Origin of the sequence: Chryseobacterium sp. S0630 (genome assembly GCF_024158915.1) — a bacterium.
Classification (GTDB): Bacteria; Bacteroidota; Bacteroidia; order Flavobacteriales; family Weeksellaceae; genus Chryseobacterium.
On sequence record NZ_JAMZGF010000001.1, the window covers coordinates 1 to 115,343 of the forward strand.

Sequence of the window (115,343 nt, forward strand, 5' to 3'; positions counted from 1 at the left end):
CTCACGATTAGAATGTAAGAGATAAGTTCTGCAAAGTTCTATAATACATTATTATAAGGACTGGAATATAAGTGATTTATAATCAGTATGTACGGGTATTCGTGCATACTGATTTTTTTTAAGTGGAAATACATTTCAGGAAAAAATGTGTTTTTGTTCGATCCAAAAAAAGATATTTCGATTGAAGTGAATTTTATTTTTGTATATTGTTGAATTATAGTTATTTGCGTTTTATAATGAAAAATTTAATAAAAATATTAGCCATGATCCTATTCTGCTCGCTTTTCAAAGCCCAGCAGACCAATGTTTCTGTTGTGAAATATGAAGATCTGGAAAAGAGAATTCAACAGGAAAAAGATAAATTGCTTGTGGTCAACTTCTGGTCTACAACCTGTAGACCGTGTGTAAAAGAGCTTCCTTATTTTATGGATATTAATGCAAAATATGCAGATAATCAGAAGTATAAGATGATTTTGGTTTCACTGGACAGGTTGGCCGATAAAGAAAGAGTCTTGAAGTTCATTAAAAATAAAAATCTGACCGCTGAAGTACTTTTGTTAGATGATATCAAAAGAATGAACACCTGGATTCCAAGATTTGAAAAAGACTGGGACGGAAATATTCCGGTAACGTTGTTCTACAAAAACGGATCAAAAATCCATTTCAATGACGGTGAAATGAGCAAAGAAGATTTGGAAAAAACAATTAAAGAAAATCTACAATAAATAATTAAATTATGAAAAACCTGAAAATTTTAATGACCGCATGCATCGTTGGGCTGGGATTACTAAGCTTTACAGCGAAAGATCATGATAGAAATATTAGTCAGAAAATGGACGTTTCATCGGTAAAAGGCTATGAAGTAGGGGACGAAGCCGCCGATTTTAAGCTTAAAAATATTGATGGGAAAATGGTTTCCCTCAGTGATTTTAAAAGTGCAAAGGGATTCATTGTAGTATTTACCTGTAATCACTGTCCTTATGCAAAAAAATATGAGGACAGAATCATTGAGCTGGATAAAAAATATAAGGCTCAGGGCTATCCGGTAATTGCCATTAATCCTAATGATCCCAATGTACAGCCGGAAGATGGCTATCAGCAGATGATTGAAAGAGCAAAGCAGAAAGGATTTACTTTCCCCTATCTGGCAGATGAAGGGCAGAAAATTTATCCGCAGTACGGAGCAACAAAAACTCCGCATGTTTTTGTACTGAAAAAAGAAAACGGAAAGAATATTGTAAAGTACATTGGTGCTATCGACAACAATTATGACAATCCGAATGATGTTTCAGAATATTATGCTCAGGATGCCGTAAATGCTCTGATCAAAGGGGAACCGGTGAAAATGACCAAAACAGTAGCCATTGGATGTACAATCAAAGTAAAGAAATAATATATTTGCCTGTATAAAATAAGATCGGTGTTCTTAGAATACCGATTTTTTATGCCTTAAACTCAATTTGAAATGAAATTCCAGTTCAGCCTGAAGTATCTGCTTCTTACCGTATTTATTTTTCTTGTAGAAGTATTGATTGCCACCAAACTAAGTGATATTTTCTTCGTGAGAGCTTATCTTGGAGACGTTATTGTGGTGATGCTTCTTTATACCTTTGTAAAAAGTTTTTTAAAAGTAAATGATCAGAAACTGATTCTGGGAATTCTGATTTTTTCATTGATGGTAGAATTTGCACAGTATTTCAATATTGCAGAAAAACTAGGCTTCCGTCCTGGAAGCCTGATGTATATTGTTATTGGAAATTCTTTCTCCTGGATAGATAATCTTTGCTATGCTGTAGGCTGCCTGATTCTCTATCTTATCGTAAAAATGACAAACAGTGATGGCTTAACCTCAACCCCTAATCCCTAGTCCCTAGTCCCTACCACCTACCACCTGCAACCTGCCACCTATTATCTATCTCCCAAAACTGTCATATTTATCCTCAGCATACTTGGTAAAACGGTTCAGAAGAGCCACATTTTCCTTTTCCATAGGCGAAAGATCATTATCTACATTGCTGGAAACCGGGATGTACCAGTCTGTCTGCTCAAAGAAATTTCTGTAGGTTTCTTTTTTGAAAGAGTAGCCATGTCTTGCAAATACGGAATTTTTGATGATCTCAAGATCTAGTTTTCTTAAATTTTTAAGATCTTTTTCCGTCAGTTTTTGCTTCGATGCATTCAGTTTGAAGATGGCTTCTGAAGCGATACGGTTTTTAGAGGTTTTATAACTTTCTGTTTTTCCGGTTTCTTCATCGGTGTATTTTTCAGTAAACTCTTTAGGATTTGACCAGTCTACCAGATCAGAATCCTTATCCAGCATAAAGTTAGGGTTATAAACAAACTCTTTTTTGGTCAATTTAAGTGTTTTTGAAGGAGCTTTAACGCTTGTTTTATCAAAAGCATTCCACTTTCCGGTTAAGCTGTCTCCTTTCAATTTTACTTCAAATCTTCCATCTGTTTTGTCATTGCCGGGTTCATCCAGTACAAAAGAAGCGGTTGATGCATTGAAAACTCCTCTGAATGGTCGTTGATTACCATTCACGATACTTTGTCCGTAAACACTGTCTTTGGTAATTCTGTTGATCTTTAAAGAAATTCTTTTGTAGTTACTGACATCATATTCTGAGCCGTCTGTTGGGTCAACTACCTTTTCCATGCCGGCAAATTCACCCGTGTAAATTCCGTAATATTCTTTGTGAACCTCGGGGATTACCACAGAGTCTTTCTTTGCAGTCAGAGAATCTTTTCCTGATTCAGTAGTCTTTCCCTCTTTTTTGCAGCTTAACAGAGAAACTGTAAGCAGGGAAATGAGTGTGTAATTTAGAATTTTCATATAAGTTTTTTTGTGATTAAATATTCAATAATAAGGATGTTGGGAATCCAGCCCAGCCATGCAATGATCTGATAGACCTCCATAGGATTGGGATGAAATAAATATACAATAATTACCTTCCACATTCTCAGGGTAATAGCAGATAGTGTAAAAGCAAAACTCCGCCACATCCACTGTTTGTGTTCTTTAAACCTTTTCTGTCTTGCCAGCTGATAGGCTTTCAACGTTGAAAACCACCATAAAAAGCCTAAAATAACAAAAGAAATCTTTGAAAAAAGACCTCCGTTGGCAAATATTCCCATATAAATTCCCGAAGGTGCTGCACAGATCAGAATGAGAAAAATATACGCTTTTCCCATATTCCTGTGGAAATTTTTGAGTCCAAAATTCTTTCTGAGCAAAGCAAGAAAACCCGAAAGAAGCACAAAAATGCTCGTATAAACATGAGTATAGAAAAACGTAAGATATTCCGGTCTTTCTACCACTTCAGTCTGTTTAATCATCAGAAAACTGACTTCAGGATTAAAAGGAATGTATTCTAAGGTGATTTTCAGCATCAGCCAAAAGAAATACCCAAACCCTATGATTAGTAAGATTTTAAAGAAAACTGCAGTATTTCTTTTGGCAGAGAGCATTTTAATAATTTTTAAAAGTCATAGGAACGTTATATGTTGATTTAATGGCTTGCCCATTTTTAGTGGCGGGTTTCCATCTTTTTTTTAAAGCATTCATCACACGATCCATTTCTTTATTCATAGCACGGTTGTTTCCTGTTGTTGAAATAGAACTTATACTTCCGTCAGGATTAACATCAAAAGTTGTTAATGATTTCGATGTTCCAGATGCTTTTTCCAGACAGGAAAGATCGAAAACTTGACTGATATCCTGCATCAGAGCAGTCATTCCTCCTGGATATTCAACAGGTGTAGTAACTGTTTTTTCTGTGTTATTGTCTGGATTATAAGTGGTTTCTGGCTGGTTGGTTTGTGAAAATGCGAGTCCAAAACCAAGACACAAAGCGAAGGTTATTATTTTTTTCATGATTAATATTATCGTATTCAGGTTATTTATTTTCAAAGAAATCAATCACTAACTCATTGAATAATTCCGGTTTTTCTTCGGGAACATAATGATTGGCATTGGGGATAATAGCTAATTGTCCTTTTGGGATAGATTCTGCGATTTTTACGGTGTGTTCTGTTTTTATAAGATCATTATCACCAGCAATGATCAATGATGGACACTGAATTTTACTCAGGTCTTCATACTTCCATTGGGGATACTTCAAATCCAGATTCAGAAGATCAATAAAGATATCGTTTTTGTGGTCTTTATTGTCTTTAGTAAGGCTTACGAGCATTTCTTTCATGGATTTTAAATCATGATCTTTCACTCCTTCCGGAAAAATATTGGCACCTGAACAGGCAATTTTGTCTACCATTTCGGGGTATTTCATCGCCATAGACAGTGCGAGAATTCCTCCGTCACTCCAACCAATAATTTTTGTTTTTTTAATGTTCAGCTTCTCTAAAAACTGCTTAATATCCTCTGTCTGAATATCAAAAGTAAGTTCTTTCGTTTTGTCATAAGTAGATCTCCCTCTTTCGCGGCAATCGACAATGATCACTTTATATTTTTTAGCAAAGGTGTCCTTCTGGTTCATAAAGGCACTGATAGACTGGCCATTGCCATGAAGCATAAGTACAGGTTCTCCCTCTCCATAGGTTTCATAATATAATTTGATGCCATTAACATCCATAAATTTTCCTTCCGGCATTGTTCCGATAATACCACGACCTTTGATCAACAAAGATTTGCTGCCACTGAATGGTTGGTAATCCGAAGTTTCAATGGTAAAATTTTTTACGTGCTTTATTTTTTGAGAATGGATTCCTTCAAACCAACCCTTTGAAGAGGCAATCTCTTTTTCAAAACCTGAATTTTCCAGCGGAACTTCAGTCCATTTTTTTGACTTTCCATCATTGACTTCCAACTTAAAATCATCAAAATAAAAATCCCCGTTATTTTGTGCAAAAGCTCCGATATTCATGGCCTTTGCAGATGGATTGATGGTTCCTTTTATTTCGTAGGTTTTCCATTCATGGGTTACCTGGATTCCATAATATTGATTTTCAAAGAAACTCGTAGACTCATCTTTATTATTTATTCTGCACCATAGCCCACAATTGGAACCATTGTCCTCATTGTCTTTTCTGATTTTTACCGTTATACGGAAGTTCCAATTCTGTTTATGCTCTATATTCACAGCTTGAGTGAATGATGTCCAGTCAGAGACAATCGTTTTTTCCTGACTGTATCCTAAAAAGAAGCAGAGTAGAAAAAAGAAACCGAATTTTTTTTTCATGTATTTAGTTTTTATTAAAAGTAATATTTTTTTACAAGTTGTTGAGATCCTGTGCAATAAGCCATCCTTCACTCCAGCATGCCTGGAAGTTGAATCCTCCGGTCACGGCATCGATATTCAAAACTTCTCCCGCAATATAGAAATTAGGAAGTAATTTTGAAGACATGTTTTTAAAGTTAATTTCCTTTAAATCAATGCCTCCGGCCGTTACGAACTCATCTTTGAATGTCGATTTTCCGGTTACCTGAAATTTTTTCTGGCAAAGATTTTCCAATATTTTTTGCATCTCTTTTCCGGAAATATTGGCCACCTGTTTATTAAGATCAACTTTTGAGCTCTCTAAAATTTTCTGCCAGAATCTGTTGGTAATATCGAAGATCTTTGACTGTCCGATGGTTTTTTTAGGGTTGCTTTGCTTGAAATTATGGAACATTTCTTCCGCTTCATCCATTTCTATGGAAACGAAATTCACTTCAATTTCAAAGTTGTATTTAAGTTTTGCCAGACTTATGGCTTCCCATGCTGAAATTTTCAATACAGCAGGTCCGGAAAGTCCCCAGTGGGTAATTAGTAAGGGTCCGCTTTCTTCCGTTTTCAGTTTTGGAATTGAAATTCCGGCATTTTCAAAGCTTGTTCCCGGAAGATCTTTCAGCAATTCATCTTTAATATTGAAGGTGAAAAGCGAAGGAACAAGATCCACAATCTTATGACCCAGATTTTCTACAATTTTTAATGATTTTGGAGAACTTCCGGTCGTATAAACGATATAATCTGCTTCAAAATCCCCTGAATTGGTCTTTACAATATATTTTTCGTCCTGTTTTTCAATCTCTTTTACCGTACATTTTGTCTGAACTTTGACGTTTTTCTTTTGAGTTTCGTTCAGAAAAGTATTGATGATAGTCTGAGAAGAGTTACTTTCAGGGAAAGTTCTGTTATCATTTTCAATTTTCAAAGGAACGTTTCGTTGATCGAACCATTCCATCGTATCACCAGGTTGAAATTTAGTAAAGACACTTAATAATTCTTTATTTCCACGGGGATAAAACTGAACCAATTCTCTGGGATCAAAGCATGCGTGAGTCACATTACAGCGTCCGCCTCCGGAAATTTTAACCTTCTGAAGGACATCTGAGTTCTGTTCTAAAATCGTAATTGTATATTTCTTTTCGTCAAGATTAGATGCACAGAAAAAGCCTGCAGCACCGCCTCCGATAATAATGATCTGTTTCATGTATATGTAATCCTATGCGGAAGATTATTTTTTCAAAAGTACAATTTTTATAAACCATCTTATTTGAGTATTTTTGAAGATTATAATTTTAATTATATCAAAAACGATTTTCATATGATTTTCTACCATAAATTTGAAGTAAGATGGAGCGATCTTGATGCTAATAAGCACCTGGCCAATTCATCGTATGTACAGTATTGTGCACAGGCCAGAATGGCTTTTATGACTAAAGAGAAAATGGGCGTTACCCAGCTGAGCAGATGGGGAATAGGTCCGGTAATCCTGCATGAAAGATATTCTTTTTTCAAAGAAATCTATGCAGATCAGATCGTCATCGTAAGTGTAGAAATAGACGGATGTGCAGAAGATTCTTCCATCTACCGTTTCGTACACAAGTTCTATACTCCGGACGGAATGCACTGTGCTACTGCAGAAGCTACAGGCGTATGGATTGATATGATGCTTAGAAAAATGACCACGCCACCGGATGATGTAGTGGAAGCAATGAATAAGTATAAAACCCCGGACACTGTTGTATTATCCAAAGAAGACTTCAAAAAGTTTCCTTTCCACCCACACAATATTGACCCGGCAGAACTTACTCAATAATTCAAAGTTTAAAATTCAAGGTTTAATGTTTAAAGTTTGAGAAGCAATTTTTATATCATTCATACTTTTTACATTAGACATTAATACAAAAAATCATGTTTGAAGATAAATCACAGGAGCTGACGCCCATTTCAAAATTAGGAGAATTCGGTCTTATTAAACATCTGACAGAGCATTTTCCTTTATCCAACGAATCTTCAGAGCTTGGAGTAGGAGATGATGCGGCAGTAATTAATCCTGACAACAAAAAAGTAGTTCTTACAACAGATGTATTGGCGGAAGGTGTGCACTTTAATTTAGGGTACGTTCCTTTAAAACATTTAGGTTATAAAGCGGTGGTGGTAAACCTAAGTGATATTGCTGCGATGAATGCAACACCTACACAGATATTGGTTTCCCTTGCAGTGTCTAACCGTTTTCCTGTGGAAGCATTGGAAGAGATCTATTCCGGAATTCAGGCAGCATGTGGAAGATATAAGGTTGACCTTATCGGAGGAGATACAACAAGTTCCAATTCAGGTCTGGTGATGAGCATTACCGCTGTAGGAATTGAAAATGAAGAAAACATCGTAAAAAGAAGCGGTGCAAAACCAAATGATCTTCTTGTTGTAACAGGAGATTTAGGAGGTGCCTATATGGGATTACAGATTCTGGAAAGAGAACATGCGGTTTATCTTGCTGATCCTAATATGCAACCGGAAATGGAAGGTTACGATTATATCCTTGAAAGACAGCTAAAGCCTGAAGCAAGAACAGACGTTAAAAAGATTCTGGAAGAACTGGATATTAAACCAACGTCTATGATTGATATTTCAGATGGTCTGGCTTCTGAAATCCTTCACCTTTCGGATCAATCCAATGTAGGGTTCAGACTGTATGAGGAAAAAGTTCCGTTAGACAATCTTACGATCTCTACAGCAGATGAAATGAACTTAAATCCTGTAATGACGGCTTTAAGCGGTGGTGAAGATTATGAACTTTTATTCACCATTTCATCAGAAGATTTTGATAAAATTAAAAACCACCCTGACTTTACTATTATCGGGCATGCTGTAGAAAAAGAAGAAGGAAACTTTATGGTAGCCAGAGGATCTAACCAATTGGTAGCACTTACTGCTCAGGGATGGGATGCTTTTTTAAGTCAATAAAATAGAAAAATTATATTTAATTTTAAATATTGTAAGAAAACCGTAGTATTTTTTACTGCGGTTTTCGCTTTCTCTGATCAAATACATTAGCAATGAATTCATCTGAAAAAAATATTCCCGTTCATAATCTGGTGTCTGAAGAATTTCAGGTCAACACTTTAGAAAATGGACATCCGGAGAACTTCGAGGATATTCACCGGCATAATTTTTTTGAAATCATCTGGTTCAAAGAAGTGCATACAGACAGTCGTCTTGAGCTGGATTTTGAGAGCTATACCGTAAAAAACAACCAGCTCTGTATTATCGTTCCCGGCCAGGTTTTTAATATGAAACTCCGCAATGAAAAAGGCTATGTACTGGCCATCAGTAAAGAAATTTTCAAAGAAGCCTGTGATACGGAAGTGGTTCTGGCTAACGGAGCAAGACCTTTCTTTTTGGATGCAGAAAGCAGTGAAACCGGAAATATGCTTATTTCAATGATTAAAAGAGAATATCTTGGATCCGGACGTGTTGAAATTTTAAAAGCTTATCTGAGAGCTTTCTGTCTCATTATTACAGATCAGATCACAATGCAGAATACTGCAGAAGATGACAAACCGAGAATTCAGCAACTCGCAGCGTTGATAGAAGAGCATTATATCACAGAGAAAAACACAGATTTCTATGCTGAACAGCTCAAAATAAGTGCCCATCACCTCAATGACATTGTCCGTCTTTCCAGAGGAACAACAGTGAAAAAAATGATTGCCCAGAGACTTATTCTGGAAGCCAAAAGAGAGCTCAGTTTTGGTGCTTTAACAGTAAAAGAGATTGCTTTTAAACTGGGTTTTAGCGATGCTTCCTACTTTTCCCGGTTTTTTAAAAAGCATACCCGGCAGAATCCTGATGGATTCAGACCTGGAAAAGACTAATCCTCAGAATGTTCCTTTGTTTTTCATTTTAAATAAATAATTCGGATATAATCAGATTGAGTAATCCTCAGTTTGTGCTATCCTTCCTTCAGTTCTTTTATTGAAAAACGATACTTTTTACAGCAATTTTGCAGTTGAAAAAATCGCCTGCGAAGGCTTATTGTTATTTATGAAGAAGAATTTGAGCATTGTAGTGTTTATTCTCGCACTACTCAACACATTAGAGTCGCTAAGTATAGATCTTTATCTTCCCGCTTTCCCAAGTATGGCGAAGATTTTTAATACCGATATCGGACACATTCAGGTATCCATTTCTGTGTTTTTTGCAGGATTTGCTTTCGGGCAGCTGTTATGGGGACCTTTATCAGATAAAAAAGGAAGAAAACCCATGTTGTACTGCGGACTTTTGCTTTTTATTATAGGAGCTACGGCCATCTATTTTACATCTGATATTTATGTATTATGGGCAATGCGTTTTCTACAAGCGTTTGGAGGAAGTGCCGGAATTGTTATCGGAAGAGCAATCATTATTGATCTCTATGATAAACATAAAGCCGTTACCATCTTTTCACAACAATCACAGATCAGCGGGATTGCTCCGATTGTAGCTCCGCTACTGGGAAGTGTATTCCTTAAATTCTGGGGCTGGAACAGTTCTTTTGCCTTTTTATGCATCATGGGACTGATTACCTTTTTCATGGTCTACAAATATGTACCTGAAACCAATACCAGAATCCATCTTTCCGATGATGAAATGTTGAATGAAAAGGGATTGAAAGACCAATTGAAAATGATCATTTCCAACAAAGATTTTATCAACAGTACCATGGTAGGAAGTATTGCCTTTGCTTCTTTGATTATTTATATCTCCAATGCACCATTTTTATTCATGGAGATCCATGGGTTTTCGAGCAGTACCTTTAGTTTTATATTTGCTTTTAACTCATTGGCGTTGATAACAGCCGCTTATATTACGCCTAAACTGATCAAAAGAATAAGCAATTCCACCCTTTTATTTGCCGCTACAATTGTTCTGTTGGTGGTATGTACCCTTCATATTCTGATTGCAGCTGAAAATCTGTCTGTAGCATTGGAAATTGCCATGTTGTATCTGTCATTACTGGCTATCGGAATTTTGTTTCCTATTACATCGGCTCATGCTTTGTCTCCATTTAAAGAAGGAAGAGGAACTGCAGCGGCACTGCTGGGCTTTATGCAGTTGATGGTAACCTTCTTAATATCAGGATTGATAGGTTTCTTAGAAGCAGACTCTATTATTCCTATGGTTGTAACACGTTCTGCAATGGCATTGATTGCAGTGTGGTTCGGATACCGGATTTTTAAAACTCAAAAAAGAGAAAGCTTAAACACCAGTTCTGATCCGGAAATTGATCCTGTTATTTAATCCGGTTGTCATACAATCCGGGCACTTAATCAAGTATTTTTTGTGAAAAATAGTCAAAGGGTTCTCTTTGCATAAAATTTAAAATATGAAAAGAACCCTTTCGACAGCTTTATGCTGTATATTGCCATTAGGATATTGGGTGAACGCACAGTCCGGGCTCTCTGCAGAACTTAAAACAGAGTATATTCCTGCTTCCAATTACATCAGACCTGAAGACAGTACAAAGACCAATTCTAAAAGTGATTTTAAAAGAGTAGACCTGAATCTCAGTATTCCGTTATCCGTGAAGAAAGATACTGACGGGAAGGTAAGGTCGTGGTCTATGCTATTGAGTGGCTCTTATGCAAAGATGACCCATAAAAATTACGAAACTCCGTTGTTTCCGGATCAGATGCTGAATGCGCAGGTCGGAATACAGCATATGAGACCTTTAGGCAAAAAATGGAGTATGATGATGATGGCATCCGTTGGAGTGTATACAGACCTTGAAAAAATAGATTTCGATGATGTGCTGGGCCAGGGTGGACTTTTATTTATCAGACATTTTAATTCTAATATTTCTTTAGGTGGAGGTCCGGTGCTTACGACGGCTTTTGGTGTTCCCATGATTTTACCCTGGATTTATTTCGATTGGAAAACGAATGGTAAAATTAAGTTTAAGATCAATTTCCCGGAAGGGATGGAAGCCGGATATCTTTTCTCAGATAAATTTACTTTAAAGGCTGTTGTAGAACTGAACGGAATGACTGCAGAGAGAAATATAAACGGAAAATCAATGTTGCTAGGGTATCAGCAGATCACTGCAGGGCTCAGACCGGAATTAAAAATTAATGACAGGCTTACTTTGCGTCTTACGGGAGGAACTGCCATATTGAGGAGCTTCAGCGAAAATGACCGCAAAATCAGCAGTATTTTCAGAGACAAGAAGATCGCAGATCCAAGATTTTCAAGCACATTCTACGCAGCAGTATCACTACGCTGGAATCTCCCATAAAAAATGAAAAACCGGAAGCAGAGAAAAACATTGAATAGAATGCACTCAATTGTTCATTGAACTTAATACCACCCAGCTTCCGGCTTCTCTCTTCCAGCTATTTGCTGATCAGTTTCTTATACACCACCTGATGAAGCAGTTCTTCCTTTCGGGTACGGGATATGGGAAGCTCAATTTTATTAATGAAAAGACGTCCTCCGGAAATCATGTCAATATGGGTAATATTGATGAGGTAAGATTTATGAATCCTGAAAAAATGATCAGAAGGAAGAGATTCTTCAATCGCTTTCATAGTCTGATGGATGATCAGTGATTTATCTTTAAAATGAAGCTTGGTGTAGTTTTGCATACTTTCAATGTACAGAATATCTACCCATGAAATTTTAATAAAAGTATCAGACTGCCTTACATAGAGAAAAGGATCATCCAGAGTAGTATTGTTTTTTAATTTTTCCCCAATGATATACTGCTGCTGTGCCTTATTAACTGCCTGATAAAAACGGTTAAAAGCAATGGGCTTTAAAAGGTAATCCACAACCTGCAGACGGAATCCTTCCAAAGCATATTCTGAATAAGCTGTGGTAAGAATGCATAAAGGAGGATTTTCAAGCTGTTCCAAAAATTCCAATCCTGTGAGATAAGGCATATTGATATCGAGAAAAAGAAGGTCTATTTCACTCTCCTTTACTTTGGTATTGGCTTCCAGAGCGGTAGCGCATGTTCCTTCCACCGATAAAAAGTCAATCTGGTCTGCCAGTTCTTTAAGATGGAATCTTGCCAGAGGCTCATCATCGATAATCAGGCATTTCATTTTAGGAAGAGTATTGCTCATGAGGGTCAGAAAGTGTTAGCGTTAAAGTTATTCTAAAGATATGATGATCTGTTTCAATTTTTAAATCGTGGGAATCCGGATATTGTAATTTTAACCGTTTTTTTACATTTTGAAGGCCAATTCCACCTGCTCCGTCTTTCTTTTTATAAGTAACCATATCCGAATAAGAATTTTCAACATAAAAATAGAGATGATTGTCTTTTTCTTTACAGGAGATTTTTACATAGCCATTATGTCCGGGAAGCCTGCAGACATATTTAAAAGCATTTTCTATAAAAGGAACGAGAAGCAAAGGAGCAATAGAAGCTTTCTTATTATCAATTTCCCAACTGGCTTTTACGTCCAGTTCATTTCCCCATCTCAGTTTTTCTACCTCAACAAGGTTTTGGAGATACTCGATATCTTTATCCAAAGGAACCATAGCCTGATTACAATGATACAACTGATACCTGAGAATATCCGAAAATTTCATCAGTAAAAAATCTGCCAGCTGGGTATCCGTTTTCATCAGAATATGAATATGATTCAGGATATTAAATACCACATGAGGGTTAATCTGATCCTGTAAAAGTTTGAGCTGGTTTTCCAGATGAGCCTGCTGAAGGAGAATATGATCCCGCTCTATTCTTCCATGTTCTTTATAAAATTTGATGCCGCATGCTGCTCCATTGATAAGAAAAGAGGCTGGTAAAGACATGTAAAAACCTTTCCACAAAAAAGGGAGCTGGCCGGAAAAGCTTTTGGGAAGCTGATCCTTTGGAGCAACCTCAAGATAAGTAAAAATAACAGCGAAGATGAGACTCAATATGAAAATAACCATGACAACCTGTATCAGAAAACGTTTCATCTTTTTTTCCCGTAAAGCTTTCGGAAGAAGCTTATTGGTCAAAAAATGAGTGAAGGTAAAAGAAGAAGCTGTAATGATAATGGTTTGAATCATAGCGAGATACTTCTCTGTTGTAATCTGAAAATTACACCAGAGTACAATAGCGAGAACAAACCAGAAAATAAAAGTAAATATGTATTCTTTTAAAACAAAAGATTTTGTCATGGAACTGGAAATAGGTTGATAAAAAAATTAGAAACTGCAGGGAAAACAGTTTCTAATGGTAAAGATAATTTAAGTTTTTTAGAACAGGAAATAACCTATTCCAAGGGAAAAACTGTGGGGTTTGGACTTAAATTCTTTACTAATGCTCGTAAGACCAGTCTCATATCTCAAATCTACTGTAAAGTTTTTATAATCTAATCCTACGCCTCCTGTAATGCCAATATTGGATTTGTCAAACTTTTTAAAACCTTCCTGGAGAGCCTGAGAAGTAGACACTTTATCGTTGAAAGCATAACTGTAAACCCCACCTGCAAATATCCTTACATTAAAATCATCGGCTTTAATCAGTTTATATCCTACCACTACAGGAATATCAATAGCGTTCCAGGAAAGTTTTGAAGAGCTTCCGTCTTGGGACTCGAATGATGTTTTCTTTTTGTTGAACAGTGCTTCTCCCTGTACATACAGTTTTCCGATATCCATTCTTGTCATTACTCCTGCCTGATACCCGAATCCATATTTTCCTTCCAGTGAAGATTCCGTGGAGGTTTTTGTAAAGTTTGCCCCTCCCTTTACCCCAATGTGAAAAGCCGGAGTCTGTTGTGCTTTAGTTTCTATACCGCAAAAAATACATAATAACAATGCACTTGGCGCGAAAAATTGCTGCTTCATAAATTAATTATTGTTAAAAATCTAATGCAAAACAACAACGATAAAGCGTGGAATGAAATTTTATTTGATGAATGGCAGAAACACTTTGACAAGGATCTGTTTTAGGATGAAAAATAAAACCCGGAAGTATCACTACTTCCGGGTTTCTATTACTAAAAAGGTTGTTCTTCACAGATGGAAGGAGGAACACATCCGCCACCGCCCGGATTTCCACCGCCTCCTACAGCGATGCATTGCCCCGGATTTCCGTCTTCATACATTTCACAGGCATATCCCCAGGCACATTGGCAGTCGTCCTGACAATTGTAAGAGTTTCCTCCCATATGACAGCCTCCATTTCCGCTTCCTAAAATTTCAGATAAGTCTTTTCTCAAAAGTTTTTTCATTGTTTTCATGATAATTTGGTATTAAATGTTATCGTTTAAAATTGTACGTCCTCGTAAATATAATAAAATTGTCTTAATGTATTGTAAATGAATTTTATGGGAAGATTTTATATAAAAAAGCCACTGTGAAAGTGGCTTTTTATGATCAATAGAAAAAGATGTCTTAGAAACTGAATTCCTTCTGATACAGTGTACGTTCTTTTTGGAAAAGAGGAATGGTTCCTTCATATCGTAAAGGAGCGATTCCAAAACCATAGAACATATCCGCCTGGATTTTACCTTTTACAGTAATCACACCTTTTCTTTGAGGAACCAATGTTAATCCTAAAGATGAAAGGGCAGAAGCTCTTCCTTTTAATCCTGAATTAGCAATTGGAATAGTAAGAAACATTAATCCTACAGCTCCTTTTGCTTCTAAACCACCTTCAGCAGATAAATTTCCCTCTGCAAGAGTGATGGCAGGTTCTGATTTCTTTTGAAGATTAATGTTAATCTCCGGAGTTTTGCTTACTAAAAAGTTAGCATTTCCTTCAAGATCCAAAAGCTTTGCCTGTACTTTTCCTGTAGCCTGTACGCCCAGAAAAGGTCCCGCAGAAAGAGTAGGACTTAAGATCAGTCCTGTAGGTCCCAAAACGATAGGAACGATAGGAATATTCAGGTAATCTGTAGTACTTGCTGTATAGCCCAGGCTTCCTACAATAGTTGCCGTACTCTGAAGTTTGATATCATCCATGATGAGGTTGACATAGAAGTTGGATAAATGTCCCCATGAGAATGTGATATTATAATCAATCTTTGGTGTAAATCCTCCTTGTACATTCACACTGGATGTTCCTGCTGAAGTTAGAGGAAATGAATAAGTTTTATTAAAATTATAACGGTTGAAAGTAATTAATTTCTGATTCTGAAGGTTTTTAGCTTCTATAGAATGTATTCTTTGATTGATCTGCTCAGAAACCATTCCTTCTACAGGAATGTAATTAACCATTTTTCCATCAATATTAACAGGAGCTTTCCCTGATGGATCATACACTCCGCTTAGTGTTCCGCTGTAGATGAACTCTTCAAGTTTTGCACTGGAAGTCTGTACTTTAAATTGATTATTCAATTTTGAAACAGAACTTACTTTCGAAAGAATAGTGCTCACCTGATCACCTTCTATCTTAGTCCCTACAATAACAGTTCCTATAGAAATACTGTCAGTTTGTGGAGTCATACGGCTAAATGTAATTTCTCCTTCATTATGAGTAGAAATGGCATTTACTGATTCATCATTCAGAATAATAACATTCTTCTGTAAAGTCAGATTTCCTAAAGTCTTCATTTGAGCAGACTCTGAAGGTTTTTCAACAGGAGCATCCGCCGGATCATCCTGAGAACAAGACGTTAAAAGAAACAAACAGAAAAAAGAAAAAAGAAAGGAAAAGTAAAAATTTCTGTTGATTTTGAAATGGTTGGTTTTCATTTTCATATAAAGTGATTTTAAGGTTTAATCAAAATTAAGTGAATTATTTAAAACTTACAAAAGAATTGTGTTAAATTAATATCAACAACATAATGATCTTCGATTATGCTTTCGGTATATGAAAAATAAAAACCCGCTATCAGAATAGCGGGTTTTGTATATTATTTTTTAAAAGACATTACTAAAGGAATAGTAACATTGGAGGAGACGGGTTTTCCTTTGTCTTCTGCCGGTTTCCATTTGCCTTTCTCTTTAATCCTGTAAAAAGCAGCTTCAATGAATGCGTTTACATCTTCATTGTTTCCTTTTACATTGGGATTAAGAGCATTCCCTTTAGAGTCCACAACAAAACTTATTGTTGTTTTGTAAGAATCTGAAGAAAAGTTGAGAAAATCAAGGTCTACAGCTTCAGATAATAGCTTTTGAAAAGCAGCTTTACCTTTATCATATTCTGCTTCCTTACTCACTTTTGTTTTTACAGGAGGATCTGCGGAGATCATTTTCTGATCCTCCAGAGAAGCCTTATCTAAAGCGGTTTTGTAAGCCGTTATTTTATCCTCTGTTAAAAGCCATTCCTTCTTGGTTCTTAAATCATTAGGCTTAGGATATTTATTATACAGAGCCGTTTTCTTTCTTTCATAGCGAGAATCTGCCCTCTGAAATTCAGAAACCTGGGCACTGCTGAAAATAAAAGTGAAAATGAATGCTGATGCTAAGACCTTTTTCATGATTTATTAGGCTTTTACAATATTAATAATTACTTCAGTTGCTTTTTCCATACTTTCCAAAGCGACATATTCATACGGTCCGTGGAAGTTGATTCCTCCTGCGAAAATATTCGGACAAGGAAGTCCCATATAAGAAAGCTGAGCACCATCTGTACCTCCTCTGATCGCTTTGATCTTAGGTTCAATACCAGCTTCAGTCATTGCTTTAGCAGCAAGATCTACAATATGCATTTTACCTTCAAATTGTTGCTTCATGTTTCTGTATTGCTCCTTAATCTCCACTTCAGCAGTTCCTTCACCATGTTTTTGATTGAATTCTGCTACTTTTTCCTCCATGATTTTTTTTCTGGCTTCGAATTTATCTGCATCATGATCACGGATGATGTATTGAAGTTTTGCTTCAGAAATATCAGCAGTAATATCCATTAAATGATAGAATCCGTCAAAACCTTTTGTCGTTGCAGGTGTTTCGTTTGCAGGAAGCATTTGAGCAAATTCAGCAGCTAAAAGAGCAGCATTGATCATTTTTCCGTAAGCATAACCAGGGTGAACACTTAACCCGTGGATTTTTACCACAGCTCCGGCAGCGTTAAAGTTTTCATATTCCAATTCTCCAACTTCTCCACCATCCATAGTATAAGCCCATTCTGCACCAAATTTAGCAACATCAAATTTGTGAGCTCCTCTTCCGATTTCTTCATCCGGAGTAAAGCCAATAGCAATTCTTCCATGTTTGATCTCAGGATGTGCAATAAGATATTCTGCTGCCGTTACAATTTCTGCACAGCCTGCTTTATCATCAGCACCCAAAAGAGTGGTTCCGTCAGTAGTAATTAACGTCTGGCCGATATATTTTTTTAAGCTTTCAAATCTTGAAGGAGATAATGTGAATCCTGTTGCCTGGTTCAAAAGAAGATCGTTTCCATCATAATTTTCCCAAACCTGAGGTTTTACATTTTCTCCGCTGAAATCCGGTGAAGTATCATAATGTGAAATAAACCCAATGGTAGGTCTGTCATCGTTTTCCAGGTTAGAAGGAACATAGCCCATGATATAACCGTTGCTATCTATAGAAACATCCTCAAGGCCAATGGTCTTAAGTTCTTCAGTAATATAGTTGGCAATATCCCACTGGCGAGGAGTAGAAGGCGTTGTTTCACTTTCTGCATCGCTGGTTGAATATATTTTTACATAGCTAAGAAAACGGTTCAGTAATTTTTCTTTCCACAAAGGGTTGAATTCTATTGTACTCATCAGATATCATAAATTTTAACAAAGTTAGCAAATTTGATGCTGAGAATACATTATTTGCAATTTAATATCAGTTATTGAAATTATAAATCATATATAAATCTTTGAAAATCAAAATAGTGTTAGCTTTGTATATACAGTGTACTAAGTAGTTTAGTTTTATTATATTTGAGAAAATCAAAAAGTAAAAATGTTTCTTACCGAATGTCCTAGAGATGCAATGCAGGGATGGGGAGAATTTATCCCTACCGATAAAAAAATAGATTATATCAACTCCTTGATGGATGTTGGTTTTGATGTATTGGATTGTCTGAGTTTTGTTTCTCCAAAAGCGATTCCGCAGATGGCCGACTCTGATGAGGTGGCAAAAAATATCGACAAATCACGCTCCAAAACTAAAGTTTCAGCAATTATCGGTAATTACAGAGGTGCCGAAAAAGCATTGAAACATGAGTCTGTAGACATTCTTGGATTTCCATTCTCTATTTCTGAAACTTTTCAACATAGAAATACCAATAAAAGCCAGGAAGAAGCTTTTGATGAAATCATTAAAATGCTTGAGCTGGTAAAAAGTGAAGGGAAACAACTTAATATCTATTTCTCTATGGCTTTTGGAAATCCATACGGCGAGATGTGGAAATGGGAAGATGTTGACCAATGGGCCCAAAAGTTCTCAGACATCGGAGTAAAAGATATCTTATTATCAGATACTACCGGAGTAGCAACTCCTGAAACGATTGCTCTTTTGTTTGAAAAAATACCTTCAAAATATCCTGAAATTAACTTCGGAGGACATTTTCATAATCGTTATGAAGATTCTTATTCAAAATTAAAAGCGGCTTACGATCAAGGTTGCCGAAGATTTGACAGTGCCATCAAAGGAATCGGAGGATGTCCTATGGCTAAGGATGATCTTGTGGGAAATATGCCTACAGAACAGGTTATCAATTTTATGAGTGTTGAAAAAGCTGAACATAAGCTGAACCTTCTGAACTTTGAAAGTTCTTATAACAAGGCGAAGGATATTTTTCATTTTTAAGAATAATAAATTTCTCGCAGATTCTGCAGATCCCACAGATAAAAAGAAAATCTGCTTAATCAGCAGAATCTGCGAGAAAACTATCAATAGGAGCGGGCTTTAGCCCGCTTTACTATATTGAAAAACACATGGCTTTAGCCAAAACATAATTATATTAACCCAAAATCAACAAAAATGTCTCCAATAATCTCCCCATCCGATTTAAAAAACCTTCCAACAGAAAATCTTATTCTTCTTGATGCAAGAACCGGAAAAGATGTAAAGCAAAATTACCTTGAAAAGCATATTAGCGGAGCAAGATTCATTGATCTGGATAAAGATCTGGCTGAAATAGGAGAGGATGCAGCTTTCGGAGGCAGACATCCGCTTCCTTCCGTAGAAAAGTTTGCTGAGACACTTTCAGGTCTTGGAATCGCTGAAAACTCTCACATCATTGTGTATGATGATAAAAATGCTTCCAATGCAGCAGCAAGAGCATGGTGGATGCTGAGATCTTTCGGATTGGAAAAAGTTCAGGTTCTTGATGGTGGAATGCAGGCTGCGGAAAAAGCAGGGTTAGAATTTTCTTCCGGAGAAGAGAAATTTGATAAAGCGGCTTTAATTAAAAAAAATCACTGGAGTCTTCCGGTTTCGAGCCTGGAAACTGTTGAAAATGAATTGAAAAACCATTCTTCTACAGTTGTTGATGTGAGAGATGCTTATCGTTATAAAGGTGAATCTGAACCGATTGATCTTGTTGCCGGGCATATTCCGGGAGCAATCAATATTCCTTTTTCTGAAAATCTTGACGAGAGCGGAAATTTCCTGAGTCCGGAAATTTTAAAAGAAAAATATAGCCAGCTGTTAGAGGGGAAACCTGAGCATCTGATCATTCACTGTGGTTCAGGTGTTACTGCATGTCATACGATCTTAGCATTGGACTATGCAGGATTTCCCATTCCGGATCTGTATGTAGGTTCATGGAGTGAGTGGAGCAGGAGAGAGGGAAAGGAAATAGCAAAAGATATTTAAAAACAAAAACCCCGAAGAATAATTCTTTGGGGTTTTATATTGTTAAGGGTAATATTTAAAGCATTCCCAGCTCAAACTTCGCCTCTTCGCTCATCATATCCTTGTTCCAGCTCGGTTCAAAAGTAAGCTCTAAATCTACACTATTTACATGCTCTACTTCAGCTACTTTATCTTTTACCTCCTGAGGAAGAGTTTCTGCAACAGGACAGTTGGGAGTAGTAAGGGTCATTATAATTTTTACGTCAGCATCATCGGAGATCTGGACATCATAAATCAGCCCTAATTCGTAAATATCTACCGGAATTTCGGGGTCATATACGGTTTTCAGTACACCAATGATTTCCTCACCAATGTCAGCAATTTGATCGTCTGTAAATTTCATTTTTTAATCTAGATTGATATTCCTTTTCAACAAATCTTCCTGACGCATGCGCCGGAAAATATTTGCCAAAGTTAAGACATCTTTTTCACAATAGTCAACAATTCTCTGCAAGTCTTTTTCTATGTAGTAAATTGATGAAACCATTGAGCCGTCAATATCATCTTTCGGAGTAGGAATACCAAAGACATGGGCCAGTAGTTCCAGCGATACAAAACTCTTATAATCCCCAAATTTCCATAGTTCCATTGTATCGATGTGGGGAACTTCCCAAGGTTTTTTTCCAAACATCTGAAACGGAGCCGGAGGCTGCATTCCATTGATAAGGTATCTTCTGGCAATCCAGGGAAAATCAAATTCTTTTCCATTGTGAGCACAGAGAATTACATTGTAAAGCCTTGGGCTGTTGAAGATTTCTCCAAATTCCTGAAGCATTTTCTTTTCATCATGTCCGGAAAAGCTTTTTATTTTTAGGGTTTCATTCTTTTCAACCATTCCGATGGTGATGCAGATAATTTTTCCAAATTCGGCCATAATACCGGCTCTTTCATAAAATTCTTCTGCGGTAACATCGTCTTTTCTCTGAAATCTTGTTTTTTTATCCCACAGATACTGATCGGTTTCGGATAAATCGTCCCATGATCCAGCTTGTGGAACTGTTTCAATATCAAGGAATAAAACTCTTTCTAAGGGGATGTTTTGTATCATATGTGTTTTGTTGGGTGTTTATCCTACCTGCATTCCATTTTTCGTAGGTAATGAAGGCGCTAAAAGTGTAACATCTTTCTTGTCTTCACCATATAATCCCAACACAAGACATTCACTGAAGAAATTGGCAATCTGCTTTTTAGGGAAATTAACAACCGCTAAAATCTGCTTTCCTACAAGTTCTTCTTTTTCGTAAAGAGAAGTAATTTGTGCCGACGATTTTCGGATTCCCAAGTCTCCAAAATCTATTTCCAGCTGATAAGATGGGTTTCTTGCTTTTTCAAAATCATTCACTGAGATGATAGTCCCGCATCTGATGTCTATTTTTTCAAAATCTGCCCAGGTGATATCTGGTTTTACTGTCATGGTAATTCGTTGATTAAATGTTCTACTTCTATTTTCTGTTCTGCATATTTTTGTTGCAACACTGAGCCTTCACCCATTCTTTTATAATATTCCAAGGCCTTTCCACCGAAGAATTTTTTATGAAAATTTGAAACCTCAGGAATCTGCGGAAAAACTTTGTGAAAAAGCATCTCATAATACGCCTGAAATTCCCTTTCATTTTTGTCTTCAATGACGTGTCCGGGAGCTTTCTGTCTCACATGAAGCATTTCATGGGCTACCATATTCAGAACAAGGTTCAGGTCAAAATCAAATAAATTTCGTGGGATCATTACGGTTTGTGGCCCTCCCAGCTCACCTTCTGCTGTAAGAAGCATCGAAGTAGGAGAGAGTTCTTCCCTGAATCCGAAACCTGCAAAGTTTTCATGCTCCAGCTCAAAAGAATGGATCAGGTATTTTGCTGCATCCAGAATCTGGTTGTGTTCTTTGTAAGCCTCAAGATGGAAGTTGATCTGTTCGAAATTCATCTGAAATATGTTTTAAACAAATGTATTAAAATATTGAGAATACTAAGAAGTTTTGTCTCAAAGGTTTATGATAAAAGATGGAAAATCTTTTTTATACGACGAGTTCTGTCGCTTCTGCCATATATATTTGCTTTTAGAAACGTTTCAGAAAAGCAAACAATTAGAACACAATTTTATGGAAAATATTTTAGACGACTTTAACGATTTTGACGAAGAAAGTAAACGAGTACTTCAAGGAAGCCGTATCATAAAATTTGCAGAACTCGAAAAAGGAATTTATGGGAGTGGGAAAGACCCTTTTGAGGGAATAAGAACCAACAAAACATTTGATGAAATTTCCAATGAGCTTGCATTAAGCACACCTTTTGGTAAAAATAGTCTTTTTTATAAACCTACCTCCGAAGATTATGATGCTTTATCTGAAGACTTTTATACAGGAGGGATTAACTATGAACTTCTTGCAAAAGATTTAAAAGAAAAGTTAGGACAGATAAAAAGCTTTTTATTTGAGCCCGAAAAGTATTTACTGGAAGACAAAACAATGTATTCAGGCTCGTCTTCATTTGGTATTCCTGTCTTCAGTAATATTAAAAATAACAAACCTTTTTTATATAAAAAGAATGATAAAGAAGTTCAGGCCATTTTTGATGTATCAAAACTGAATACCAGAAAGAACTTATTGAGTAATTCTTATAATTTTGGGATATATTTTGACAATTATAAAGTAATCTATAATCTCAATTTTATTTATAAAGATGGAGAAGATAAGAAGTTTTCCGATGCACAAACAGATGCAACAGAAAGTCCTTACGATTTCAAATTGAATGATGAATATATTGCAATAAAACTTTATACGGGGAATGTAGAAATCTTCATTGAATTTTTGCGCATTATAAAAGGTAATTCACAAGCTGAGCAAATGAAAAATGATATTATAAAATATTATAAACATTTTTTTGCAACGGCTAAAAGCAACCCTGATATTATTGATGCCTTATATGAAAACATTCCTGATTTTGTTTTGGAAGCTCTTACCGATGAAATGCTTTGGAAGGATTTTGTTTCTCTTTCTGGAAAAGGTATTGATACAATTGGGACTAATGAAAATATTTCAATTATTAATCTGCTGAAAGGTGTAAAAAATGCAAATTGGTGGTATAATGAAATAAATAAAAATCCTGAACCTGTTCGTAGAGTATTTGAAAAATTCAGCAATAAGCATATTGAGGAATTAATTACAACTTTTTCAAGAATGGGTTTAAAAAACTGGACAAATAAAGAACTTGAACAAGCATGGAAATTTGATATTGATTATGAGGAATACAAACCTTCTGATGAAGTTAATGATCCATTTATAAGATATACTGGTTTCGCTTATTATTTAGAAAAAGGAAAAAAGTACAGGGTAGGTACTGCATTATTTGGTCATGATCAGGATTCCTTTCCAATGTATTATGCTGGAAAGGAAATTGGAAATAAGATTGAAAGCCCTTTCAGTCCTATGAAAATTGTTGTTGAGGAAGGTAAAGAGCTATATATTCCTTGTTTTGTTGCGGAATATTTTACTAATAAAAAAATAGACGAAGAATTTTGGATCATTCTGAATAATATTGCGACAGGACTATTACCCGAATTTGGAGCAGGAATTGCAAGAGGTGTAGCTATTTTATCAAGAATTTTTAGCGGCAGGAAAATAAAAAATGTAGAAGAGCTTATAGCATTTTTAGGAAAAGTAGACCAAAATGTAATGGCAGAAGATTTAGAGAAAGTAGGAATACAAGCACTCTTCAGAGGAACAACAAGAAGCATAAATGGAGAACTCTTTGCAGGAAATAGTAATTCAATAGAATATGGGGCTTCAACTTCAACAGATCCGATAAGAGCTGTTATCTTTGGTATAGAATCCTCATCTAAACCCGGAACAAAAGGTGTTTTGCAAATTTATGTCCCTAAAGATTTAAAAGGTTTAAATTTACAATCAGCTAATTATAGGTTTGAAAAAGAGCTTGAAATTATTATAAATACTTCTCCTGAAAATTTATCTAATTTTGCTACAAGGGAAATTGCCATTGAAGATGCAAGAAAACTAATAGAAGAAATGTATGGAGTAGCTTTAGATACAAAAATATCGAATACTCAGAGGGCAAATGAGTTATTAATGGAAACAACAAAATTGACCCCAAAACAAGCATCAGAATTTTATAAAAATACAATTAAATTAAAAAAATAATATTATGAATTCCCAATTAAAAGAATTTTACGATAGTTTGTTTGAAAACAGATTTTTTGATAATAAAATTTATTTTTCATCATTAGAAATGTTGTCAGATAATGATATTAAAAAACATTTTTTAGAACCAATTAATCGTAATACGTGTATGTATTTATATAATGTTCACAATGATAATGATATAATTTTAGGTACAAAATACAATGTAATATTTGATAGAAATAATCCTAGAATTTATCAAAACGTAGATTGTGAGATCAATTTTGTTTCTTTAAAAAAGAATGATAATATTGGAATTATTCCCAGCGGTTACGGAGGAATTATACGTCTAAAATTTAAAGATGAAGTTCCTGAAATAACAAAAGTTCTTATGCAAGATGATAAAGAAAAATATGATAAAAATAAACATAGTTTTTTATATTTCACTACTCAAGAAGTAATAGATGAAATCTTAGCAGAATTAGATAAAGCAGAAAATGTTTAAAATTAGAAACCGTTCAGTAATGAGCGGTTTTTTTACTAAATAAATCACCTGAAAATTTATCTAATTTTGCTACAAAGGAAATTGCCATTGAAGATGCAAGAAAATTAGTAGAAGAAGTTTATGGAATTAGTTTAGATACTAAAATGGATATAGATAATGCAAGATATTGGCTTGAGAATACGAGAAAATTAACACCAAAAGAAGCATCAGACTTTTCTAATAAGTTAATAAAACTACAACCAGCAAGTAAAGTGTATAAGTTTGTAAAGTAACCTATTGCAAATGATAATAAATAAAAATACAAGATTATGAGTAATATAGATTTAAAAGAATTCTTTATGGATTTGAGTATAGAAGGATTTTTTAATAATAAACTAAATTTAGGAGCAGATGCAATGCTTTCCAATAAGGATATATCTCACTATGAATTACCTCCCATAGATAGGACTATACATATCTATATAAAAAATATTGGTAGAGATAATGATATAGTATTAGGGGAAAAATATAATGTTATTTATTTAAGACAAGACCCCAAAAATTATAAAAAGACGGAGTGTGAAATAGATTTTGTTTCTTTAAAAAAGAATGATAATATTGGAGTTATCCCAAGAGGCTATGGGGGATGTGTTCGCTTAAAATTTAAGTATGGAATTCCAGATGTAATTAATCTTTTAATGCAAGATAACGATGAGAAATTCGATAAAGAAAAAAATCAATATCTATATTTTACCACGCAAGAAGTAATGGATAAAATCTTAGAAGAATTGGAAAAAGCATAGAATACTCAAAATATAGAAAAGGCTGTTTCAAAAGATAGTCTCTTTGTTTCTTAAATCATATCTTCAACAAGATCATATAGAACATACATTTTAAACCACCTATTGGGTGGTTTTTTTATTGTTGAAAAAAATACTAAAATCTTTTTTATACGACGAGTTCTGTCGCTTCTGGGGGTGATCTTTGCTTCAAGAAAAAAAACACAATATGAAACTAGACTTAAAAATTCCAGGTGGACATCTTTTGCCGGAAACCACCTAAAAAAATAAGGCTAAAACCTGAAGACATTCTACTAAAAAGAGCTTCAGATCTCAACCTATTTTAACCTATACAAAATTACACAAAATGAACGATATGGAAAATAATACTACAGGCGCAACTGTAGAAAATACACCATCACAAACACTTTTCAGATTTGTAAGTCTTAGAAGTCCTGAATTATCGGATGATACGAAACAAGACAAGAGATTCATTGTTATTCCTCAGGGTCTTAAAAACGATAATGCTTTTTATGTTCCGGTTGTTAATGGAACCGAAGCTAAACAAAAGCTGCTGCAAACCTGTGCTGCCAATTATGTAAATAATCCGGAACGTATTTCAATAGAATCAAGCAGCCAGAATAATTTAGAAGGTTTTAAAAGAACCTATAAGGCTTATTATACATTCGGAACCTGGCTGGCCAAAAATAAAAATACCTGTACCTATGAGGAGGTTATGGCTAAAAGGGCAGTATTAACAGATCCACAGACGCCTCCTGTAGCCCCGCCATTAATTGGGCTATGGAATAATCTAATTTATCAGGTAGTAACTCAGAAAGATTTTTATGTTAAGGAAGTTGTTATGCAACAGCTATTGGCGCATCATATTCTTTCTGTATCCAATGAGGAAGAAATGAAAAATGCACTTGTTGCAAGAGTTATTTTGCCTAAAGAACTGATGATGGAAGATGTGACTGCTTCAGCATTGCAATCGGTTTCAAGAATGGCTTCTGAAGGACCCAAAGAGACTTCTCCAACAGAAGAAATGAAAAGTCAGCAGCTTATTTCTGCTGCAAAGATTAAGCTTGAAAAATATGAAGCTTTAAAGAAAAACCTTTCTACGATTGAAAGATTATATAAAGCAGAGTATCAAAAAGATTATACAGCAAAAGAAGAAATTCATCAAAGCGAAATTACTTCAATTCTTGAAGGATATAAAAGAGAGCTGTCTGCGCACAAACAAAACTATTGTCAGGTAAGAAATCCTGAGGTAAAATATGATCCTTTAGATCCGTGCCAACAAATTCCGGGTATTCCTGAACCTGTATTGCCACGATTCAATTTTCAGTTCAGAGCTGAAATAGAACCAGATTCTTTATTAAGAGCATTAAAACCTGAAAACCTAGATGCGTTGCTTGATATCTTAGGGCATCATTTTCAGCCAGAGCCCAATCAGGAGAGGTCTGCAGAGCTGAGTACTTCGGATCTTGCAGGACTTTTGGAAGGGAGAAATACTTTTTTGGAAATTGATTCTCTATTAAAACAAGCCGTTGAAAAAGCCGGTAATGTCATTGTTGAAAATACCAATGTAGATAATGAAGCATATACCAGTATAGGAGGTGTTTTGATTCCTTTTGCAAGAACCATTGCTGCTCCTTTCAGCTATCAGATCTGCCCGAAGTATGTTTTTACAGGGTTTACATTTGATATGGCACTTACAGTTCCGGACTCATTATGGGATGTGAATGCAATCTCTTATACTTTAGCCCCTAATAATGGCTCTGCAGTTTTCAACGGTAATTATTTTGTGAAATCCAGATCAGGCAACACCATCTTTCTGAATGATCTTTGTATGCCGGGATTAGATTTTAATACCATACAGGATGCCTCATTGAGTGCAAAAATCATGTTTACTAATGGAAAAATAGCTAATATTTATGTAAGTAAACTACAGGCAAGAGCTTGTTTATCAGATCGTTTTTTACTTGAAGTAGATGAGGAAGAACTTGTAGATACTGAAGAAGATGACAATAATTTTATTCCATCAGGATTCGGATTCAAACAAATCGGTATTGCAGATTATTTGAAAGTGGAGCAGACCACTCATGCCTACGTTGAAGGTGAAGTTGCTCATATTGAGAATATTATGGCTAGAGAATATCGTGAGAAATCTACCAGAAGACTAAGAAGAAGTGAAAATACGACAACGACATCTTCTGATACTGAAAGAGAACAGCTTACTGATACTACTACAGCTACCCGTTTTGAAATGCAGAATGAGATTGCAAAAATGATGCAGGAAGCATCAGACAGCAATACTCAGTTTGGGGTAAATGCAAGTTACAAAACAGGAAATGCAAATATCAATACAAGTTTAGGGCTCGGCAATGCCAGTCATAGTTCAAGAGATGAGAGTACCAGACAGGCAGTGACTCAGGCTCAGGATATTACATCGAGAGCTATGGACAGAATTGTTACAAAAGTTCACGAAGAAAGAATTGAGAAAATTATTGAAGAATTTGAAGAAAACAATTCTCATGGCTTTGATAATAAAAAAGGAGATAAGCATGTAGTAGGTGTTTACAGATGGGTGGATAAGCTGATGAAAAACCAGATCTATGATTATGGGAAACGTATGATGTTTGAATTCATGATTCCAGAGCCTGCAAAATTACATTTGCTGGGAATGACAAAAAGCAAGTTTGTAAAACCTGAAGATCCTAGGACTTCTGCTGTAATGCCGATGAAAGATTTTACTGCGCTGAGTGATGAAGCTACTTTAAAATACTGGATTAGCAGGTACAATGTAGAAATTGAAAGCTTTCTTCAAAATACAATTAAAGTAACCAAAGGGTTTGCATATGGGAGAGATAAAACTCCTGATATGAGTGAGACAGCAGGAGCAACGAGTGCTATAGGAATACAGGATGTAGTGAAAATTCCTGAAGGATATATCAGTACAGAATATTCAATTAGTGGAGGCGGAAAAGAATATGTAAGCTCATTATTGAATGTTAATATTGCTGATAAACGTGTGGTTGATGGCATTGCTGCATCAGGTTTTAGCAAAACCGGAAGTTTTATTGGATATACTGGTGATGTTGCCGTGAGCATTTCTACAGACAGATTTTATTCTTTTGAAACATCACTTTCTATTGCATGTGTCCTGACAGAAGATGCCAAGAAACAGTGGCAGCTTAAAACGTTCAAGGCTATTATTGATGCTTACGAAGTTGCTTTGGTCGAATATAACAATGCCGTTTCTGAGGAGGAAAACAAAGCTTCTGTAGTAAAAGATTCCAATCCAAACTTTTACAGACAGATTGAAAATACTATTCTCAGAAAAAACTGTATTTCTTACATGGCAGACAGAGCTTCAAACTCAATTCATGGCTACGGCTTATCAGGCCTGACACAAGGAAGTTCTTTTGCAGATTATGAAACGAAACTTTCTAAGAATCTTGATCAATACTCCGCTTTTGTAAAATTTATGGAACAGGCATTTGAATGGGAAAATCTTTCCTACTACCTGTATCCATACTATTGGGGCAATAAAGAAAACTGGTCAGACATGTACAAAGCAGAGAATACGGATCCTGTTTTCAAAGCCTTTTTACAAAGTGGTATGGCCAGAGTGGTTGCTACTGTGCGTCCAGGTTTTGAGGCCGCTGTACAGTTTTATTTGGCGACCGGAAAGATTTGGAATGGAGGTGAAGTTCCTGTGATTGGAGATGATCTTTATTTATCAATTGTAGATGAATTGAAGCAGCCAAAAGGCAAAAAACATGGAAAAGCATGGATCACGAGACTTCCTACAACCTTAAATATTCTTCAGGCAGAAAGTATTGGGCTGAGAGTAGCTCATGCACTACCATTTACTATTGAAAATCCAGATGATTTTGAAGTGCCTTCAGAAGTAATTACTGAGGATAGATTCAATTTTGGGACTAACAATAATCTTCTTGGAGTAGAATCGCTGGAAGGACAGAAAGTTATTTTGGGAGACTGGAAATAACATAATTATTAACCTTAAAAATTAAAAAAATGCCAATTATAGGAAAAATTATACGTGCCAATGAATTACCTCCAATTGGAGAAAGAGAAGTGAATGCTATTTATCAGGTAGCGACACCGGGTTCTCTCACTTACACAGATTATGCTGTTGATGAAAATGGTGATTTAAAGACCCATGCAGTTGTTGACGGAACAATTCCATTGGAATTAGCAGATAATCATGTAAGTATTTCAAATGCTGATCTTTTAGCTGAAGGAATCGCAAGTCAGGCTCAATACAATATCAAAACAAAGGAAAAATTAGCTGAAAAATTAGAAATTCCTTTGACCGATGGAAATGCGCAGGATTATCCTAAAATTATAGGATTGAATGATAATGGTGATGTAGCCAAACTTCCTGCAGGTGATTTGGGGAAAAATATGATGAATGCAAACCTGTCTAGCAGCTCAGCAAGAAGCCACACCCTTAATGCTTCATTTTCAATCAACACTTTAGGAAATCCTTATGTATTATCCGGGTTACCCAATAAGAATTCTGATACAGCTAATTTTCAGAAAGTTGTGGTTCAAAATACCAGTGGCTTAAATGCTGTGGTAGACAGTAAAAATCTACTGTTGGAAATGCCAAGCCAAATGACGGAAGCTGAAAGATCAGCATGGAAAACAAAAATGAATGGAGGCTGGAGTACGGACACCATGAGCGTGGCAGTGATATCACCACCAATTGTAGATAAAACAGACAGACCGTTTTGGATCAACTTAAAAGGAGCAAACCTAAACCTTCCATCTACCAGTTTTAAAGTAGAGCTATGTACTCAGGATAGTGTTTCGGCTGATACCGCTACAGTTGTTGTGGCAATACCAGGCTCACAGGTCCAGTTATATTCCAATGGAATTGATCTTACATTCTATTACAATTTTAAAAATATTCCGGCAGGAGAATATAAACTCAGATTGTGGAATGGTGTAGCGTGGTATCTGACAAGTTTTACCATCCGTGTAGTAACCCAGATACAGCGTATCCCTCTCAATAACATTGTTTGGGAACAGAAAATATACAATAATGCGGTATCACCAGCAATTACACAGGCAGGAGCTGCTGTAAGCTACAGTTCTGACAGTAATGTAAAAGCACTTGCTGATGACTCTTCTTTCATCGCAGCCCGAAAGACAAACCAATTGATTGGAGCAGATGAAGATTTTTACATGAGTGTTGAAATTACAGGTAAAACAGCAACGATTAGCGGACCTAACGGATTTGGAACTATGACTCATTTTGTTGGATTAGTCAATGCTGCCAATGGAGTAGACCTGTTAAACCAAACCGTTGCCAATGTTAGGCTTGTACAGTCTTACTGGTATCCTATGGGTAAAATATTTCCTGATAATTCAGCCGAAGCAGTAACTACTGCTGACCCAACGTATGCCCTTAGTGCTACATTTATAAGACGAGGAGGAAGCTGGACCATTATTGTAAACTTTAATAATAAGACTGTTACCTACACCAAAACCGGTTATACAGGAGCGGTTGCCTTTGGAATGTACAATATGAACACAATGGGAAACACTGGAGTAAGCGCCAATATCGTTGAACTGTATAAACTATAACCTTTTATCAAGCTTTGAGATAAAATCAATATAAAAAGGCAGAGTCTGAAAAATTCTGCCTTTTAATCAAGCAATGTCTATGAACTGATAGACATTGCTATTTAACCAGCAAAATTTTAAAATTATGAAAGAAAAATTATTAATACCAGAACAAGTACAGCAACTTTTAAACGAAATTAATACAACAGATTTAAACCTGGGGGAAATCCAGATCTCTGAACATCCTTTACTTCCAACATTTAACCGATTTATTCGAATCAACAAAATGGTGGTAGATACAGAACTTCCAAGAACCTATCTTTTTTATCAGCAGATTTTAAGGAACAAAGAGACCCATGAAATTGAACCTTCCAACCTGCCGACTCCGGAATGGCTGATTGGAGAAGAGGAATGGTCAAGCCTTAGAGATGAAAACTTTGACAGAATATTTGTGCCTGTAGTAGATGAAGAAACGCAGAATCCTGCTCTGGATGAGGCCGGAAACCCCAAAACCTCTATCATCAAAGTGAATACCCATCATTATATGCTTTGGCTTGTTAAGAATAATAAGGTAGGCTTTCTGGATCTCCTGAAAAGTTATTTGCAGGAATTTGTGGAGTTGAAAAGCAGTGAACTAAACAAACTGTTTTAAATACAACTTATTATTTATATGAATTTATAACCATTTTACAGGCAGAGCCTTAAAGCCCTGCCTTTATTCACCTTAAAAATCACAAAATGAGTTTAGAAATTTTAAATAATCCTCTATTGAGGAACATCACGGATTTCTTTCCTGAGAATGAGAATCCCGATTCTAAGACCATTTTCCCGGCTCAGGAATCTCCTCCGGAATTAAAGCAAAAAACCTCACGGCAGATTGCCAATACTTATTACGGAGGAAAACCGGTTGTAGACGGTAATGGATTTCAGATCTATTCTGATGATCCTGTATTTGGAGGAAATATTGAAGAAGTAGTTGTCTATAAGAGCAGATTCAGCAAGACCATAGCCGGAATTGATGTTGTTCTTTTTGCCAGTAAAAACGGAGCTTTCCTTTTGCAGCGTTATTTGGAAGCTTTACCCAATAGTAATGAACTGATTCTATTTTTAGAAATTGATGACCGTTACAATCATAATACGGTAATGCGTGCTGTAGCGGGAGCAGGACTTACAAATAAAAAGGATATGCCTTTTGCAGACATTCTCAGTTTTACAAGGAAACATGAAGTAACAGTTACGCCAAAATCACTCAAAAATCTTATTGAAAAAGGTATATACAGAAACAAAGTAGATTTTATAAGCTGGTTTCTGGGTTTGAAGGATAAAAATATCGGGGAAATATTCAGTTTTTTTAAGAAAGAAGCCCTAGAAGGAGCTTCAGCGTTTTTTACAAACGGTATCGCTGAAAATATTGTCAAGCTAAGAATTTCGGAAAACAGATGGAATCCCAATCCGAAAGAAGGAGAATATGATCCTGCCTTTATTCCGGAAGTCTTTTATAAAGAAATAAAAGATTTCTATGAACATAAAGCATCCGAGAATCCTTATGAAAATCTTGCAGGTCAGAAGAAAATAAATTCCAGAATTGTAAAATCTTTTTTTGAAAGCATCAATGAAGCAAAAGGAGATTTTAATAGTCTGCTGAACAACACTGAAACTTTATTTCCCACTTTTATCTATAAAAGAATCAATAAATCTCTGACCTTCTTTTTTAACCAGATCGATAAGCTGGAGAAGTTTATTGCAGATCCTCTTACCGGAATGCAGCATCTCGTTTATAAAAACTATCAGATTGCCAATGCCTTTCTGTGTGGTATTTATAACAGTCTGGTTGATATTATTGCCGGAATCTTTTCCATCATCGGCTTTATTTTCAAAGCAGTCGCTGCCATGGATAAAGTAAATGACCGGAAAGTGGAATATGGGGAAATGTTCATGGAACTGATGGAAGATTTGCTGGAAGGCATTCTGACTTTTGATTATGTGGAGTTCTTTAAGCAGTGTATTACCTTTCAGATAAAAACCATTGTCCGTCTGGTAAAATGGGTAGAAGAAAAACTTCCTCAGATCACGCTGGAAAAAGCAGCTTATTATTATGGGTATATCATTGGAATTATCATCGATATTATTGTGGAAACGCTTCTTACAGGTGGAACTGCTGCAGTAGCAAAGCTCGCCAAATCTGTAGAAAGCTTTATCCTGAATCCGCTGGAAAAGATCACCAAGGCGATTACAACAGCTGAGAATGCACTCAACAAAATTATAGAATTTATTCGAATGATTCTCCGTGAATTTAAAAAGGGATCAAAAGAAATTTTTTCTAAATTAGAAAAGATTTTAGATGAGGTCTTTGGTTTTGGAGAAGAGGTTGCTGATCATGGTTTGTCTCCTGCGGAGAAAACAGTGAAGGATAATCGGAAGAGGATTCAGGAGGAAATTGAGAGGAGAAAAAATGGAGGTTATCTTTCCGGGGAAGACGAAGAGATTTTCAGAAAAGCTCAAAAAGGATCAGGAGGAGGACAAAGGTATAAGAGAAGTACTTTAAGACGTATTGCTGAAGAAATTGAAAAAAAATATAGTGATATTGGACTAAAAGTTGAGATTGTTACCAAAAGAAGTCATCCAGAGCGTTACAAAAGATGGACAAATTATCCAAATGATATATTGGCTAGCTGTAGAACACATGAAATACCACCAATAATGTTTCTCAGAGATGATGCAACAGAACTTACCATTCAACATGAGATATGGCATATAGATGATTTCAAAAAATTAGGTTTTAAAGAATATCATAATGCTCCAAACTGGAAATTAGAAGAATTGGTTTGGGAAAGAGTTTGGAAACAAAAGTACCGTTGGACAGAAATAGAATTATTGGACTCATATAAATATTATAGGAATGAATGTTTAAGACAAGGTGCAGAGCCAAAAATCATTGACGAATTAGAAAAATTATTAAAAGAAAAATCATGAATTTAAAAAAAGAGGAGGCATTAAATTTAGGTATTCAAGTAATGTCTGATATAAACTTTAATTATGACAAGAATGCTGAAATTACTATTAGATATTTAGAAAAAGGGAAATATTATGATTTTAATTGCTGGCTATTGGGTTTTCCCTATGGTTTAGAAGATTTTGATAGATATGTTTATGGAAGTCTAGTTATTAATGATGATCTTAAAATAGTAAAAGAAAATATATCGATACGGAATGGTTCTATAGCCTTGGGATACGATGAGGAGAGCGGAAAATATTTCATAAAGGAAAAAAGACCATAATTTGAAGATGTTTTAAACTGTACTTTTTTTACCAAGTATTAGTGCACTTGTTTATAATATGAAAACAATAATAAAAGAATTATTAATAGAATTAAACTTAAATGGTAAAAAACCGTTTCAGTATAAAATACTAGAAAAGGCGGATGATAAACTTGGAATAAGTGACTCAGTTTCACTTACAAACTGGCTTATGCATTGGCATAAAAAAATAAAAAGAGGATTCCCTTTTGAAGAGTTTCAAAACGATTATTTTGAACCTTCCGATGTTTTATTGCCAAAATATAAAATTTTATTTGAAAATTGTCCTGAGCTATCAGAACTCTATGAGCTTAAAAATGATAAAATATATTTTAACTCTTCTCTAGCTGATGAAGAAAAGCAGGAAATTTTAGATTATGTAGATGAAAACTATAGGATTGTCCGACACACAGTTATGCTAGGAAATCATAATATTTACGGCTGTATATAAAACACGCCCGACCTGAGGTCGGGCGCGTTTGTAAAACTAAAAAAATAAATTAAGGATGTTCATTTCTCGCTCTGATGACCAGATTGACTAAATCTGAGCCGCCACTTGCAAAATTATCGCTTGGATTATGTGCGCTTTGCGTAGCCACAGCATACGGAGAACCGTCCCAATATCCCCAAAAAGGACCTCCGCTTTGTCCAGGCCATATATCTGCTTTATGGCTCATGCTTTCGTTGTCATCAGCACTCCAGAAATCCCCATCCAGTGCGATACCTGTTTGGTAGGTAGGTCTTTGCGTTCCTGTAAGATCTCCAGGATATCCTGCGTGAGTCCAGTAAGCGCCTCCATCCCATGAATCGGAATAGGATTTTGAGCCTAACCAGCCTGTGCTGTTTCCGATAGGTCTGTCTAATACAATCACTACATAATCATATTGGATCTCTGTAGAATCAATCGTAGGGCCAGCTACTTTATACTTGTAATACGTTAATGTACCCCAAGCCGTTCCGTAAGGAGCGCTTCCGTTGTAATACATTGGGGTGAATTTCAGCCACCCTGTTGTATTATTAGGCTGCCAGTCTACAATATGAGAACAGGTAAGAAGGTGTCTTGGGCCAATCATTACGCCGCTTCCTGATCCTAAAGAACTTTCCACTCTTCCCACGCATCTCCACGGATAAGCTGTAGAATTATATACTTTTCTCTGATCTGCCCCAAAAATAGTTCTTGCATTTTCCTGAGTAAGGAAAGAATCTCTGTCAATGAATTTTGGTTTACGGTCTTTTTTAGGTTCTAGTTTTGGATTATATTCAAAATCAGCATGGGTAGGATAGAAATGGTCAGTTTCCAGAGATCTGTTTTCTGCTGTTTTTTCATCCATAGGCATTCCTATAGTTTTCATCCCTTTAGGAAAAGTTCTTCCGTTAATAGTTTCCATAGCCGGAGCCTGGTTGAATAATTTTTCAATAGCTGATGGTTTTTCAGTTGATTTTGCTTTAACAGTTCTAAGTCTTAGAACTTCTTCAGCGGTCATTGGATTGTTGTTTTCGATTTTTGACATGATTATTATTTTTAATCTGGTATATTCCTACTCTTTTAATGGCTTTTCGGATTCCGCCGGTAATGGTTATTAGTTAAGTGAATATTTTTTGTGAAAATTCTGCAGTCATGCTTTCTGTCTGGTTAATTTGCGCTGCTCCCATAGCGGCTAAGGCGACGGCAACCTGTTTGTCAAGTGTTTTTCTGACGATGTTTCCATTGGTGGCACGCAATATTTTGCAGAAGTGATAGGTAAAATACCCTCGAATTTGTCCGCTGATATTTCCTTCCATCGATACCTGATTGTCTTTCGCCGCCGCCCACAACGTATGATTCATTCCGGCAACAGGCACAAGTGCTTTAGTAAGAATTGTTGATTTTTTTGAACTTTTAGAAGCTTCCATTTCACTGGCATACGTCAGATAAAATTCATCCTCAAGCATTGGAGGAATGTAACGTGCGGTTTCATTAAGAAAATCTGCTTCCATTCCCAGATCCATTTTTCTGGTTCCTGTTCCGGAATAACAGCAGTCGAAAATGACTTCCATATTCACTCCGGCTTTCAGCTTACTGAGAACGGTTTTAAAATCATCATCACGAATCACTCCGTTATTGGCATAATCGTGCGGACAAATAGCTTCATCCAGACCATCCAGTTCCAGATCTGATCCTATATTGGCCACTCTGGTTCCGTGCCCTGAATAATAAAAAACCAGAGAATCTCCTTTTACGCTTGTGCTGATCATGGATTTCAGATAGTTCAATATATTCGCTCTTGTGGCATTCTGGTTGGTAAGAATTTTAATCTTTGCCGGACTAAAACCACAGATGACCAATGTGTTTGCCATGTCTCTTGCGTCATTTACGCAGCCGTTAAGATCCGGACCTCCGTATCCAATGGGAGCATAATCATTAATACCTACGATAAGTGCTTTTTTCATTGTATTAGTTTTAAAAATATTCCCTACTCTGTTTCGGCTTTTCGGGGGCTGCCTTTCTGTGTTTTTTTCTATGACAAAATTCCATCATTCTGAAGGACAAAAACAGAGGAGAAAACCGTATTTTGAAAAAGGAAAAACACCTTTTTGTTTGCATATGAATGAGTTATGAAATGAAAATCCGGCAGCTTGAAAAGCTGCCGGATACGTTAATAGAATGTAAAGATGTTTATTTTTTCAGGTAATAATAAGATTAAAAATTAAGTTAGCACAGATCATGTTTCATGGCAAAAAGCACCAGACCCGCTCTGTTTTTTATATCCAGTTTCACGAAAACCGAATCTCTGTAGCCATCAATAGTTTTGGGGCTTAGGCACATTTTATCAGCTATTTCTTTGTAAGTGAGTTCACTGCAGGCCCATTTGATAAACTCTTTCTCTCTGTCTTTCAGCTCTGAAAGCAGAGAAGCATTTTTGGCTTCTTCTGTTTTTACTTTTAAAAGCTTTTGAGCCACAAAATCAGTATAAAAGCTCCCTTTCTCAAATACCGTATCAATAGCCTGGAAAAGGATGGAGGGCTGCATGTCTTTCAGCAGATAGCCTTTAGCGCCTGCCTTTAACATTTTAATGAGTATTCTTTCATCATCATCCATGGTGAGGGCAATGACTTTAATATCGGGATAATGCTCTGTAAGCCATTCTGTAGTTTCTATACCATTTTTATACGGCATATTAACATCCATCAGTACTACAGCAGGTAATTCTGAAGCCTTTTCCACGCCAGCAATAAATTCTTCTCCATTGGGATGATTCATAATGACCCGATATTGAGTGTTTTCTGTGATCATATTCTCCAGTGCTTTGGAGATTAAGGTATGATCATCAACGATCGCTATGGGAATAGTTTTCATAATAAATTTTTATGATAGGTTATCAATGTTTGTGTTCCTTTATTAAGTTCTGAGTGTATAGACAGTTCGGCATGAATCAGCTTGGCTCTCAGTTCCATATTTTTCAATCCTGAGCCATCCTGAATAATGCTTGTATCAAAGCCTTTTCCATTGTCTGAGATACTGATGTGTAATTTTTCACAGTCATCCTCCATTTGGATGGAAACATTTTTGGCTTTGGAGTGTTTCAGTATATTATTGATGCTTTCCTGAATAATCCTGAAGAGGATCAGACCATGTTTGGGAGAAATATCAATATCTTGTTTTTGAGTAGTGAATTCTATTTTCAATAATTTCAGTTTTTTGATTCTTTTCACTTCTCTTTCAATGGATTCTGCCAGTCCGAAATGAATGATCTGTTCAGTAATCAATGTTTTAGACAGGTTTCGGATGTCCTGTATACATTCTCCCAGTAGTTCATTGAGCTCAATCAGATCTTCTTTTTCGTTGTTTTTTAATTTGGTAATCAGTTGGTTCTGGCGCAAACGAACGACGGAAAGCTTCTGGCCCAGATCATCATGCAGTTCCTGCCCGATATAATTGAGGGTCTGTTCCTTCATTTCTACCTGTGAAGTAGCCAGCTCTTTTTCAAACCGTAAATCTTTTTCTTTTTGCTCTATCAGCAGGGTTGTCTTTTTCTTGATGAAAACAGCATAAATGAAGATCATTGTCAAAACAACGATGAATAAAGTAATTGTAAAGATGATGACCAGATTATTCTCTTCCATATCTGAAAAGCATTTATCTTATTCTTTCCTGTTTGTTCCAGATTAAACCCAATATGAGTATCCCGTTACTGATCAGATTCAGCATAAATAAAATAAAGAAATAAATAGTCTCTGAAACAGTAGTTCTGAAAAAAAGTATCGGAATGCTTCCAATAAAAAAGATCAGTAAAGCCACTGATATCCAGAAGGGTAAATAGTTTTTGATTTCCAGTATCTTATCAGAATTAAAGGTTTGGTACAGGAACAAAATAATTGAAAATAACAACAAAAGAATATCTGCATACAGCATATTAAAAGAAAAATGATGGAGCAGATCATCTTCTGTATAAAACATGACAGCAATATTGAGAACAAAAAGAGCCAGAATGATAGTCTGTATCTTTTTGAGCATCGGAACATACAGTAATTGGTAATAATAGAATAAGTATAGAAAGAATACGATCATTAAAAAACCAATCACATAAAATATATCCGTAGGCAGACTTGTCAGCTTGAAATAGAAATAACAGGAAATATCAATCAGGGAAAACAACAGATATCCAATGATAAAAAATAAATTTTCCTTTCCGGTTTTTCTATATTTTATGATCATTAAAGTCATCACTATAATGGAAATGATCATCGATATCTGTTTCCCTGTTTCAATATTCCAGTTCATAATTTTGTGTTTTTTAAGGCATTGTTTCTGATAATGCTTTTGGTGGAGGTGCCAGATTGGTCATGTTCATAGATTCTATTGAAGTAACGTCTGTGTTTTCTTCGGTGGTGGCTGATCTGGACATTGCCTTCTCTCTTTCTCTTTTTTGGGCTGTAGGGACTAAAAATATAGTCTGGTAACCTGCATATTCAGGTTTGGCCATTCTGTTTTTAGGATGATTCATGGGATATTTTCCCATGTAAATCCTGATTCCCGGATTTTTTAATTTTTGTTTTCGGGCATTATCTTTTACATATTTAATATAGCCTTCCATATCTTCAAGCGAAAACCAATACCATCGGGAATCGGGTTCACCGTTTCTGTACTTCATGAGAATTTCATGATTGGTTCTGGTGTATTCATCAAAAAGAACCCTGCCTTCACGATAGCTGATCAGTTTCTTTTTATAACTGTTGCTAACAGGTTCTTTAGGAGGTTCGGAGCAGCTGATCAGACAAAAAGTCAATAGAAATGCTGCACAAATCAGATTTAAAATCTTAGTAAAAAAGGAAGTTTTCATTTTTATGGTTTTAATTTTATGGAACAAAATTAGCTAACGGCACAACTATAAAAAAGAGGGAAAACACTGTTTTTATCCTTTAATAAATTTACGACTTTTTGATATTCAGATGAATAGAATGTGTTAGTTTGTTTTTGTTTTTAAAATAATATTCCAATTGTACCCTTCAAAATAGAAAAATCTGTGTCTCTGTTTATCCATAAGGTATCCCGAAATTGAATCGGAAATAAAACTCAAAAAGAAGCATGAAAATCACAATCACAGGCTATAAAAAAGAAGAAAGATTTTTACAGGGAGTAACCAATGATGAGGATACAGAACTGATTAATTTTTTAATCAATAAAGGATTAAACATCGTTCCCACCATCTGGAATGATCCGAATGTAGACTGGAGCAGTTATGATGTTGTTGTCATCAAATCTCCCTGGGATTATCACAACCATTTAAATGAATTCTTGGGCTGGCTGAACAGTCTTGAAAAATTAGGAGTAAAAGTCCTGAATCCCGTAGAAATCATCCAATGGAACAGTGATAAACATTATCTGAAAGATCTTGAAGAAAATGGACTTCCCGGCATTCCTGCAGAATATCTTGAAAAAGGATCTGTATTGGAAAGGCATTTTTTTGATCGTTTCAATACTGAAAAATTGGTGGTAAAACCCTGTGTAAGCGCCGGAGCACAAAATACAATTACTGTAAGCAAAGATAATTTCAACGAGCGTTCTGCAGAAATTGAAACTCTTCTGAAAGAGCAGGACTATATGGTGCAGCCTTTTGTAGAGGAGATTAAAAACGGAGAGTGGTCATTCCTATTTTTTAATGGAAAATACAGTCATTGTTCATTAAAAACACCTAAACAGGGAGATTTCAGGGTACAGCATTATCATGGGGGAAGCATCAGTTATCCCGAACCGGATCCATTGCACATAGAACAGGCGGGATTGTATTTGAAAAGTCTGCCGGAGGAAACTCTTTATGCAAGAGTGGATGGTGTTTTAATTAATAATTCATTTCATTTAATGGAGCTGGAATTGATAGAACCTTATTTGTTTTTGAATGGGAATCCTGATTTACTGGAAAACTATTATGAGGCATTAATGGCTCTGACAAAATAATTTAGAGTGAATAATTTTTAAAATTAAAATAAAAACAGGACCGGAAATCTATTCCCGGTCCTGTCAAACAAGATTAAGTGTAAAATTTAGCCTTTAAAGGCAAAAAGGATAATTCAAATGTGAACAGATTTTTATTGATTCTTAATCTATGTTTAGGGGAATTGATAGTAATGGTATTTTATTCTTATAAGCCATTATAGCTGTTTTACTTCGATGAAACAGGGATTCCACAAGATTGTATTTATAAGGAACCATAGTTAAAAGGTCTGGCCCCGTTAGTCTTATTTCCTCTTCAATAGCTTTGATGACCTCAATGGATTGAATCATTTTAAAGCTATACTTAATATCATCCAGATCATATCCGGAGTTCAGATCAATATCATGAATAACTTCAGCAAAATCCTCTAATCTTTCACTTACATTGAAAACCTCAATCTCAGCATTGAATTCATTAATAAAGTGGTAAATATCATTCATGGCAGACCAGGTCATGCTTTTGTGCGTATCATAAGCAAAAAGTATTTTTTGGATTCCAGTATATTCTATGTGGGCAGGAACAATGAGTATGGGTTTTTTAATCCTGTGAATCGCCCTTGTTACACTATTTCCTAAAAGCTTTTGTTCCAGCGTTTTCTCGGCCATTCCCATCACAATAAAATCACAATCATGGAGTTGCATACAGTTTTCAAGCTCTTCAATAAAATTACCGGAAGCCAGATGATGTTGGGTTTCGACAGCATATAATCTTTTAAGCTCAGCTGCCTTATCCTCCAGGTGTTTTTGATTTTTAATCGTTTGAGTGTAGAAAAAATCAGCTGAAGCCTGTGCATTCAAAGCATGGATAGAAACGGTTTGCAGATTAAAAAGTATAATCCTGTATTTATTTTCTTTAGCCATAGAAGCAGCATAATGAGTAGCGTTTTCAGCTTCCTGGGAAAAATCTGTGCAGACAATTATTGTTTTCATTGTACCGGATTTAATACCACAAAACTATGATAGACACTTGTTCTCTTACTCTAAAAATAATGTGATGTTGCATAAAATGATGATGAAATGTCTTTTTCAGGTGATGAACCGTCACATCCATTTGAACGCTGCTATTTTACGTTTCATGTCCTGTTTTGGCGGTCTCGTCTAAAATGGAGGATACTCATATAAAATCTATTTCTATATTTACATTCATAAAGTCCCGGATATGAATAGAATTTCTACCATCAGGAAAAATATAGTACGGAATAAGAAGATTCTTTCTACCATGAAAAGAAGGCTCGTAATCTGGGCTTTAGCAGTAGTCACTTTCTGTGTTTTTTCCTATCTTATTGATCCCTTTGATCCTGTTTGGAAAGGATATCTGGATGCTCCGCTGAAGATGATTCTGGAAGATGCCACATGGATTGTCTTTTTTTCTATCATTATTTCTGAGGTAAGTATATTTATTGACAGAACACTCAATAAATGGCTTCCCTGGAGAAACAGAACGGTAAAACGATTGTTCATCCAATGTTTGCTCCAGATCGTGGGAAGTGTGATGATCGTGATCATTATTAATGCCATTGTAGACTGTACTTCAGTGACATTGCCAGAAATGGATTCCCGAAAAGAATATACCCTGCTTGGACAATGGATTGCAACCAATATTGTAATATCTCTGATTATCAGTGCTTTTAATACCGTAGATTATTTATTGGAAAACTGGAAAAAAACAGCAGTAGAAGCGGCTCAGCATAAAGTAAGAGCTTCCAAACATAAACAGGCAGCCATGGCTGCTGAGCTTCAGGCTCTTAAGTTGCAGATAGATCCTCATTTTATTTTTAATAACCTCAGCGTATTGTCAGAGCTTATTCTGGAAGATCAGCAGCTAGGCTATGAATATTCAGAGAAGTTTGCGAGAGTATACAGATATTTGCTGGTCAATTCCAAAAAAGACATCATTGCCGTAGAAGAGGAACTCAAATTTTTAGAATCCTATATCTTTCTGATTGAAAAAAGAATTGGGGAAGGAGTGGTATTCAAAATAGATATTGAAGAAGAATACAGATCCAGATTCACCCTTCCGCTGTCTTTACAGTTATTGGTTGAAAATGCTATTAAACACAATCAGACATCCAAAGTAAATCCACTGGAAATCCATGTTTATACAAACGAGGAAGGAGAATTGGTTGTTTCTAATACTATTCTGCCTTTAATCAATAAGCCGGATTCCTCAGGAGTAGGACTTACCAATATTATTGCACGGTACGAAATCTTAGGATATCCTAAACCCGTGATTGAGAAAACAGAAGATAAATTTATTGTAAAACTCCCATTGATATGAAGATTAATAAAGTTTTAATCGTTGAAGACGAAAGACCTAATGCCGACAGATTAAAAAGACTGTTGTTGAAGTTAAGACCCCATATCGAAATTCTGTCTGTGGAAGACTCGATAACCTCAACAGTACACTGGCTGGAAAATAATGTGGTCCCGGATGTTATTATGATGGATGTACGCCTTGCAGATGGTCTCAGCTTTGAAATATTTAACAAACATGAAATTAAAAGTGCTGTTATTTTCACCACAGCCTATGATGAATATGCAGTACAGGCATTCAAGTATAACAGTGTAGATTACCTTCTGAAACCTATTGAAGAAGAAGAACTGGATGCCGCCTTAAAACGCTATGAAACCTTTATGGAATCCGTTCCGGTAGTAGGAACAGCCATTGAAGGACTCTTGAATTACATACAGCCGAAAGATTACAGAAAACGTTTTCTGATCGCCCACAGAGACGGATATAAAACCGTTCTGGCAGAAGATATCCTCTACTTTTACACCGAATTGGGAATCAGCAAAGCCATGCTGAATACCGGAGTGGTAGAGAATGTTCCGCAAACCCTTGAGGAGCTTGAAAAACAGCTGGATCCTAAATTCTTTTTCCGGGCTAACAGACAATTTATCATCCATATCAATTCCGTAAAGCAGATTTTTAATCATTTTAACGGAAAATTAAAGCTGGAACTGAGAAAGCAGCCTGATATGGAAGTCATTGTAAGCCGGGAAAAAGCTTCCATTTTCAAATCCTGGATGGATTATTAATTTCATAAAAATACAGAGAAGGCTGTCAAAAGTCAAATAATTTGGCCTATGTCATTGACTACGTCGAATCTTCGATTTCTGACGAAGGAAGAATCTCATCAATATCCAAATACATGGGATTCTTCACTACATTTATGAACTTTGTTCGCAGACTTTCAGTCTGTGTTCAGAATAACACTTTTGAGACATCCTCTTTTCTTTTCACTTATGAAATACATTAGTTTATCCTCAATGATTTCACTCTTATTTCCACATAAAAATCTCTTTTTTGTCATAATTATAAACGAAAATAGCTGTTTTCCCTTCATTTTTCCTATCATACGTTTCACCTGCAATTAATGACACTTCACCCAACTTCTGAATGAATATCACTATAAGATGAAGTTATTTTGCTCCTGTAAAATTTAAAAACCAATGTTATGAATTACAGAAAAGGATATCTGGTACTTTCACTTACAGCTGCAGCGATATTGTACTCATGCGGTTCCGGGAACGGCCAGGAAAATGCTCAGCAGATGCAGCAGGCATTGCCTACAGATTTTATCCAGGTGAAGTCCGGAGATGCAGATGTGTCTACAGGATATCCGGGAAGCATAGAAGGACAGGATAATGTAGATATTAAAGCACAGGTAACAGGATATCTGGAAGCAGTATATATCAAAGAAGGACAGTATGTAAGCAAAGGACAGACCCTTTTCAGAATCAATCCATCCGTATACAACGAACAGGTAAATACCAATGAAGCCGCCTTGAAATCTGCTATTGCAGCTCAGGAAACAGCAAGACTTGAAGTGGAAAAACTAAAACCCCTTGTGGAAGGAAAAGTAGTTTCAGATATGCAGCTGAAAACAGCACAGGCAAGTTATAAAGCAGCATCAGCACAGGTAGCACAGGCACAATCATCATTAGGATCATCAAAGATCAACGCCAATTTTACCTACATCAAAGCTCCGGTGAGCGGATATATTGGGCGAATTCCGAATAGAGTAGGAAACCTTATCAGTCCGTCAGATGCTTCTCCGCTGACAACACTTTCAAGCATCAACAGCGTGAATGTATACTTTTCAATGAACGAAGCTGATTTTATTGCCCACAGCAGAGCATCGGCATCAGGAAATACAGCAGAAAACGTTGAGCTTATCCTGGCAGACGGTTCTACTTATTCTCTTCAAGGGAAACTGGAAAATGCCAGCGGAAACTTTGACAGAAATACTGGAAGCATCCAGATGAAAGCTGTTTTTCAGAATCCTGATAAATTATTAAGAGCAGGAGGAACAGCTAGAGTTATGATTCACAATGCTCTGAACGGAGTGATCAGACTTCCGAAAACATCAGTAAAAGATATTCAGGACAGGTTCTTTGTCTATAAACTGAATGGTAAGGATAAAGTAAAAATGACTCAGATTACCGTTTCAGGAAGTACCTCTCAGGATTACTTCATCAAAGAAGGCGTGAATGCAGGAGATAAGATTGCCATCAACAGAATTGATGCCCTTACAGACGGAGCGCAGGTGGTGGCACACACCGTTCCTTTGAAATAGTTGTATAACCATTCTTAGAAAATTCAAAAATGTTAAAAAAGATAATAGACCGTCCGGTACTGGCGACGGTAATATCCCTTATCATCGTCATTTTAGGGATTATAGGATTAAACCAGCTGGCGGTGACCAGATTCCCGGATATTTCTCCGCCTACGATTACCGTTTCAGGCTCGTATCCCGGAGGAAACAGTGAAACTGTGATTCGTTCCGTGGTAACTCCGCTGGAAGAACAGATCAATGGAGTGGAAGATATGGAATACATGAAATCCACAGCAAGTAATGATGGAACCTTTTCCATCTCCATTATATTCAAACAGGGAGTGAATGCCGATCAGGCAGCGGTAAACGTGCAAAACAGAGTGCAACAGGCCACTCCGATCCTTCCGCAGGAGGTCGTGAGAATGGGATTGACCACATCCAAGCAACAGAACAGTATGGTATTGATTTTCAATATTTATACTGAAGATAATAAACAATATGATGAAACTTTTCTTCAGAACTATGCGAATATCAACCTTATTCCGCAGGTAAAAAGAGTAAAAGGAGTTGGGCAGGCTATGGTATTCGGATTGAAAGATTATTCCATGAGAATATGGCTGAACCCTCAGAAAATGTCATCGTACGGACTTGAGCCGGCAGATGTTTCCAGAGCCATTGCAGACCACAGTTTAGAATCTGCTCCCGGTAAACTGGGAGAAGAATCTGATGCCGCCTTAGAATATGTAATCAGATACAAAGGAAAAAAGAATAAGCCTGAACAATATGAAAATATAATTGTTAAAAATACAGGAAGCCAGGTTATTAGGTTAAAAGATGTAGCCCGTGTAGAATTCGGAGCGATTTCCAATACAGGAGATAATCTTTCCAATGGGAAAAATGCAGTTACTGTAGCCATTATGCAAACCACAGGCTCCAATGCGAATCAGATTGAAATAGGGGTAAACAAAGCCCTTGACCAATTATCAAAATCATTCCCTCCAGGTATCAAATATACGAAGGTAATGAGTACCAAAGAAAGATTGGATGAGGCTACAGGACAGGTGAAATCTACTCTGATAGAAGCATTTATTCTGGTATTTATCGTGGTATTTATTTTCTTACAGGATTTCAGATCTACGATTATTCCGGCAGTAGCAGTTCCGGTAGCGATTATAGGTACCTTCTTCTTCCTTCTGGTTTTAGGATTTACCATCAACGTACTGACCCTTTTTGCCCTTGTACTGGCCATCGGTATTGTCGTAGATGATGCCATTGTAGTAGTGGAAGCTGTTCATAGCAATATGGAAGGAACAGACCTTTCAGGAAGAGAAGCTACTCACAAAGCGATGAGTGAAATTACAGGAGCGGTTATTTCTATTACATTGGTGATGTCGGCAGTATTTATTCCCATCGGATTTATGTCCGGTTCTGCAGGATTATTCTATAAGCAGTTTGCCTATACATTAGCCATAGCAATTATTATTTCAGCAGTTAACGCATTGACTTTAACTCCGGCTTTATGTGCCGTGTTTTTGAAAAACAATCACTCAGGAGAAGGTAAAAAACCAAAAGGATTCGGGCAAAGATTTGCGGTAGCATTCAATGCCGGATTCAATAATATGACTAACCGTTATGCAAAAGGAGTGCGCTTTTTAATAGGAAGAAAGTGGATTGCAGGAGGATTAATCGTAGCCGTTATTGGTGTTGCAGGCTGGCTGATGTCAAGCACGCCTAAGAGTTTTGTACCAATGGAAGACGACGGATTTTTCATGTACACTTTAAGCATGCCTCCCGGAACAGCATTGACCAAAACGACAGAAGTTTCCAATAAGATCAATGAAATCTTAAAAGGAGTAGACGCAGTGCAGGAAAATACTTCCATTACAGGATACAACCTTCTTAGTAACAGTGCAGGACCCGCTTATGCAATGGGATTTGTTAAACTGAAGCCTAAGAAAGAAAGAGGTGAAGTTCAGGATATTCAGGAAGTGGTAGACATGGCGAATGCAAAATTGGGAGTGATCAAAGAAGGAAGTGTGATGACTTTCAGAATGCCTCCTGTAGAAGGATATGGAATGACGAATGATGCCGAAATCGTGCTTCAGGATCGTATGGGAAGAGACCCTCAGGTTCTTAAAGCCAAAGCAGACGAGCTGATCGGCCAGTTGATGCAGGTTCCGGAAGTGGCATTTGCCTACACCATGTTCAGGGCAGATTATCCTCAGATGGAGCTTGAAGTGAATGAAGATAAAGCAAAACAACTGGGAGTAAGCATTTCCAATCTGTTGGGAACTGTTCAGACCTATTTCTCAGGAGACCAGTCTCAGAATTTCTCAAGATTCGGGAAATTCTACAGAGTGAATATTAAAGCGGACGGAGTTTTCAGAATGGACGAGCAGGCGTTCAATGATATTTTCGTAAAGAATGAAAAAGGAGATATGGTTCCGGTGAATACATTGATTACTTTGAAAAAAGTCTACGGTCCGGAATCCGTTCAGCGTTACAATCTTTACAACTCGTTAAATATCAACGTATCTCCAAAACCTGGAGTAAGTAACGGAGAGTTAATGGGCAAGCTGGAACAGACTTTAAGCAAATTACCATCTGATTACAGTTATGAATGGACAGGATTGAGTCTGGAAGAAAAATCAGCAGGGAATCAAACAATTGCCATCTTCGGGCTGTGTTTACTTTTTGTATATCTGCTACTGGCAGCTCAATATGAAAGTTATATTCTTCCTCTGGCAGTAATGCTTTCCATCCCAACAGGAATTGTAGGAGCATTCTTAGGAATAAAAGCAATCGGACTGGATAATAATATCTATGTACAGGTAGGACTCATCATGCTTATCGGTCTTCTTGCCAAAAATGCGATCCTTATTGTAGAATTTGCCATACAAAGACGAAAAGCAGGTCTTTCCATTCTGGATTCTGCACTGGAAGGAGCGAAGGCGAGATTACGTCCCATTATCATGACTTCATTAGCCTTTATTGTCGGAATGATTCCGCTGATGATTTCTTCAGGAGGAATGGCTTCAGGAAACAAATCCATCAGTACAAGTGCAGCCATGGGAATGCTGAGCGGAGTGATTTTAGGAGTTTTTGTAATCCCTGTACTCTACATGTTCTTTCAGTATCTGGATGAGAAATTCTCTACCAAAAAGAAGTATCATACAACAGAAAATCAATTGACAAATGAGCATATTTAATATAAAGAATTTCCTTATTTCAGGCGCAATGGCATCACTACTGATGTCTTGTGCCGTAGGGAAAAAATATACAAGAACGGATCTTCAGATTCCAGAAACCTATAAAGAATCTGTGCAGGTAACGGGAGATACTGTGGTACTGCCATGGAAGACATTCTTCAAAGATCCCAAATTGATAGGTTTAATAGATAAAGCCCTTTCAAGAAATAATGAAGTGAATGTCGCTTTGAAAAATATAGAACAGTTGGATCTGATTTATAAACAGGCTAAACTAGGTCTGATGCCCACATTAGATCTTACAGCAGGAGCCAACAGAAGCTGGGCTTCCATCAATACCCTTAACGGCTCCCTGAATGAACAGTTTGTCGGTACAAAATACATGGATGATTTCAGTGCTGCCCTGAGACTTTCCTGGGAAGTAGACATTTGGGGAAAGGCTAAAATGCAGAAGGAATCTGCGGCGGCAGAGTATTTTGGACAAAAAGAAAATTTAAATGCTATCAAAAGCAGAATCGTTGTTCAGGTAGCTCAGGCTTATTATAATCTGATCAGTCTTGATGAACAGCTGAAAATAGCCGAACAGAATATCGAGTTGAGTGACAATACACTTAAAATGATGAATCTTCAGTTTAAAGCAGGGCAGATAAATTCATTGGCCGTTCAGCAATCGGAAGCACAGAAAAAAACCGCTGAGCTGCTGATTCCTTTAGCAAAACAGAATATTTCTATCCAGGAAAATGCTTTGAGTATTCTTTGTGGAGAATATCCGGCCAAAGTAGAAAGAGAAGGAAATCTGAAAACAATGATTCCTGAAAACAAACTATCAGAAGGATTGCCTGCACAACTGCTGAGCCGTAGACCAGATCTGAAAATGGCAGAGTTTAACGTAATTAGCCTCAACTCAAAAACCGGATTGGCAAAAGCCGCCATGTATCCAAGTATCAGCCTGAGCCCACAGATAGGAGTAAATTCCAATAAATTCAGCTCGTGGTTTGATATTCCCGGATCTATTACCAAAGCAATTGCGGCCAATCTTGCTGCCCCTATTTTTCAGAAAAAACAGTTGAAAACAGCTTATGATACTGCTTTAATTGAACAGGAAAAAGCAGGTATCAACTTTAAACAGTCAGTAATGACTGCGGTGGGAGAAGTTTCCGATGCTATGGCTAAGTCGAAAGGTTCTTCAGAAAGATTACAGCTTTTAGAACAGAGAACAGCTATTCTGGACAAAGGAATCAATGATGCACTGAAGCTGTATAAAAGTGGAATGGCAACCTATCTGGAAGTCATCACTGCCCAGAATAATAAACTTCAGAATGATCTGGAAGCCATCAATGTGACCCTTGAAAAATTAAATGCTGAGGTAGATCTTTACAGAGCACTTGGCGGTGGAGTACAATAAAATACAACTGGTAAATAATGAAAAGGAAGCTATGTCATGTAGTTTCCTTTTTGCTGTTTATAAAAGACAAATAGAGCTTCATTTTGATAACAGGTACGGAATTTGCAGTGAGATGATGAAATTTTATATTCACAAAATCAATTGGTTATAAATTTTTTTATTCTTTTTTTAGAAAAGGATGCAAGATTTTCAGAAAACAGGATTTATATAGATGAGTACTCGAAAATAATTAATGTTTAACGAAAATGTAATGCAATGAAAAAATTGACAGTACCCCGATTTTTTATAACAGTTTTAATGGTTTTAGTAGGATTTACCCTATACTCTTGTAATGATAATGAAGGACCGGATATTCCACCTGTAAAAATAGAAAACTTACCAGGTAACTATAAAGGAAAACTGATTATTGTACAGGGAAATATCAAAAGAGAAGGCGTAAAAGAGTTCAAAGTAAAGAAAGACACCATCTCATTTGCAGAATTTCCAATAAGTGATATTGTAAAGACTGTGGTGAAAGATCCTGTAAAAGCAGAAAAAGCCATACAAGCACTGGGAAAGGTGAAATATGACGTTAAATATGCTGCAGTAATCAATACAACGAATAATGTGATAGAGCTTACTTTGACCCCAAAAACAATGGAACTTCAGATTCCTGTAGACGGTGTGAATAAAAAGACAGTGGTAGAATTTGTTTCTAAGCAGAAAGGATATTATGTAGGGTTGGATCAAACGCTTAGATATGCTCTCACAGCAGAAAAAATTACAGTAGATGGTACATTGGTTACTCCTTATGAGGTGATTGATTATAATTTTCCATTCTGTATAAAAAATTAATTAATAGATATTATCATCAATGGATTGCGCCTTATTAAAAAGATGCAATCTATTTTTGCTTGACAGTTTAACATCCCAGCGGATACGGAGGCAGCAGCATTATATGGAAGAAAGTAAAGAACAGATTTTGGTAAAGCACCTTCTGATGAAGGAGGAAGCTGCCTGGAAAGAGCTTTTTGGAGCTTATTCCAGAAATCTGTCCTATGTGTGCTCCCGTTATCTGGCAGAAAAAGAAGATGTTCATGATGTGCTCCAAAACAGTTTTATTAAAATGTTCCGTTCAATAGAATCTTTTGAATACAGAGGAAATGGTTCTTTAAAAGCATGGATGACCCGTATCACAGTCAATGAATCGTTGAAGCATATCAAACAGAAAGGAGATTTTAAATCTGCTGTAGAAGTAAATGACCTTCCAGATATTCCTAATGAAGAAGAACCGGATTTTGAAGAGATTCCCCGTGAAGATATTATGATGATGATCAGAGCACTTCCTGATGGATACAGAACTGTTTTTAATCTGTATGTGTTTGAGAAAAAAAGCCATAAAGAAATTGCCGTACTGCTGGGGATTGCAGAAAATTCTTCTGCATCACAGTTTCACAGGGCAAAAGGAATGCTTGCTCAGAAAGTAAAAGAATTTAAAATGTCAAAAAAAGCACAATATGAATAATGAATGGCTAAATAACCTGCGAAGCAGAATGGATGACCATGAAGAGGACGTTCCGGAAGGGTTGTGGGATGACATTAAAGATGAATTATTTTCCGGAGAAGAAAATGACAGCATTCCCGGATTTATTCCTGAAGTTCATGCAGGGGGAGCAAAGCAAGAAAAAGGAACAAATGCAGGAAACAGATCCATATTTTATCGCATTGGAGGGATTGCAGCAGCCATTGCATTATTGTTTTTGCTGACCAGAATACTACCCCAGAATGATACCGGAAAAACTCTGTCTCAGAAACCGGCAGATGGGAAGGGAGAAAAGGAAAAAAATTATGTAGAAACTACAGAAACTGAGAATGTTTCAGGCAGTGAAGTAAAATCAAAAACAGATGATTTTTTAGCTGAAAATATATTGAACACCGGTGCTCCGGAGAAAACGTTGACACAAAGATATGCTGATAATGGAGCAGAAAATCAGGCTGGAAGCAATCAGAAGATCCAGGATGTCTTCAAGCTTCCGACAGCATCGGAGTCTTTTCAGCAGGAAAGTAAGATCGCCCAGAAAACAGCAGTTATTGATGATACGGTGAAAGAAACTGTAAAAGAACAGGCTTCTGATGAGGTTCTTTTTAATCAGGAAAAAGTAAAGGAAGTCTATGCTGAAAATACACAGCGTAAAGCCACGAAATCCAGAGATAAAAAATCATGGATGTTAGGTATGCTTACAGGAAATATGGGTTCCAATTCTGCAGAACAGCAGTTTCCTGGCTATGCTTCAATCACTGGAAAAGCGATGAATGTAGAGCAGGTATGGGCTACAGCTGAATATCATGATGATCCTCTGACGGCTATATTACTGGCCAATCAAAGTCAGCCGGTAGAAGCGAGAATCAGACATAAAGTACCGGTGACATTCGGGCTTTCTGTGTACTATAACTTGGGAAAAAGATGGGGAATAGGAACAGGGCTGAACTATACCAAGCTTTCTTCTGAGTTGCATTCCGGAAGTGACAATAATTATATTAAAGGAGATCAGACAGTTCATTATATAGGAATTCCTGTTCAGGTTAATTATAATGTCATTCAAAAAGGGAAATTCACAGGATATATTACAGCTGGAGCGCTGGTAGAAAAACCAATAGCAGGTAATATTACAACAACTTATGTTGTCGATGATCAAATTAAGGAGTCCTCAAAAGAACGTGTGGAGCCTAAGCCTCTGCAGTTTTCTGTCAATACAGCTGTAGGATTTCAGTTAAAGCTCATTGATAAGGTTGGAATTTATGCAGAACCGGGAATAGGATACCATTTTAAAGAAGAAAATGCCCCCAATACCATTTACAAAGAAAAACCTCTTCAATTTAATATGAAATTCGGAATAAGAGTGCTGCTGGATTAAGGCACACCATTTTTACAACACCAAACTTAATAATCTATATATATGAAAACAAAACTAATTTTTTTAGTGGTTGTACTATTCAGCATTCTGAATATTAAAGCACAATGTACACCCACAATTACCAGTGCAAGACTTGGACAAAAGTATCCGGGAACGATTTTATTCTGTAGTACTGAAGATGAGGTTCTTTCCACGACACAGACGTACACAACGTATCAGTGGTACAAACAGGAATGGACATGGCAGACACCTAATAATAACCCGTGGGTAGCTATTCCGGGAGCAACATCTCAGCAGTTAACCATTAGTGGGAACGATCAGTTGAATTATTTTAAAGTAGTGGTTTCTGAAGGCGACTGTACAGCAGAAAGCCCTACAGCATTTGCAGATGGTTTTGTATATGGTCTGCCGGCTATGATGACTACTTATACGCCCGGAACATATCAGGAAAATGCAGGAACAGTGAATGTCTGCAACGGAGCTTCTGTACAGTTTGATAATATTTTTCCTGTTGTATATGGTAAACATACCTGGTTCAAATGTGTACCAAGCAGTAATCCGCCGACGCTGGGAGATCCGTGTATCATCTCTGGTGTAGTGGGAGATACTTATGTGGCTACCAGTTCAGGGAAATACGGATTTTATGCCTGTACGGAATATTGTCCGGATCAATGTGAGATGTTAGATCCGTTTGCATTTGTAGAACTCAATTTCGGAGATTGGGAATTCTGCAGCAATCTGGGAACAGGAGAGACAAAAATTAAAGATAATAATCTGAAAATTTATCCTAATCCTACGGCGCAGCACCTTTATATTGGGAAAGAATCGGATAAAATCTATAAGGAAGTTATCATCATTGATATGTCCGGAAAACTTGTCCTGAAGAAAGTAGATCACAGATATAATCAGGCGATTGATGTAAGCAGTCTGGTACCAGGAAATTATATCATTGTTTCTAAAAGCACAGATGGAACAGAATATAAAAATAGATTTATAAAGAAATAATAGGATTATAAAATCTGAAGATGTTTAAAAATTGATTGTGGGAAGGAAGAATGGATGTCAGAGGAGGGATGTTCCTTGTATTGAAGAAGAACTGAAGTAATTTATTTTAATACTTTACGCTCATAGATACATTTCATCCTTGTTAATCTAATGACGGTCATAATTACCCCAAAAGGAGTCCTCTCTTTATGGCATCCGGCTTCCTGACTCACACTTTTTTAAAGTATTCAGACGAATAATCTTTTTCGTTAGTTTTTAATAATGGTTGAGTCGGTACAAATTTTTTTGTACCGGTTTTTTTTATTCTATGATGAGATAAATCCCTTTGTTGCAGGCTTTCCCTGAGGAATTTTCTTTTCAGAAATACATTGAATTTCTTGTAAATAATATAAACTTGCAGAAAATTTCATAAAAATTATTTGATAAAAAAAGATGTAAATGATAAATATTGTAACTTTGTTTGGTTGAAAACTTATAACAAACATATCGGCCACATTCTTGTCCTTTGTCTGGTGCTTTTCTTAGTACCGAACTTAGGCTTTGCGTGCACAAAGAAAGATATAAAAAAGGATCAAACTTTAGGTTATAAGTGTCAAACCAGCAGCTTATCAGATAAATTCTGCTGTAAACCTGGTTTTTGTAAAAAAGATAAAAACCATAATGACTGCAATGGCAAATGCAAACACAATTCGTGCCGATGCGGAACTGTGATCTCATTAACAGGGCTTCCTGTTATGGCCGATCTGAAAATCAAAAATCATTTCAGAGAAGAAACGAAACTTAAATTTAGTTTCAGTCAAACCTATTATTCTTCAGGTTTTTCTTCTATCTGGCAACCTCCCAAAATAGGATAATTATCTGGCCGTACAGCCAGAAATAGGTCTTGTCGAAAGCAAACTTTTGTTTTCGGACAATCTGTTGTATTCCAATTATCAATTTTTAAAAATCAGAAAAATGAAATCATTATCAAAAATATTGATGGTAATCAGTGCATTACTATCATACACCATAGGTTTTGCACAGATAAAAAATGCAAAAACAGAGGCGGTAAAAATATATGGCAACTGTGATATGTGTAAAACCAATATCGAAAAAGCCGGGAATCTAAAGAACATTTCATCTGTAGTATGGAATGAAGATACAAAAATGGCTACCCTGAATTATGATGCCCAAAAAACAAATCAGGAAGAAATACTGAAACGTATTGCTTTAGCCGGTTATGACAGTGAAAAATTCTTAGCTCCGGACGATGCTTACAGTAAGCTGCCAGGCTGCTGCCAATACAAAAGAGAGCTAAAACCTGCCAGCATGAATAAAGATAAGGAGATGAATATGAATAATGAACACACCAATCATGATCACAGCAAAATGACTGAGGCTAACAGTTCTGAAAATAAAAATGAATCTCAGCTTAAAGCAGTTTTTGACAATTATTTTTCTTTAAAAGATGCCCTGGTAAATACTGATGCAGGAACTTCATCGGCAAAGGCCGCCTCGTTGGTAAAAGCCATTCAGAATGTTGAAATGGGCAAGCTTTCCAATGAAGAACATACCGTTTGGATGAAAGTTTTAAAAGACCTGACAACACAGGCAGAAAAAATAGCAAGTACTAAAGACATTGAAAAACAGAGAGGCACTTTTGCACTCCTGTCTGAAAATATCTATGCCCTTACCAAAGTTTCAAAACAGAGCGAAACGGTGTATTACCAGCATTGCCCAATGTTTAATAATGGAAAAGGAGCAAACTGGCTTAGCAAAGAAGAAGCTATCAAAAATCCGTTTTACGGGTCCAAAATGCTTACCTGTGGCAGTGTTCAGGAAACGATTAGCAAGAAGTAATAAAATTTTTAATAAGTAAGTATCAAAACAATGAAACATATAATAGTATCAATCATCATATTAACAGCCGTAATTTCCTGCAAGCAGTCTCCAAATAAAGAAAGTGAACTAAAAACACAGGACAGTACATCCATATCTGAAACAAAGACGGCTCCATTACATGATTCTTTAGTTGCCGCTGAACCAGTAAGTGCTACGGCTCAGAAAACTGAACCAGTTAAAACAGAAACTCAGGTCCAAAATTTTAGTATTGAACCTATTATTAAAGATTATTTGGCTCTTAAAAATGCACTTGTTGCAGACAATGACAAAGGAGCAGCCAGTGCAGGGAAAAAATTACTGGCGACCATCAAAAATGTGGATGTGAAAAGTATTCCTTCCGGTAAACAAAAAGAGTATCAAGAAATAGCAGACAACGCAAAGGAAAACGCTGAACATATCGGTGATAATACCGGGAAAATTGATCATCAGCGTGAGCATCTGGCTTCTTTAAGCAAAGATGTTTCGGATCTTATTGCCTTATTTGGCAGTTCACAAAAACTGTATCAGGATCATTGCCCAATGTATAATGACGGTAAAGGAGCAGTGTGGATCAGTGAAACCAAAGACATCAAAAATCCTTATTATGGAAATCAGATGTTAAGCTGTGGTTCTGTGAAAAAACAGTTCTGAGAATGAAACAAATACTGAAAAGAATTTTGGTATTTGTTCTGTTTCTTTTTATTGCAATACAATTGTATCAGCCCGCCTTTAATATAGACAAAGGCAAGGCTGTTACAAAAGATTTTACAAGGGTTTATAATATGCCGGCTGAAGTACAAACTCTGTTTCGGAATTCCTGCTATGATTGTCATAGTAATACGACCGATTATGCATGGTACGATTATATACAGCCTGCAAGAGCACTTGTAGAAAACCATATTAAAGACGCAAAAGATGACCTGAATTTCAGTGAATGGGAAACCTATTCCAACCGAAAGCAGGTAAGATTGCTGAATTCAATAAAGGAACAGATTGTAAACAGACAAATGCCACTGTCGTCGTATACTCTAATGCACAGAAAAGCAAAACTGAGTGATGGCGAAATTAAAATAATGACCGAATGGTTAAAAGAGCAGAGCAAAGTTTATGAATAAAAATAATACAATCAATATACCTCAGAATATCACCATAAGATTACTTCAGGCAGTTTTGATTTTCTTCTGCTGGCAAGGTGTTTTAGCACAGAAAGTAGTACGATATGAGCTATATGTAAAAGATACCCTGGTCAGCTACGCCGGGAAAGAAAAAAGGGCCATCGCTGTTAACGGACAGATACCAATGCCTACTCTTACCTTTACAGAAGGAGATACCGCAGAAATTGTAGTCCACAATCAGCTGAAAGAAAGTACATCACTGCATTGGCATGGAGTATTTTTGCCCAATAAAGAAGACGGTGTACCTTGGTTGACCCAAAAGCCCATAAAGCCTGGCGCTACCTATACCTATCGTTTCCCGGTTATTCAACATGGAACACACTGGTATCATTCCCATTCCGGGCTTCAGGAACAGATTGGAATGTATGGAAGTTTCGTCATGAAAAAAAGAGAGGATGACAAAACCTTCAGAAAAGGAATTGATGACCTGCCTACAGTTCCTATTATTTTAAGTGAATGGACGAACCTGAATCCTGATAATATCAACAGAATGCTGCATAACGCGAATGACTGGGCAGCGATTAAGAAAAACGCCACACAGTCTTATGTAGAAGCCATTAAAGAAGGTCACTTTAAAACAAAATTGACCAATGAGTGGAAACGCATGCTGGCCATGGATGTAAGTGATGTGTATTATGATAAAGTGTTAATCAATGGAAATAACAGTACAGATTTAAAAACTGTAGACGGCAAAAAACTAAAAGCAGGAGATAAAGTACGTTTAAGGATCTCAAATGGAGGAGCTTCTTCCTATTTTTGGTTACGCTATGCAGGAGGTAAAATTACGGTTGTGGCCAATGATGGTAACGATGTGGAACCGGTAGAAGTAGACCGACTGATTATTGCTGTTTCTGAAACTTATGATGTCGTAGTAACCATTCCTCAGGATGGCGTTTCCTATGAATTTTTAGCTACTACAGAAGACAGAACCCAATCTGCAAGCTACTTTGTAGGTAATGGAATCAAACAACTCATTTCTCCTCTTCCCAAACTTAAATACTTTGAAGGAATGAAAATGATGAATGACATGATGAAAATGAACGGAGATCTGAATGATATGGGAATGAAAATGAGCCTTAATCAAATGGATATGAATGTGGTGATGTACCCTGAGATCACAGGTGATGGGAAGAAAAAACAGGATCACAGCCAGCACAATATGAATGCAGATAAAGGAATGGATAAGGAAATGAACATGGATAGCAACAGGTATAATGCCAATGCTTTAGGCAATATTAAAACCCTGAATTATGCCATGCTGCAATCTCCTCATAACACAGAGCTTCCTAAAGATGCTCCCGTAAAGGAATTAAAATTTACCCTCACCGGAAACATGAACCGCTATGTGTGGAGCATGGATAATAAAATCTTATCTGAAACCGATAAAATCCCGGTAAAAAAAGGAGAAATATTAAGAATTACCATCTATAATAATTCCATGATGAGACATCCGATGCATTTACACGGTTTTGACTTCAGGGTAATTAATGGCAAAGGAGAAAAGTCTCCCCTGAAAAATGTACTGGATGTGATGCCAATGGAAACCGATACGATTGAATTTCAGGCTAATGAAGAAGGAGACTGGTTCTTCCACTGCCATATCCTTTATCATATGATGGCAGGAATGAATAGGGTTTTTGCAGTAGATGATTATAAAAATCCATATTTACCAGACAAAAAAGAAGCCTATAACATGCTTCAGAGAGAAAGCAATATGCCCCATTTTATGATTCAGAATGACTTTGCAACCAATGGAAATGATGGGGATGCAATGCTTCAGACCGCAAGATGGAACCTCTCTACAGAATGGCGTTTAGGTTATAATGATATGCACGGATATGAAGTGGAAACGCATTTGGGAAGATACATCGGGAAGATGCAGTGGTTTATGCCATTTGTAGGATTCGACTTTCGTTATAGAAAAATGGGAATTGATGAGCAGGAGAAAAATATCTTTGGACAAAAAAATGAAAAAGATACCCGAAGAGCGGTGAGCTTAGGTTTTGTGTATACTCTTCCGATGCTTGTGAACTTTCAGGCAGAAGTATATCATGACGGTATCGTTCGTTTACAGTTGATGAGAGAAGATATTCCAATCTCAAAACGATTGAGAGGAGGTTTTATGGTCAATACCGATAAAGAATACATGACTGAATTAAAGTATATTCTTAATAAAAATGTAAGCATTCGTGCCCACTATGACAGTGATATGGGATGGGGAGCAGGAATTTCTTTAGCGTATTAAATGATAGGGGATAAGAAAGATTAATAATTACTCAATTACAAGAAGCAGCTATTTAATGGCTGCTTCTTTCTTTTAGATATATAGACGAATATACTTTAGCGGAATGTTTTGCTTTCCACATGACTTTTTTCATACAGACCAAAATAAAGTACAACAATGGATTTATATTTATAGCTGAATGTAAGCTTGTTATGATTTTAAAGAAAATTTATCAATCAATCAATATTAATTATAATTAGAACAAATAAAAATAAAATCCTTTTTCCTTTGGGAGTTTACAGGTGAACCTTTAATTTTGCTATTTATAATAATTATAAATAATGAAATTGTATCAGCGTATTTTTATCTTTCTCATTTTTACCCTTACAATTTCCCTCATTAAAGCACAGGATGCTGATTTTACAGTTCAGGGAGCTGTACAGAATCACGCAATGCAGGGATTAAATGGAGTAAATATTTTTGTTGAAAACACAAAAATAAATACAAAAACCGATCAAAACGGAAATTTCAAGATTAGTTACAAGAAAGGAGAAGCTACATTAGTCTTCAGTCTGGATGGTTACAAAAAACTCAAAAAGAAAATAAACTTTGGTAGCAAAGTATCTCCGGTAATTATCCAGTTAGCTGATGATCATGCGGCTGTTCAAGAAGTTGTAGTACACGGCAAGGGTAAAGTAAAAGCACTGCAAGACGGTGCTTTTACTGTTAATGCTATTGATGTTGCTAAATTGGCCAATACCACAGCAGATCTTAATCAGGTTCTGAACAGAACAACAGGGATTAAAGTCCGCCAACAGGGAGGTATAGGTTCCGATTATAACTTTTCTATCAATGGAATGTCAGGTAAAGCAGTGAAATTCTTTATCGATGGTGTTCCTTTGGAAATGCTTGGAAAAGGTGTGGATCTGAGTACGTTACCTGTAAATATGGCAGACCGTGTAGAGATCTATAAAGGCGTAGTTCCTATCCATTTAAGTACAGATGCTATGGGTGGAGCGGTCAATATTATTACGCCGTCAAGCAGCAAAAATTACCTGGATGCAAGTATAAGTATTGGTTCTTTTAATACACAGCGTATCAATCTGAATGGACAGTTTAAAGATGATAAAACCGGAATTATCATGCGTATCAACAGTTTTTATAACCATTCGGATAACGACTATCTGATGAAGGATATGAAAATCTGGAATGCTGCTAAAAACGAATATGAGCTAAAAGACCTGAAACGTTTTAATGACAGGTATCAATCTGTTTTTGGGATGGCTGAAGTAGGATTGGAAAACAAAAGCTGGGCAGATTCTTTCTTTGTGGGAATGTCACAATCCGTTTTTGACAAACAGATCCAGACCGGTTCCAATCAGGAAGTAGTATATGGAGGGGTAAAGCAAAACGGACAGGCTCATAATTACTTTATGAAGTATAAAAAAACAGGTCTGTTCAATGATCATCTGGATGTGAATGTGTATGCCGGTTTCTCAAAAAGCTTTCAGAAAGCAACAGATACCCTTATGCGTAAATACAGCTGGGATAATACTTTTGAACCTTCAGCAACAAGTGAAAAAGGAGGAAGAACGATCATCATGCAGCATGAAGACCGTCTTTACTCACAGGTTGGGGCTACTTACAAAATAGTTGAGCATCACAAGCTTATCTTCAATTATGTACTTGATTATCTTAAGAATACCACATTCAATCAACTTGAAGAGGAAAAAAAGAATGTACCTCCGGCGAAGATGACCAAACAGATTTTGTCTATGGCTTATCAACAGGAGTTTTTCAATAAGCATTGGACTAATATTTTCTTTGCTAAATACTATCAGGTAGGACTTCAGAAAATGGTTTTCGATCCGGTGACCAGAACTGATAATCCGGCAAAGGACAATTTTAGCAGCTGGGGCTATGGTCTTGCTACCACTGTGAAAATTACAAAAGAATTAGGAATAAAAGGATCCTTTGAACGCTCTTATCGTTTGGTAGAACCACAGGAAATTTTCGGAGACGGAGTTGCTGTAACCAGTAATATGAATCTGAAACCTGAAACCAGTAATAATGTAAACGTAGGGTTATACTATGGTCATCATTGGGGGCAGCATGCTTTCCGTATAGAAGGAGCAGGGTATATTCGGGATACAAAGGATTTCATTTATACCGTTCCCAATTTATATAACAGTACTTTCAAATATGAAAACCTGTCTAATATCTTTACACGAGGACTGGAAGGAGAGATCAGTTACCAATACAAAAGACTCCTGAACGTGTTAATGAATGTGAGCTACAACAAAGCGTATGACAATACAAAATTTGCCAATAACAGTGAAGATGTAGTTTCGGCTACTTACAAAAAAGATGTTCCCAACCAGCCTTGGTTATTTGGAAATGTAAATGTAAGCCTTGGTAAAGACGACTGGTTTCAGAAAGACAGCAGGATAGAGCTTTACTACGGACTACAGATGACAGAATGGTTCTACAAAAACTGGAAATCCTATGGAAATCCCCGCAACATTCCGATTATTCCAAGACAAACGCTTCACAACATAGGTATAAGTTATTCCATGAAGAACGGAAGATATAATCTGGCGTTTGATGTAAGCAACGTTGGGGATGCACTGGCTTATGACAATTTCAAACTTCAGAAGCAGGGACGTGCTTTCTATTTAAAATTCAGATACCTACTTAAGTAAAAGATCATGACACAATATTTCAAAAACAGTATACTTTTAATACTTGCATGTTTAACCATTTTTAGCTGCGAACGCGAACCTGGTTTCAGTGACTCTGAAAGTGGTGAAAAAGACTATAAATATTTTTTACTTTCCGCTCTCGGAAGCTGGCCCAATACGGTACATTACATGACGGCTACCAATGACCTGACAAAAGGCGAAATGGATATTACCAAAGAAGGAGATGAAATTAATTCCAAAGGAACTTACTCCTACATTGTAAAAAATGGTTTTATCTACAACTATAAAACCGATCAGGGTATTTTCAAAAAATTTAAATATACACAGGATAGGCTGACCACTGTAAAAGAAGTGCCTTATACCTATATCAGTGACATTGCCAGCTATGTTTGGATAGATAATAATACTTTGGTTATTGTTGGAGATACAGGTGATGGTCAGCATATACGCTATAGTGTTTTCAATGCTGCTGACCTTAGTATTATCCGTCAGGGTGAGATTGAAGGATTTCAGCCTTTCCCAAATGCTTATAACTTTTATTCACTAGGCGCTATGACGTATATGGATGGACAAATCTATTTGCAGTACAGCTTCCGTGATGGTAAATGGCTCACTCCGGAATTTTATAATTTTGCTGTAATAGATTATAATACCTTCAAAGTAAAAAATTCCATAACAGATAACCGAAGTTCCGGGGTAGCCAATGGTTCTCCCTATTTCAAAACTACTTTTACAAAAGATAAAGAAGCTTTTTATTACACATGCTTTCCACGTGCAGGAGCTGGAACAAGTGATATTTTCCTTTTCAGGGCTCTTAAAGGCGCAACTTCGCCGGATGCAGGATATCAGATCAATCTTACCAATCTTGTTGGTGGGAAGCCTCTGGAAACAGTTATCGATTATATCGGTAACAATAAAATGGTAGTTCTGTACCGTGATCAGGCATTAGGAGGCAGCTACAATGGTCGGTATGCTATTATAGATATCGAAACCAAACAGTTGGTAAGGGTTCTGGACGAATTGCCGGGAGATGAACCTTACGAACAAGGTATGTTTGTTCAGAATAACAAATTATACATTGCTGTAAATGCCAGTAAAGGAGGAAACTATGTCTGGATTTATGACCAGCAAACGGATAAGATAACCAAAGGAATGAAGCTTCCCAACAGTATTTCCGGATTTGCCCGTTTCGATAAATTTTATGACTAATTATAGCGTATAAATTTCGTAGAAAATATAAAATGTTTATTTGATTGAAAACCGGGTCTCAAAAATTTTTGAGACCCGGTTTTTTGTAAATGATTACCGATTATTCTAAGCTGTCTGAGAGGTTTTATTTCTTTTAAAGCTTATAATTGAATGACAGCGTTACCACACGGCTGTCCAGATTGTATTTTTGTCGGATGGTAGAGCTGAAGTTATTTCCTGTTACACGGTAATTATTGGTCTTTAATAAATCAGTTACGGCAAGCTTTACGGTTGCTTTATCCTTTAATAATGTTTTAGAAACCCCCAGTGTCAGGTCAAAATAAGCATCACGGATAAACAAGCCAATATTAGATTTCGAAAAATACTGTCCATTAGCCTCTGCTTTCAATCCTTTTGCAATGCTGAAGCTGTTTTGTGCGTTCAACGTAAATGCCAGTTGTGAACTGTTGACCGAGTAATTCTGGTAGTTACCCTTATATTCACTGTTGAATACATTCAGCATAGAAGTAAGCGACCACCATTTAAAAAGCTTTGTAGTAGCCGTAATATTGGCACCATATACATAAGATTTGTTCAGGTTATCCTGAGTTTTTACCAGGATTCCTGTGTCTGGCTGATAGTTGTATACCTCTGTCATTACATCATTTGTAACACTAAAATAGGCTGATGCAATAATGTATTTGCCCCAGGTATATCCCAATTCTGTTGCGTGGGTAAATTCCGGATTCAGATTCGGGTTTCCTTGCCAGTAGTTGAAAGGATCATCATAAAAACGAAACGGATTCAAATCGAAGTGGCTTGGCCTGTTGATTCTTTTACTGTATGAGGCATAAAACCCATGTTGATCATTCATCTGGTATTTTACTGATGCACTTGGGAAAAGGTTTGTATAATCTCTTTTTCGTTGTTCCTTGGAAGTTTTCTGGTTGATATCCGTATGGGTTATTTCTGTTCTCAACCCCAGCTGAAATGTCCATTTCGTAAGATTAAGTTTGTAGTTGGCATACAATGCATGTATCTGCTCTTTGTATGCATATTCATTACTTGCTTTATCATCATTAATCCATTCTTCACCCTGTTGTATAAAATATTCCGAAGGATTGTTATTAGACTTTATAGTCGACTTTAATCCTGTTTCCAGATTATGCATTTCGCTGAAAGGCAGCGTAAAGTCTGCCTTAGCATTGAAAACTTTCAGGCGGGAAGCAATGCTACCTCTTCTATTGTTGAATTTCTCTGTTCCCAGATTCACCAATACATCTGAAATCTGATTCTGATTTGAAGAAAAACGTGAAGTTTCGTATTCCAGATCCACATCTACCTTATAATCCTTATCATTGAAGATATGGGTACCCTTTAAATTATAAGTATAATCGTACCAGTTTTCTTTGCTTTTATTATCTGAAAGTACATGAGCAAACAGGTTGTCTATCGGCTGAAATATTCTGTTTTCCCCTTTCGAAAAATCTTCATATCTCCCTATTTTAGCATCAAATAAAGCCCCAATAGTTGTTTTATCACTAAAAGCATAATCAGCGCCAAATTTAAAGTTATTAGAAGTTAAAGGCTCATTGGTCATGGAGTTCTGATCTGTTCTCCGGGTCATTTGCTGAGGTTGATTCTCATCGAAGAAAATCTGACTAAAGTCCCGTTTTTCTTCTTCCCCACGAAAAGTATAGCTGTAATCTCCGTGTAGAGAGAGTTTATTGTGAGTATAGTTCAGGCTCAATCCTGTATTTATTCTGTTTTTACGACCTCTTCCTCCGTTAAGATAATAGTTGCCACTCAATCCTTCTGATGAGCTTTTTTTCAGTACAATATTGATGATGCCCGCATTTCCAGCAGCATCGTATTTAGACGAAGGATTGGCAATTATTTCAATATTTTTTACCAGTGTGGAATTGGTAGAACGTAACAGGTTGGCAAGCTCTTTTGCCGACAGTGAGCTCAGCTTACCGTTAATCATTACACTTACTCCTTTTTTGCCCCGTAATGAGAGTTCACCTTCTTGCGAAACGACCACACCGGGTGTTTTGCCAAGCAATTCCAAAACTGTGGTACCATCAGACAATACACTATTCTCTACATTAAAAATCATTTTATCAGCTTTTTGCTGAAAAACGGCTTTGCTCCCTCTTACTACGATGCCACTAATCTCTGAGATTTTATCTGTCTGTAAAGAATCGTTCTGACTTTCTGTCTGTCCGTAGGCATTCAGGCTCGCCATTAAAGGGAGCCATATATAGTGTTTCTTCATGATAATAGATTTAGGTTGTTGGTTTTTTTTTATTTTTTCTGCCCCACCAGATCATAAATCCGGTTATGGGCAATGAGGCACAGAATAAACTCATAATAAAGGCCAGAATTTTTCCGGGCATTCCGAAAAAAGCTCCCACATGAAGATCATATGTAGCATCTGTAGCCCTTTCTGCCATAGGTTTGTCTTCGTGGGGATGGTTAAATAAAAGCTTCCCCGAATGTTCATCGAAAATCATCATCGAAGACTCGGCATAAGTAAACTCTTTATCCTTGATCCAGATGCTTAAATTATCGTGTTTGTGATCTGCTTCAGCATGGTCTTCCAGATCAATTCCAAAAGAATAAGCTTTCGGATAATGAGTTTTTACCTGTTCTATAATACGGTCTATGGTGGTTACAGTCTCCACAGATTCCGGAGCTGTTGTTTTATATTGACTGAAATCTGGGGTAGCAGTGGAAAAGCCATTCAGTAATGCATATACCCATACTTGCGTAATCCGAAACGAATACATAATACCCGTGATGGCTACAACAAACGCAAGAAAAGAGGCATAAAACCCAAGGATATTGTGTACATCGTAATTTTTACGTCGCCAGCCTTTTACTTTCTCCCAACGGAACCATAGACGCTGTTGACGCATTTTTTTATTCTTCGGCCACCATAGAATAATTCCCGTAATCAGCATTATGACAAAGATAATGGTAGATACTCCCACGATAGTACCGCCAATTTTATTGCTTAGCAGCAACGAGCGGTGCAGAGTCATGCAGATAAAGAAAGGATTATTTTTTACATCATATATGGCGAGTACCTTCCCGGTATATTGGTTTACATAAACGTTTTTATAAACGATGAAGGTATTGAAGTGATTCCAGCCCTCTTCATTAACTTTAATCAATCCGAACTGATAAGAGCGGGCAGGATCTATAGGAATCGTTACTTCATCTGTTTTTACGATTTCATTTTTCAGCTGGGCATTCACAATATCTTTTAGCTCGCGTATAGGAATCGGTTTCTTATGCTGAATATCTTTTTCTCCATGGAAGGTTGTTTCCTTACGCAATGCAGCGGTAATGTCTTCATTGAAAACAAAAAATGCACCTGACAAAGAAACTATTAGTACAATGATACCTGATAATAATCCGAGCCATAAATGAGCTTTCAGAATATATTTTTTGAAGGTTCCTTTGGATTTTTTATGACCGGTCTTCTGCATTTTATATCTATTTAGTCTTATTAAAAATAAATAAGCCACAAATATAACTTTATTTATATTAATTCTAAACAGCGAGATAACTTTATTTCTCCTTTAAAACCTGATTTTTATTAGGATGTATGCAATCTGAACAACATAGAAATCTTAATAGCTTTGAAGAACCTCTCTCAATGCTCTTTTATTAATATGTTTTTAGTTATGCTTATTTATATAGAAAATCATTAATGTAACTTTCAGATTTTCAAAATACTATATTGTTTACTTTTACTCCAAAAACACACCATGCTGATCAAAATTTATGGAAGTGCCATTCATGGAGTGGCTGCACAGACCATTACTATTGAAGTGAATGTAGATACCGGAGGAGTAGGGTATCATCTCGTAGGGCTTCCTGATAACGCTATTAAGGAAAGCAGTTATAGAATTTCTGCAGCCCTGAAAAATGTAGGATTTAAAATTCCTGGTGTCAATTACAAAAGTAAATGATAATATACAACTAAAAATGATAAAATTATAACATTCATGATAATATCATTGTATTAATACAACATGAAATACCGTGTTTTTACTGAATGTTTATTCACTAATTTTTAAGAATTTTAGTGCAATTGTTTATTTTCTCAAAAATAATACATGAATTACGGTTTACCGTAAAAAGTTATAAAGATTAGATTTTAATTTTGATATAAATCACTAAAGTATGTGGAATGACAACGAATCTCTTTCAGACTATATTGATTATAGTTATTTAATGAAAGCAGTTACAACAATAATTGATAAAGATAGTCTATTACCTTGTAGTATCGGAATATATGGAGATTGGGGAAGTGGAAAGTCTAGTTTAATGAAAATGATTGAAAAAAAATACGAAAATGAAAAAAATATTTTGGTAATTAAATTTAACGGATGGTTATTTGAGGGATACGAAGATGCAAAATCTGTATTAATGGGTCGAATTGTAGATGAAATAATAAACAAACGAACATTTTCAGAGAAAGCTATTAAATATGCGGCTAAATTATTAAAAAGAATAGATTGGATTAAAGTTGCAGGATCATCGTTGAAATATGGAATGAGTTTTTTAACATTAGGACCGGTAGGACTTGCTGGGGTGTCATTGGCTGATGCAATGGGTAAAATGAGTGATGGGGATTATGAAAAATATATAAAAGAAAGACAAGGAAAAGAAATGGAAGACTCAGACGAGAGTCTGAGAAATAATATCCAGGAATTTCACAAAAATTTTGAATCACTTATTGATGAAACAAAAATAGACAAAATTATAGTATTTATAGATGATCTTGATCGTTGTTCTCCAGATACAATAATAGGTACTCTTGAAGCGATTAAGCTTTTTTTATTTACTAAGAAAACGGCTTTTGTAATTGGAGCAGATGAAAGATTAATCAAATATGCTGTTAAAAGAAGATTTCCTGAATTAGCTGGAGAAAATCTTGAGATAGGTAGAGATTATCTAGAAAAATTAATTCAATATCCTATTCGAATTCCTCCTTTAAATAAAATAGAATTAACGACATATGTTAATTTGTTATTTTCTCAATTATATTCTGTAGATACAGTTGACTTTGAATTGAGAAGAAATGAGGTTATAAAGGCAAAATCAACAAATGGATTTGATTTTGCCTTAGATCAAAATAATATTTCTGATTTTTTTCATATCGGTAATCAGGAGTTTGAGGATGCAATTGCTCTTTGTTCTCAGATAGTACCGGTTTTGAGTACTGGTTTAAATGGAAACCCTAGACAAGCAAAAAGATTTCTTAATACCCTGTTAATAAGAATTAGCATGGCTTCTGCAAAAGGGATAGAATTAAAGAAAAGGGTGCTTGCAAAATTAATGTTGTTAGAATATTTTAAGCCAGAAACATTTACAGATTTCCATGATATTCAAGCAGGGAACAATGGTGCTATTCCTCTGATAGATAAATTAGAAACAATTACTTATGGACAGGAAAATGCTGAGCCTAAGGATATATCAGAAGGAGATGAAGCAAGCTCAGAAGAGAAAATATTATTAGAAGATAATTGGATTGTTGAGTGGATCCAAAGTGAGCCTAAATTAGGAAAAGAAAATTTACAACCTTACTTCTATTTCTCTAGAGATAAATTAACAATTAGCGCAGTTAATTTTCAGCGTATGACTCCAAAGGCACAAGAAACAATTCGGAGATTATTAGGTGATTCTGAAATAGCTCGTAAATCTGCAATAAAATCACTAAGTACATTATCTTCTAGCGAAGCAGCATCTGTTTTTGAAGCTTTGACAGAAAAGGTGAAGCAGGAAGAAAACCTTAATGACAGCAAAGCTTTTAAAGCATTATTTTATTTATGTGAGGAAAAATCAGATTTGAAATCACAAGCCATTACTTTTCTTACAAAATATCCAGACCATAAATTACCACTAATCGCTATAACACTTACTGATAGGTTATTGAAAACTTCTAATCCCGAAGCTTTAAACCATCTTCTTAATATATGGAGTAAATCTGCTAATGAAAATTTTGCAAAGATTGTTAGAAAAAAAATAAAATAATTAATAAATTATGGGAACATCAGCTTCAAACGGAGGGCCAACAGGATCTCCACCTCTTTTACCTGATTGGTTTAATCCTAATCCACCGGAAAGAGAACAAAATGAACAACCGGAAACCGAAAATAATGATCTTGAAACTGATACTGCAAATAACGATCAGCAAGAAGAACAACCTCAAGATGAAACTCTTGAGCAAATAAATGCATTGAATCAATCCAAAGATTGGGGGAAATCTAAAGGAGCTCTAACTAGACTATCAAATGCAAGATCTGGAGCATCAATTAGAAAGGCTGGCAAAAACTATTTAAACAGTTTAGGCGGAAATAGAGGAGCAACAAGAGCCGCTGTGCAAGGTGTAATAACAGGTAAAAATTATGCTAGCTTCTTAGGAAGTATAGCTGAAGGAGGGATAGCAAATGCTTTACAGGGGTTAGGAATAGATGAGTTTATCGGAAGAACCTCGGAGGAGGTTTGTATAGCAATAGCTAATGCATTAGCACCAATTGGCGCAACAAATGATGAAGCTATAGCACGTGAAGCTCTTATCTCTACCTTAGACTCATTGTATGGGAAAATGCAAGAAGAAGGAAGTGACTTTACAAGTATAAACGAATTAAATCTAGAACAAATAAAAGATACACTTATTGAGTTTGTTAGTAACTATATTTTTAATAAATGGATGTATGAGCTTGGCGGAGCAATTGAAAGAGGTGATGTTACAGAAAGAGAAGTTATAAATTTAGAAATACAAGTTAAAGATTTTATTCAAGCTGAGACAATTGAGAGGTATCGAGATATTCCAATTGAAACATTTAATTTGAATGATCGCGTGAATTATATAATAATAGAAGAAATTTTTCAAACTGCATACTCAACACTTGAATAATGAAAACAAAAAATATAATAGTAAAAATACATAGCTCTGATACGTTTCAATACACTGAAGATCAGCAAGAAGACGTACTGGAAATTCAACTTGATCATACGGATGTGAATAAAATGGTCAAGGAAAATATATTAAGAGATCTAGGTCATTCAGGTCTAGTACCCAATAATGTAATTTATGACTTATTAAATTTTGCCCTTGCCATATACACGATTGATCAGGTTGTATCAAGAAAGAATAATGGTTTTCAGGGATGGTCTAGATATTTCATTGTCAATTTTCCAGTACAAGATTTTGAAATTTGGGATGCTGTAAGTGAAGATTTTAACAAATATCTAAGCTTTTTAAGTGGAGATAGGTGGGAATTTATATTTAGGCAGAGTGAAGAAATTAGAGATTTTGTATTGCCAGAAAATAGAAATCCAAAAGGTATCACAAAAGTATCATTACTTTCAGGTGGTCTAGATTCATTTATTTGAGCAATAGATCTTTTATCAAATGGGGAGGTACCTTTTTTCGTAAGTCATCACAAAACTTCTGAAAGCAAAATTCAAGATAAAGTTTTAGGGGCTTTAAAAGCTCAGTTTGGCAATACAAGTTTTACATCTCAAAAATTTTGGGTACAGCCAAATCAAAAAAATTCTACAGCAGAAAAAGAGAACTCTTCAAGAGCACGTTCTTTCTTATTCATAACACTTGGGGTTGCCGTTGCTAATAGTATTGATGATAGTATTCAGATGATTCTTCCAGAAAATGGTCTTATTTCACTAAATATACCTCTTACAAAATCAAGGTTTAGTAGCCACAGTACAAGAACTACCCATCCGTTTTTTGTGGATGGATTAAATAGTATATTTGAAAAATTAGGAATAAACAATAAAATTGAAAATCCTTATAGGTTTAAAACTAAGGGTGAAATGATATTGCAATGTGAAGACATTGACTTTTTAAAAGAACATATTGCCATAACCATGTCATGTTCCCATCCAGAGAATGGAAGATTTTTAGGAAGAGAACCTCTTAATTGTGGATATTGCGTTCCGTGCTTAATTCGCCAAGCATCCGAGTATCAAGCTGGAGAAATTTTCACATCCTATGCAATTGGAGATGTGAGAGAATCGGTTCCTACTCAAAAATATAAAAAAGGGTCTGATTATCGCGCATTTAAGATTGGATTAGAAAAATTATCAGATATTAATAATGAACATTCACTAGCTTTGCAAATTATAAGATCAGGCCCTATTCCTTACTCCACTTTAAATGAGCTAAATGAATACATTTCAGTTTATAAAAGGGGCATGTCGGAAGTTGAACAATTTTTAAATAGTTAAAAAGCTTAATGTTATTTGATACTCATTTACACTTAGATTTATTTGAAGATCCACAATCACTTATTAAAAATATTGAAAAAAGACAGATTTATACTATAGCTGTAACGAATCTTCCAAAGGTTTTTTTTCATACAAAAAAATTGTGTGAAGGATATAAATATGTTCGCCCGGCCTTAGGTTATCATCCAGAATTAGTTTTTAAATTTAGTGACCAGTTAGAATTATTTCTTAAGTACCTTGATGAAACTAAATATATAGGTGAAATAGGATTAGATAATCAAAAAAAATCAGTTGATGATTTCACTAAGCAAAAGCAGATTTTTGAAAAAATTATTTTTGCTTGTGCCGAAAAACGTGATAAAATATTAACAATTCATTCAAGAAAGGCAGAAAAGGAAGTTTTATCAATTTTGGGTAATAGTTTTCCTGGCACTATTATTTTGCACTGGTACTCTGGCTCTTTAAGAGATTTAGAGACAGCTTTATCTTATGGATTTTATTTTTCAATAAATTCAGCTATGTTGAAGTCTAAAAATGGTTTAAATATTATAAAAAATATACCAGATGACAGATTATTATTGGAGTCAGATAGCCCTTTTATTGGAGTTGATAAAAGTAGCAAAATTCCTTACAACGCAGAATCTCTTATTCAGGAGTTAAGTGCATTAAAGAAATGTCATTCAGAAATATTACAGAGAAAGTTGCATGATAATTTCAGAAATATTTTATCAATTAAGCATTGATTTAGTATTAAATTATGGAATCTGTATTGATACATAGATAAAATATAAGCCATACAAGAAATTACATGGCTTATATTTTTATAAAGAATCAGTTTATAAAATATTATATTTAAAATCATATGTTAAAAGATATGGTGTTGGAGCTTTTCCATGAGGATTACGATAATCTACAGCTCGCTCTCTTTCTGATATGATATGAAGATTTTTTCTTGCTCGTGAGGCTAAAACATATAATAACTTCTTTGAGCTTTCAAGTTTGTTTTGGTCACTAAAGTGTGGCACATAATCATCTAATAAAGCAAATCCAATCATGGTGTCATATTCTTCTCCTTTTACACCATGGATTGTAGACACTGTAATTCCTTCTTTCTGTTTGAAAACTTTCCTAAAATTATCAATATCTCCAATAAAAGTATGACCCTCTCGAATAAGTTTATTTATTCTTTGCTCGGAGCTTTCAAAAAAAGAGATGTAATGTTCTTTCAATAATGAGTAATTATCAAGCTGAATTGCTAATTTATTACATATTTCATCAAAGAAGAACCTTAGATAAGCCAAGCCATTATTTTCATCTATTTCGATTGAATTACAAATCTTTAACAATAATTTGGGGGTTAAATTTGAAATATCTATCCCCGCAGCTTCTAAAGTATCTAAAACTTCTTTACTCCATCTCATTCTTCTAACATACAAATGCGGTGAGGGCTCTGTAAGCACAATTCGGGACACTTTAAACCAAAAATTTTCAATATCTCTTGAAAAAGGTGCCATACCTGGTCCGTCAAAACTTAAGTTTGGTAGTTCAATCATTAAACGTCTAGTAATGCTTGCTATATGTGCCCATTGTGGGGCAACTATACATATTTCATTTGGAGAGATTTTCTTTTCTTTTATATTGATTAGAATAAGTCTAGAAATTTCTTTAACTAAATCATTAAGAGAAATATTAAAATTAAAAGTTATAGTACTTGGATAGTCTTTGTGCTCTCCTGAAGCAATTATTGTATTTGGGAAAGTTTTATAGTAATCAAAGTAATTAATAACAGATTGAGAAGATCTATAATTATGAGTTAAACCAAGTTCTATTAGCTTAAAACCAAATAGTTCTTCTAGTTCTTTTTGAGGCATTGCATAACCTCCTAATGACTGATAGATTGACTGATTAGGATCTCCTACAATTAATGTTTTTGAATCGCCATTGTTTGCTTTTAATATTTGAGAAATAATATGATATTGAATCTCTTTAGTATCTTGATATTCGTCAATTAATATAAAAGGAAAAAGTTTAGCCAAAATTGAGCATATAATAGGGTTTTGTTTCAGAAGAGAATATGCTAAAAAGAGTATCTGTTCAAAATCGATTTGATTATTTTGTTGTAAAGTCTTAAAGTACTCGGAATAAATCTTTTTTAAAGATTCGTGTTTATTTCTATTTGAGCATGTTAAATGATATCCATCCGTTTTGGCTATTATTCCACAGTCCCAATAAGTAATTCTTTCATTTCTGTAGGGCTCACATAATTGTGTTAAAAGGGTTTCAGAATCATATGAATTAATTACTCTAAAGCCATTTTTTAGCATGTCTAAATGAAGATGGTAAGGATTAATAATCCATTCTAAGCAAAATGAATGGATTGTTCCAATCCATAATTGAGAAACATCTACGCCTAACATTTCAACTCTTTCTTTAATTTCATCAGCTGCATTGTTAGTATATGTAATTGCAATTACAAAATGTTTTTTCGTTTTAAGGCGACTTAGTTCATAAGCCATTTTATAAGTTAGTGTTCTTGTTTTTCCACTTCCAGGGCAAGCTATTAGCAAAACACTATTTTTCTCAAAAATAGCATTTTCTTGGTCTTTGTTTAAACTATTTTCTTCCCAAAAAAACATATTATTTTAATTTTTTAAAAAAAGCTAATGCTTCATCGTTAGTAATATTTTTTAGAGAAGCTATGACTTGGTCTAACGAGCTCTTTCCATCTCTATAATCAATTAAAATTGGTTTTAAAGAGCTAAAATCTAATTTATTATCATTTGTGAAATTTTGAGCGATTCTATAGTCAACTATATCAGCGATAAGGTTTGGTGAAAAATCTTCCTTCACAAAAATAATAGCATCTAAAATATATTCCGGAAGGTAGGTTCTAAAAGAAATATATTTGCCTAGTTTTATTGCAAACCATCCTTTTCCCTCTTGCTTAGCTATAGTTAAAACTCGTCTTCCATAAATAGAAACATTTTTGGACTCAAGTTCTTTTTTTGCTAAATCTACTGTCGTTTGGTCTTTATAAGTACTTTTAAGGGTCTGAACAACTTCCCATGAATTTCCAGCCTTAATAAAATCAACTTCAAAAGTATATGAAGCATAAAATGTTTTAAGCCAAGGGTTGCCTTTTTGGAAAATGTCTAATTTTTCTTTTCTAGCTTTTCCTTTTTTCTTAGATGCTTCAATTAGGTTTTTATATTTAATTGTTTTTATGTCATCATCTTCATTAACCTTCGTGTCACAAATTGCCTCATCTAAATCAGTCAAAATAGCACAATTCCTTTTGATCCTATCCTTATGGAATAACTGTGCAACATTTTCAAAACCTGTGCTTCTAATATTTATTAAGCTTATACCAAGTTCATCGAGACTAATTCCTAATAATTTTTTAATCATTATTGGGATTAATATTTCCTCGGCATCCCCCTCAATTAATATTACCCCCTTTGCAAATAATAAATTTGTTCTGACAGCATCTAAATATCTCTGAATCTGATTGATGTTTTCAGGTTTCAAATTATTAGCAGGCTGGTATACTTCAGTATAATTTAGCTTCTTTGCAAGTATATTGATGTTTTCCACGTTGCTTACTTCGGATATTTGAGTAGAATGGGTCGAATAAATAATTTGTGTATCACCATAATTCAGTTTATCAAATAATGTTTTTTGAATATGATTGTGTATGTGAGCCTCAGGTTCTTCAATCATTAAAAAATTAGCATGAGTATCCTGAGATTTTCTATATTGAAATTCAAGTAATTTTAAAGTTAAAAAAATTAAGTTGGCCCCTCCTAAACTTAATTCATGTATTCCTCCTTCATAATCTTCATAAGGTTCTCCAATATATAGTTTTAAAGACTGTAATAATTTGTCCGGATCATTAGGAACACTTGATCTTATAGATAAGGATGAAGGTGAATATGTTTGGCCTACAGCTCCCTGAATAGTTGTTTTTATATCCTTTCTAATATTTTGTACATCATCAAGTTCTTCTATTTTATCATTTAATTTTTTAACCAGATCGTTTATAGGTTTATAACTGGCTTCAGTTATTTCGCCACTTTTATTTTTTAAAAGATTTAGTAGAGGATTGGTTCTATTATTATGGAAATCACTTACAACATCTCGCAAGGCTTGAATAAATGTGAAAGAAATTTCTTTAGACACCGATAGCTGATGTGGAATTTTAGCACCAAATTTTAAAGCATCTAAATTTGTAGAAGGAAAACTTACATTTTCGAAATCACCTACTAATTCCTTGTAAACATTAGGATCATTAAAGTCAGCAGTACTTTTTCCTGTAAATAATGTTTCGTAATTTTCTTCTATAGTTAGTCCTTCAAGTAGATTTTCTAATCCTTTTCTATCACCTAACTTTAGCTCTGAGAGCTTTTGTCTAATATCAGCTTTTGGTCGAAAAAAAAGATTGTATGTTGCTTTTTTTACTGATTTATCTTTAATAATACCGGCTCCATGTATAAATAATGCCTGAATAGCTTCTTCATCATTAATTTCATCAAACTCTATACTTATGATAATCCAATGCCCTTTCCATTTGCCATTATCAAGAGTTCTATTATCAAGAGTCCTATTGAAATCGCTTTCTGATAATTTATACGCATACTGTAGAGACGAATCTTCTAATAATAGCCGAATAGCCCGAAAGACATTGGTTTTTCCTGAGCCGTTTTCTCCAATGATTGTATTAATGCCTTTATTGAAATAAAAACATGCATTAGAGAAATTTTTATAGTTTATAAGGGATACTTTTGATATAAACATTTTATAATTAAATTATTATCTTCAACTTTTGTACATATCACTAAAATATGAATTTAATATGATTTTAAAAAAAATAAAGAGTTATTCTAAGGAAGGAGATTTTTGGATGCTTTTTAATTTTGGAAAGATAACTTTTAGAGATGAAATTTTATATAGAGAAGTTAAATTTATAAGAGTGAATTCATCTGATTTTTATAATTCTCAAGATTGGAATTTGAAGGAAATTATCATAGAAGAAATAGTAGAACAAATTGTCAATAAATTTAAGTTGGCAGATATTTATGATTGCAATGGAAAATTTGTATGTGATTTAAATAAGAATCATAAAAAAATAGAAAAAAGAGAAGTTATATTGTCAAACTATAGAAATTTTAGAGTAGGTTCTTGTGAAGAATTTTTCGAGAACACCCCTTTTGCTAACCAAATTGATAATAAAGCATATTATTCTTTTAGTCATAATACGTTTATTTCTTTAAGTTTAATTAGTCAATTTTTTTATTATTATTCCACTAAAGTCATTAATATAATCACAGATTTTGAAAAATTTAACAAAGGGTTTATAAGTAGAGATTTATTAGAAAGTAAATTCGTCTTTGATAATACTATTGGGATAGGGCAAAATGAAGCAAAGCTTATTGGTAAATATTGGTTTACCGATAGAGATGAAAATAAAACAGGAATGTATTTATTAAGAAAAGCTGTAAATAGTTTTTATAGTTTATTGTGGAAACAAAAAGAAGACAAAAGGGGACAACTTTCAGGAGAGATTTTCTATAATATACCATTTAACTTTCCAATTAAAGCAACTGTTATAGGGCAAATGATTGCTAAAAACAAATTTTTCGCCTACAGATTGTTAAATGTTGAACCCAATAAAAAAGATTACCCCTTTTATATTAATGATCAAGATATTGAGCCAGTAGCACTTGTAGATACTCGTTCAGCCGAAAATAATCAAGGAAATCCTAATACATATACTGACAATATAACAATAGATGGAGAAGAAATATTAGATTTAGTATCCGATTCACCTGCAGTGGTTACAAATCCTAATTTGGAAGTTGAAGAAGTAACAGTTGATAATGATGTATTCTTAGTTTCTCCTCATTATAAAAAAACAAAGAAAATACTAAATGATCAAAATTATATAAAGGGAAATACTGTTGTAAATAATGTAGAAGAGCAGGGAATATTAAGTAATCAGACAACAACGGGAAGCAATGTTCAAGCAATCAATTATATTGCTATTCAAGAAAATTCTTCTGACCTTTTTTTGAAAATTCTTGAATATCTAAAGCAAAAAGGAGTAAATATCAGCTTTGCGACAATTAATGATTCTACAGATGAAAAGTTTTCATATTACGAACCTGAAAACTCGAAAATACCTTATATTATAATTGCTATTGCTAGATTAAATAATAGGGAGTTTTTCATTATTGAAACAGGCTTATATAGGAATATTGGTATAGTAGAAAACCTATCAAATATACCAACACAGCAAAAAAATGATAAAAATTTGACTAAACTTATTAGAACCCTTGATCATAAAAATGTAAAATTTAGCTGGAGTTCAATATTTTATGATGGTACATTGAGCAAGGATTATCAAAGTAAGAAAATAAGATTTGACTCTATAAGAGAAAAAATGCTTTTAGAAGTCATACAACCTGTTAATCATAGATATGGGCTTACAGAGAGAGATACCATTCAAAAAATTGGAGACACTATATATAAGAAAATTAATAAATAAGATTTTTTTCAAACCAATATGGTATTCCAGACTTTTCATGGTATATATAAGATTTAGCTATTTTATAGTGGTTAAGTAAATCCAAAAATTTTTGATCTTTAAGTATTTTAAAGATAAGAGGAAAAGTATCAATTCTTGTTTGAACATCCCAAAAACTAATATTTTGATTGATTATTTCTAAATCGAAGCGATATGTGTTTTTAATAAATTGTTTAAATATTCCTTTATGTGAGTTACTTCTAAGCCTATTAGCAATTATTAAAAATACTTTTATAAATAAAAATGAATACGAAGTGAATTCATTGTACCCCATATCAATAGTTGAATTAATATACTTCTGATATTGTAAATCAGATTTTTTACTTACAACTAAATGTTTTAAGTCAATCAAATTATAATCAAAAAAACAATTGTAGCAAATATTAAATGACTTAAACCCATTTGTTGGATATAACCTATTTCCACCTTTATTAATTTTAAAAAAATGTAGAGGGTGATTGCATCCAGGGCATCTATCAATCAAGTATAGTTTACAGTCCATACATAAAATAGAAGTGCTTAGCCTCCATTGTTTTTGATAGTAATTGTGTTCATTTAAACATTTTACACAAGCTTGGAGGCCATATTTAAACTTAGACCTATTAACTATTCCGATTGGAAGAACATTTATTGTTGTTGTCTTAGTACTAATGTTTTCGAAAGCATAACCTTCAAGAGATTTTAAAAAAAGACTATTAATCTGTGAGATAGACAAGGGAGTATGCTTGTTAATTACTTCTATCAAATTATTTGGCGCTAGAATATCAATGTCTCTTGTAAAGTAACTACTAGATTTCGGAAAAAAATTCTTAAGAAAAGTTTGCGTTTTAACTTGATGGTTAATGGATAGCCTATTTATCCAAGAGCTAAAAAGTTCATTCTTGTTTGGGGAAATATATAGAGGGAAAATATCTTTATCAAAAGACTTAATATATACCATTGTTAAAAAAAGCTTTTTTTCTATTTTGTGGAGCTATATAATCTATCTCATTGAGTATATCTAAAGTTATTTTTTCACTCGTTGTATTAATAGCTAATATTGTTGATAATTCTAATATTTTAGAAATTTCTCCTATTAGCCCGTCACTCATTAGAAGGATCTTGTTAGACAATTTATCTTCTATAAGATTTGATCTTTTTTTGATAGGGAGTACTTTTTCAAAACTTGCTAAAAGTCTTTTATAGTCGGTGTTATTTTCCCATCTAACAAGAATGTTAGGTTCAAACCGATTGGATAGTTGTGAGTCGGTTTGTATTGCATTAAAGGCCAGTTTTGTTCCGGAACAAACTAGTGGTATATTTAATTCATTAGATAAATATTTTATAACATTTAAAAATAATCTTTGTTTAGAAATCGTACCGGCAAGAACGTGATGTATTTCATCAATAATTAACACTTTAACTTCAAGTTCTTTTAAAAGATGAATTACTCGATTTTGTCTATTCTCGATTTTTTCAGATGTTTTCGTTGGTGCTAATACTGAGTTTAAAATTGCATTATAGAATCTTTTTTCATCTGGTTCAGGAGGGGACTGAATCATTAATACAGGACATTTTAATTTTGCAGTTTTTTCATCAACATATGATTGATGTGATCTACAAAATTTTTTTAGTAAAGCTGTTTTTCCATTATTTGACTCTCCAACAAGTAAAAGATTTGGCATTCTATGCCCTTTTGGATATGTTGTTAAATCTACCATTTTATCTAAAATGATTTTAGCTTTAGTGTAACCTATCCATTTAAACTCTTTGGTATATAGTATTCTTTCTTCACTAGAAGAGTTAACAATGAAGGTTTTTAAATTATCTGCTATATGTTCCATATTTCAATATCGTCAAATGGTTTTATATCATTATCATTTTTCTGCTCATTTTGAATCAGAGGATTTTCGTCTAACATTGTATGTACTTTATTTTTACTATAAGATTTACTATTTTGAATTTTTGTATTTCTCATAGCTCTTTTTTCTATCTCATCTAATTCTCGGTAAGCTTCAAAAATTGATTTTTCATCTACCTTAATTTTTTTACTTTTTATTATTTTTAGAATTTCCCGATATTCCCAGATCGATATTTTAGGTAGGGACATGTTTCTGTAAGGAATATCGTAATAATCATTTTTTTGTGGATCGTAAAAGTAAATAGAACTAATATCCCTAGGATCTCTTCTAAATATATGTTGTGTTTTTTCACCTTTGATATTGGCATCATGTATGAAACTTTTTAATACATCACTATAATAATGGATATGATCAATAACAATTCCATATTCTTGAACGGTTCTCTTTATTATCGGCATAAAATCTAATCTTACTTTCCTTTCACTGTTAATTCTAGGAGGAATTCCTCGTCCTATAATTTCAGGACCTCCTAAAATTCCCTGTTTAAATTTCTGTTCCGGAGTTATATCTAGACTAGAATGAATTCTTTTATGGTAGATTTTAGTAATATATATGACTAACCATTTTTCAAATTCATATAGTGTGAAAGATGCATTTTTTTTCGAATCATAATTCTTTCTATCTTGAATATTAGAGAAAGTTGTTCCAGGTAAATTGTGAATTTCCTTCGAAAATGTTCCTAAAATACGTTCTATATGTCCTCCAAAATGCGGAGTAGCAACTGGTCTGAATTCAATATTAATTCCATAATTAGCACAGGACTTTCGTAAAGTATTTCCTCTAAATTCTTTTGCATTATCCAGATGTACAGTATCCATTATCCCCCAACAGGGCCACTCCCCAGATATTTCTAATGAATTTAACCATGATTCTTTTGGTAATATAGAATTAGCTATACACATTCCTGTGCCTAATGCCCCCGGATGCTCAAACGAAAGGTATAAACCAATAACCATTCTACTATAAACATCGATTGCTAGGGTAAGCCAAGGTCTTTTCAGCGGTTTTCTATATTGCTCATCTACAAGTACAATATCAACTAATGTGTGATCAATTTGTACTATGGATAAGGGATATTGTGCCCCTTCAAAACTACCTCTATGAGGTTCATATTTATATTTTGCTTCCTTTATTCCTAATCTTTTTCTTACTTTTTCTTCATCAGAAATATTTTTAATTCTATTACGAATTGTGTTAGGGTGTGGTGGCTCAATAGAGTATTTATCACACTCTAAATTTACTTCTCTTATAGTTTTATTTATTGACTTTTTTGATTGATTAAGGTAAACTGAATGTATTTTATTTGCTATAATATTTTCTAGCTCTTCTGGTAATCTACTCTTTCCTTGCCCACCATTTTTCTTCTTTCCAATAAGTGAGGAAACTGTGCCATAGGTTTCAAATATCTTAACCCATCTGTAAATTGTGGGAACACTGACATTACTCTTTTGGGATATTGAAGAAATCAGCTGATAGTCACCTCTTTTTTTTAATATTGGACTAATCAGATTATACCTGTACTGGGCCTTTTCCCATTCCTTATCTGATAAGGAAACAAGGTCCTTTTCGTTGTCTTCGTTGAAGTTTTTAATACTTTCTAGCTCAGCTATTTTAACGGTATGGATTATATTTGTTTTAATTTCTTCAATTGATAGTGTATCTATATCAATAATCCTTACTATTATACATAAAGCATCATTGTATAATACCTTTTCACCTTTACTAATAAAAATTCTATCCCTCATTCTAAAAATATTGTAGTATCCATTGTTAATTTAGTTGTTTCATCAAAATTTATATATCTTTTAGATAACATATGAAGCAGCACATATAATAATTCAGCTTTTTTTTCTTCACAAGTAATTGCCAGATCAAGAGTCTCTTGTATTGAAATCGGTTGATGATTTTCTATAATCTTCTCTAAAATAGTCATAAAACCATCATCAAACCCAACTTTTGGATTTCTGTATCCTAATAGAAACTTTGCATTTTGTAATCTGTAACCATTACGTATTTTCTCTTCAGTAATAATTTTAAATTTTAGCCCATTATCAGAGCAAAATGCTTGAGCTGCTTCAAACTTAGGTCTATATTTTTCTTTATTTTCGGCAAGATCAATTAAGTATTTTACTTCAATAAGCTCGCTTTTTACATCTTTTGAATGATATTTTACGAAAAAATCAGGTACATAATATTGATTATTTCCGTAGTATATTTTTAATGGCTGTTCATAGTATTTATAAACTTTAGTATCATATTCTAATAAATAAATATAATCCCGCTCTAATGAGGATTCAAAGTTTACTATTTCATTTGCTTTAGCACTATATATATTTCCTGTCAAGCTTAAATTGGATAGTCCAATCTCTCTAACTTTTTTGTGACTCATTATCAACATCTTTTGTGTAATTAAAGTTAAAAATTATTTTAAGAAGTCTCGATTATCATTTTCTTTTGTAAAAACTATGGTAAATGGATTGATTATTATCAAATACTGTTGCAATTTACAGTAGGAGGAGGAAGTTATCCGCAACCAGGAGAAATCTCTCTTGCTCATAACGGGGTTTTGTTTCTGGATGAGATGCCCGAATTTAAGAGAACAGTGCTGGAAGTCATGAGACAGCCTTTGGAAGATCGGGAGGTAACGATTTCAAGAGCCCGATTTACGGCCAACTATCCGGCAAGTTTTATGTTGGTAGCTTCTATGAACCCCAGTCCAAGCGGGTTCTTTCCCGATGATCCTAATAATACCTCATCTGTTTATGAAATGCAGCGGTATATGAATAAACTTTCAGGGCCGCTTTTAGATAGAATAGATATCCATATCGAAGTTCAGAAAGTAGAGTTTGAGCAACTTTCCGAGAAAAGAAAAGGAGAGAAGAGCAAAGACATCAGAGAGCGGGTTTTGAAAGCAAGGGATATTCAGAATAAAAGATATCAAAAGCTCAATATCAGCAGCAATGCCCAAATAGGACCTAAGGAAATTGAAGCCTATTGTGAACTGGATGAAACCTCTTTCAGTCTCATCAAATTAGCGATGGAAAAACTTAATCTTTCAGCAAGAGCTTATGACAGAATCCTTAAAGTAGCCCGAACAATAGCAGACCTTGAAGAATCCGAAAATATTCTGTCCCATCATATTTCCGAAGCCATACAATACAGAAGTCTGGATCGTGAATTCTGGAACGCTTAATTTTTTATTCTATTTGATTGATTTAAAACTAAATACTCAGTTTTGTTTTCATAAGTTTAATTCTTATATGTGAAGTTAACATAGTAATTATGTAACACATAAGTTAAAATATTATGTTAAGTTTGATTACCAAATTATTTAAAATATCATATTATGGAAATCAAATTCATAAATACTACGTAGGAAGTGTATCCCACTTATAAAGGATAGACGAAATAAACTCTTCCTTCTTTTTCGAATAGATACATAACGTTTGAATACGGCCTGCCGTCCCGCTCATAGAGAGGTCGGTTTATACCCTATATCATTCAGTTTTGAAAAACTAACAGGAAACACATTTAGTAAATAAACGGTGGTTATCCCTTATGTCTTTACTTTTTAGATGTTTTCTGTAATTGAAATCCCACTTTATAAATTTTTAACCCAAACCAAATCAGATTATTATGTCAAACACCATTCCCTCATTAGAAAGTCTGTCATCAGGTTCAACAGTATTATTGTCCTCTGAAGACAGAGAAAAATTACTCAACAGGTTCAATAAAACCGGTTGGGATTATCATCATGAAGACACCTTGGAATCTCTTTTCCGGAAACAGGCAATCCTCCATCCTGATAAGACTGCCGTAGTTTACCAGGATCAGGAGATTACTTACGGAGAGCTGGATCATAGAAGCAATCAGCTCGCCAACCTGTTATTGAGCCGTGGTATCAAAGAAGGAAAATATGTTCCTATCTGGCTGGACCGTTCTTTGGAATGGGCCATTGCGATACTTGGAGTTATCAAAACAGGTGCAGCCTACGTTCCGATAGACCCTGCTTATCCTGTGAAAAGAGTAGAATATATTCTTTCCGATACCTCTGCTGATCTTATCATTACCAATCAAATTCCTGGAGAACTTTTATCAGAGACTGAAAAGACAAAAGTATTTGATCTGAGTCATATGGAGAATCTTAATCATTTATCATCAGAATATCCGGGAATTAATATTCATCAGAATGCCCTGGCATACACAATTTATACCTCAGGCTCAACGGGTAAGCCCAAAGGTGTAATGGTAGACCACCAGGCTATACAACATCTGGTAACATGGCATAATCATCATTTTCATGTGGATCATAGCTCAAAATTAACTCTTGTGGCAGGGTTGGCATTTGATATCTCTGTATGGGAAATGTGGTCTGCTCTTGCTTCCGGAGCCACTATTTTTATTGCTAATAATGAAGACAGAACGGATGCACTTGCTTTACTTGATTATTATAGAAGAAATCAGATTACGCACGGTTTTACACCTTCTGTTTTAGCTCCGGCGGTAGTTAATTATTCCGGTAATTATAATGATCTGAAACTGAAATATCTCTTTACAGGAGGTGAAAAGCTAAAACCAGTGCTTACCTCAGAACTAAGTTACGAACTGATAGATTATTACGGTCCCACAGAATGTACCGTTTATGCTACTTATAAAAAAGTGAAAGATATTAACGGGAAATATGTTTCATCTATAGGCAGACCGATTGCCAATGCAAAAGCATTTATTTTAGGAGAAAATAAGGAATTGCTGCCTGTAGGAGCTGTAGGAGAACTCTGTATTGGGGGAAACCTTTTAGCAAAAGGATATCTTAATAATAAAGAACTTACTGATGCTAAATTCATTACCAACCCATTCAATGAAGCAGAGAAGATCTACCGTACAGGAGACCTGGCCAAATGGAATCCGGATGGTGATATTGAATTCTTGGGAAGGATTGATAATCAGGTAAAAATTCGTGGCTTCAGAGTGGAACTGGGAGAGATAGAACGTTCATTGATCCAGCAGGAAAATATTAAAGAAGCTATGGTTATTGGTAAAGAAACGGAAGGAAGCACCAAATATCTGATTGCCTTTATTGTATTGACTCCTGGAGCAATAGCAGATATTTCATCAGTCCGAAATGAATTGAAAGAAGAACTTCCTGGCTACATGATTCCCGCACAAATTATTTTTATAGATAAAATTCCGTTAACGGCAAATGGAAAAACAGATACACAGATATTAAAGGATCTGGCTGATAAAGAAGCAAAAGAATTGATCTCATTTGAGCCTCCAACTAACGAAACCGAAAGAATTATTGCAGATGTCTGGTCGTCTGCATTGGAGCGTCCTGTCATCAATATCACTGATAATTTCTTTGATATTGGAGGAAACTCTCTGTTGGTTGCAACGGTAGCGGTTGCTTTGCAGAGAAAGCTGGATGTAAAAGTGTATCTGCGGGATATATATCAGTATCCCGTATTGCAGCAACTGTCAGAAGTTCTTATTAACAGATCCAGAGAGGCAAGGGAAGCAATCCCCATGGAAGATGTAGAACCATATGTTGAGCTCCAGAAAGATGTTTATCTTGCTCCGGGAACTGTTTTTGCAGGTGGATTTGATCCTCAGCAGGTGGAAAACCCAAAAACAATATTTTTAACAGGTGTCACAGGTTTTGTAGGAATTCACCTGTTACAGGAGCTTCTTGATACGACAAATGCTGATATTTATTGTCTTGTAAGAGCTCAGGATGAGTTTTATGCCATGGAAAAAATTGACAGATGTTTTAAGCAATATCATATTCCTCAACATGTAGAACAGAAATCAAGAATCATTCCTGTTATTGGAGATCTGGCTCTGCCATCCTTAGGATTGTCAGAAGAAATATTTATAAAGCTGGCAAAGCAAACCGATTTGATTTATCATTCCGGAAGCTCAGTCAACTTTATCGAACCTTATTCCTATATGAAAGCTCCCAATGTAGAAGGATTAAGAGAAATCATCAAACTGGCAGGAGCGGAAAGAACAAAATGTCTCGCATTACTATCAACCATTTCCGTATACAGCTGGGGGCATTTATTTACAGGAAAAACAGTAATGTTGGAATCTGATGATATTGAACAAAATCTGATGTCTGTAAGTAAAGATATTGGTTATGTAAGAAGTAAATGGGTGATGGAAGCCGTTGCTGATTTAGCAGCAAAAGAAGGACTGCCATTAATTACTTACCGTCTCGGATATGCCATGTGTCACAGTAAAACAGGCGCAAGTGCCTCTTATCAATGGTGGTCAGGATTGGTGAAAAATTGTATAGAATTCAAATCTTATCCCGCACTCACTGAGCTTAGAGAAGGTCTTATTACCGTAGATTATATGACTAAAGCGATGGCTCATATCACAAAAAATAAAGAAGCAATAGGGAAGAAATTCAACCTGATTGCCCGTCCTGAAACCAATCTTACCTTGGAAGATTTCTTTGGACTCATGAAAAAATATTATCCTTTCCCACTCAAAGACCTTCCTTATAAAGAATGGAGAAAACAGTGGGAAGATGACAGCAAAAACCGTTTGTATCCATTGACGAGTCTTTTCAGAGATAATATGCATGAAGGTTTATCTACCGTAGAGCTTTACCAGAATACTTATGTATGGGATTGCTCCAATGTTATTCAGTATCTGGAAGGATCAGGCATTCAGGAACCGGTATTTGATAAAAAACTGTTGGATTCCTATTTACAATATCTTGGAATTCCGGTTGAATAGAATTTAATAATGGAAAAAGCCCAGACAGATCCTGCTTGGGCTTTTATTTTTTTGTTGAATAAATACGTCAAGTTTTGTCGTTGCAGAGAATGAAATTTGTATCAGGGTAATGAGAAATACTTATCCCTTTTTTAATTAACTGAAACCAAAGAAAAAATAAATGAATACAATTATTGTATTGTCTAAAGATTTTGCAGCTAACGAAAGTGCAGTGGTAGATCTTAAATCCGGGGGATTTGTAAACCCGTTGAGGGTTCTTACGTTTCAAAATAAAACAGGACAATCTGCAAAGTTTCTTTGGCAGGGAGATCCCATCTACAACAGAGAAAAAGCTGGATATTTTAAAGAAATAAACAATGATCTGGGAGTAAAGGTAAATCATTATGAAGGTTTTATAACCATTACCAATGGAGGAGGTGAACAGTATTTGGAAGGTGAGCTAAAACCATAATCAGGCGTATACTTTTATTTGTGAGGACAATATAAAGAAAATGGTCAGACATTATTGCCTGACCCTTCTTATATTTTATATGAAGACTAGTTAACGGTTACCTTAATCACATTCTGAACAGCAGGAACAGGATAGAAAGTTCCTACTTTGGAAATAACCTTATTTTCACTTTGCGGAGTTCCTCCGAATAAGGCCTGATGATTTCCCGCTCCCGGATATTGGTCAATACCCGTCCCGGAATCAAATAATGAGGTTTTTGAGCTTAGGTCTCCCTTAGTATTGGCATCAATGCTCTGTTCATTGGCATAGAACCAGTCATTGGAGAAACCAAACATGGTTGCATAGGCAATTTTATCGCCAGGTTCAGCATTAAAGTTAGTGGTTACCTTACTTCCGGGAGTTACAGGAGCATTTCCTGCAATATATACTCCTTTAACATTCGGTAAAGATTTTAAACTGTTTTGAAGCTTGGCTACATTTCCAAACTGTGCAATATCTTTCAGTCCCATTCCACTGTCTAATTTGCCTAATTCATAAATTGGATTTTTATCACCACGATAAACAACCACCAAGGCAGGAGAAAGCCCTGTCATAATTCCTGTATTGGCATTCAGTTTCGTCATCATTTTACTGATATTTCCCATTTGAGCAATATCTGTGATTTCAGGATTGGATAAAGCGTTAGGTGTAAAAAACGGAGCACTGTTCAGCAGCTGAGATCCATTGTAGTTGGAAACTGCCCATACACCGGGAGAAAAAGGAGTTTCATTGGCTGTTCCGCCAGAGGTATTGGTAATGGTCAGGGTAAATTCTGAAGTTACGTCATTGTAAGTAAGGTTAAGCTTCATAAGTTGTGAAGCATTGACATTAGGAACCTGCATAATGGGTTTGCTTTCAACCTGTCCTGTGATGTCATCTTTGCTTCCGTTATCCCACAATCGGACACTTGAAGAAACATCTCCGGTAATAGCATTTCCATTGGAGTCAAACAATTTGATGCCCGGCTGCTGGGACGCGAAAAACCAGTCTTTTGAAGCTCCGTACATCGTTGCAAACATTAAAGCCTGTGTTTTTCCTGCACTGAATTTAACAGAAACAGATTGTCCGGGTAAAATAATAGGAGGCGTTCCTGTTCCCTGAAAACTTCCGCTTTCTACAAAATCTTTGGGAGTTACAACGTTTTCAAAAGTAATGGATCTTTGAAAACCCATGTCCATCATCATGTCGTTATTAGAATCACTGCATGAAGTTAAGGAAAACGCAGCTAGAGTAGCTGCAGCTAAAACTGATGTTCTGAAAATAAACTTGTTCATAAAAGTAAATTTTTATAGTTATAATTGATATCTGTAACTATAGTCGGCTACTTTTTGAGATCCTGACAAAAAATATTTTCTTATTTCAATTTTTTTTAAATGTATCGTTTTGAGAGGGAAAAGTAAAGCGGTCTATATCCCCTTTTTCCCATCCAGAATCATCAGAATCATTTTTGCCTTTCTGTTCTCTCTTGTTTCCGGTTTCTTGGCTTCTTCAATCCAACGGATGTATTCCTTTTTGTGAGTATAGCTCATCTTGTCAAATAAAGTTTTTGCTTCCGGATTTTTATTAAAAACAGAAGCGATATCATCAGCAATTTCAACCACTCTTTCCTCCTTGTCTTCAGTAAGAACAACAGAGACTTCATCCCCGAAAGTTTTATCCAACAGTTTTCTTACTTCCTGAGTCAGTCCTAAAATATGACAGTCGGATTTCATTTTGACAAGGTTTCCACGGTATTCAATCTTATCATCAAATAGGGCTTTAATTTTTACCTGTCCTTTTGTATGAAACAATTCCTCTGTAGAAAATGGAAATTCTACGAATGCAGCATTCATTTCTCCGTTCTGCTGAATAATGGCTATGAATTCAATAGGGTTAAGCTTCATGATGAAATATTTTAATAATCAAAAATAAAAAAACCGTGAAAGTAAATTTCACGGTTTTCAAAAATAGATCCAATAAGATTATTTTTTGTTTATTTTCTTAGGGGTTGTCGTAGTCCCTGAGTTTTTAGTTTTTGTATCAGCCGGAGTGTTTGCATCTCTTACAAGCTTCAATTCGTCAACTAATCTTCTTGCACCAGCATATTTATCGATTGTCCAAAGAACGAAACGAACGTCTACGTTGATGGTTTTCTGCCATTCAGGCTCGAATACGATATCTCCGCTTAATGCTTCACTGTTTCCATCAAAAGCAATACCGATAAGGTTACCGTCTCCGTCAATTACCGGAGAACCAGAGTTACCACCAGTAATATCGTTGTTAGAAAGGAAGTTTACAGGCATATAACCTGCAGCATCAGCATACTGACCGAAATCTTTAAGGTTGTAAAGATCAATCACTCTTTGAGGAAGATCAAATTCTTCATCACCTTTCTTGTATTTTCCAACAAGACCAGTCATATCTGTATAATAGTTATCCGTAATACCGAAATAATTTCTGTCATTTCTGATAGGCAATTTATCTACCGTACCGTAAGTTAATCTCATTGTAGAGTTAGCATCCGGGTAGAATTTCTTCTCAGGCATAGCTTTCATTAAACCAGCTAGGAACAGACGGTTATTTTTCGCAAAATTATCATCTATTTTTACAAATCTTTCCATGCTTATTTTTTGATCAGCAACAATTCCGTTAGCTGCTTTCCAAAGTGGATCAGCATCAAGTTTCAATGCATCCGGGTTCAATAAGAAGTTTGTTGCAGAAGTCTTATTAGCGAAGATTGAAGAATACGCTAAGTTAGAAACAGTCTTAGCATCCAAACCTAAAATAGTAGCAGAAGCAACGTCTGGGTTTTTAACTCTTGCCTGGTAAAGACTTGTCATAGCTGCAAGCATTTCTCCTTCCAAAGATGGATTGAAGTTTTCATAAGCAGCTTTGATAGCAGCTTCTGTTTTAGCTTTCATCGCTAATCTTCCCTGCATATCCTGAGCAGCATACGCTTTAAGAACAGATCCTACCTGAGCAGCAAGGGTAATATATTTGGCATTTCTTGTAAACTGAGTAGCATAGTTTCTTTCAACATTTCTTTCAGAAACTTGCTTATAGTATATTCCAATATCTTCTAAAACGCCATTGTATTGGTCGTTTCCAGGCATTGCAGCCCACTTATTATAAGTTTCTTCGATCTTTTGCTTGTCAGAAATCGTTCCGTTTTTCTCTACTGCATCGATAGTTCCTTGTCTGTTTTTCCAGTAGTTAGCTACAGAAGCATATTGAGAAGCATAGTTAAGTTGAGTCGCTTTATCTTTGTCCATGTATTTTTTCATTACATCCATAGCCAATTTAGAAGCTTCAACCCATGCCGGGTAATCTTTAGTTACCATCTGCTGAATTCCGTAAGAAGTCAGGTAACGGTTTGTTCTTCCAGGATATCCTAAGATCATTGAGAAGTCACCAGGCTTAATTCCTTTAAGAGAAACCGGAAGGAAGTGCTTAGGTTTCAAAGGAGTGTTGCTTGGAGAATATTCAGCAGGGTTTCCTGCAGCATCAGCATACACTCTGAAAACGGTAAAGTCAGCAGTGTGTCTTGGCCATTCCCAGTTGTCTGTGTCTCCTCCGAATTTTCCTAATGATGAAGGTGGAGCACCTACTAATCTGATATCTTTATAATCCTGATATACGAAATAATAGAATTCATTTCCATTGAAGAAATCTCTTACTACTACAGTATATTTCCCGTTTTCAGAGTTTTCAGTCTGGATTGCTTTAGTTTCAGCATCAATCACAGCTTTTCTCTCTGCTCCGGTCATATTGTTGTTTAGTTTAGAATTGATTCTTTGCGTAGCATCATCCATTCTCACTAAAAATCTTACATAAAGATCCTTTGCATTGAATTCGTCTTTCTGTTTCATTGCCCAGAAACCGTTCTTCAAATAATCTTTTTCTGGTGTAGAAGCCGCAGCAACAGCACCGTAACCACAGTGGTGGTTGGTAAATATAAGTCCTTTATCCGAAACAATTTCACCTGTACAGAAACCACCGAAACTTACGATAGCATCTTTTAAGCTTGAATTGTTCACAGAATAAATTTCTTCAGGCGTAAGATGTAGACCCTCTTTTTGCATATCAACACCGTTAAGTCTTTTGATGAGCATTAGCAGCCACATCCCCTCATCCGCCCTCATCTGAGCAAAGCCCAGTAAGAAAGTGAATAGTAGAAATAGTCTTTTCATTTTATAAAATAATTTTTGTGTCGCTAATTTACTAATTTTTACGAGATTCTGTCCCGGAATGGTATGAAAATGGGATGATAATCCGCATGAAAAAGATACTATTACCACTTTTTACAATTTTACTTTTGGGTGTTGTTTTGAATTGCTCTGCAATGCCGGATAAAAATCCTGCCCTCCAAAGACAATGGATGCTGGTTTCACTGGATGGTTTTTCAAGGGATCAACTGATCGCCAATAAAGCCGAAATGAATCTTACAGGCAATATGATGAAGGGTAAAATTCAGGCAAATGCTTACATGGGCTGTAACCGGATGTCTTTTGTTTCTGAATTTAAAAAAGGAGGAAAAGTAAAGATTTCAAAAGGAATAAGTACAATGAAAGCCTGTCAGGATATGAATCTTGAAAGCTCTTTTCAGAGAAAGATTGAGACCATGACTCATTATTCTATTGAAGGGCATTTTCTTACCTTATCCGACGATCATGGAAATTCAATGAAATTTGTAGCTGCTGATTGGGATTAATAATACCATTCTCCAATATAAAAAGTCCGCCTTGTAGCGGACTTCTTTGTTTGAAAAATCTAGTTTGGTTATCAGCTTTTTGAGGTTACCAGTTTTTGAGAGTCATTAGTTTTTGGGAATTGTTTTTTTTATTTCTTCCAGAGTTGCTGTGTTGGGCAGCCCGGTAACTGTCGTTTTTGTGTTCCTAGAATTTATACTATTGTGATATGCCTGTCTGTTTGGGATGGTTTTTTTAATATCTTCAAGACTTGCTGTATTGGGGAGAAGCTTTCCTGAATTGTCTGCAGCTGCTTTGGGCTTGGATTCCTGTTTTTTGACTTCCAACCCCTGATCAGAAGCTAAACCTGTACTTCCTGCATTTTTTTCAATTCTTTCCTTAGCGGCCTGAATTTGGGCAGCCTGTTGTTCTTTTGCCTGTTTTACAACCAGTGCCTGATCTTCTTCTACAGGAGCCGTTTTTTTACTTTCCTGAGCATAAATAAAAGTGCTTAGAAATAATAATGGGATAATATATGCTATTTTCATGACGGTTTATTTTATGTTGACTAATACTTGAATTTTTCCAATCTCTTTTTGGTCATAATCCTGAAGTGCTTTTCCGATGACCTGGCCAATTTTTACCTTTTTGAGATTGGCTTTCATGGCAACTCCCGCTTTAGATGAAGTCACCAGGAGATCCCCTCTTTTTATGTTTCCGTTCTCAAGGCATACTTTGGTTGGAATGACACCAATGACACCCATTGGCGCTTTATTGGAAATATCAATATCGATATGTTCTTCTGTAAGCAATACACCAGGTTTAGTAGCATACACTCCGGCAACAAGAGTAGAGTAGGGAGTTGATGATTTTTCAACCGTTCTGTCTGCTTTTGTTGAGATAACCAGAATATCACCAGGCTCATATTCCGAAATGTTTCCGTTGACATCAAAAGCTTCAGCAACGTCAGCACCACTGTTTTGGGTACCGCCGTTGAAAAATCCTTTTCCTGTATTATCGATACGGGCAACATTTACGGTTCCCGGGTTTCCTGATTTAAACAAAGCCAAAGATCCTGCACTATGAGTTTCTACGGTAAGGGCTGCATTGGTATTAGATGTATTAAAATTCACAAATCTTGCGGCTCGTCCATTACTGAAATTAGGAACCCATGCAAAAATGGCACTTCCTGTCCCATCTACAGTGGTTTCAACTCCATCTCCGCCATTTGAGGCATTGGCTGTGATACCATTTCCATTTCCGTCAGCAATAGCAACTAATGCCGGGCCATTTCCGGCAGGATTGCTTGCATGAAATAACCCTGCAAATCCTCCAGTTCCGGAAGATACTCCATAGATTCCGGCTGTTCCAAAATTGGCGAATTGGGAATTGACTTCTCCTTTTACCGCAGGAGATGTTCCGGTAACTTTGTCTACTTTAAAATTTCCACCAATACCGTTTCCTACAGTTGTTACTGTGATCACATCGCTGGTGTTGGATTCATTAAAAATATTAAATCGTCCCGCACGTCCGGTGGCAAAAGAAGGAACCCATGCATAAAGAGCATTTCCGGCACCATCAATATTGGTTTCTACACCGTTACCATCTTTTCCTGCATTGGCGGTGATGGCATTTCCGTTCCCATCAGTCAGAGCAATCAATGAAGCTCCGTTTCCGGCAGGGTTTGATGCATAAAATAAACCGGCACGTCCTCCGGTTCCTGAAGAAACTCCAAATACAGCGGCTGCACCAAAATTCCCGAAAATAGTATTTACTTCTCCTCTTACTGCTGCCCCCACACTATTCGTATTGTCAACAATAAAAGAGGCTGCATTTCCTTGAGTATTATCCGGAATATTTCCGTTTCCATTCGTTTCTACCTCAAAAGTATTCCCTGTTGTATTGGTTTGATTGAAATTTTCAAATCGTCCCGCACGGCCGGTACTGTTATTTAAACCTACCTGTCCGTATACACCGATACCAGTTCCTGATGTATTAGTAGCCACAAATCCTCTCACACCATATCCACCTCCATCATTACGGCCCACAACCGCTCCGGCAATATCACTGGTGGTTCTTCCCACAACCGCTTCACCTGCTCCGGTATTGTCTCCTATAATCCCTGCAGATGACTGGGAAGAGGTGATCCCATGAGCCCCGAATCCTCCTGCGGTAGAACTTAGTATTCCCGCTCCAGTACCTGTGGTAGAAACATTAATAACGGTTCCGTTCCCTACAGTAGATGCGGTAAGAACACTATTGGCATTGGCATTGTTGACGATAGAAATATTGGCAGCAATACCATTGTTACTGGTGGCATTTAAACCCGTTCCTGTATTACTGTTTGCATAAACACCATATCCGTTTCCACTGGAATTTCCGTAGACTCCCAAGCCATTTGGAGTAACACCATATACGCCCCAGCCGCTTCCGGCCTGGCTTCCCCATACTCCAATTCCCAGTCCGCCGGTTCCGTTATTGATACCACGTACTGCTGAAGAAAATCCTCCGGGGGCTGTATTGCTTACAATTCCTCTTACAGCAGCAATACTGGATGTGGTTGTGCTGTTAACTCCTTCCACTGAAGTTCCATCACCATCATTGATTAATGAAAATAAAGTGGAAGCATTATTTACCGTATTGGAGTAGGGAATCGTAAAGCTTCCTCCGCTCACTCCGGCAGATTTAGCATACAAAGCATAAGGTACGCTTAGTAACTGGCTGGTTCCTACTATGGTATAGTTGGTTCCGCCCGCTGGATCTGTTTCTGTTTTTAAATAATAGCTTGCTGAAGACCAGTCGATTGTAGCGAATGTTCCGGTAAGGATTGTTCCTGTTCCTATTTCGAGACTAACAAGTCCGTTGGCATTGGTATTTCCGGTAAGTCTTTCAGAATAAACGGCAGCTCCGGCAGGAGATCCCTGTAGTATGCTTACTTTCACGGCAATTCCTTGATTGGCTAAGAGTTGTCCGGAACCGTTTCTCATGACAGCTTGGTAGCTCATTTTTTCCGGAGCCTGGGACAGTCCCATAAAGAAACCTGTCAGGATCCAAAACACTGATAATATTTTTTTCATGGCGTTTTATTTTTTAATGATTTTAAAAGTTTTGATATTTTCTCCATTTTGAGTAATCCTGATAATGTACATAGCAGAAGGAAGTGAGGAGAAATTAAGCTCAGATTTTGATTGTGAGATCTTATCTTTTTTTACCAGTTTGCCCTGGGCATCGAATAACTGGTATTCTGACCCTTTAAAACTATTTGACGTAAAATCTAAATACAAATAATCTCTGAAAGGATTAGGATAGAGCAAAATGCCATTCTGTTCAGAAGGATTTTCAATAGTGGTAAGGGTGATAATTTCGTAAGGCTGCTGAACGCCTTCCAGAACTTGTCCTGTTCCTTTTTCCAGATAGGTGGTCTGACCTACACTGTACGAAACAAAACCATTAACTGCTGATGCATCCAATCCCGTTGCCAAAACTACAGCCTGAGCGTGCAGTATGGGGATGGAAAATACAGACAGAATAATACAATAAATAGATATTCTTTCCATGGATAACAGTTTTGGTGATTAATAGATATGTGTTTTTCTTGGGGAATTTGGGAAGACTAAATTACCACCTCTCTCAATCAATTGGAAAGAAAATAGACCAACGGCAGAAATAATCGACCAATGGCATTTTGTGAATTATGGTTAGGTTTTTTTAAGGATTGAAAAAAGAAAGATTATCCTTGTAAGTGCGACCAATAGGGAGTTTTATGTGATGTGCAAGCTCTATTTCATGACAACTTTTTCCCCGGATAAGATGGCGTGGGACAGCGTAGCTTCTGTGTATTCTGACAAAAGAATCAAAAAAATTTTTTTGCAGAAGATTTCCCAAAGAATTTAAAATACAGTGATTTTTTTCAAGAGTGATAATTCTTGTATAATCTTTCAGAGCTTCCAGATAGAGAATATCTTTCATTTTAATCTGATGAATATGGCCTCCTTCTTTTATTTTGATGCAGTTTTCTCCCACCATAGCATCATAACATTCACATTTTTCCTTTACTTCAAAAAAATCAAAAAGCTTTTCCATAGAATAATGAAAGCGTTCTGCGGTAAGAGGTTTGGTGATAAAATCTAAAGTACTGATCTCAAAAGCTCCGGCCGCCAGCTCAGGATGTGAGCTTACGAAAATGCACGCAGGAATCTTATGGGCTAATGTGCGGAGTTCAAGACCACTCATGCCCTTTAAATTAGTTTCAGTAATCAGGAGATCGGCAGGAAGGTCAAGATAGGGAACCGCCTTTTCTGCAGAGTCGAAAGTGGCAACAATTTCAATGTTTTGATATTGCCTGATATAATGCTGAAGAACCAGCCTGTCCAGTTCATCATCATCAATAATCATACATCTAATATGGGTAATCATGATATTCCGGAGATTAGTTTTTTAATTTAAATATTTAAAAATCAGAATTTTATTATATAAAGTTATTGATTTTTTATATATCATTCATCGGTAAACTTAAATTTATATTAAAATATGTTATTAAATAAAAATTGATTTTGTTTTTTTTCTGAAAAATATTAACTTGTAAAAATCATAAACATAGACAGAACTTAATGTTAGAAAAGAAAGAACATAACTATGAGAAAGCAGTCTTGGTGGGTGTTATTACACAGAATCAGGATGAAGAAAAACTGACGGAGTATTTAGATGAACTGGAGTTTTTAGCTTTCACAGCAGGAGCAACCGTACAAAAACGTTTTACCCAAAAACTAACTCAGCCGGATTCCAAAACCTTTATCGGAAGCGGAAAAGCTATTGAGATAAAAGAATATGTAAAAGAAAATGAGATCGGAACCGTAATTTTCGATGATGAACTCTCTCCTTCACAGCTTAAAAACCTGGAAAGAGATATGGAAGTTAAGATCCTGGACCGTACCAATCTTATTCTTGATATTTTTGCCCAAAGAGCACAGACTTCTTATGCAAGAACTCAGGTGGAACTGGCACAATATCAGTATCTTTTACCACGACTGACAAGAATGTGGACCCACCTTGAGCGTCAGAAAGGAGGTATTGGGATGAGAGGTCCCGGTGAAACGGAAATTGAAACTGACCGTCGTATTATCCGTGACAGAATTACCTTGTTGAAAGAGAAACTGAAGACGATTGACAAGCAGATGGCTACTCAGCGTAACAACCGTGGAAAAGTGGTTCGTGCGGCTTTGGTAGGATATACCAACGTAGGGAAATCTACTTTGATGAATTCTATTTCAAAATCTGAGGTTTTTGCGGAAAATAAACTATTTGCAACCCTTGATACCACAGTAAGAAAAGTGGTGATTGGAAATCTTCCGTTTTTGTTGACAGATACAGTAGGATTCATCAGAAAACTACCTACTCAGCTTGTAGAATCATTCAAATCTACTTTGGATGAGGTTCGTGAAGCTGATCTTTTGATTCATGTGGTGGATATTTCTCACGAAAGCTTTGAAGATCACATAGAATCTGTAAATCATATCCTGATGGAGATCAATGCACATCAGAAACCAATGATTATGATTTTCAACAAAATTGATGATTTCAGCTATGAGAAAAAGGATGAAGATGATCTTACACCTACTACCCGTAAAAATATTTCTCTGGAAGAATGGAAAAAAACATGGATGGCAAAATCTAAGTATCCAACGGTTTTCATCTCTGCATTAACGAAGGAAAACTTCCCGGAAATGAAGAAAATGATTTATGATGAGGTGATGAAAATTCATATTTCCAGATTCCCATACAACGATTTCCTTTTCGAATATTTCGATAACGACGAAGAAGAAAGCAACAATTAATGAAATACCACCTTTTTCTTTTATTTATCCTGTTTTCGGTTTTTGGATTCAGCCAGAAATCCAAAATTGATTTAAAAGCTATTGAGAAAAGTCTCAGGACTTCCGATTCTCCGTACAATTACGACAAGCTTATTTTCAAATTTAAAGGATATCCTAAATCTCTGGACAGTATAGAATCTCAATATCTGTACTACGGAAGAAATTTTAGAAACGATAAAATAAGTACATCAGATGATAGTTTTAAAAGTCTGGTAGAAGCTTTTAAACAAAACAATTTTGCTGATTGCATCAAGCAGGGAAAAGCTTTGTATGATAAAGATCCTACCAATCTGGATGTGCTGCTGATTCTTCTCAGGGCTTATGATTCTGTAAAGGATGGAAATAACTTTATCCATCATCTGAATCAATTCCGTACACTTACTGAAGGGATAAGAAGTTCGGGAGACGGAAAGTCAGAAAAAACAGCCTATGTCGTCAATTCTGTAGGAGATGAATACATTCTGCTGAATATTCTGAATATAGGACAGGACTACACAAGAAGTTCAAAAGCTTCTAAAGATGCCATGTTTGACATCTGGGAAAAGGATGGGAATCAAATTTATATCAAAATACTCTATTTGGAACTAACCAATTAATCTTAAAATAAAAACACTTAGTGGAATTATATTATTCATTTTCAGCATTAATCGTATTAGCATCAATATTTGCCTATCTTAACTATAGGTTTTTAAAACTTCCAAGTACTATCGGAATTATGGTGATCGCCATTGTAGTATCAATTTTTCTGGTACTGTTTGGAGAAACGGTTCTTCCGAGAACTTTCGGACATCTTCACAACCTTATGAATGGTATCGATTTCACGGAGGTGTTGATGGGTGCTATGCTTAATTTTCTACTCTTTGCAGGGGGAATCCATATTAATATTAATGACCTGAAAGAACAGTTCAGACCTGTAGTGATATTTTCCACAGTAGGTGTTGTAATTTCTACTTTTGTGGTAGGATTCGGAATGTTTTATCTGCTTCCTTATGTAGGGGTAAAACTTCCTTTTATCTATTGTCTTGTTTTTGGAGCCTTGATTTCACCTACCGATCCGGTAGCAGTTCTGAGTGTACTGAAACAAGCTAAGGTATCCAAATCACTGGAAACAAAAGTAGCTGGAGAGTCTCTTTTCAATGACGGTATGGCAGTTGTGGTGTTTACAGTTATTTTACAACTGGCGATTGGAAAAGAAGTGGATCTGAGTGTTGAAACAATCGGATTGCTTCTGCTTAAAGAAGCCGGGGGAGGACTTTTACTTGGAGTGCTGTTAGGATGGGTTACTTCAAGATTGATGCGTGAAGTGGATGATTATATTATTTCCGTATTAGTAACACTTTCTGTTGTCATGGGAGGGTATCTTATTGCCCGTCAAATGCATATTTCCGGTCCATTGACGATGGTTGCTGCAGGATTGTTTATGGGGAATTTCAACAGAAGTTTCAAAATGAAATCAGTTACTCAGGACTATCTGATTAAATTCTGGGAATTGATTGATGAAATCCTGAACGCGGTATTATTCCTGTTCATCGGATTTGAACTTTTGATGATTAAAGATCTCAGACATTTCATGATTCCGGGTGTAGTTGCCATTGTGGTCGTTCTGTTTGCAAGATTTATTTCTATCTGGGGGCCTACAAAATTTACTTCCCTGAGAAGAAGTTTCAGTCCGCAGACGGTAAAAGTTCTGGTTTGGGGAGGAATTCGGGGAGGAGTTTCCATTGCCCTGGCGATGTCTATTCCTAAAAGTGAATACAGTGAAATTATTTTAAGTATTACCTATTGCGTTGTCGTATTCTCCATCATTGTTCAGGGGCTTACCATTGCTAAGGTGGCGAATCCTAATAAGATTGCCAAAGAAGAGGAGGAGCAGGAAAATATTGCTGTAGAAGAAAACGCTTAAATTGTCATATGAGCATCATTAAAGAAATACAGGAAGCACTTGCTGTTTTATCCATTCCTGAAAAGGCGGAATTTTTTCCAAGATTCTTCAAAACAGGAAAAGGTGAATATGGCGAAGGCGACTTGTTTCTGGGAGTGAAAGTTCCGGATCAACGTTCTGTGGCCAAAGAATATTATTCGAAAATAGATTTAAAAGAACTCAGTACATTACTTTCTTCAAAATACCACGAGCACAGGCTGACAGCTCTTTTTATGCTGATTTCAAAGTTTGAGAAAACAAAAGATAAATTAGTAAAAGAAGAAGTGGTCGCTTTTTACCTGAACCATCTTCCTTATGTGAACAACTGGGATCTGGTAGATTCTACCTGTTATAAGATTTTAGGAAGGTATGTTTTTGAAAATCAGAAAGAAAGTCTTCTTGTAGAGCTTTCGAAATCTGAGGAAATGTGGCATAAGAGAATTGCTGTAGTGGGAACTATGCACTATATAAAAAAGGGTTCATTTGATCTGACCAAAGAATTTGTTATCAGAAATCTGAAACATCCTCATGATTTGATGCACAAAGCAAACGGTTGGTTGCTAAGGGAAATGGGAAATAAAAATGAAGGTGAGCTGATCAGCTTTCTGAATTTATATTACAAAGAAATGCCGAGAACCTGTCTTCGGTATGCTATTGAAAAACTGGATGAAGATCTTCGTCAGGATTATCTTAAAGGACGAGTTTAAAAAATAATATACGGAAATAGTACCGTATTTTCCCCCAAAAAAGTACCGGGAAACAGCTATTTATGCCCAAAAAATCAAAGATTATAAGGATTTAAGGTCAGAATTGAGTAATTTTGTGCTTTTAAACCTAATCATGAAAAATTTTCTCAGATTATTTCTTCTATGTATTCCTTTGCTGTTCCTGACAAGCTGTTTTGATATTCTTGATAAAGTGAATATAAAAGCTGACGGAACAGGAGAATATACCATTATTCTTAATGCCAGCAAGAGCAAAACAAGACTTGCCTCTATCTCAAAGATGGAAACCATCAACGGAAAAAAAGTTCCTAAAAAGGCAGAAATTGAAAATAAAATCAATGAAGCTGCCAAAATCTTTAAAGCAACACCAGGAATCAGTAATGTGAAAACATCTATGGATTTTGATAATTACATCATCAAGCTGAGCTGTAATTTCAAAAAAATTGAAAACATTAATGCAGGTCTTGAAAAACTGAAAACCCAGAAAATATTGGGTAAAATGGTTCCAACTCAGGTTTACAGCCAAAATCTTGAGAAAAAGACCTTGACAAGGAATAAGGCCAATACTTTCAAGGCTGATTATGACAAGATGAGTAAGGGTGATAAAGAAGTTTTTAACGATGCTCGGTATACTTCCATCATGCAGTTTGAAAATCCGGTGAAATCACAATCGAATACTGCTTACGTGCTTTCTCCCAACAAAAAGGCTCTTAAACTGGAAGCAGATATCCTGGATTTAATCCTTCAGAAAAAACAAATACAAAACACCATTCTTTTTCAATAAATTTCTAAACTATAGTCATGAAATCTATCTTTTTAAAAACGCAAACAATTATTTTCGTTCTCTTTGGCTTTACATTGATTTTAGCCCAAAACAGCATGAAAATTCCTTCCGATGCCGTATTTTATATGGAAGTTAACGGAAAACAGCTTAATAATAAAATCAACTGGAATAAACTGAATCCATTGCTGCATGAGCTCAGCAAAAAGAGCAAAGAAAATCTTTCATGGACAGATTATTCCAAAACAGGAATCAAATACGATGCTGTTCAATACCATTATGCAAGTTTTAATGACTCTATTAAAGCCTATAATACCCATTTTATCATTGATAATAAGGAAAAGTTTCAGGAGTTCATTAACTCTGTGAAGAAAAAAGGCCAGGAGGTTTCCAGCAGAAAGAACTATTCTTATGTAGATATCAACGATGATATTTTTGTAGCGTGGAACGGAAGCCGTGCTGTTCTTAGCATGATCAGCTATACAAAACCTTATAAGGATCTTTGGGCAGAGGAAGCAGTTGCAGACAGTACTGCTGTTGCAGTGGTTGATTCCGCTTATGCAGAGCCGGGAGATACAGTGTATACAGAAGAACCGGAAAAACCTTTTGATTATAAAGAAGAAATCAAAAGTCTGAAGGATGATATCAAGTATCTGAAAGAAAGTATAAAAGATAACAACAACGAGATTGCAAGAATTCAGAAGGATATCAAATATCTGGAGAAACATCATAAATATCCTGCAGAGAAAGAAACTGCTGAAAATTCTGAAAACGGAGAAGAAATGCCTGAAGATGCTTATGATGAGGAAGAAGAAAAAGCTTTTCAGAAAGAACAGGATTCTATCCGCAGAGAAAACTTCAGGGTTGTTAAAAAGAACGCAGAAGATCGTTTTGACCAATATTTCAGTTCAAATTTAGAAATTGAAGTGCCTAAAGAAATGCTGGCATTCAGAGATGCCAATTCCGATGTTTTTGTCTACACAGATTATGGAAGAATTGTAAACGAAGGAATCTACGGAAAGATGACGAAGTATTACGGCTACGGACAGTTTTTCAAAGACATGTACAATTCCAACTATGCATACAATCTGTACTTTGATAAAGATAAAGTAAGACTGGTTAATAATTATCAGCACAAAAATGCTGACATTCAAAAGAATATTTCTGCCATTTATAAAGGGAAGAAAAACAAAAAACTGCTGGAGCTGATCAATGAGAAAAGTGTTGGCTACTATGCCATGAATGTGAATGGAGCAAAATGCTTTGATATGATGTACAGTCTTCTTCAGAATTCCGGAGAAAACGAGTACAAAAAAGAAATGGAGCTGATCATGGAAACCATGAAAATTGTACTGGATGAAGAAGCGATTACCAAAATTGCCCCTGGAAACGGAATCTTTGTTTTGAATGAATTGAAATCCAAAACCGTAGAATATACCGATTATGAATATGATGCAGATTTTAATGAAAAAGAAGTAAAGAAAACCAAAGAAATTGCTGTTCCTAACTTCACTTTCGCTTTTGCAACAGAGAATGAAGGGTATTGGAACCGTATTTTTGATTTGCTGACAACCAACAAAAAACTGTCCAAGAGATTTTCTAAAAAAGGAAACCTTTACACCTTTAAAGAAGAGAAAAACGGAGGATATGTAGATCAGTTGTTTTTTACTGTAAAAGATGGAGTAGTATACCTGATGAGTGCTGCAGATAATAATTTACCGGTAAGCCAATCTGATATTTCCAGAAAATGGGCCAAAGACTCCGCTAAATATCCATTGTCCGGCAGACTGGATATCCAGAAGCTTTTAACAGGATTAGATAAAGAATTCAAAAGTCCGAAAGAAAGAAAAACATTAGAGGCGATCAAAAAAAATGTAGGAGAGCTGTATTATAAAACTGAAGTAAAAGGAGAAAGTATCCAGACTGAGATGAACTATAACATCAAAGATTCTTCAGAAAACAGCTTAATGTATTTCTTTGATATATTCGATCAGGTTTTTAAAGCTAAAGAAACAGAAAAGAAGCCTCAAATTTTATAGATGAAGAAAAAGAAGATTATTGTCCCGTTATTTTTATTGCTTGCTGTTGCAGTATATTTTGTAGCTTTTCACAAAGATAAAAGCCTTCAATATATTCCTGATAATACAGATGCAGTGGTCTTAATTGACACGAAGAAATTAACGGGACAATACCTCTTCAGTTTGGCAACCCATCCCTCAAAATGGTCCGGAAGCAAAGCAAAGAGTAAAACCTCCGGTTCACTGAAAGATGCAGGAATCAGAATTCCGGATTTTCTGCAGATATTCCACGTTAAAGACACTAAATTTTCAGAATGGTACAGCGTTTTAGAACTTAAAGATTCGCAAAAATTCATCACCTATTTAAAGGAGCAAAACTTTGTTGCCAAAGGAAATAACCGTTTTCAGAAGGAACAGTTTTTCTTTATGATAGATGGAAATTATTGTATTGCAGGAACTTCAGATCATGCTTTTGAAACCCTTCAAAAAAAGCTTCTTCAGAATTCTGTACACCATGTTTGGGAGGCAGACCGTTTTATTCAAAATACATTGGGAAGTATTTCATTCATTTCGGGAGGGAAAATTCATAACTTTTCTATCGACTTAAATGATGATGAAATTGAGATTAAAAATAACTCAGATCTTCAGACTTTTAATACAATTGCTTCAAAGCTTCAGAAAGGAAATCAATTTCTGGAACTGGAGTTAGACAAAGAAAACATCAAAAACTTTACCCGTTTTTTTAATAAGAGTGTAGCAGATTCCTCACAGGCTGTTTCCTTAAAAGCCACTGCAAATCTCGAGCAGGTTAATGATACCATTATCAGTTATGAATATGATGATAATTTCAATGAAGTTGAAAAGAAGACTTTCCAAAAAATTACCCAACCGAATTATACCATTGATATTGTAAGTAATGATCCCGAAAAGACCTGGGAATACTTTCAGTCTAAAAAGTGGATCAATGAAGAAAATCAATTCACGGCAATTCCTTTTCAGCCCAATGAAATCAAAAGGGATAATAAAGGGGTTATCATAAAGTCAACCCGAAAATCCGTATCATTATCTCCCCAGCTCAAAGAAAATTACCTGCTGATCAGAAATAATGCTTTGCTGTATTTTTCTTTGAAAACATTGAGTAACACTGAGAAAAAGATCATTTCTGATATCGATTACGTGTTGTATGGGAACAAGGCTCAGAATTATTGGCTAAAAATAAAAGCGAAGAAAGGAGAATTACCCTTAATTTTACGGTGGTAAGCATAGAACCCGAATAAAATTTTCATTAATGGCTCCATCAGACATCGCATTGCTCAAAACTTTTACTCATTATTTTTTACATCTCGTTTTTCCGGTTTTTATTGCATTGGTTTTTTATCGTAAAAATTGGAAAAAGGCATATTTTATTCTTCTTGCTACCATGCTGGTAGATCTGGATCATCTTTTTGCCAATCCTATTTTTGATCCGTCAAGGGGAAGCATAGGTTTTCATTTTTTACATTCTTATTATGCCATTGCGGTGTATTTTTTGCTGCTGTTCTTTAAAGGAAATATAAGGATTATAGGAATTGGGCTTCTGTTTCATATGTTCACGGATTATCAGGACTTTAACTTCTGGCCTCATTAAAATATCATTAATATTTTCTTTTAATATTGAAATTATTATAGATTTTTTGTATTTTGTAGTCAAGATATGAGACTAAAAGAACTTTTACATTATACCTATATTTTTCCTATTCTGGCGGTAGGATACTACTTTTCCGGATTGATGGGAAGTGGTGTTCTTTACGATATTCTTGCCGGTATTTTATTAATCGGAAGCGTTTTATCAGCAGTGCATCATGCTGAAGTTGTGGCTCATAAAGTAGGAGAGCCTTTCGGAACCATTATCCTGGCACTTTGTATCACCATTATTGAAGTGGCGCTTATCATCTCGCTGATGGTTGCCGGCGGAGATCAGGCGATCACGCTGGCCAGAGATACTGTTTTTGCTGCTGTAATGCTTATTCTCAACGGAATTCTGGGAATATGTATTTTAGTAGGTGGCGTTAAATATCATGAACAGTTCTTTGCAAGAACTTCAGCAACTACTTATCTGGTGAGTATTGTTTCCATTCTGGTACTTACCCTTGTTCTTCCCAATTTTACTTCGAGTGTCAACGGACCATTCTATAACGAAGCTCAGCTTATTTTTATATCCATCGCATGTCTTGCCATTTATGGGGTTTTCCTGATGGTGCAGACTGTGCGTCACAGAAGTTATTTTATTGTTCCTGATGAGCATCCTGAAGAGCATTATATACCTTCATTACCCAAAACACTTATCAGCTTTGTCTTTCTGGTGATTTGCCTTGTGATTGTTGTACTGATGGCCAAAGGATTGTCTGATACAATAGAGGGAATGGTGCAAAGTCTTGGAGCTCCAAAATCTCTGGTTGGGGTAATTATTGCTGCTGTAGTTCTTCTTCCTGAAGGCGTTGCAGCGATCCGTGCAGCAAGAGCCAATCAAATTCAGTCCAGTTTGAATCTGGCATTGGGTTCAGCTCTGGCAAGTATCGGTCTCACTATTCCTGCGGTTTCAGCGGTATGCATTATGTATGATATCCCACTGGTATTAGGATTGGATAAAAAAGACATTATTCTGCTTTCTTTATCCGTATTTATTGTGATGCTCTCTTTAAGTCGTGGAAAAACAAATATCCTGTACGGGACTGTTCTGTTGGTGAATCTGGCAGCCTATATCTTTACGGTAATCGTTCCTTAAGAAGAAAAGTACAAAATTACAAATCAGTCTATCTGTAAAAAAATCCGGGAATTTAACCTCGATATCTATATCGCGTACCCCGAATCCCGTATCACTATAATCTTCTCGCCAACTCCATTTTGAAAGCCATCAGTTTGGCTATATTCTCGGATTTATAGATTGCCATATCAGCATTTTCGCCTACGAAATTTTCCTCAATGGTAATACGCCAAAGCAGCAGCCATCGGTCGAAGTGTTTTTGCTCCATAGCCTGTATCTCATTAATCGGGAAGTGGACACCCATTGGATTTCCTTTATAGCTCATCTGCCCAAAAAGAATAGACTCCCAGAAAGAATACATTTTAGGAAGATGTTTGTCCCAATCTACTTGAGCAATATCATTAAAAAAGAATCCAATGGTTTCATCTTTAACAACTTTGTTGTAAAATGAATTGACAAGGTGTTCAATATCTTCTCTTGACTCCAGTTTTTTCATACCTCAAATGTACTCCAAAATCAAATTAAAACTCAAATGAATCAATTGATAAAATTCATCAAAACAATATTTTATCTTTGCATCAGAATTAGCAGAAAAACGAAATTCGTATAACCAGCTCAAAAACAAATGATATAGAATGACAGGAGGATTCAGAAAAAAAATCCGTCAGAAAAATGCGGAGAACAGTGGTTTCGGAACCAATGCCTCAGGAAGGTTCATCAATAAAGATGGTCTCCCGAATGTTCAGCGAAGAGGCGTGAATGTTTTTAACAGGCTAAGCTGGTATCACACCATGCTGAATTTATCCTCATTTCGTTTTATTTCTTATCTGGTGGTTGCTTATATTCTCATTAATCTTCTGTTTGCCATGATCTATTACCTGATTGGGGTAGAGCATCTTACAGGAATAGATAAGAGTGATCCACTCAATGAATTTATTGATGTCTTTTTCTTCAGTTCTCAGACATTCACCACGGTTGGATACGGAAGAATAGCTCCGGTAGGATTTTTGGCAAGTCTTGTAGCAACTTTTGAAGCTTTTCTGGGATTGCTTACCTTTGCCATTGCAACAGGACTTTTTTATGGAAGATTTTCAAGACCGAGGGCATACTTAAGATTTTCTGATATAGCAGTTATCGCTCCTTTTCAGGAATCTTCAGCATTAATGTTCAGGCTTGCTCCCTATAAGAATAATGCATTGACGGATGCAGACGTAATTGTATCGGTAGCTATTGAAGTTATGGAAAATGGAGTTGCCAAAAGTAATTTTTACAGACTTACCACGCAGATGAGTAAGATCAATACTTTGGCTCTCAACTGGACTGTAGTGCATAAAATTGATGAAAACTCTCCGTTTTACGGTTTTTCTGAAGAAGATTTTAAAAATACAGATCTTGAGCTTATCGTACAGGTACGCGCATTTGACGAAGTCTTTTCAAATACGGTGGTTCAAAGATCTTCGTATACTACAGGAGAAATTGTATACGGAGCCAAATTTGTTCCGATGTATTATCCAAACAAAGAAAATCTCTCAACGGTACTGGATCTGGATAAAATTAACGAGTATAAAAAAGAAGAACTTCCGGAGTCCGTGAGAAACAAAGAATAAATGGATTTAGATTTTTATAAAAAACAAGCGATACAAAAGCAGAAAGAACACAAGAAATTTTTGGACGGATTAAAGAAAAAACAGCCCAAAAATCTCGATTATATAGTGCAGGAAACCCATGATGAAGTTTTTGAAGAAATAGATTGTCTGCAGTGTGCCAATTGCTGCAAAACAACTGGGCCTCTCTATACCGAAAAAGATATTGAGAGAATTTCCAAACATCTCCGAATGAAGTCTGCAGACTTTGAAGCAAAGTTTTTAAGAGTAGATGAAGATAATGATAAAGTATTGCAGAATCTTCCCTGTTTTTTTCTGAACAACGATAATACATGTTCTATCTACGACGTAAGGCCAAAAGCCTGTCGTGAATATCCTCATACAGACCGTAAAAAGATTTATCAGATCAATAATTTGATGCTGAAAAATACTGTTATCTGTCCTGCAGCATTTGAATTCGTAGAAAAAATGATGAAGAATGTGACGAAGTAAACCTAAGACGGGGAGCTGGATGATAGGAATTGGAAGTCTTGATAATAAACCGTTTTAGCTAATATTTTCACTGAAATAAACTTCCTGCTTCCAGCATCACTCTTCAAGCCCAATCATCCGAACTCATTTTTCCAAATTCCTCTTAAATAATTATAAAGTACGTTAAATAAGTCTTTTACACATAATTTTATAAATGATGCCTCGTTTAAGTTAAACAATCATTTAAATATTACATTATGAAAAAGTTATTTTTAACGGCAGCGTTTACATTAGTCGGAGTAATCGCAGTATCAGCACAATCAACACCACAAAAGCCGGCCGATACTTCTACTAATAACACTACGACAACTCAAACTCAACAACCGAATACACAGACTACAAGTCCTTCGGATCAGAAGAATCAACAGGAAAAATCACCTGCCACTACAATGGAAACGGCACCTGCAACGGATCCATCAGTAAGTACAACGCCTACTGATGCCACTAAACCTGCAGATGCTCCTAAAGAAGAGAAGAAAGACAAAAAGAAGAAAAAGTAAAGCACTTTAGCAAACACTAGTCGGAATCCTGAAATCTTGTATTTCAGGATTTTTTTTGTTCAATTTCTTCCACTCTGAACAATAAAATCCTGGTGATCAGATCCAGCGGCAGCTTTTCAGTGATGGGAAATTGAACGGCTCCTTTTGAAAACTTATATTTTCTTTCTTCAAAGTCTTTTTCAAAATTGTGGATGCCTTCAGCTCCGGGATAGAATCCGATATGCTTTTTATAGCCTGCAAAATAAATCAAAGGCTTTCCTTTGTAACGGAATGCGGGCATCTGATACCCGATATATTCTTCCAGATCCGGAACCTGAGAATGAATTGCTTTTCTGAGTTCAAGCAATTTTTTCTGTACATCTATCGGGAACAGAAGGATGTATTCATCAATATTTTTAAAGGTGTTTTTCATCATATAAAAATAAAAAAAGCACTGCATATAGCAGCGCTTTCTCCTTTCACTTTTTACTTTTTTCCCATTATCCCGGGAACAGGCTATATCAAAAAAGGTCGGGAGTTTTTCCCAACCTTTGTTTTTTTGTTACACAACTCCTTGAGCCAACATTGCTTCTGCTACTTTTACGAAGCCGGCAATATTTGCACCTTTTACATAGTTTACATAACCGTCTTCGTCTTTTCCGTAGTCTCTACAAGCTTTGTGGATACCGATCATGATTTCCTTTAATCTTGCATCAACTTCTTCAGAAGTCCAGTTAAGACGGATAGAGTTCTGAGTCATTTCTAATCCTGATGTAGCAACACCTCCAGCGTTGGAAGCCTTACCAGGAGAGAATAATACTTTATTGTCTAAGAAATAGTTGATTGCATCTAGTGTAGAAGGCATGTTAGCCGCTTCAGTTACACAGATACATCCGTTTTCAACTAATTTTCTTGCATCATCTAAATCTAGTTCATTTTGAGTTGCAGAAGGGAAAGCTACGTCACACTTCACATCCCAAGGACGTTTTCCAGCATGGAACTCGGCAGATGGATATTTTTTAGCATAGTCTTCAGCTCTGTTGTTTCCTGAAGATCTAAGTTCTAATAAATAATCGATCTTTTCTCCGCTGATACCATCTTTATCATAGATGTATCCATCTGGTCCAGAGATTGTTACTACTTTAGCACCTAGTTCAGTTGCTTTTTTGATAACTCCCCAAGCTACGTTTCCGAAACCTGATACTGTTACAATTTTATCCTGGAAATTTTGTCCGATCGTTTTAAGCATCTGCTCTGCGAAGTATACTACACCGTATCCTGTAGCTTCAGGACGGATTAATGAACCTCCATAAGCAAGACCTTTTCCTGTAAGAACTCCGGTAAACTCATTTCTGATTTTCTTGTACTGTCCGAATAAATATCCGATTTCTCTTGCTCCAACACCGATATCTCCTGCAGGTACGTCTGTTTCAGGACCGATGTGCTTGCATAATTCTGTCATGAAAGCCTGGCAGAAACGCATTACTTCCATATCAGATTTTCCTTGTGGATCGAAATCTGAACCTCCTTTACCACCTCCCATTGGAAGAGTTGTCAAAGAGTTTTTGAATACTTGTTCGAACGCCAGGAACTTAAGAACTGATAAGTTTACAGTAGGGTGGAAACGGATTCCTCCTTTGTATGGTCCAATAGCAGAGTTCATTTGAATTCTGAAACCTCTGTTAACCTGAATTTCTCCTTTGTCATCAACCCATGGAACTCTGAAAATAATAATTCTTTCAGCTTCAGCCATTCTTTCAAGCAGCTTCATTCCGGTATATTCTTTTTTAGTAGCAATGAATGGAATTACTGTTACGGCAACTTCTTTTACAGCCTGTAAAAATTCCGGTTCGTTAGGATTTTTTGCTTCAATTTTTGCAATAAACTCTTGGATTTTCTGGTCAATATTATATTGTTCCATATATTAAGGTTGAATATTATTGTCAACAAATTTAATTTTTTTTTCAAGATTCACAACACTATATTTCAACATTGTTAAAAATTAAATAATAATGTTTCGTAATATTATTAAATTGATAATTTATGATCAAATTTTATTAAAAATGAAATGTTATGTGTGAAATAATGCAATATTAAGAAATCGTTAAATATCAAATTGCTATAAATTGCCTCCCGGAAAACGATTTTACTTTCCCTAAAAGTTCCAATTCTAAAATTATTGGCAAAATTTTGTGAGTAGAAACTTCAATTTTCTGTGACAGATCATCCAGAGAAATCTGAGGATGGTCTTTGATAGATTGATATATTAAATTCTGACTATCAGACAATTGTATGCTTTTCTCGCTGTGAGGAAATAACTCTTCCATTTTTTCTTTCGGATCATTTAATCCGAGGAGTCCGATAAGATCTTTTATGGTAGAAATAGCGGTTGCTTTATTGTGGAAAATCAGCTGATTACATCCCTGGCTGCTGCTTTCCGTGATTTTTCCAGGGAGTGCAAAAACATCACGGTTATAATCATTGGCAAAGGCTGCTGTGCTCACAGAACCTCCTCCAAAACCGGTTTCCACTACAATAGTTGCAGGAGATATTCCTGCCACGATTCTGTTTCTTTGGATGAAGTTTTCCCGGTCAGGTTTTCTGGAAGAGCTGAACTCCGTTATTAATGCACCTCCTTCCTGTAAAATTTTCTCAGAAAGTTTTCTGTTTGTTGCCGGATATAAATATTGAAAACCATGTGCAAGAACTGCTACAGTGGGTTTTTGATGACAAATAGACTGTTCGTGAACTTCTTTATCAACTCCTAAAGCAAGACCGCTTACAGATGTATATTTTGAAGATTGTGTTGCTTTGAAGAAGTCTTCAATAAACTGTTTTCCATAAGTTGTCATATTTCGGGTTCCTACAATACTTACTTTTGGTTGTGTATTCCCGATATTCCCTTTTTGATAAAGAATAGCCGGTGCATCATTACATTCATTGAGTAGAGAAGGGATTTCTTTGAGATGTTTTAACCTGATTTGAATATTATTTTTTTCGCAAAAATTTAATTCTTCTTCTGCGAATTCCAAATGAGATGTATTTCCAATATCTGAAACTGTTTTCTGTCCTATCCCTTCCAGTTGTTTATACTCTTTTTTTGCTCTTTTCCAGGCTTCCTGAGCGCTTCCGAAAGTACGGATAAGTTTATGAAAATGAATATCGCCAATCTGGCTGCATTCGCGGAGGGCGATGGCATATAAGTATTCTTCGGAGGTCATGTGTGTTTTTTTTCAAATGTAATGAAATAAGTTTTATCTTTTTCTCAATTCATCCAAATGATCCCATATATCATCCTTTTTCTTGTAAGGAAGCTCCATAAAGTCTTCAGGATGATTTTCTTTGTATTCCTGCCACAATTTATCATCTTTTTCGCTGTAATAATTCGGAAACTCCCAGATGAACTTTTTCTTCTTTTCGCCAACATTTTTAAAGGCAAATGCAATAATACTGCCTACTACCGCTCCGGAAAGATGGGCCTGCCATGAAATTTTACTCGGTTCCTGCATATTGTAAAACAATTCTTCAGGAAGCATACCCCAGATCAAACTGCCATAATAAAGCACAACAAGCATTGAAATTGTGAGAAGTTTCGTATTCCATTTAAATACCCCGCTGAAGAATAGGAAAAAAGCGAGTACATAAACTACACCACTGGCTCCGATGGTACAAGTGTACATATATTCACCAGTAAGGATATCAATAGGAGGAAGAAGCCATACCAAAAGTCCCGTTGCCAGCCAGCCGATGATAAAGACTTTGTTGGCAACCAATGGATAAAACTGATACAGCAAAAACATAAGGGCTGCTATGGGAATAGAATTTCCTATAATATGATCAATATTTCCATGTAAAAGGGGAGAGGTAACCACGCCAAGCAATCCCTCAGGTAAGAGAGGAATAATGGCTCCAAAACAGCTTTGAAAAAAGCCCTGCATTTGTAAAAAATACCCGAACCACATCGCTGAAAGCATCAGCAATGGGTATATAACCGCTCTTTTGGAAATTACATTTTTGAACATGTGGATTTTACGTCAAATCAAAAGCCAATAATAAATTTCGGAAAATTTGTCGATGAATTCGTTTCTACCGACCTGATTTTAAGACAAAAGGTATTAAATTTAACTTTTGAACTTATTATTTTGGCATTGATTTTATAGAAATATCTTGTTATGAGGTGATTAAACTTTATTGAAATTCGATTCTTTTAAAGCTGAATTTACCTTTAAAAAAAATTATATTAATATTTTTGCATTGAAAATTATTTAGAGTAATGAAGAAGTTTTTATTGATTCTTTCCTGTTTTATAGGAATATATGCTAGTGCACAAGAAGAATTAAAAAAAGATTCCGTAGTTGTAGACACTGTTAAATACTGGTCGGTTTTAGGAAAAAATACATTAATGATCAATCAGGCTGCCTTTTCAAACTGGGTAGGAGGTGGAGCCAACAATGTAGGATGGCTAGCCGGAATTAATTATAATCTGACGTATGAAAAAGACAAAGACCTTTGGGAAAATATCATCATTCTCGGGTACGGACAGAATGATACAAAAGGACTTGGAATCAGAAAAACGCAGGATGTTATCAATGTTTCTACCAATTATGGGCGAAAATTTTCGAAAAGCTGGTATTTTTCTTTAGGAGCCGGTTTGCAATCACAGTTTGCGGCAGGATATGAAGATGGAAATAACCCTGAAGCCAAAAAAATCTCAAACTTTATGGCACCTGGCTATGTAAACGTCGGGATGGGTATCACGTACAGGCCTAATGATGATTTAACTGTTACTTTACGTCCTACCAACGCCAGATGGACTTTTGTATTAGACAAAGACCTTCAGATGGCAGGAAGCTATGGTCTTAAAAATGATGGTGATACTTCTTTATTACAGTTCGGTTTTCTGGGAACAGCAATGTATAAACTGAAAATAATGGAAGATATTTATTTAACCAATACAGCTTCCGTCTTTTCAAATTACCTTGATCGGCCGGACAGATTGGTTCTTGCTTATGGAGCTTTGCTGAACCTGAAAGTCAATAAATATATTTCTTCTAATGTGACAGTAGATCTGCTCTACGATCATAATCAGATAGAAAAAACGCAGTTGAAGCAAACTCTTGGAATAGGATTCGCATATACCCTGGAAAATGGGGTGAAACGCTCTGATCGTAAAGACAGCCAGTGGTGGATCAAAAAATAGTTTAGAAAACTTATATTATAATTAAAAACACTTCAGAAATGAGGTGTTTTTTCTTTATAAAATTCTGTAATTTTAAGTTGACTTAAGTTTGATTGGTAATTGTTTTGTTTTCAAGTGGTTTAATTTCAGTTGTTTATGAGGTTGTTTTCAGTTATGTTAAATTCAATTTAAAGTGAATTTTATGACGGCGTAAATTATTATTTATACATTTGTAATAAATCAACATTATGAAAAAACTTTTATTGATCAGTTCTATCTCTTTTGGGGCTGTAGCATTCGCTCAGGAGGCTAAGACTGAAGCTCCGGCATCAGACACCGTTAAAGCATGGTCTATTCAGGGACAGAATACATTAATGCTGAACCAGGCAGCCTTTTCAAACTGGGTAGGCGGGGGAGCCAACAACGTGGGATGGCTTGCCGGTGTTAATTACAACCTGACGTATGAAAAAGGAAAAGATCTTTGGGAAAACATTATCATTCTTGGGTATGGACAGAATAACACGCAGGGAACTGGAGTAAGAAAGACTCAGGATGTCATTAATTTATCTACCAACTATGGTAGAGAATTTGTCAAGCATTGGTATTTGTCTGCAGGTGCAGGGCTTCAGACTCAGTTTGCTCCGGGTTATGAAGATGGAAATAATCCTGATGCTAAAAAGATTTCTAATTTTATGGCTCCCGGATATCTGAGTGTAGGAGCAGGGGTTACTTATCGTCCCAATGATAATCTTACCGTGACTTTACGTCCGGCCAATGCAAGATGGACTTTTGTCTTAGATGAAGATCTTCAGAAAGCAGGAACTTATGGTCTTAAAAATGACGGAGATTCTTCTCTTTTTCAGTTCGGTTTCCTGGGTACAGCAATGTATAAGCTGAAGATTATGGAGAATATTACCCTACTGAATACGGCCTCTGTATTCTCAAATTATCTTGATCATCCGGAAAGGCTGGTTCTTGGATACAGCGGAGTTTTAAGTATGAAAATCAACAAATATATTTCTACCAATGTTACTCTGGATCTTTTGTATGATCATAACCAGATATGGAAGACCCAGCTGAAGCAGACTTTAGGCGTAGGATTGGCTTATAATTTTGATAACGGTAAGAAACGTTCAGAAAATAAAGATAACCAAAGCTGGTTGAAAAAATAAGACAGAAATACAATCTGTCATACAACAAAAAAGCACTTCATTTTGAAGTGCTTTCCTTATCAATATATATAAGTCTTAGAATTCTATATCAACGCCTAATTTCTCAGCCAATAACTTAGAAATTTTCTCTTTTAGAGGTTCTATATCAATATTCTGCATCGCATCATTCGCGAAAGCGTATAAAAGTAATGCCTGTGCTTCTTTTTTAGAAATTCCTCTCGCTCTCAGGTAGAATAAAGCATCTTCATTCAATTGACCTACTGTACAACCGTGAGAACATTTTACATCATCAGCAAAGATTTCTAACTGAGGTTTTGTATCAATACTTGCCCCTTCGCTTAGCAATACATTGTTATTTTGCTGGTAGGCGTTTGTTTTCTGAGCAATTTTGTCCACAAAAACTTTTCCGTTGAAAACTCCGTGAGCATTCCCATCAAAGATTCCTTTGTAGTTTTGGTAACTTTCACAGTTCGGGAAGTTATGGTGAACCGCTGTATGGTGATCTACCAACTGATCTTTCCCGATAATGGTGATTCCGTTCATGAATGAATTGATATTAGATCCATTATGAATAAAATCAAGGTTGTTTCTTACCAGTTTACCTCCGAAAGAGAATGTGTTTACCGTTGTTAAACTGTCTTTTTCCTGTCTTGCGAAAGTATTGTCGATAAGATAGGTTGTGTTGTTATCGTTCTGAAGTTTGTGCCAGTCA

The 115,343-nt window shown here is 35.7% G+C and carries 103 protein-coding genes and 2 pseudogenes (1 of these 105 running past the window's edge); 61 read left to right on the top strand and 44 right to left on the bottom strand.

The features are described from left to right. Positions 1-263: 263 nt before the first annotated feature. The 3 genes from NK356_RS00005 (at position 264) to NK356_RS00015 (ending at position 1,867) form a co-directional block, all read left to right on the top strand. Positions 264-725: a TlpA disulfide reductase family protein gene (locus NK356_RS00005; protein ID WP_253315866.1), complete on the top strand. Its 462-nt coding sequence runs from the start codon at positions 264-266 to the stop codon at positions 723-725. 11 nt (positions 726-736) lie between these two features. Then, positions 737-1,393, top strand: a complete 657-nt coding sequence (locus tag NK356_RS00010; RefSeq protein ID WP_253315867.1) for a thioredoxin family protein — start codon at positions 737-739, stop codon at positions 1,391-1,393. 72 nt (positions 1,394-1,465) lie between these two features. After that, positions 1,466-1,867, top strand: coding sequence for a DUF2809 domain-containing protein (locus NK356_RS00015; RefSeq protein ID WP_253315868.1), 402 nt, complete (start codon positions 1,466-1,468; stop codon positions 1,865-1,867). A 45-nt stretch (positions 1,868-1,912) separates the two neighbouring features. Here NK356_RS00015 and NK356_RS00020 read toward each other — a convergent pair whose 3' ends face one another. From NK356_RS00020 to NK356_RS00040, 5 genes are read right to left on the bottom strand one after another with little or no spacing between them, the layout of a single operon-like run. After that, positions 1,913-2,833, bottom strand: a complete 921-nt coding sequence (locus NK356_RS00020; protein WP_253315869.1) for a YARHG domain-containing protein — start codon at positions 2,831-2,833, stop codon at positions 1,913-1,915. Further along, positions 2,830-3,468 carry a DUF2306 domain-containing protein gene (locus tag NK356_RS00025; protein ID WP_253315870.1) on the bottom strand — a complete coding sequence of 213 codons (639 nt, stop codon included), beginning with the start codon at positions 3,466-3,468 and terminating at the stop codon, positions 2,830-2,832. Before NK356_RS00025 ends, NK356_RS00020 begins: the two co-directional genes overlap by 4 nt. A 1-nt stretch (position 3,469) precedes the next feature. Continuing rightward, the gene (locus tag NK356_RS00030; protein WP_253315871.1) at positions 3,470-3,874 is read right to left on the bottom strand and encodes an energy transducer TonB; all 405 of its coding nucleotides are present in this window, start codon (positions 3,872-3,874) and stop codon (positions 3,470-3,472) included. Positions 3,875-3,896: 22 nt separating this feature from the next. Continuing rightward, entirely contained in the window at positions 3,897-5,198 is a 1,302-nt protein-coding gene (locus NK356_RS00035) for an alpha/beta fold hydrolase (RefSeq protein ID WP_253315872.1), read from the bottom strand. A 31-nt stretch (positions 5,199-5,229) separates the two neighbouring features. Then, positions 5,230-6,432, bottom strand: a complete 1,203-nt coding sequence (locus NK356_RS00040) for an NAD(P)/FAD-dependent oxidoreductase (protein ID WP_253315873.1) — start codon at positions 6,430-6,432, stop codon at positions 5,230-5,232. Positions 6,433-6,546: 114 nt separating this feature from the next. Here NK356_RS00040 and NK356_RS00045 point away from each other — a divergent pair, with 114 nt between their 5' ends. The 5 genes from NK356_RS00045 (at position 6,547) to NK356_RS00065 (ending at position 11,499) form a co-directional block, all read left to right on the top strand. Continuing rightward, positions 6,547-7,041 carry a thioesterase family protein gene (locus tag NK356_RS00045; RefSeq protein ID WP_034692066.1) on the top strand — a complete coding sequence of 165 codons (495 nt, stop codon included), beginning with the start codon at positions 6,547-6,549 and terminating at the stop codon, positions 7,039-7,041. A 95-nt stretch (positions 7,042-7,136) separates the two neighbouring features. Further along, on the top strand, positions 7,137-8,189 hold the full coding sequence (gene thiL / locus NK356_RS00050) for a thiamine-phosphate kinase (RefSeq protein WP_253315874.1): 1,053 nt from the start codon (positions 7,137-7,139) through the stop codon (positions 8,187-8,189). Positions 8,190-8,281: 92 nt separating this feature from the next. Beyond that, a complete protein-coding gene (locus tag NK356_RS00055; RefSeq protein WP_034691996.1) occupies positions 8,282-9,100 on the top strand; it encodes a helix-turn-helix domain-containing protein in 819 nt (272 codons plus the stop codon). Between the two features lie 169 nt (positions 9,101-9,269). Further along, positions 9,270-10,505, top strand: a complete 1,236-nt coding sequence (locus NK356_RS00060; protein WP_156106360.1) for a multidrug effflux MFS transporter — start codon at positions 9,270-9,272, stop codon at positions 10,503-10,505. Between the two features lie 85 nt (positions 10,506-10,590). Next, entirely contained in the window at positions 10,591-11,499 is a 909-nt protein-coding gene (locus tag NK356_RS00065) for a DUF6268 family outer membrane beta-barrel protein (protein ID WP_034691993.1), read from the top strand. Positions 11,500-11,596: 97 nt separating this feature from the next. Here the strand turns inward: NK356_RS00065 and NK356_RS00070 are convergent, their stop codons facing one another. The 7 genes from NK356_RS00070 to pepT all read right to left on the bottom strand — a co-directional run bounded on the left by NK356_RS00070 (position 11,597) and on the right by pepT (position 17,887). Next, positions 11,597-12,331 (bottom strand): LytTR family DNA-binding domain-containing protein, encoded by a 735-nt coding sequence (locus tag NK356_RS00070; RefSeq protein WP_253315875.1) that lies wholly within the window; start codon positions 12,329-12,331, stop codon positions 11,597-11,599. Then, entirely contained in the window at positions 12,312-13,382 is a 1,071-nt protein-coding gene (locus NK356_RS00075) for a sensor histidine kinase (protein WP_034691991.1), read from the bottom strand. The genes NK356_RS00070 and NK356_RS00075 overlap by 20 nt, the downstream gene beginning before the upstream one ends. Positions 13,383-13,460: 78 nt before the next feature. Then, positions 13,461-14,054 carry a porin family protein gene (locus NK356_RS00080; RefSeq protein WP_253315876.1) on the bottom strand — a complete coding sequence of 198 codons (594 nt, stop codon included), beginning with the start codon at positions 14,052-14,054 and terminating at the stop codon, positions 13,461-13,463. A 152-nt stretch (positions 14,055-14,206) separates the two neighbouring features. After that, positions 14,207-14,449 (bottom strand): hypothetical protein, encoded by a 243-nt coding sequence (locus tag NK356_RS00085; protein WP_034691988.1) that lies wholly within the window; start codon positions 14,447-14,449, stop codon positions 14,207-14,209. A 154-nt stretch (positions 14,450-14,603) separates the two neighbouring features. Next, the gene (locus NK356_RS00090) at positions 14,604-15,911 is read right to left on the bottom strand and encodes a hypothetical protein (RefSeq protein ID WP_253315877.1); all 1,308 of its coding nucleotides are present in this window, start codon (positions 15,909-15,911) and stop codon (positions 14,604-14,606) included. Positions 15,912-16,066: 155 nt separating this feature from the next. Next, on the bottom strand, positions 16,067-16,633 hold the full coding sequence (locus NK356_RS00095) for a hypothetical protein (protein ID WP_034691986.1): 567 nt from the start codon (positions 16,631-16,633) through the stop codon (positions 16,067-16,069). Between the two features lie 6 nt (positions 16,634-16,639). After that, positions 16,640-17,887: a peptidase T gene (gene pepT / locus NK356_RS00100; protein WP_034691985.1), complete on the bottom strand. Its 1,248-nt coding sequence runs from the start codon at positions 17,885-17,887 to the stop codon at positions 16,640-16,642. Between the two features lie 187 nt (positions 17,888-18,074). Here pepT and NK356_RS00105 point away from each other — a divergent pair, with 187 nt between their 5' ends. Beyond that, positions 18,075-18,923 carry a hydroxymethylglutaryl-CoA lyase gene (locus tag NK356_RS00105; protein ID WP_062672973.1) on the top strand — a complete coding sequence of 283 codons (849 nt, stop codon included), beginning with the start codon at positions 18,075-18,077 and terminating at the stop codon, positions 18,921-18,923. A 174-nt stretch (positions 18,924-19,097) separates the two neighbouring features. Next, positions 19,098-19,934, top strand: coding sequence for a sulfurtransferase (locus NK356_RS00110; RefSeq protein WP_253315878.1), 837 nt, complete (start codon positions 19,098-19,100; stop codon positions 19,932-19,934). Positions 19,935-19,989: 55 nt separating this feature from the next. Here the strand turns inward: NK356_RS00110 and NK356_RS00115 are convergent, their stop codons facing one another. The 4 genes from NK356_RS00115 to NK356_RS00130 are packed head-to-tail and all read right to left on the bottom strand — an operon-like array spanning position 19,990 to position 21,893. Beyond that, positions 19,990-20,316, bottom strand: a complete 327-nt coding sequence (locus NK356_RS00115) for an SUF system Fe-S cluster assembly protein (RefSeq protein WP_047422116.1) — start codon at positions 20,314-20,316, stop codon at positions 19,990-19,992. A gap of 3 nt (positions 20,317-20,319) precedes the next feature. Next, positions 20,320-21,021: a 3'-5' exonuclease gene (locus tag NK356_RS00120; protein ID WP_034691977.1), complete on the bottom strand. Its 702-nt coding sequence runs from the start codon at positions 21,019-21,021 to the stop codon at positions 20,320-20,322. Between the two features lie 18 nt (positions 21,022-21,039). Beyond that, positions 21,040-21,387: a tRNA-binding protein gene (locus NK356_RS00125; protein WP_034691975.1), complete on the bottom strand. Its 348-nt coding sequence runs from the start codon at positions 21,385-21,387 to the stop codon at positions 21,040-21,042. Continuing rightward, positions 21,384-21,893 carry a hypothetical protein gene (locus NK356_RS00130; protein WP_034691973.1) on the bottom strand — a complete coding sequence of 170 codons (510 nt, stop codon included), beginning with the start codon at positions 21,891-21,893 and terminating at the stop codon, positions 21,384-21,386. Before NK356_RS00130 ends, NK356_RS00125 begins: the two co-directional genes overlap by 4 nt. Positions 21,894-22,068: 175 nt before the next feature. Here NK356_RS00130 and NK356_RS00135 point away from each other — a divergent pair, with 175 nt between their 5' ends. From NK356_RS00135 to NK356_RS00175, 9 genes are all read left to right on the top strand, one after another. Next, positions 22,069-24,123, top strand: coding sequence for a hypothetical protein (locus NK356_RS00135; RefSeq protein WP_253315879.1), 2,055 nt, complete (start codon positions 22,069-22,071; stop codon positions 24,121-24,123). Between the two features lie 4 nt (positions 24,124-24,127). Further along, positions 24,128-24,607 (top strand): hypothetical protein, encoded by a 480-nt coding sequence (locus NK356_RS00140; protein ID WP_034691970.1) that lies wholly within the window; start codon positions 24,128-24,130, stop codon positions 24,605-24,607. A 308-nt stretch (positions 24,608-24,915) separates the two neighbouring features. Beyond that, positions 24,916-25,389 (top strand): hypothetical protein, encoded by a 474-nt coding sequence (locus NK356_RS00145; RefSeq protein ID WP_253315880.1) that lies wholly within the window; start codon positions 24,916-24,918, stop codon positions 25,387-25,389. Between the two features lie 343 nt (positions 25,390-25,732). After that, entirely contained in the window at positions 25,733-29,380 is a 3,648-nt protein-coding gene (locus NK356_RS00150; RefSeq protein WP_253315881.1) for a hypothetical protein, read from the top strand. Positions 29,381-29,409: 29 nt separating this feature from the next. Continuing rightward, positions 29,410-30,987 (top strand): hypothetical protein, encoded by a 1,578-nt coding sequence (locus NK356_RS00155; RefSeq protein ID WP_253315882.1) that lies wholly within the window; start codon positions 29,410-29,412, stop codon positions 30,985-30,987. Positions 30,988-31,111: 124 nt separating this feature from the next. After that, entirely contained in the window at positions 31,112-31,618 is a 507-nt protein-coding gene (locus tag NK356_RS00160) for a hypothetical protein (RefSeq protein WP_253315883.1), read from the top strand. Positions 31,619-31,704: 86 nt separating this feature from the next. Further along, the gene (locus NK356_RS00165; RefSeq protein ID WP_253315884.1) at positions 31,705-33,939 is read left to right on the top strand and encodes a zincin-like metallopeptidase toxin domain-containing protein; all 2,235 of its coding nucleotides are present in this window, start codon (positions 31,705-31,707) and stop codon (positions 33,937-33,939) included. Beyond that, entirely contained in the window at positions 33,936-34,244 is a 309-nt protein-coding gene (locus NK356_RS00170; protein WP_253315885.1) for a hypothetical protein, read from the top strand. The genes NK356_RS00165 and NK356_RS00170 overlap by 4 nt, the downstream gene beginning before the upstream one ends. A 58-nt stretch (positions 34,245-34,302) precedes the next feature. Continuing rightward, complete coding sequence (locus tag NK356_RS00175) at positions 34,303-34,713, top strand: hypothetical protein (RefSeq protein ID WP_253315886.1); 411 nt, start codon at positions 34,303-34,305, stop codon at positions 34,711-34,713. A gap of 49 nt (positions 34,714-34,762) precedes the next feature. Here the strand turns inward: NK356_RS00175 and NK356_RS00180 are convergent, their stop codons facing one another. The 6 genes from NK356_RS00180 to NK356_RS00205 all read right to left on the bottom strand — a co-directional run bounded on the left by NK356_RS00180 (position 34,763) and on the right by NK356_RS00205 (position 39,583). Then, the gene (locus NK356_RS00180; RefSeq protein WP_253315887.1) at positions 34,763-35,773 is read right to left on the bottom strand and encodes a serine protease; all 1,011 of its coding nucleotides are present in this window, start codon (positions 35,771-35,773) and stop codon (positions 34,763-34,765) included. 73 nt (positions 35,774-35,846) lie between these two features. Then, entirely contained in the window at positions 35,847-36,692 is an 846-nt protein-coding gene (locus NK356_RS00185; RefSeq protein ID WP_034691956.1) for a caspase family protein, read from the bottom strand. Positions 36,693-36,954: 262 nt separating this feature from the next. Further along, positions 36,955-37,599: a response regulator transcription factor gene (locus NK356_RS00190; protein WP_034691955.1), complete on the bottom strand. Its 645-nt coding sequence runs from the start codon at positions 37,597-37,599 to the stop codon at positions 36,955-36,957. Continuing rightward, positions 37,596-38,366, bottom strand: a complete 771-nt coding sequence (locus tag NK356_RS00195) for a sensor histidine kinase (protein WP_253315888.1) — start codon at positions 38,364-38,366, stop codon at positions 37,596-37,598. Before NK356_RS00195 ends, NK356_RS00190 begins: the two co-directional genes overlap by 4 nt. Positions 38,367-38,379: 13 nt before the next feature. Beyond that, positions 38,380-39,024, bottom strand: a complete 645-nt coding sequence (locus NK356_RS00200; RefSeq protein WP_253315889.1) for a hypothetical protein — start codon at positions 39,022-39,024, stop codon at positions 38,380-38,382. Between the two features lie 13 nt (positions 39,025-39,037). Continuing rightward, positions 39,038-39,583 (bottom strand): hypothetical protein, encoded by a 546-nt coding sequence (locus tag NK356_RS00205; RefSeq protein ID WP_253315890.1) that lies wholly within the window; start codon positions 39,581-39,583, stop codon positions 39,038-39,040. A 245-nt stretch (positions 39,584-39,828) separates the two neighbouring features. On the opposite strand from NK356_RS00205, the gene NK356_RS00210 reads away from it, so the two are divergent. Continuing rightward, complete coding sequence (locus tag NK356_RS00210; RefSeq protein ID WP_253315891.1) at positions 39,829-40,698, top strand: RimK family alpha-L-glutamate ligase; 870 nt, start codon at positions 39,829-39,831, stop codon at positions 40,696-40,698. Positions 40,699-40,839: 141 nt separating this feature from the next. Here NK356_RS00210 and NK356_RS00215 read toward each other — a convergent pair whose 3' ends face one another. Then, positions 40,840-41,664, bottom strand: a complete 825-nt coding sequence (locus NK356_RS00215) for a universal stress protein (protein ID WP_034691948.1) — start codon at positions 41,662-41,664, stop codon at positions 40,840-40,842. A 229-nt stretch (positions 41,665-41,893) separates the two neighbouring features. Between NK356_RS00215 and NK356_RS00220 the strand changes: the two genes are divergently transcribed. The 16 genes from NK356_RS00220 to NK356_RS00295 all read left to right on the top strand — a co-directional run bounded on the left by NK356_RS00220 (position 41,894) and on the right by NK356_RS00295 (position 62,973). Beyond that, on the top strand, positions 41,894-43,012 hold the full coding sequence (locus NK356_RS00220) for a sensor histidine kinase (protein WP_253315892.1): 1,119 nt from the start codon (positions 41,894-41,896) through the stop codon (positions 43,010-43,012). Next, a complete protein-coding gene (locus tag NK356_RS00225) occupies positions 43,009-43,773 on the top strand; it encodes a LytTR family DNA-binding domain-containing protein (RefSeq protein WP_034691944.1) in 765 nt (254 codons plus the stop codon). The genes NK356_RS00220 and NK356_RS00225 overlap by 4 nt, the downstream gene beginning before the upstream one ends. A 419-nt stretch (positions 43,774-44,192) precedes the next feature. Next, positions 44,193-45,314 carry an efflux RND transporter periplasmic adaptor subunit gene (locus tag NK356_RS00230; RefSeq protein ID WP_253315893.1) on the top strand — a complete coding sequence of 374 codons (1,122 nt, stop codon included), beginning with the start codon at positions 44,193-44,195 and terminating at the stop codon, positions 45,312-45,314. Positions 45,315-45,343: 29 nt separating this feature from the next. Further along, entirely contained in the window at positions 45,344-48,502 is a 3,159-nt protein-coding gene (locus NK356_RS00235) for an efflux RND transporter permease subunit (RefSeq protein ID WP_253315894.1), read from the top strand. Then, positions 48,489-49,904: an efflux transporter outer membrane subunit gene (locus NK356_RS00240; RefSeq protein WP_253315895.1), complete on the top strand. Its 1,416-nt coding sequence runs from the start codon at positions 48,489-48,491 to the stop codon at positions 49,902-49,904. Before NK356_RS00235 ends, NK356_RS00240 begins: the two co-directional genes overlap by 14 nt. Positions 49,905-50,159: 255 nt before the next feature. Continuing rightward, the gene (locus NK356_RS00245) at positions 50,160-50,738 is read left to right on the top strand and encodes a DUF4840 domain-containing protein (protein ID WP_034691938.1); all 579 of its coding nucleotides are present in this window, start codon (positions 50,160-50,162) and stop codon (positions 50,736-50,738) included. A 103-nt stretch (positions 50,739-50,841) separates the two neighbouring features. Further along, positions 50,842-51,408: an RNA polymerase sigma factor gene (locus NK356_RS00250; RefSeq protein WP_034691935.1), complete on the top strand. Its 567-nt coding sequence runs from the start codon at positions 50,842-50,844 to the stop codon at positions 51,406-51,408. Further along, entirely contained in the window at positions 51,401-52,798 is a 1,398-nt protein-coding gene (locus tag NK356_RS00255) for a porin family protein (RefSeq protein WP_253315896.1), read from the top strand. Before NK356_RS00250 ends, NK356_RS00255 begins: the two co-directional genes overlap by 8 nt. A gap of 42 nt (positions 52,799-52,840) precedes the next feature. Further along, complete coding sequence (locus tag NK356_RS00260) at positions 52,841-53,803, top strand: T9SS type A sorting domain-containing protein (protein WP_034691932.1); 963 nt, start codon at positions 52,841-52,843, stop codon at positions 53,801-53,803. 419 nt (positions 53,804-54,222) lie between these two features. After that, positions 54,223-54,657 (top strand): hypothetical protein, encoded by a 435-nt coding sequence (locus NK356_RS00265; RefSeq protein ID WP_156106358.1) that lies wholly within the window; start codon positions 54,223-54,225, stop codon positions 54,655-54,657. A 100-nt stretch (positions 54,658-54,757) separates the two neighbouring features. Beyond that, the gene (locus tag NK356_RS00270; protein ID WP_253315897.1) at positions 54,758-55,642 is read left to right on the top strand and encodes a DUF3347 domain-containing protein; all 885 of its coding nucleotides are present in this window, start codon (positions 54,758-54,760) and stop codon (positions 55,640-55,642) included. Positions 55,643-55,672: 30 nt separating this feature from the next. Beyond that, positions 55,673-56,314, top strand: coding sequence for a DUF3347 domain-containing protein (locus NK356_RS00275; RefSeq protein ID WP_253315898.1), 642 nt, complete (start codon positions 55,673-55,675; stop codon positions 56,312-56,314). Between the two features lie 2 nt (positions 56,315-56,316). Continuing rightward, positions 56,317-56,778, top strand: a complete 462-nt coding sequence (locus NK356_RS00280) for a heme-binding domain-containing protein (RefSeq protein ID WP_034691926.1) — start codon at positions 56,317-56,319, stop codon at positions 56,776-56,778. A 10-nt stretch (positions 56,779-56,788) separates the two neighbouring features. Next, a complete protein-coding gene (locus tag NK356_RS00285; protein ID WP_034692060.1) occupies positions 56,789-59,083 on the top strand; it encodes a multicopper oxidase domain-containing protein in 2,295 nt (764 codons plus the stop codon). Positions 59,084-59,403: 320 nt separating this feature from the next. After that, complete coding sequence (locus NK356_RS00290) at positions 59,404-61,764, top strand: TonB-dependent receptor (RefSeq protein ID WP_253315899.1); 2,361 nt, start codon at positions 59,404-59,406, stop codon at positions 61,762-61,764. Positions 61,765-61,770: 6 nt separating this feature from the next. Beyond that, positions 61,771-62,973 carry a hypothetical protein gene (locus NK356_RS00295; RefSeq protein ID WP_253315900.1) on the top strand — a complete coding sequence of 401 codons (1,203 nt, stop codon included), beginning with the start codon at positions 61,771-61,773 and terminating at the stop codon, positions 62,971-62,973. Positions 62,974-63,106: 133 nt separating this feature from the next. Here NK356_RS00295 and NK356_RS00300 read toward each other — a convergent pair whose 3' ends face one another. Further along, complete coding sequence (locus NK356_RS00300; RefSeq protein ID WP_253315901.1) at positions 63,107-65,230, bottom strand: TonB-dependent receptor; 2,124 nt, start codon at positions 65,228-65,230, stop codon at positions 63,107-63,109. A 10-nt stretch (positions 65,231-65,240) separates the two neighbouring features. Continuing rightward, complete coding sequence (locus NK356_RS00305; RefSeq protein WP_253315902.1) at positions 65,241-66,449, bottom strand: PepSY domain-containing protein; 1,209 nt, start codon at positions 66,447-66,449, stop codon at positions 65,241-65,243. Between the two features lie 282 nt (positions 66,450-66,731). Here NK356_RS00305 and NK356_RS00310 point away from each other — a divergent pair. From NK356_RS00310 to qatD, 6 genes and pseudogenes are all read left to right on the top strand, one after another. Continuing rightward, a pseudogene (locus tag NK356_RS00310) lies at positions 66,732-66,914 on the top strand (magnesium chelatase domain-containing protein); the annotation flags it as partial. A 235-nt stretch (positions 66,915-67,149) separates the two neighbouring features. Next, positions 67,150-69,003, top strand: coding sequence for a P-loop NTPase fold protein (locus NK356_RS00315; RefSeq protein WP_253315903.1), 1,854 nt, complete (start codon positions 67,150-67,152; stop codon positions 69,001-69,003). Between the two features lie 10 nt (positions 69,004-69,013). Further along, positions 69,014-69,889, top strand: a complete 876-nt coding sequence (gene qatB, locus NK356_RS00320; protein WP_253315904.1) for a Qat anti-phage system associated protein QatB — start codon at positions 69,014-69,016, stop codon at positions 69,887-69,889. Continuing rightward, positions 69,889-70,368, top strand: a complete 480-nt coding sequence (locus NK356_RS00325; RefSeq protein ID WP_253315905.1) for a hypothetical protein — start codon at positions 69,889-69,891, stop codon at positions 70,366-70,368. Before qatB ends, NK356_RS00325 begins: the two co-directional genes overlap by 1 nt. Positions 70,369-70,371: 3 nt before the next feature. Then, positions 70,372-71,220, top strand: coding sequence for a Qat anti-phage system QueC-like protein QatC (gene qatC, locus NK356_RS00330; protein ID WP_367399288.1), 849 nt, complete (start codon positions 70,372-70,374; stop codon positions 71,218-71,220). A gap of 8 nt (positions 71,221-71,228) precedes the next feature. After that, a complete protein-coding gene (gene qatD / locus NK356_RS00335) occupies positions 71,229-71,963 on the top strand; it encodes a Qat anti-phage system TatD family nuclease QatD (protein ID WP_253315907.1) in 735 nt (244 codons plus the stop codon). Positions 71,964-72,056: 93 nt separating this feature from the next. Here the strand turns inward: qatD and NK356_RS00340 are convergent, their stop codons facing one another. Both NK356_RS00340 and NK356_RS00345 read right to left on the bottom strand, forming a co-directional pair. Then, positions 72,057-73,856 (bottom strand): UvrD-helicase domain-containing protein, encoded by a 1,800-nt coding sequence (locus NK356_RS00340; RefSeq protein WP_253315908.1) that lies wholly within the window; start codon positions 73,854-73,856, stop codon positions 72,057-72,059. Between the two features lies 1 nt (position 73,857). Further along, positions 73,858-76,014, bottom strand: coding sequence for an ATP-dependent endonuclease (locus NK356_RS00345; RefSeq protein ID WP_253315909.1), 2,157 nt, complete (start codon positions 76,012-76,014; stop codon positions 73,858-73,860). A 58-nt stretch (positions 76,015-76,072) separates the two neighbouring features. On the opposite strand from NK356_RS00345, the gene NK356_RS00350 reads away from it, so the two are divergent. Then, positions 76,073-77,764, top strand: coding sequence for a hypothetical protein (locus tag NK356_RS00350; protein WP_253315910.1), 1,692 nt, complete (start codon positions 76,073-76,075; stop codon positions 77,762-77,764). On the opposite strand, the gene NK356_RS00355 is transcribed toward NK356_RS00350, so the two are convergent. The 4 genes from NK356_RS00355 to NK356_RS00370 are packed head-to-tail and all read right to left on the bottom strand — an operon-like array spanning position 77,754 to position 82,093. After that, positions 77,754-78,743, bottom strand: coding sequence for a TniQ family protein (locus NK356_RS00355; RefSeq protein ID WP_253315911.1), 990 nt, complete (start codon positions 78,741-78,743; stop codon positions 77,754-77,756). The genes NK356_RS00350 and NK356_RS00355 overlap by 11 nt on opposite strands. Next, positions 78,730-79,626 (bottom strand): TniB family NTP-binding protein, encoded by an 897-nt coding sequence (locus NK356_RS00360; protein WP_253315912.1) that lies wholly within the window; start codon positions 79,624-79,626, stop codon positions 78,730-78,732. The genes NK356_RS00355 and NK356_RS00360 overlap by 14 nt, the downstream gene beginning before the upstream one ends. Continuing rightward, a complete protein-coding gene (locus NK356_RS00365) occupies positions 79,614-81,449 on the bottom strand; it encodes a Mu transposase C-terminal domain-containing protein (protein ID WP_253315913.1) in 1,836 nt (611 codons plus the stop codon). The genes NK356_RS00360 and NK356_RS00365 overlap by 13 nt, the downstream gene beginning before the upstream one ends. Continuing rightward, positions 81,446-82,093: a TnsA endonuclease N-terminal domain-containing protein gene (locus tag NK356_RS00370; RefSeq protein WP_253315914.1), complete on the bottom strand. Its 648-nt coding sequence runs from the start codon at positions 82,091-82,093 to the stop codon at positions 81,446-81,448. The genes NK356_RS00365 and NK356_RS00370 overlap by 4 nt, the downstream gene beginning before the upstream one ends. Before the next feature lie 120 nt (positions 82,094-82,213). Between NK356_RS00370 and NK356_RS00375 the strand changes: the two are divergent. The 3 genes and pseudogenes from NK356_RS00375 to NK356_RS00385 all read left to right on the top strand — a co-directional run. Continuing rightward, a pseudogene (locus tag NK356_RS00375) lies at positions 82,214-82,897 on the top strand (YifB family Mg chelatase-like AAA ATPase); the annotation flags it as partial. 443 nt (positions 82,898-83,340) lie between these two features. Further along, positions 83,341-86,448 carry a non-ribosomal peptide synthetase gene (locus NK356_RS00380; RefSeq protein WP_253315915.1) on the top strand — a complete coding sequence of 1,036 codons (3,108 nt, stop codon included), beginning with the start codon at positions 83,341-83,343 and terminating at the stop codon, positions 86,446-86,448. Between the two features lie 160 nt (positions 86,449-86,608). Beyond that, positions 86,609-86,899: a hypothetical protein gene (locus NK356_RS00385; protein WP_253315916.1), complete on the top strand. Its 291-nt coding sequence runs from the start codon at positions 86,609-86,611 to the stop codon at positions 86,897-86,899. Positions 86,900-86,985: 86 nt separating this feature from the next. On the opposite strand, the gene NK356_RS00390 is transcribed toward NK356_RS00385, so the two are convergent. The 3 genes from NK356_RS00390 to NK356_RS00400 all read right to left on the bottom strand — a co-directional run bounded on the left by NK356_RS00390 (position 86,986) and on the right by NK356_RS00400 (position 91,107). Next, a complete protein-coding gene (locus NK356_RS00390) occupies positions 86,986-88,212 on the bottom strand; it encodes a spondin domain-containing protein (RefSeq protein WP_253315917.1) in 1,227 nt (408 codons plus the stop codon). A gap of 132 nt (positions 88,213-88,344) precedes the next feature. Continuing rightward, positions 88,345-88,821 (bottom strand): YdeI/OmpD-associated family protein, encoded by a 477-nt coding sequence (locus NK356_RS00395; RefSeq protein ID WP_253315918.1) that lies wholly within the window; start codon positions 88,819-88,821, stop codon positions 88,345-88,347. A gap of 78 nt (positions 88,822-88,899) precedes the next feature. Beyond that, a complete protein-coding gene (locus tag NK356_RS00400) occupies positions 88,900-91,107 on the bottom strand; it encodes a S46 family peptidase (protein ID WP_051934175.1) in 2,208 nt (735 codons plus the stop codon). A gap of 86 nt (positions 91,108-91,193) precedes the next feature. Between NK356_RS00400 and NK356_RS00405 the strand changes: the two genes are divergently transcribed. Next, complete coding sequence (locus NK356_RS00405; protein WP_253315919.1) at positions 91,194-91,628, top strand: META domain-containing protein; 435 nt, start codon at positions 91,194-91,196, stop codon at positions 91,626-91,628. A 105-nt stretch (positions 91,629-91,733) separates the two neighbouring features. On the opposite strand, the gene NK356_RS00410 is transcribed toward NK356_RS00405, so the two are convergent. From NK356_RS00410 to NK356_RS00425, 4 genes are all read right to left on the bottom strand, one after another. After that, the gene (locus NK356_RS00410) at positions 91,734-92,153 is read right to left on the bottom strand and encodes a hypothetical protein (protein WP_034691899.1); all 420 of its coding nucleotides are present in this window, start codon (positions 92,151-92,153) and stop codon (positions 91,734-91,736) included. Positions 92,154-92,159: 6 nt separating this feature from the next. Beyond that, positions 92,160-94,682 (bottom strand): collagen-like protein, encoded by a 2,523-nt coding sequence (locus tag NK356_RS00415; RefSeq protein WP_253315920.1) that lies wholly within the window; start codon positions 94,680-94,682, stop codon positions 92,160-92,162. 6 nt (positions 94,683-94,688) lie between these two features. Continuing rightward, the gene (locus tag NK356_RS00420) at positions 94,689-95,162 is read right to left on the bottom strand and encodes a T9SS type A sorting domain-containing protein (RefSeq protein ID WP_034691891.1); all 474 of its coding nucleotides are present in this window, start codon (positions 95,160-95,162) and stop codon (positions 94,689-94,691) included. 151 nt (positions 95,163-95,313) lie between these two features. Continuing rightward, positions 95,314-96,021 carry a LytTR family DNA-binding domain-containing protein gene (locus tag NK356_RS00425; RefSeq protein ID WP_253315921.1) on the bottom strand — a complete coding sequence of 236 codons (708 nt, stop codon included), beginning with the start codon at positions 96,019-96,021 and terminating at the stop codon, positions 95,314-95,316. Positions 96,022-96,215: 194 nt separating this feature from the next. On the opposite strand from NK356_RS00425, the gene hflX reads away from it, so the two are divergent. From hflX to NK356_RS00470, 9 genes are all read left to right on the top strand, one after another. Next, positions 96,216-97,439: a GTPase HflX gene (gene hflX / locus NK356_RS00430; RefSeq protein ID WP_253315922.1), complete on the top strand. Its 1,224-nt coding sequence runs from the start codon at positions 96,216-96,218 to the stop codon at positions 97,437-97,439. Then, the gene (locus tag NK356_RS00435) at positions 97,439-98,074 is read left to right on the top strand and encodes a DUF4919 domain-containing protein (protein ID WP_034691880.1); all 636 of its coding nucleotides are present in this window, start codon (positions 97,439-97,441) and stop codon (positions 98,072-98,074) included. The genes hflX and NK356_RS00435 overlap by 1 nt, the downstream gene beginning before the upstream one ends. A 20-nt stretch (positions 98,075-98,094) precedes the next feature. Next, positions 98,095-99,381, top strand: a complete 1,287-nt coding sequence (locus NK356_RS00440) for a sodium:proton antiporter (protein WP_034691877.1) — start codon at positions 98,095-98,097, stop codon at positions 99,379-99,381. 8 nt (positions 99,382-99,389) lie between these two features. Next, positions 99,390-100,106 (top strand): DNA alkylation repair protein, encoded by a 717-nt coding sequence (locus NK356_RS00445; RefSeq protein WP_253315923.1) that lies wholly within the window; start codon positions 99,390-99,392, stop codon positions 100,104-100,106. 133 nt (positions 100,107-100,239) lie between these two features. Continuing rightward, positions 100,240-100,908, top strand: a complete 669-nt coding sequence (locus NK356_RS00450; RefSeq protein WP_253315924.1) for a hypothetical protein — start codon at positions 100,240-100,242, stop codon at positions 100,906-100,908. Between the two features lie 17 nt (positions 100,909-100,925). Further along, on the top strand, positions 100,926-102,944 hold the full coding sequence (locus tag NK356_RS00455) for a hypothetical protein (RefSeq protein ID WP_253315925.1): 2,019 nt from the start codon (positions 100,926-100,928) through the stop codon (positions 102,942-102,944). Then, entirely contained in the window at positions 102,945-104,183 is a 1,239-nt protein-coding gene (locus NK356_RS00460) for a hypothetical protein (RefSeq protein WP_253315926.1), read from the top strand. A gap of 28 nt (positions 104,184-104,211) precedes the next feature. Continuing rightward, positions 104,212-104,550, top strand: a complete 339-nt coding sequence (locus tag NK356_RS00465) for a DUF6122 family protein (protein ID WP_034691863.1) — start codon at positions 104,212-104,214, stop codon at positions 104,548-104,550. Between the two features lie 66 nt (positions 104,551-104,616). Beyond that, complete coding sequence (locus NK356_RS00470) at positions 104,617-105,687, top strand: calcium:proton antiporter (protein WP_034691860.1); 1,071 nt, start codon at positions 104,617-104,619, stop codon at positions 105,685-105,687. Positions 105,688-105,781: 94 nt separating this feature from the next. Here NK356_RS00470 and NK356_RS00475 read toward each other — a convergent pair whose 3' ends face one another. Then, the gene (locus tag NK356_RS00475; protein ID WP_253315927.1) at positions 105,782-106,162 is read right to left on the bottom strand and encodes a group III truncated hemoglobin; all 381 of its coding nucleotides are present in this window, start codon (positions 106,160-106,162) and stop codon (positions 105,782-105,784) included. A 139-nt stretch (positions 106,163-106,301) separates the two neighbouring features. Between NK356_RS00475 and NK356_RS00480 the strand changes: the two genes are divergently transcribed. From NK356_RS00480 to NK356_RS00490, 3 genes are all read left to right on the top strand, one after another. Continuing rightward, entirely contained in the window at positions 106,302-107,273 is a 972-nt protein-coding gene (locus NK356_RS00480; RefSeq protein WP_034691854.1) for an ion channel, read from the top strand. Further along, the gene (locus NK356_RS00485; RefSeq protein WP_253315928.1) at positions 107,274-107,762 is read left to right on the top strand and encodes a YkgJ family cysteine cluster protein; all 489 of its coding nucleotides are present in this window, start codon (positions 107,274-107,276) and stop codon (positions 107,760-107,762) included. It begins immediately after the preceding gene. 236 nt (positions 107,763-107,998) lie between these two features. Further along, a complete protein-coding gene (locus NK356_RS00490; RefSeq protein WP_034691849.1) occupies positions 107,999-108,301 on the top strand; it encodes a hypothetical protein in 303 nt (100 codons plus the stop codon). 43 nt (positions 108,302-108,344) lie between these two features. Here the strand turns inward: NK356_RS00490 and NK356_RS00495 are convergent, their stop codons facing one another. The 4 genes from NK356_RS00495 to NK356_RS00510 form a co-directional block, all read right to left on the bottom strand. After that, positions 108,345-108,716, bottom strand: a complete 372-nt coding sequence (locus tag NK356_RS00495; RefSeq protein ID WP_253315929.1) for an iron chaperone — start codon at positions 108,714-108,716, stop codon at positions 108,345-108,347. A 126-nt stretch (positions 108,717-108,842) separates the two neighbouring features. After that, the gene (gdhA, locus tag NK356_RS00500; RefSeq protein ID WP_034691843.1) at positions 108,843-110,201 is read right to left on the bottom strand and encodes an NADP-specific glutamate dehydrogenase; all 1,359 of its coding nucleotides are present in this window, start codon (positions 110,199-110,201) and stop codon (positions 108,843-108,845) included. A 190-nt stretch (positions 110,202-110,391) separates the two neighbouring features. Next, positions 110,392-111,501 carry a DNA-processing protein DprA gene (gene dprA, locus NK356_RS00505; protein ID WP_034691840.1) on the bottom strand — a complete coding sequence of 370 codons (1,110 nt, stop codon included), beginning with the start codon at positions 111,499-111,501 and terminating at the stop codon, positions 110,392-110,394. 33 nt (positions 111,502-111,534) lie between these two features. Continuing rightward, complete coding sequence (locus NK356_RS00510; RefSeq protein ID WP_079240009.1) at positions 111,535-112,302, bottom strand: rhomboid family intramembrane serine protease; 768 nt, start codon at positions 112,300-112,302, stop codon at positions 111,535-111,537. Between the two features lie 251 nt (positions 112,303-112,553). Between NK356_RS00510 and NK356_RS00515 the strand changes: the two genes are divergently transcribed. Both NK356_RS00515 and NK356_RS00520 read left to right on the top strand, forming a co-directional pair. Next, positions 112,554-113,480 carry a DUF3078 domain-containing protein gene (locus NK356_RS00515; protein WP_034691835.1) on the top strand — a complete coding sequence of 309 codons (927 nt, stop codon included), beginning with the start codon at positions 112,554-112,556 and terminating at the stop codon, positions 113,478-113,480. Positions 113,481-113,707: 227 nt separating this feature from the next. After that, positions 113,708-114,631, top strand: coding sequence for a DUF3078 domain-containing protein (locus tag NK356_RS00520; RefSeq protein WP_034691832.1), 924 nt, complete (start codon positions 113,708-113,710; stop codon positions 114,629-114,631). Between the two features lie 75 nt (positions 114,632-114,706). On the opposite strand, the gene sufD is transcribed toward NK356_RS00520, so the two are convergent. After that, on the bottom strand, positions 114,707-115,343 hold the 3' end of the coding sequence (sufD, locus tag NK356_RS00525) for a Fe-S cluster assembly protein SufD (protein WP_034692056.1). Its footprint extends 671 nt past the window's final position; the window shows 637 of its 1,308 coding nt (coding positions 672-1,308); its start codon lies off the right edge, out of view — the gene reads right to left on this strand; it ends in the stop codon at positions 114,707-114,709.

Bases quoted from the DNA above. Each gene is read 5' to 3' on its own strand.
- NK356_RS00005 (WP_253315866.1), top strand. From the start codon at position 264: ATGATCCTATTCTGCTCGCTTTTCAAAGCCCAGCAGACCAATGTTTCT.
- NK356_RS00010 (WP_253315867.1), top strand. From the start codon at position 737: ATGAAAAACCTGAAAATTTTAATGACCGCATGCATCGTTGGGCTGGGA.
- NK356_RS00015 (WP_253315868.1), top strand. From the start codon at position 1,466: ATGAAATTCCAGTTCAGCCTGAAGTATCTGCTTCTTACCGTATTTATT.
- NK356_RS00020 (WP_253315869.1), bottom strand. From the start codon at position 2,833: ATGAAAATTCTAAATTACACACTCATTTCCCTGCTTACAGTTTCTCTG.
- NK356_RS00025 (WP_253315870.1), bottom strand. From the start codon at position 3,468: ATGCTCTCTGCCAAAAGAAATACTGCAGTTTTCTTTAAAATCTTACTA.
- NK356_RS00030 (WP_253315871.1), bottom strand. From the start codon at position 3,874: ATGAAAAAAATAATAACCTTCGCTTTGTGTCTTGGTTTTGGACTCGCA.
- NK356_RS00035 (WP_253315872.1), bottom strand. From the start codon at position 5,198: ATGAAAAAAAAATTCGGTTTCTTTTTTCTACTCTGCTTCTTTTTAGGA.
- NK356_RS00040 (WP_253315873.1), bottom strand. From the start codon at position 6,432: ATGAAACAGATCATTATTATCGGAGGCGGTGCTGCAGGCTTTTTCTGT.
- NK356_RS00045 (WP_034692066.1), top strand. From the start codon at position 6,547: ATGATTTTCTACCATAAATTTGAAGTAAGATGGAGCGATCTTGATGCT.
- thiL (WP_253315874.1), top strand. From the start codon at position 7,137: ATGTTTGAAGATAAATCACAGGAGCTGACGCCCATTTCAAAATTAGGA.
- NK356_RS00055 (WP_034691996.1), top strand. From the start codon at position 8,282: ATGAATTCATCTGAAAAAAATATTCCCGTTCATAATCTGGTGTCTGAA.
- NK356_RS00060 (WP_156106360.1), top strand. From the start codon at position 9,270: ATGAAGAAGAATTTGAGCATTGTAGTGTTTATTCTCGCACTACTCAAC.
- NK356_RS00065 (WP_034691993.1), top strand. From the start codon at position 10,591: ATGAAAAGAACCCTTTCGACAGCTTTATGCTGTATATTGCCATTAGGA.
- NK356_RS00070 (WP_253315875.1), bottom strand. From the start codon at position 12,331: ATGAGCAATACTCTTCCTAAAATGAAATGCCTGATTATCGATGATGAG.
- NK356_RS00075 (WP_034691991.1), bottom strand. From the start codon at position 13,382: ATGACAAAATCTTTTGTTTTAAAAGAATACATATTTACTTTTATTTTC.
- NK356_RS00080 (WP_253315876.1), bottom strand. From the start codon at position 14,054: ATGAAGCAGCAATTTTTCGCGCCAAGTGCATTGTTATTATGTATTTTT.
- NK356_RS00085 (WP_034691988.1), bottom strand. From the start codon at position 14,449: ATGAAAACAATGAAAAAACTTTTGAGAAAAGACTTATCTGAAATTTTA.
- NK356_RS00090 (WP_253315877.1), bottom strand. From the start codon at position 15,911: ATGAAAATGAAAACCAACCATTTCAAAATCAACAGAAATTTTTACTTT.
- NK356_RS00095 (WP_034691986.1), bottom strand. From the start codon at position 16,633: ATGAAAAAGGTCTTAGCATCAGCATTCATTTTCACTTTTATTTTCAGC.
- pepT (WP_034691985.1), bottom strand. From the start codon at position 17,887: ATGAGTACAATAGAATTCAACCCTTTGTGGAAAGAAAAATTACTGAAC.
- NK356_RS00105 (WP_062672973.1), top strand. From the start codon at position 18,075: ATGTTTCTTACCGAATGTCCTAGAGATGCAATGCAGGGATGGGGAGAA.
- NK356_RS00110 (WP_253315878.1), top strand. From the start codon at position 19,098: ATGTCTCCAATAATCTCCCCATCCGATTTAAAAAACCTTCCAACAGAA.
- NK356_RS00115 (WP_047422116.1), bottom strand. From the start codon at position 20,316: ATGAAATTTACAGACGATCAAATTGCTGACATTGGTGAGGAAATCATT.
- NK356_RS00120 (WP_034691977.1), bottom strand. From the start codon at position 21,021: ATGATACAAAACATCCCCTTAGAAAGAGTTTTATTCCTTGATATTGAA.
- NK356_RS00125 (WP_034691975.1), bottom strand. From the start codon at position 21,387: ATGACAGTAAAACCAGATATCACCTGGGCAGATTTTGAAAAAATAGAC.
- NK356_RS00130 (WP_034691973.1), bottom strand. From the start codon at position 21,893: ATGAATTTCGAACAGATCAACTTCCATCTTGAGGCTTACAAAGAACAC.
- NK356_RS00135 (WP_253315879.1), top strand. From the start codon at position 22,069: ATGGAAAATATTTTAGACGACTTTAACGATTTTGACGAAGAAAGTAAA.
- NK356_RS00140 (WP_034691970.1), top strand. From the start codon at position 24,128: ATGAATTCCCAATTAAAAGAATTTTACGATAGTTTGTTTGAAAACAGA.
- NK356_RS00145 (WP_253315880.1), top strand. From the start codon at position 24,916: ATGAGTAATATAGATTTAAAAGAATTCTTTATGGATTTGAGTATAGAA.
- NK356_RS00150 (WP_253315881.1), top strand. From the start codon at position 25,733: ATGAACGATATGGAAAATAATACTACAGGCGCAACTGTAGAAAATACA.
- NK356_RS00155 (WP_253315882.1), top strand. From the start codon at position 29,410: ATGCCAATTATAGGAAAAATTATACGTGCCAATGAATTACCTCCAATT.
- NK356_RS00160 (WP_253315883.1), top strand. From the start codon at position 31,112: ATGAAAGAAAAATTATTAATACCAGAACAAGTACAGCAACTTTTAAAC.
- NK356_RS00165 (WP_253315884.1), top strand. From the start codon at position 31,705: ATGAGTTTAGAAATTTTAAATAATCCTCTATTGAGGAACATCACGGAT.
- NK356_RS00170 (WP_253315885.1), top strand. From the start codon at position 33,936: ATGAATTTAAAAAAAGAGGAGGCATTAAATTTAGGTATTCAAGTAATG.
- NK356_RS00175 (WP_253315886.1), top strand. From the start codon at position 34,303: ATGAAAACAATAATAAAAGAATTATTAATAGAATTAAACTTAAATGGT.
- NK356_RS00180 (WP_253315887.1), bottom strand. From the start codon at position 35,773: ATGTCAAAAATCGAAAACAACAATCCAATGACCGCTGAAGAAGTTCTA.
- NK356_RS00185 (WP_034691956.1), bottom strand. From the start codon at position 36,692: ATGAAAAAAGCACTTATCGTAGGTATTAATGATTATGCTCCCATTGGA.
- NK356_RS00190 (WP_034691955.1), bottom strand. From the start codon at position 37,599: ATGAAAACTATTCCCATAGCGATCGTTGATGATCATACCTTAATCTCC.
- NK356_RS00195 (WP_253315888.1), bottom strand. From the start codon at position 38,366: ATGGAAGAGAATAATCTGGTCATCATCTTTACAATTACTTTATTCATC.
- NK356_RS00200 (WP_253315889.1), bottom strand. From the start codon at position 39,024: ATGAACTGGAATATTGAAACAGGGAAACAGATATCGATGATCATTTCC.
- NK356_RS00205 (WP_253315890.1), bottom strand. From the start codon at position 39,583: ATGAAAACTTCCTTTTTTACTAAGATTTTAAATCTGATTTGTGCAGCA.
- NK356_RS00210 (WP_253315891.1), top strand. From the start codon at position 39,829: ATGAAAATCACAATCACAGGCTATAAAAAAGAAGAAAGATTTTTACAG.
- NK356_RS00215 (WP_034691948.1), bottom strand. From the start codon at position 41,664: ATGAAAACAATAATTGTCTGCACAGATTTTTCCCAGGAAGCTGAAAAC.
- NK356_RS00220 (WP_253315892.1), top strand. From the start codon at position 41,894: ATGAATAGAATTTCTACCATCAGGAAAAATATAGTACGGAATAAGAAG.
- NK356_RS00225 (WP_034691944.1), top strand. From the start codon at position 43,009: ATGAAGATTAATAAAGTTTTAATCGTTGAAGACGAAAGACCTAATGCC.
- NK356_RS00230 (WP_253315893.1), top strand. From the start codon at position 44,193: ATGAATTACAGAAAAGGATATCTGGTACTTTCACTTACAGCTGCAGCG.
- NK356_RS00235 (WP_253315894.1), top strand. From the start codon at position 45,344: ATGTTAAAAAAGATAATAGACCGTCCGGTACTGGCGACGGTAATATCC.
- NK356_RS00240 (WP_253315895.1), top strand. From the start codon at position 48,489: ATGAGCATATTTAATATAAAGAATTTCCTTATTTCAGGCGCAATGGCA.
- NK356_RS00245 (WP_034691938.1), top strand. From the start codon at position 50,160: ATGAAAAAATTGACAGTACCCCGATTTTTTATAACAGTTTTAATGGTT.
- NK356_RS00250 (WP_034691935.1), top strand. From the start codon at position 50,842: ATGGAAGAAAGTAAAGAACAGATTTTGGTAAAGCACCTTCTGATGAAG.
- NK356_RS00255 (WP_253315896.1), top strand. From the start codon at position 51,401: ATGAATAATGAATGGCTAAATAACCTGCGAAGCAGAATGGATGACCAT.
- NK356_RS00260 (WP_034691932.1), top strand. From the start codon at position 52,841: ATGAAAACAAAACTAATTTTTTTAGTGGTTGTACTATTCAGCATTCTG.
- NK356_RS00270 (WP_253315897.1), top strand. From the start codon at position 54,758: ATGAAATCATTATCAAAAATATTGATGGTAATCAGTGCATTACTATCA.
- NK356_RS00275 (WP_253315898.1), top strand. From the start codon at position 55,673: ATGAAACATATAATAGTATCAATCATCATATTAACAGCCGTAATTTCC.
- NK356_RS00280 (WP_034691926.1), top strand. From the start codon at position 56,317: ATGAAACAAATACTGAAAAGAATTTTGGTATTTGTTCTGTTTCTTTTT.
- NK356_RS00290 (WP_253315899.1), top strand. From the start codon at position 59,404: ATGAAATTGTATCAGCGTATTTTTATCTTTCTCATTTTTACCCTTACA.
- NK356_RS00295 (WP_253315900.1), top strand. From the start codon at position 61,771: ATGACACAATATTTCAAAAACAGTATACTTTTAATACTTGCATGTTTA.
- NK356_RS00300 (WP_253315901.1), bottom strand. From the start codon at position 65,230: ATGAAGAAACACTATATATGGCTCCCTTTAATGGCGAGCCTGAATGCC.
- NK356_RS00305 (WP_253315902.1), bottom strand. From the start codon at position 66,449: ATGCAGAAGACCGGTCATAAAAAATCCAAAGGAACCTTCAAAAAATAT.
- NK356_RS00315 (WP_253315903.1), top strand. From the start codon at position 67,150: ATGTGGAATGACAACGAATCTCTTTCAGACTATATTGATTATAGTTAT.
- qatB (WP_253315904.1), top strand. From the start codon at position 69,014: ATGGGAACATCAGCTTCAAACGGAGGGCCAACAGGATCTCCACCTCTT.
- NK356_RS00325 (WP_253315905.1), top strand. From the start codon at position 69,889: ATGAAAACAAAAAATATAATAGTAAAAATACATAGCTCTGATACGTTT.
- qatD (WP_253315907.1), top strand. From the start codon at position 71,229: ATGTTATTTGATACTCATTTACACTTAGATTTATTTGAAGATCCACAA.
- NK356_RS00340 (WP_253315908.1), bottom strand. From the start codon at position 73,856: ATGTTTTTTTGGGAAGAAAATAGTTTAAACAAAGACCAAGAAAATGCT.
- NK356_RS00345 (WP_253315909.1), bottom strand. From the start codon at position 76,014: ATGTTTATATCAAAAGTATCCCTTATAAACTATAAAAATTTCTCTAAT.
- NK356_RS00350 (WP_253315910.1), top strand. From the start codon at position 76,073: ATGATTTTAAAAAAAATAAAGAGTTATTCTAAGGAAGGAGATTTTTGG.
- NK356_RS00355 (WP_253315911.1), bottom strand. From the start codon at position 78,743: ATGGTATATATTAAGTCTTTTGATAAAGATATTTTCCCTCTATATATT.
- NK356_RS00360 (WP_253315912.1), bottom strand. From the start codon at position 79,626: ATGGAACATATAGCAGATAATTTAAAAACCTTCATTGTTAACTCTTCT.
- NK356_RS00365 (WP_253315913.1), bottom strand. From the start codon at position 81,449: ATGAGGGATAGAATTTTTATTAGTAAAGGTGAAAAGGTATTATACAAT.
- NK356_RS00370 (WP_253315914.1), bottom strand. From the start codon at position 82,093: ATGAGTCACAAAAAAGTTAGAGAGATTGGACTATCCAATTTAAGCTTG.
- NK356_RS00380 (WP_253315915.1), top strand. From the start codon at position 83,341: ATGTCAAACACCATTCCCTCATTAGAAAGTCTGTCATCAGGTTCAACA.
- NK356_RS00385 (WP_253315916.1), top strand. From the start codon at position 86,609: ATGAATACAATTATTGTATTGTCTAAAGATTTTGCAGCTAACGAAAGT.
- NK356_RS00390 (WP_253315917.1), bottom strand. From the start codon at position 88,212: ATGAACAAGTTTATTTTCAGAACATCAGTTTTAGCTGCAGCTACTCTA.
- NK356_RS00395 (WP_253315918.1), bottom strand. From the start codon at position 88,821: ATGAAGCTTAACCCTATTGAATTCATAGCCATTATTCAGCAGAACGGA.
- NK356_RS00400 (WP_051934175.1), bottom strand. From the start codon at position 91,107: ATGAAAAGACTATTTCTACTATTCACTTTCTTACTGGGCTTTGCTCAG.
- NK356_RS00405 (WP_253315919.1), top strand. From the start codon at position 91,194: ATGAAAAAGATACTATTACCACTTTTTACAATTTTACTTTTGGGTGTT.
- NK356_RS00410 (WP_034691899.1), bottom strand. From the start codon at position 92,153: ATGAAAATAGCATATATTATCCCATTATTATTTCTAAGCACTTTTATT.
- NK356_RS00415 (WP_253315920.1), bottom strand. From the start codon at position 94,682: ATGAAAAAAATATTATCAGTGTTTTGGATCCTGACAGGTTTCTTTATG.
- NK356_RS00420 (WP_034691891.1), bottom strand. From the start codon at position 95,162: ATGGAAAGAATATCTATTTATTGTATTATTCTGTCTGTATTTTCCATC.
- NK356_RS00425 (WP_253315921.1), bottom strand. From the start codon at position 96,021: ATGATTACCCATATTAGATGTATGATTATTGATGATGATGAACTGGAC.
- hflX (WP_253315922.1), top strand. From the start codon at position 96,216: ATGTTAGAAAAGAAAGAACATAACTATGAGAAAGCAGTCTTGGTGGGT.
- NK356_RS00435 (WP_034691880.1), top strand. From the start codon at position 97,439: ATGAAATACCACCTTTTTCTTTTATTTATCCTGTTTTCGGTTTTTGGA.
- NK356_RS00445 (WP_253315923.1), top strand. From the start codon at position 99,390: ATGAGCATCATTAAAGAAATACAGGAAGCACTTGCTGTTTTATCCATT.
- NK356_RS00450 (WP_253315924.1), top strand. From the start codon at position 100,240: ATGAAAAATTTTCTCAGATTATTTCTTCTATGTATTCCTTTGCTGTTC.
- NK356_RS00455 (WP_253315925.1), top strand. From the start codon at position 100,926: ATGAAATCTATCTTTTTAAAAACGCAAACAATTATTTTCGTTCTCTTT.
- NK356_RS00460 (WP_253315926.1), top strand. From the start codon at position 102,945: ATGAAGAAAAAGAAGATTATTGTCCCGTTATTTTTATTGCTTGCTGTT.
- NK356_RS00465 (WP_034691863.1), top strand. From the start codon at position 104,212: ATGGCTCCATCAGACATCGCATTGCTCAAAACTTTTACTCATTATTTT.
- NK356_RS00470 (WP_034691860.1), top strand. From the start codon at position 104,617: ATGAGACTAAAAGAACTTTTACATTATACCTATATTTTTCCTATTCTG.
- NK356_RS00475 (WP_253315927.1), bottom strand. From the start codon at position 106,162: ATGAAAAAACTGGAGTCAAGAGAAGATATTGAACACCTTGTCAATTCA.
- NK356_RS00480 (WP_034691854.1), top strand. From the start codon at position 106,302: ATGACAGGAGGATTCAGAAAAAAAATCCGTCAGAAAAATGCGGAGAAC.
- NK356_RS00485 (WP_253315928.1), top strand. From the start codon at position 107,274: ATGGATTTAGATTTTTATAAAAAACAAGCGATACAAAAGCAGAAAGAA.
- NK356_RS00490 (WP_034691849.1), top strand. From the start codon at position 107,999: ATGAAAAAGTTATTTTTAACGGCAGCGTTTACATTAGTCGGAGTAATC.
- NK356_RS00495 (WP_253315929.1), bottom strand. From the start codon at position 108,716: ATGATGAAAAACACCTTTAAAAATATTGATGAATACATCCTTCTGTTC.
- gdhA (WP_034691843.1), bottom strand. From the start codon at position 110,201: ATGGAACAATATAATATTGACCAGAAAATCCAAGAGTTTATTGCAAAA.
- dprA (WP_034691840.1), bottom strand. From the start codon at position 111,501: ATGACCTCCGAAGAATACTTATATGCCATCGCCCTCCGCGAATGCAGC.
- NK356_RS00510 (WP_079240009.1), bottom strand. From the start codon at position 112,302: ATGTTCAAAAATGTAATTTCCAAAAGAGCGGTTATATACCCATTGCTG.
- NK356_RS00515 (WP_034691835.1), top strand. From the start codon at position 112,554: ATGAAGAAGTTTTTATTGATTCTTTCCTGTTTTATAGGAATATATGCT.
- NK356_RS00520 (WP_034691832.1), top strand. From the start codon at position 113,708: ATGAAAAAACTTTTATTGATCAGTTCTATCTCTTTTGGGGCTGTAGCA.